The 114588-nt window shown below is 67.8% G+C and carries 106 protein-coding genes and 3 pseudogenes (2 of these 109 running past the window's edge); 51 read left to right on the top strand and 58 right to left on the bottom strand.

The window, feature by feature from the left end:
• The 9 genes from I1A62_RS33420 to I1A62_RS33380 all read right to left on the bottom strand — a co-directional run.
• A protein-coding gene (locus I1A62_RS33420; protein ID WP_219456593.1) for an acyl-CoA synthetase crosses the window boundary here: on the bottom strand, positions 1 to 317 show its beginning. It extends 1294 nt beyond the left edge of the window; only the first 317 of its 1611 coding nucleotides appear in the window; its start codon is at positions 315 to 317; its stop codon lies off the left edge, out of view.
• 13 nt (positions 318 to 330) lie between these two features.
• The gene (locus tag I1A62_RS33415; RefSeq protein ID WP_219456591.1) at positions 331 to 1587 is read right to left on the bottom strand and encodes a hypothetical protein; all 1257 of its coding nucleotides are present in this window, start codon (positions 1585 to 1587) and stop codon (positions 331 to 333) included.
• Complete coding sequence (locus I1A62_RS33410; protein WP_219456590.1) at positions 1581 to 2129, bottom strand: nuclear transport factor 2 family protein; 549 nt, start codon at positions 2127 to 2129, stop codon at positions 1581 to 1583. The genes I1A62_RS33415 and I1A62_RS33410 overlap by 7 nt, the downstream gene beginning before the upstream one ends.
• Complete coding sequence (locus I1A62_RS33405; protein ID WP_219456588.1) at positions 2129 to 2344, bottom strand: ferredoxin; 216 nt, start codon at positions 2342 to 2344, stop codon at positions 2129 to 2131. Before I1A62_RS33405 ends, I1A62_RS33410 begins: the two co-directional genes overlap by 1 nt.
• Complete coding sequence (locus tag I1A62_RS33400; protein ID WP_219456586.1) at positions 2344 to 3696, bottom strand: cytochrome P450; 1353 nt, start codon at positions 3694 to 3696, stop codon at positions 2344 to 2346. Before I1A62_RS33400 ends, I1A62_RS33405 begins: the two co-directional genes overlap by 1 nt.
• Entirely contained in the window at positions 3693 to 4478 is a 786-nt protein-coding gene (locus tag I1A62_RS33395) for an SDR family oxidoreductase (protein WP_219456585.1), read from the bottom strand. The genes I1A62_RS33400 and I1A62_RS33395 overlap by 4 nt, the downstream gene beginning before the upstream one ends.
• Positions 4471 to 5697, bottom strand: coding sequence for a cytochrome P450 (locus tag I1A62_RS33390; protein ID WP_219456583.1), 1227 nt, complete (start codon positions 5695 to 5697; stop codon positions 4471 to 4473). The genes I1A62_RS33395 and I1A62_RS33390 overlap by 8 nt, the downstream gene beginning before the upstream one ends.
• Positions 5698 to 5702: 5 nt before the next feature.
• On the bottom strand, positions 5703 to 6263 hold the full coding sequence (locus I1A62_RS33385; RefSeq protein ID WP_011597018.1) for a TetR/AcrR family transcriptional regulator: 561 nt from the start codon (positions 6261 to 6263) through the stop codon (positions 5703 to 5705).
• Between the two features lie 63 nt (positions 6264 to 6326).
• Positions 6327 to 7544, bottom strand: a complete 1218-nt coding sequence (locus I1A62_RS33380; protein WP_219456581.1) for a cytochrome P450 — start codon at positions 7542 to 7544, stop codon at positions 6327 to 6329.
• A gap of 85 nt (positions 7545 to 7629) precedes the next feature.
• On the opposite strand from I1A62_RS33380, the gene I1A62_RS33375 reads away from it, so the two are divergent.
• The 3 genes from I1A62_RS33375 to I1A62_RS33365 all read left to right on the top strand — a co-directional run bounded on the left by I1A62_RS33375 (position 7630) and on the right by I1A62_RS33365 (position 9512).
• Positions 7630 to 8232: a TetR/AcrR family transcriptional regulator gene (locus I1A62_RS33375; protein WP_219456580.1), complete on the top strand. Its 603-nt coding sequence runs from the start codon at positions 7630 to 7632 to the stop codon at positions 8230 to 8232.
• A 112-nt stretch (positions 8233 to 8344) separates the two neighbouring features.
• A complete protein-coding gene (locus tag I1A62_RS33370; protein ID WP_124393247.1) occupies positions 8345 to 8872 on the top strand; it encodes a hypothetical protein in 528 nt (175 codons plus the stop codon).
• A 58-nt stretch (positions 8873 to 8930) separates the two neighbouring features.
• Complete coding sequence (locus tag I1A62_RS33365) at positions 8931 to 9512, top strand: Clp protease N-terminal domain-containing protein (RefSeq protein ID WP_219456578.1); 582 nt, start codon at positions 8931 to 8933, stop codon at positions 9510 to 9512.
• A 122-nt stretch (positions 9513 to 9634) separates the two neighbouring features.
• Here I1A62_RS33365 and I1A62_RS33360 read toward each other — a convergent pair whose 3' ends face one another.
• The 23 genes and pseudogenes from I1A62_RS33360 to I1A62_RS33260 all read right to left on the bottom strand — a co-directional run bounded on the left by I1A62_RS33360 (position 9635) and on the right by I1A62_RS33260 (position 38868).
• Positions 9635 to 11875 (bottom strand): NADP-dependent isocitrate dehydrogenase, encoded by a 2241-nt coding sequence (locus I1A62_RS33360; RefSeq protein WP_124393245.1) that lies wholly within the window; start codon positions 11873 to 11875, stop codon positions 9635 to 9637.
• A 175-nt stretch (positions 11876 to 12050) separates the two neighbouring features.
• A complete protein-coding gene (locus I1A62_RS46900) occupies positions 12051 to 12500 on the bottom strand; it encodes a hypothetical protein (RefSeq protein WP_308340783.1) in 450 nt (149 codons plus the stop codon).
• A 3-nt stretch (positions 12501 to 12503) separates the two neighbouring features.
• A pseudogene (locus tag I1A62_RS46895) lies at positions 12504 to 14286 on the bottom strand (multifunctional oxoglutarate decarboxylase/oxoglutarate dehydrogenase thiamine pyrophosphate-binding subunit/dihydrolipoyllysine-residue succinyltransferase subunit); the annotation flags it as partial.
• 419 nt (positions 14287 to 14705) lie between these two features.
• Positions 14706 to 15299 (bottom strand): annotated as a pseudogene (locus I1A62_RS46890) (2-oxo acid dehydrogenase subunit E2); the annotation flags it as partial.
• A gap of 396 nt (positions 15300 to 15695) precedes the next feature.
• Entirely contained in the window at positions 15696 to 16889 is a 1194-nt protein-coding gene (locus tag I1A62_RS33350) for an NADP-dependent malic enzyme (protein WP_219456576.1), read from the bottom strand.
• Between the two features lie 120 nt (positions 16890 to 17009).
• The gene (locus I1A62_RS33345) at positions 17010 to 18368 is read right to left on the bottom strand and encodes a coenzyme F420-0:L-glutamate ligase (RefSeq protein WP_219456575.1); all 1359 of its coding nucleotides are present in this window, start codon (positions 18366 to 18368) and stop codon (positions 17010 to 17012) included.
• The gene (gene cofD, locus I1A62_RS33340) at positions 18365 to 19354 is read right to left on the bottom strand and encodes a 2-phospho-L-lactate transferase (protein WP_219456573.1); all 990 of its coding nucleotides are present in this window, start codon (positions 19352 to 19354) and stop codon (positions 18365 to 18367) included. Before cofD ends, I1A62_RS33345 begins: the two co-directional genes overlap by 4 nt.
• The gene (locus I1A62_RS33335) at positions 19355 to 20611 is read right to left on the bottom strand and encodes an MFS transporter (protein WP_219456571.1); all 1257 of its coding nucleotides are present in this window, start codon (positions 20609 to 20611) and stop codon (positions 19355 to 19357) included.
• Positions 20612 to 20698: 87 nt separating this feature from the next.
• On the bottom strand, positions 20699 to 21367 hold the full coding sequence (cofC, locus tag I1A62_RS33330; RefSeq protein ID WP_257890602.1) for a 2-phospho-L-lactate guanylyltransferase: 669 nt from the start codon (positions 21365 to 21367) through the stop codon (positions 20699 to 20701).
• Between the two features lie 38 nt (positions 21368 to 21405).
• On the bottom strand, positions 21406 to 23964 hold the full coding sequence (locus I1A62_RS33325) for a bifunctional FO biosynthesis protein CofGH (protein WP_219456567.1): 2559 nt from the start codon (positions 23962 to 23964) through the stop codon (positions 21406 to 21408).
• Positions 23961 to 25124, bottom strand: coding sequence for an acyl-CoA dehydrogenase family protein (locus I1A62_RS33320; protein WP_124390132.1), 1164 nt, complete (start codon positions 25122 to 25124; stop codon positions 23961 to 23963). Before I1A62_RS33320 ends, I1A62_RS33325 begins: the two co-directional genes overlap by 4 nt.
• Complete coding sequence (locus I1A62_RS33315; RefSeq protein WP_124390133.1) at positions 25121 to 25819, bottom strand: enoyl-CoA hydratase/isomerase family protein; 699 nt, start codon at positions 25817 to 25819, stop codon at positions 25121 to 25123. Before I1A62_RS33315 ends, I1A62_RS33320 begins: the two co-directional genes overlap by 4 nt.
• On the bottom strand, positions 25816 to 26865 hold the full coding sequence (locus tag I1A62_RS33310; RefSeq protein ID WP_072938773.1) for an LLM class flavin-dependent oxidoreductase: 1050 nt from the start codon (positions 26863 to 26865) through the stop codon (positions 25816 to 25818). Before I1A62_RS33310 ends, I1A62_RS33315 begins: the two co-directional genes overlap by 4 nt.
• A gap of 103 nt (positions 26866 to 26968) precedes the next feature.
• Positions 26969 to 27286, bottom strand: coding sequence for an NIPSNAP family protein (locus I1A62_RS33305; RefSeq protein WP_072938775.1), 318 nt, complete (start codon positions 27284 to 27286; stop codon positions 26969 to 26971).
• Positions 27267 to 27947, bottom strand: coding sequence for an NADPH-dependent F420 reductase (gene npdG / locus I1A62_RS33300; protein ID WP_072938776.1), 681 nt, complete (start codon positions 27945 to 27947; stop codon positions 27267 to 27269). Before npdG ends, I1A62_RS33305 begins: the two co-directional genes overlap by 20 nt.
• Positions 27948 to 28082: 135 nt before the next feature.
• Positions 28083 to 28907: an IclR family transcriptional regulator gene (locus tag I1A62_RS33295; protein WP_124390137.1), complete on the bottom strand. Its 825-nt coding sequence runs from the start codon at positions 28905 to 28907 to the stop codon at positions 28083 to 28085.
• 29 nt (positions 28908 to 28936) lie between these two features.
• A complete protein-coding gene (locus I1A62_RS33290; protein ID WP_124390138.1) occupies positions 28937 to 29407 on the bottom strand; it encodes a VOC family protein in 471 nt (156 codons plus the stop codon).
• A 74-nt stretch (positions 29408 to 29481) separates the two neighbouring features.
• Positions 29482 to 31092, bottom strand: a complete 1611-nt coding sequence (locus I1A62_RS33285) for an AMP-binding protein (RefSeq protein WP_219456565.1) — start codon at positions 31090 to 31092, stop codon at positions 29482 to 29484.
• A complete protein-coding gene (locus I1A62_RS33280) occupies positions 31074 to 32528 on the bottom strand; it encodes an aldehyde dehydrogenase (protein ID WP_124390140.1) in 1455 nt (484 codons plus the stop codon). Before I1A62_RS33280 ends, I1A62_RS33285 begins: the two co-directional genes overlap by 19 nt.
• 28 nt (positions 32529 to 32556) lie before the next feature.
• Positions 32557 to 33444, bottom strand: coding sequence for an LLM class F420-dependent oxidoreductase (locus I1A62_RS33275; RefSeq protein ID WP_124390141.1), 888 nt, complete (start codon positions 33442 to 33444; stop codon positions 32557 to 32559).
• Positions 33445 to 33472: 28 nt separating this feature from the next.
• The gene (locus I1A62_RS33270) at positions 33473 to 34675 is read right to left on the bottom strand and encodes a CaiB/BaiF CoA-transferase family protein (RefSeq protein ID WP_219456563.1); all 1203 of its coding nucleotides are present in this window, start codon (positions 34673 to 34675) and stop codon (positions 33473 to 33475) included.
• A gap of 174 nt (positions 34676 to 34849) precedes the next feature.
• On the bottom strand, positions 34850 to 38125 hold the full coding sequence (locus tag I1A62_RS33265) for a protein kinase (RefSeq protein WP_219456562.1): 3276 nt from the start codon (positions 38123 to 38125) through the stop codon (positions 34850 to 34852).
• Between the two features lie 173 nt (positions 38126 to 38298).
• The gene (locus tag I1A62_RS33260) at positions 38299 to 38868 is read right to left on the bottom strand and encodes a TetR/AcrR family transcriptional regulator (RefSeq protein ID WP_219456560.1); all 570 of its coding nucleotides are present in this window, start codon (positions 38866 to 38868) and stop codon (positions 38299 to 38301) included.
• A gap of 124 nt (positions 38869 to 38992) precedes the next feature.
• Between I1A62_RS33260 and I1A62_RS33255 the strand changes: the two genes are divergently transcribed.
• The 3 genes from I1A62_RS33255 (at position 38993) to I1A62_RS33245 (ending at position 41395) form a co-directional block, all read left to right on the top strand.
• Entirely contained in the window at positions 38993 to 39973 is a 981-nt protein-coding gene (locus I1A62_RS33255) for a potassium-tellurite ethidium and proflavin transporter (protein ID WP_219456558.1), read from the top strand.
• Between the two features lie 115 nt (positions 39974 to 40088).
• On the top strand, positions 40089 to 40931 hold the full coding sequence (locus tag I1A62_RS33250) for a hypothetical protein (RefSeq protein ID WP_219456557.1): 843 nt from the start codon (positions 40089 to 40091) through the stop codon (positions 40929 to 40931).
• Complete coding sequence (locus I1A62_RS33245; RefSeq protein WP_219456555.1) at positions 40928 to 41395, top strand: OsmC family protein; 468 nt, start codon at positions 40928 to 40930, stop codon at positions 41393 to 41395. Before I1A62_RS33250 ends, I1A62_RS33245 begins: the two co-directional genes overlap by 4 nt.
• Positions 41396 to 41450: 55 nt before the next feature.
• Here the strand turns inward: I1A62_RS33245 and I1A62_RS33240 are convergent, their stop codons facing one another.
• A complete protein-coding gene (locus I1A62_RS33240) occupies positions 41451 to 42347 on the bottom strand; it encodes an SDR family NAD(P)-dependent oxidoreductase (protein WP_219456553.1) in 897 nt (298 codons plus the stop codon).
• Positions 42348 to 42460: 113 nt separating this feature from the next.
• Here I1A62_RS33240 and I1A62_RS33235 point away from each other — a divergent pair, with 113 nt between their 5' ends.
• From I1A62_RS33235 to I1A62_RS33215, 5 genes are read left to right on the top strand one after another with little or no spacing between them, the layout of a single operon-like run.
• Positions 42461 to 43930: an aldehyde dehydrogenase gene (locus I1A62_RS33235; RefSeq protein ID WP_219456552.1), complete on the top strand. Its 1470-nt coding sequence runs from the start codon at positions 42461 to 42463 to the stop codon at positions 43928 to 43930.
• A 42-nt stretch (positions 43931 to 43972) separates the two neighbouring features.
• Positions 43973 to 44722, top strand: coding sequence for an SDR family oxidoreductase (locus I1A62_RS33230; RefSeq protein WP_124390149.1), 750 nt, complete (start codon positions 43973 to 43975; stop codon positions 44720 to 44722).
• Positions 44719 to 45606: an NAD(P)-dependent oxidoreductase gene (locus I1A62_RS33225; RefSeq protein WP_219456550.1), complete on the top strand. Its 888-nt coding sequence runs from the start codon at positions 44719 to 44721 to the stop codon at positions 45604 to 45606. Before I1A62_RS33230 ends, I1A62_RS33225 begins: the two co-directional genes overlap by 4 nt.
• The gene (locus tag I1A62_RS33220) at positions 45603 to 45995 is read left to right on the top strand and encodes a carboxymuconolactone decarboxylase family protein (RefSeq protein WP_087558137.1); all 393 of its coding nucleotides are present in this window, start codon (positions 45603 to 45605) and stop codon (positions 45993 to 45995) included. Before I1A62_RS33225 ends, I1A62_RS33220 begins: the two co-directional genes overlap by 4 nt.
• Positions 45992 to 46654 (top strand): class I SAM-dependent methyltransferase, encoded by a 663-nt coding sequence (locus tag I1A62_RS33215; RefSeq protein WP_124390151.1) that lies wholly within the window; start codon positions 45992 to 45994, stop codon positions 46652 to 46654. Before I1A62_RS33220 ends, I1A62_RS33215 begins: the two co-directional genes overlap by 4 nt.
• On the opposite strand, the gene I1A62_RS33210 is transcribed toward I1A62_RS33215, so the two are convergent.
• The 6 genes from I1A62_RS33210 to I1A62_RS33185 all read right to left on the bottom strand — a co-directional run bounded on the left by I1A62_RS33210 (position 46630) and on the right by I1A62_RS33185 (position 52567).
• A complete protein-coding gene (locus tag I1A62_RS33210) occupies positions 46630 to 47718 on the bottom strand; it encodes a prenyltransferase (protein WP_219456548.1) in 1089 nt (362 codons plus the stop codon). The genes I1A62_RS33215 and I1A62_RS33210 overlap by 25 nt on opposite strands.
• Positions 47715 to 48455, bottom strand: a complete 741-nt coding sequence (locus I1A62_RS33205; protein ID WP_011597010.1) for a class I SAM-dependent methyltransferase — start codon at positions 48453 to 48455, stop codon at positions 47715 to 47717. The genes I1A62_RS33210 and I1A62_RS33205 overlap by 4 nt, the downstream gene beginning before the upstream one ends.
• Entirely contained in the window at positions 48449 to 49696 is a 1248-nt protein-coding gene (locus tag I1A62_RS33200) for a glycosyltransferase family 4 protein (protein WP_124390154.1), read from the bottom strand. Before I1A62_RS33200 ends, I1A62_RS33205 begins: the two co-directional genes overlap by 7 nt.
• A 90-nt stretch (positions 49697 to 49786) precedes the next feature.
• Positions 49787 to 50650: an LLM class F420-dependent oxidoreductase gene (locus tag I1A62_RS33195; protein ID WP_124390155.1), complete on the bottom strand. Its 864-nt coding sequence runs from the start codon at positions 50648 to 50650 to the stop codon at positions 49787 to 49789.
• 199 nt (positions 50651 to 50849) lie between these two features.
• Complete coding sequence (locus tag I1A62_RS33190) at positions 50850 to 51764, bottom strand: SDR family oxidoreductase (RefSeq protein WP_072938835.1); 915 nt, start codon at positions 51762 to 51764, stop codon at positions 50850 to 50852.
• On the bottom strand, positions 51761 to 52567 hold the full coding sequence (locus I1A62_RS33185; RefSeq protein WP_219456547.1) for an SDR family oxidoreductase: 807 nt from the start codon (positions 52565 to 52567) through the stop codon (positions 51761 to 51763). The genes I1A62_RS33190 and I1A62_RS33185 overlap by 4 nt, the downstream gene beginning before the upstream one ends.
• A 61-nt stretch (positions 52568 to 52628) precedes the next feature.
• Between I1A62_RS33185 and echA20 the strand changes: the two genes are divergently transcribed.
• Genes echA20 through ipdC form a run of 4 tightly spaced genes read left to right on the top strand, consistent with a single transcriptional unit; the run spans position 52629 to position 56120 of the window.
• On the top strand, positions 52629 to 53405 hold the full coding sequence (gene echA20 / locus I1A62_RS33180) for a (7aS)-7a-methyl-1,5-dioxo-2,3,5,6,7,7a-hexahydro-1H-indene-carboxyl-CoA hydrolase (protein WP_072938840.1): 777 nt from the start codon (positions 52629 to 52631) through the stop codon (positions 53403 to 53405).
• 5 nt (positions 53406 to 53410) lie between these two features.
• Positions 53411 to 54304: a cholesterol ring-cleaving hydrolase subunit IpdA gene (gene ipdA, locus I1A62_RS33175; protein WP_124390159.1), complete on the top strand. Its 894-nt coding sequence runs from the start codon at positions 53411 to 53413 to the stop codon at positions 54302 to 54304.
• Positions 54301 to 55062, top strand: a complete 762-nt coding sequence (gene ipdB, locus I1A62_RS33170; RefSeq protein WP_219456545.1) for a cholesterol ring-cleaving hydrolase subunit IpdB — start codon at positions 54301 to 54303, stop codon at positions 55060 to 55062. Before ipdA ends, ipdB begins: the two co-directional genes overlap by 4 nt.
• A complete protein-coding gene (gene ipdC / locus I1A62_RS33165) occupies positions 55059 to 56120 on the top strand; it encodes a (3aS,4S,5R,7aS)-5-hydroxy-7a-methyl-1-oxo-octahydro-1H-indene-4-carboxyl-CoA dehydrogenase (RefSeq protein ID WP_124390161.1) in 1062 nt (353 codons plus the stop codon). Before ipdB ends, ipdC begins: the two co-directional genes overlap by 4 nt.
• Positions 56121 to 56202: 82 nt before the next feature.
• Here ipdC and I1A62_RS33160 read toward each other — a convergent pair whose 3' ends face one another.
• Both I1A62_RS33160 and I1A62_RS33155 read right to left on the bottom strand, forming a co-directional pair.
• Complete coding sequence (locus I1A62_RS33160) at positions 56203 to 56484, bottom strand: DUF2277 family protein (RefSeq protein WP_219456544.1); 282 nt, start codon at positions 56482 to 56484, stop codon at positions 56203 to 56205.
• Between the two features lie 115 nt (positions 56485 to 56599).
• The gene (locus tag I1A62_RS33155; protein WP_219456542.1) at positions 56600 to 57832 is read right to left on the bottom strand and encodes a glycosyltransferase family 87 protein; all 1233 of its coding nucleotides are present in this window, start codon (positions 57830 to 57832) and stop codon (positions 56600 to 56602) included.
• 137 nt (positions 57833 to 57969) lie between these two features.
• Here I1A62_RS33155 and I1A62_RS33150 point away from each other — a divergent pair, with 137 nt between their 5' ends.
• Positions 57970 to 58578: a PadR family transcriptional regulator gene (locus tag I1A62_RS33150; RefSeq protein WP_257890601.1), complete on the top strand. Its 609-nt coding sequence runs from the start codon at positions 57970 to 57972 to the stop codon at positions 58576 to 58578.
• Here the strand turns inward: I1A62_RS33150 and hutC are convergent.
• Positions 58540 to 59307, bottom strand: coding sequence for a histidine utilization repressor (gene hutC, locus I1A62_RS33145; RefSeq protein ID WP_124390165.1), 768 nt, complete (start codon positions 59305 to 59307; stop codon positions 58540 to 58542). The genes I1A62_RS33150 and hutC overlap by 39 nt on opposite strands.
• 100 nt (positions 59308 to 59407) lie before the next feature.
• Positions 59408 to 64087, bottom strand: coding sequence for an NAD-glutamate dehydrogenase (locus I1A62_RS33140; RefSeq protein WP_219456540.1), 4680 nt, complete (start codon positions 64085 to 64087; stop codon positions 59408 to 59410).
• A 228-nt stretch (positions 64088 to 64315) separates the two neighbouring features.
• Between I1A62_RS33140 and I1A62_RS33135 the strand changes: the two genes are divergently transcribed.
• From I1A62_RS33135 to hutG, 4 genes are read left to right on the top strand one after another with little or no spacing between them, the layout of a single operon-like run.
• Positions 64316 to 65752 carry a cytosine permease gene (locus I1A62_RS33135; protein WP_219456538.1) on the top strand — a complete coding sequence of 479 codons (1437 nt, stop codon included), beginning with the start codon at positions 64316 to 64318 and terminating at the stop codon, positions 65750 to 65752.
• A gap of 59 nt (positions 65753 to 65811) precedes the next feature.
• A complete protein-coding gene (gene hutU / locus I1A62_RS33130) occupies positions 65812 to 67488 on the top strand; it encodes a urocanate hydratase (RefSeq protein ID WP_219456536.1) in 1677 nt (558 codons plus the stop codon).
• A gap of 47 nt (positions 67489 to 67535) precedes the next feature.
• A complete protein-coding gene (hutI, locus tag I1A62_RS33125) occupies positions 67536 to 68759 on the top strand; it encodes an imidazolonepropionase (protein ID WP_219456534.1) in 1224 nt (407 codons plus the stop codon).
• Entirely contained in the window at positions 68756 to 69718 is a 963-nt protein-coding gene (gene hutG, locus I1A62_RS33120) for a formimidoylglutamase (protein ID WP_072938871.1), read from the top strand. Before hutI ends, hutG begins: the two co-directional genes overlap by 4 nt.
• Before the next feature lie 21 nt (positions 69719 to 69739).
• Here the strand turns inward: hutG and I1A62_RS33115 are convergent, their stop codons facing one another.
• The gene (locus I1A62_RS33115; RefSeq protein ID WP_219456532.1) at positions 69740 to 70573 is read right to left on the bottom strand and encodes an alpha/beta fold hydrolase; all 834 of its coding nucleotides are present in this window, start codon (positions 70571 to 70573) and stop codon (positions 69740 to 69742) included.
• A 230-nt stretch (positions 70574 to 70803) separates the two neighbouring features.
• On the opposite strand from I1A62_RS33115, the gene I1A62_RS33110 reads away from it, so the two are divergent.
• The 9 genes and pseudogenes from I1A62_RS33110 (at position 70804) to I1A62_RS33070 (ending at position 78796) form a co-directional block, all read left to right on the top strand.
• Positions 70804 to 71007, top strand: coding sequence for a cold-shock protein (locus I1A62_RS33110; protein WP_005244612.1), 204 nt, complete (start codon positions 70804 to 70806; stop codon positions 71005 to 71007).
• Positions 71008 to 71517: 510 nt separating this feature from the next.
• Positions 71518 to 72669, top strand: a complete 1152-nt coding sequence (locus I1A62_RS33105) for an acyl-CoA dehydrogenase family protein (RefSeq protein WP_219456530.1) — start codon at positions 71518 to 71520, stop codon at positions 72667 to 72669.
• Between the two features lie 12 nt (positions 72670 to 72681).
• A complete protein-coding gene (locus I1A62_RS33100; protein ID WP_219456529.1) occupies positions 72682 to 73830 on the top strand; it encodes a CaiB/BaiF CoA-transferase family protein in 1149 nt (382 codons plus the stop codon).
• Positions 73831 to 73867: 37 nt separating this feature from the next.
• A complete protein-coding gene (locus I1A62_RS33095; protein ID WP_124390173.1) occupies positions 73868 to 74530 on the top strand; it encodes an IclR family transcriptional regulator in 663 nt (220 codons plus the stop codon).
• A gap of 214 nt (positions 74531 to 74744) precedes the next feature.
• Complete coding sequence (locus tag I1A62_RS33090) at positions 74745 to 75563, top strand: IclR family transcriptional regulator (protein WP_124390174.1); 819 nt, start codon at positions 74745 to 74747, stop codon at positions 75561 to 75563.
• A 53-nt stretch (positions 75564 to 75616) separates the two neighbouring features.
• Entirely contained in the window at positions 75617 to 76411 is a 795-nt protein-coding gene (locus tag I1A62_RS33085) for a 2-keto-4-pentenoate hydratase (protein WP_219456527.1), read from the top strand.
• Complete coding sequence (locus tag I1A62_RS33080) at positions 76408 to 77202, top strand: 2-keto-4-pentenoate hydratase (protein WP_219456526.1); 795 nt, start codon at positions 76408 to 76410, stop codon at positions 77200 to 77202. The genes I1A62_RS33085 and I1A62_RS33080 overlap by 4 nt, the downstream gene beginning before the upstream one ends.
• Entirely contained in the window at positions 77202 to 77441 is a 240-nt protein-coding gene (locus I1A62_RS33075) for a tautomerase family protein (RefSeq protein WP_219456524.1), read from the top strand. Before I1A62_RS33080 ends, I1A62_RS33075 begins: the two co-directional genes overlap by 1 nt.
• Positions 77442 to 77528: 87 nt before the next feature.
• Positions 77529 to 78796 (top strand): annotated as a pseudogene (locus I1A62_RS33070) (acyl-CoA dehydrogenase family protein).
• Positions 78797 to 78809: 13 nt separating this feature from the next.
• On the opposite strand, the gene I1A62_RS33065 reads toward I1A62_RS33070, so the two are convergent.
• Positions 78810 to 79862 (bottom strand): AraC family transcriptional regulator, encoded by a 1053-nt coding sequence (locus I1A62_RS33065; RefSeq protein ID WP_219456522.1) that lies wholly within the window; start codon positions 79860 to 79862, stop codon positions 78810 to 78812.
• 122 nt (positions 79863 to 79984) lie between these two features.
• Here I1A62_RS33065 and I1A62_RS33060 point away from each other — a divergent pair, with 122 nt between their 5' ends.
• From I1A62_RS33060 to I1A62_RS33050, 3 genes are read left to right on the top strand one after another with little or no spacing between them, the layout of a single operon-like run.
• Positions 79985 to 81199, top strand: a complete 1215-nt coding sequence (locus tag I1A62_RS33060; RefSeq protein ID WP_219456520.1) for a cytochrome P450 — start codon at positions 79985 to 79987, stop codon at positions 81197 to 81199.
• A 3-nt stretch (positions 81200 to 81202) separates the two neighbouring features.
• Positions 81203 to 82231: an NADH:ubiquinone reductase (Na(+)-transporting) subunit F gene (locus I1A62_RS33055; RefSeq protein WP_219456519.1), complete on the top strand. Its 1029-nt coding sequence runs from the start codon at positions 81203 to 81205 to the stop codon at positions 82229 to 82231.
• Positions 82232 to 82275: 44 nt separating this feature from the next.
• The gene (locus I1A62_RS33050) at positions 82276 to 82587 is read left to right on the top strand and encodes an EthD family reductase (protein WP_219456517.1); all 312 of its coding nucleotides are present in this window, start codon (positions 82276 to 82278) and stop codon (positions 82585 to 82587) included.
• 30 nt (positions 82588 to 82617) lie between these two features.
• Here I1A62_RS33050 and I1A62_RS33045 read toward each other — a convergent pair whose 3' ends face one another.
• Positions 82618 to 83628, bottom strand: a complete 1011-nt coding sequence (locus I1A62_RS33045) for an AraC family transcriptional regulator (RefSeq protein ID WP_219456515.1) — start codon at positions 83626 to 83628, stop codon at positions 82618 to 82620.
• 167 nt (positions 83629 to 83795) lie between these two features.
• Between I1A62_RS33045 and I1A62_RS33040 the strand changes: the two genes are divergently transcribed.
• Positions 83796 to 85358, top strand: a complete 1563-nt coding sequence (locus I1A62_RS33040; RefSeq protein ID WP_124390183.1) for a 4-hydroxyphenylacetate 3-hydroxylase family protein — start codon at positions 83796 to 83798, stop codon at positions 85356 to 85358.
• A gap of 26 nt (positions 85359 to 85384) precedes the next feature.
• Positions 85385 to 85915, top strand: coding sequence for an NADH-dependent flavin reductase (gene nphA, locus I1A62_RS33035; RefSeq protein ID WP_124390184.1), 531 nt, complete (start codon positions 85385 to 85387; stop codon positions 85913 to 85915).
• 67 nt (positions 85916 to 85982) lie between these two features.
• Here the strand turns inward: nphA and I1A62_RS33030 are convergent, their stop codons facing one another.
• The 5 genes from I1A62_RS33030 to I1A62_RS33010 form a co-directional block, all read right to left on the bottom strand.
• A complete protein-coding gene (locus I1A62_RS33030; protein WP_219456513.1) occupies positions 85983 to 86396 on the bottom strand; it encodes a tautomerase family protein in 414 nt (137 codons plus the stop codon).
• 27 nt (positions 86397 to 86423) lie between these two features.
• Positions 86424 to 87176 carry an SDR family NAD(P)-dependent oxidoreductase gene (locus I1A62_RS33025; RefSeq protein WP_124390186.1) on the bottom strand — a complete coding sequence of 251 codons (753 nt, stop codon included), beginning with the start codon at positions 87174 to 87176 and terminating at the stop codon, positions 86424 to 86426.
• A gap of 79 nt (positions 87177 to 87255) precedes the next feature.
• Positions 87256 to 88734 carry an aldehyde dehydrogenase gene (locus tag I1A62_RS33020; protein WP_219456511.1) on the bottom strand — a complete coding sequence of 493 codons (1479 nt, stop codon included), beginning with the start codon at positions 88732 to 88734 and terminating at the stop codon, positions 87256 to 87258.
• Between the two features lie 16 nt (positions 88735 to 88750).
• Positions 88751 to 89794, bottom strand: coding sequence for a 4-hydroxy-2-oxovalerate aldolase (dmpG, locus tag I1A62_RS33015; RefSeq protein ID WP_219456510.1), 1044 nt, complete (start codon positions 89792 to 89794; stop codon positions 88751 to 88753).
• Positions 89791 to 90669, bottom strand: a complete 879-nt coding sequence (locus I1A62_RS33010; RefSeq protein ID WP_219456508.1) for an acetaldehyde dehydrogenase (acetylating) — start codon at positions 90667 to 90669, stop codon at positions 89791 to 89793. Before I1A62_RS33010 ends, dmpG begins: the two co-directional genes overlap by 4 nt.
• 222 nt (positions 90670 to 90891) lie before the next feature.
• Here I1A62_RS33010 and I1A62_RS33005 point away from each other — a divergent pair, with 222 nt between their 5' ends.
• Positions 90892 to 91959, top strand: coding sequence for a VOC family protein (locus tag I1A62_RS33005; RefSeq protein WP_124392188.1), 1068 nt, complete (start codon positions 90892 to 90894; stop codon positions 91957 to 91959).
• Between the two features lie 70 nt (positions 91960 to 92029).
• Here I1A62_RS33005 and I1A62_RS33000 read toward each other — a convergent pair whose 3' ends face one another.
• Positions 92030 to 92920: a LysR family transcriptional regulator gene (locus I1A62_RS33000; protein WP_072938885.1), complete on the bottom strand. Its 891-nt coding sequence runs from the start codon at positions 92918 to 92920 to the stop codon at positions 92030 to 92032.
• 202 nt (positions 92921 to 93122) lie between these two features.
• On the opposite strand from I1A62_RS33000, the gene I1A62_RS32995 reads away from it, so the two are divergent.
• From I1A62_RS32995 to I1A62_RS32985, 3 genes are read left to right on the top strand one after another with little or no spacing between them, the layout of a single operon-like run.
• The gene (locus tag I1A62_RS32995; protein WP_124392187.1) at positions 93123 to 94604 is read left to right on the top strand and encodes a sodium:solute symporter; all 1482 of its coding nucleotides are present in this window, start codon (positions 93123 to 93125) and stop codon (positions 94602 to 94604) included.
• A gap of 28 nt (positions 94605 to 94632) precedes the next feature.
• Positions 94633 to 95268: a TetR/AcrR family transcriptional regulator gene (locus tag I1A62_RS32990; RefSeq protein WP_219456506.1), complete on the top strand. Its 636-nt coding sequence runs from the start codon at positions 94633 to 94635 to the stop codon at positions 95266 to 95268.
• Positions 95265 to 96224, top strand: a complete 960-nt coding sequence (locus I1A62_RS32985) for a C-terminal binding protein (RefSeq protein ID WP_219456504.1) — start codon at positions 95265 to 95267, stop codon at positions 96222 to 96224. The genes I1A62_RS32990 and I1A62_RS32985 overlap by 4 nt, the downstream gene beginning before the upstream one ends.
• Positions 96225 to 96233: 9 nt before the next feature.
• On the opposite strand, the gene I1A62_RS32980 is transcribed toward I1A62_RS32985, so the two are convergent.
• Both I1A62_RS32980 and I1A62_RS32975 read right to left on the bottom strand, forming a co-directional pair.
• The gene (locus I1A62_RS32980; protein WP_124392184.1) at positions 96234 to 97016 is read right to left on the bottom strand and encodes a class II aldolase/adducin family protein; all 783 of its coding nucleotides are present in this window, start codon (positions 97014 to 97016) and stop codon (positions 96234 to 96236) included.
• 110 nt (positions 97017 to 97126) lie between these two features.
• Positions 97127 to 97711, bottom strand: a complete 585-nt coding sequence (locus I1A62_RS32975) for a TetR/AcrR family transcriptional regulator (RefSeq protein WP_219456502.1) — start codon at positions 97709 to 97711, stop codon at positions 97127 to 97129.
• Positions 97712 to 97809: 98 nt separating this feature from the next.
• Between I1A62_RS32975 and I1A62_RS32970 the strand changes: the two genes are divergently transcribed.
• The 3 genes from I1A62_RS32970 (at position 97810) to I1A62_RS32960 (ending at position 101394) form a co-directional block, all read left to right on the top strand.
• Positions 97810 to 99207 (top strand): cytochrome P450, encoded by a 1398-nt coding sequence (locus tag I1A62_RS32970; protein ID WP_124392182.1) that lies wholly within the window; start codon positions 97810 to 97812, stop codon positions 99205 to 99207.
• A gap of 77 nt (positions 99208 to 99284) precedes the next feature.
• Positions 99285 to 100808, top strand: a complete 1524-nt coding sequence (locus I1A62_RS32965) for an MFS transporter (RefSeq protein WP_219456501.1) — start codon at positions 99285 to 99287, stop codon at positions 100806 to 100808.
• Positions 100798 to 101394, top strand: coding sequence for a TetR family transcriptional regulator (locus tag I1A62_RS32960; protein ID WP_072938902.1), 597 nt, complete (start codon positions 100798 to 100800; stop codon positions 101392 to 101394). The genes I1A62_RS32965 and I1A62_RS32960 overlap by 11 nt, the downstream gene beginning before the upstream one ends.
• A gap of 4 nt (positions 101395 to 101398) precedes the next feature.
• Here the strand turns inward: I1A62_RS32960 and lhgO are convergent, their stop codons facing one another.
• On the bottom strand, positions 101399 to 102604 hold the full coding sequence (gene lhgO / locus I1A62_RS32955) for an L-2-hydroxyglutarate oxidase (protein ID WP_219456499.1): 1206 nt from the start codon (positions 102602 to 102604) through the stop codon (positions 101399 to 101401).
• Between the two features lie 42 nt (positions 102605 to 102646).
• On the opposite strand from lhgO, the gene I1A62_RS32950 reads away from it, so the two are divergent.
• The 10 genes from I1A62_RS32950 (at position 102647) to I1A62_RS32905 (ending at position 111325) form a co-directional block, all read left to right on the top strand.
• Positions 102647 to 102916 carry a helix-turn-helix transcriptional regulator gene (locus I1A62_RS32950; protein ID WP_072938908.1) on the top strand — a complete coding sequence of 90 codons (270 nt, stop codon included), beginning with the start codon at positions 102647 to 102649 and terminating at the stop codon, positions 102914 to 102916.
• 80 nt (positions 102917 to 102996) lie between these two features.
• Positions 102997 to 103569 (top strand): ATP-dependent Clp protease proteolytic subunit, encoded by a 573-nt coding sequence (locus I1A62_RS32945; protein ID WP_219456498.1) that lies wholly within the window; start codon positions 102997 to 102999, stop codon positions 103567 to 103569.
• 64 nt (positions 103570 to 103633) lie between these two features.
• The gene (gene hypF / locus I1A62_RS32940) at positions 103634 to 105940 is read left to right on the top strand and encodes a carbamoyltransferase HypF (protein WP_219456497.1); all 2307 of its coding nucleotides are present in this window, start codon (positions 103634 to 103636) and stop codon (positions 105938 to 105940) included.
• A gap of 44 nt (positions 105941 to 105984) precedes the next feature.
• Positions 105985 to 106734, top strand: a complete 750-nt coding sequence (locus I1A62_RS32935; RefSeq protein WP_124392175.1) for a HypC/HybG/HupF family hydrogenase formation chaperone — start codon at positions 105985 to 105987, stop codon at positions 106732 to 106734.
• A complete protein-coding gene (locus I1A62_RS32930; protein WP_124392174.1) occupies positions 106731 to 107423 on the top strand; it encodes an SIS domain-containing protein in 693 nt (230 codons plus the stop codon). The genes I1A62_RS32935 and I1A62_RS32930 overlap by 4 nt, the downstream gene beginning before the upstream one ends.
• Positions 107420 to 108520 carry a hydrogenase expression/formation protein HypE gene (gene hypE, locus I1A62_RS32925; RefSeq protein WP_219456494.1) on the top strand — a complete coding sequence of 367 codons (1101 nt, stop codon included), beginning with the start codon at positions 107420 to 107422 and terminating at the stop codon, positions 108518 to 108520. The genes I1A62_RS32930 and hypE overlap by 4 nt, the downstream gene beginning before the upstream one ends.
• 26 nt (positions 108521 to 108546) lie before the next feature.
• Positions 108547 to 108819, top strand: a complete 273-nt coding sequence (locus I1A62_RS32920) for a HypC/HybG/HupF family hydrogenase formation chaperone (RefSeq protein ID WP_005244643.1) — start codon at positions 108547 to 108549, stop codon at positions 108817 to 108819.
• Positions 108820 to 108844: 25 nt separating this feature from the next.
• The gene (gene hypD / locus I1A62_RS32915; RefSeq protein WP_087558187.1) at positions 108845 to 109972 is read left to right on the top strand and encodes a hydrogenase formation protein HypD; all 1128 of its coding nucleotides are present in this window, start codon (positions 108845 to 108847) and stop codon (positions 109970 to 109972) included.
• Between the two features lie 24 nt (positions 109973 to 109996).
• Positions 109997 to 110788, top strand: coding sequence for a DUF6390 family protein (locus I1A62_RS32910; protein ID WP_219461556.1), 792 nt, complete (start codon positions 109997 to 109999; stop codon positions 110786 to 110788).
• Between the two features lie 36 nt (positions 110789 to 110824).
• Entirely contained in the window at positions 110825 to 111325 is a 501-nt protein-coding gene (locus tag I1A62_RS32905; protein ID WP_124392194.1) for a hypothetical protein, read from the top strand.
• A 7-nt stretch (positions 111326 to 111332) separates the two neighbouring features.
• On the opposite strand, the gene I1A62_RS32900 is transcribed toward I1A62_RS32905, so the two are convergent.
• The 3 genes from I1A62_RS32900 to I1A62_RS32890 form a co-directional block, all read right to left on the bottom strand.
• Positions 111333 to 112100, bottom strand: a complete 768-nt coding sequence (locus I1A62_RS32900) for a DeoR/GlpR family DNA-binding transcription regulator (RefSeq protein ID WP_124392171.1) — start codon at positions 112098 to 112100, stop codon at positions 111333 to 111335.
• Positions 112101 to 112111: 11 nt separating this feature from the next.
• Positions 112112 to 114343, bottom strand: a complete 2232-nt coding sequence (gene pdxA, locus I1A62_RS32895; protein ID WP_219456493.1) for a 4-hydroxythreonine-4-phosphate dehydrogenase PdxA — start codon at positions 114341 to 114343, stop codon at positions 112112 to 112114.
• A gap of 76 nt (positions 114344 to 114419) precedes the next feature.
• On the bottom strand, positions 114420 to 114588 hold the end of the coding sequence (locus I1A62_RS32890) for an SDR family NAD(P)-dependent oxidoreductase (protein WP_257890600.1). The gene runs 518 nt beyond the window's last position; only the last 169 of its 687 coding nucleotides appear in the window; the start codon falls outside the window, past its right edge — the gene reads right to left on this strand; the stop codon is at positions 114420 to 114422.

Genomic DNA, 114588 nt, shown 5'->3' with positions numbered 1-114588 from the left:
TGGACGACGGCGTCGAGTTCGGCGTTGCCGTACACGTAGGCGAGTTCGTCGCTGGTGTACCGGTAGTTGATGTTCACCGGGACCGCGCGAATCTTGTACGCCGCCAGCAGCGTCTCCATGGTTTCGATGGAGTTGTGCAGGTGCACGCCGATGTGCGAACCGGCGGTCAGTCCCGCGTCCAGGAAATGGTGGGCCAGCCGGTTGGCGCGGTCCTCCAGTTCCCGGTACGTGACGCGGCGAGCGCCACAGATCAGCGCCACCCGCTCGGGCATCACGTCGACGGAGTGCTCGAACAGATCTGCCAGGTTGTAGGCCACGGGGTGTGTCCTCTCAGACGACGGTGAGCGGAAGGGGAATCCCTCGATCGGTGAAGGCGAAATCGGCCCCGGTGCTGAACCGGGTGAGCGCGACCTCGGGCGCCTCCTTCGCGGGCGGTTCACCGGTCACGACCTCCACCGTCAGCGCCGTGTCCGTCTCCTCGACCACCTGCACGGCGAACTTCGGCGACACTCCGCGCACCAGGGCGGTCAACGGCGCGAGATGCTCGCCGTCGATCATGGACGGCCACGCCCCGTCGACCGACGCGCCGCACTCGCGGCCGAGGGTGAGCAGCAGTCGGTGGTCGAGGGAGATCGTGACGTCCACGTACTGACGGGGATTCAGCGCCGGATGCACGGCGAGGACGACGGCCAGCCCCTCGAGGTCGGCGGGCAGCCCCAGCGCGTTCCGGATCCGCTCCGACGTGAGGCCGGCGATGCCGGTGAGTTGCTTGCGGGCGATGTCGAGGGCGGCGTCGCCGTCCGTGCGGGCCCGCACCGCGAGCAGGAAACCGAGCGTCAGCAGGTGCTGCTGCACACACACCTCCTCCGCGATCCGGGTCAGCGCCGAATGGGAGAAGTCCGGGAACCGCAGATCGGCGAGGAGCGCGCCCGCGTAGTCGTGCTGTCCCGGACCGACGGTGTCGATCGGCGACAGCCCGACCGTCGCCGCCCGCGACTTCCCCACCGTCACCAGCCCGTCCGGGACCGGCGGCGGCACATGTGCGTCGTCGATGGTGACCGTCCAGAGGCAGTGCGGTGTCCGGTCCGCGGGCCGTCGCGGCGGACGGTGCACGGGACGCACCTGCGCGTGCGGGTTGGTGGCCAGGGCGGTGGCGTCGAACGTCGGGTCCTCGATGTCGTGGCACATGGCCGTGACGTACTCGTCGCCCATCGGTTCGACGTCCATCAGCGCCCCGCAGTGGTCCAGCCAGAACTCGCCGTGGTCGTGATCGGTGACGCGGTACCGGAAGTCCATGAACTGGGGCGGCGCACCGATGTCGAGTTGCAGGCCCTTGAAGATCGTCACGACGCCGTCGCCCTCGAACCCCAGCGCGCGCTGCATCCGCCGCGCGTAGATCGGGCTCGACGCCATCCACTCCTCGATCGCGACCTGCGTCATGCCCTCGCGGCCGAACGCCCCGATCAGGTGCGGCATCCCGGAGCGGTCGATGAGGTGACCGCACAGCAGCAGTTCCGGCACGAGGATCGCCAGATCCTCGCGGGACAGATCCGCGAACGACGCCGGAACCTTCACCGTGCTCACCACAGCGAGACCGGGGCCTTACCGACCGGATACCACCCCGGCAGCCGACCCGACGTCGCGCGCTGGATCCGCGCGTTCATGCCGTCGGACATCGCGTTGTTCGTGATCATCTCGAGGAACAGGCTCGAGACGTTGCCGAAGTCGAAGAAGTCACGCTGCCAGGACCATTGGAAGTTGCCGCCGTACCGGAACCAGCTGCCACCGATCCCGGTGACCTGATAGTGCGTGCCGTCGTCGCGGGTGCGTTCGGACACCTGCTTCCAGAATCCGATGACGTCGCCGCTGCGGTCGTCGATGACGAACTGCTGATACGGGTACTGCCAGCCCTCGAGCCCGTCCATCTCCTGCCCGAGCGCCAGGTCGCGGATCTCGTCCCGGCCGACGGCCATGAAGTCGTCCTTCGGCCCGTAGTTCCATCCGTACGTGGCGTCCTCGGTGTACATCTCGGCCAGCGGCTTCCAGTCGCCGAGCGACTCGCACCGCTTGTTCTCGTCCACCCAGCGCTGCACCATCTCGTCGAGTTCGGCGCGGTCGAAAGGGGCCATCAGGAATCTCCTTCTGAGTCGGTGTCCGCGAGGATCCGCAGGGCCTGGGTCGGGCAGAAACGCACGGCGCTCTCGACCTCCGCGCGCAGGTTCTCGGGTGGGTCGCCGTCGAGGATCTCGACCTTGCCGTGTTTGGGGACGACGAAGACGTCGGGTGCCTCCATCTCGCACACGGCATGGCCCTGACACAGGTCGAGGTCGGCTTCGACTTTCATCACGTGCTTCGCTTCCGGTACCTCACCGTGCAGGGCTGCTGCAGTTGCACCACCATCTTGCTGTGATCGTTGCGGTACGTCTCGGACGGTTGCGACATCTCGAACTCCCAGTCCTGCAGGAGGATCGAGAAGATCGCCTTCAGCTGCATCAGCGCGAACGCCGCCCCGACGCAGCGGTGCCTGCCTGCGCCGAACGGGATCCACGTCCAGCGGTTGACGATGTCTTCCTGGTTGGGGTCGATGTACCGTTCCGGGTCGAACGTGTCCGGGTTCGGGAAGTCCTCCGCGATCCGGTTGGAGATCGCCGGCGTCGCCGCCACGAGATCGTTCTCGGCGATCCGGTAGCCACCGACCTCGAACTCGCCCCGCGCGACACGCAGCAGGATGATCAGCGGAGGATGCAGCCTCAGCGTCTCCTTCAGTACCGCTTCGAGTTTCGGGATCTGCCTGAGCGCCCCGAAACTGATGTCGGAGCCGTCCGAATAGAGATCGTCGAGTTCCGCGACCACCTGCTTGGCGTAGTCCGGGTGCCGCAGCAGTTCGATCAGCGTCCAGGCCGCGGTGCCGGACGTGGTGTGATGCCCGGCGAACATCATCGAGATGAACATTCCGGTGATCTCGTCGGCGCTGAAGCGCTCGTCGCCGTTCTCGTCCTTGATCGAGACGAGCACGTCGAGCATGTCCCGATCCTCCTTGCCCTGCGGAGGATTCTGGATGCGCCCGGTCATGATGTCCTGGACGAGGGCGACCAACTTCACCCGCGCCTCGTCCCGCCGGCGGAAGCTCTCGATGTCGGCGTACGCGTCGACGTAGGCGATGGGATCGGTGCCCTGCTCGAGCTCGTGATAGAGGTGCGCGAACCGGCCGTCGAGCTGTTCGCGGAACTTCTTGCCGATCAGGCAGGCCGAGGACGTGTAAATGGTCAGCTCCGCGAAGAATTCGAGGAGATCGATCTCCCCCTCGTCGCCCCACTGCGCCACCATCCGGTCGACCTCGTGGGCGATCGTCGCGGCGTGCCCCTTCATCTGCTCACCGCGCAGCGCCTGGTTGTGCAGCATCTCCTTGCGGCGCTCGGGGCTCGCGTCGAACACGACTCCCTCGCCGAAGATCGGCTTCATGAACGGGTAGGCGGCCTGCTGGTCGAGATCCTCGTCGGTGGAGCGGAAGAAGAATTCGTTGGCCTCGGCGCCGGACAGCAACACCACCTTCTTGTCCGCGAGCTGGAAGACGCCGACGTTTCCGCACTCCTCCCGGACGCGGCGCATCAGCGCGATCGGGTCGGTGCGCAGCTCGTCGAGATGTCCGTGCTCGTGCTCACCGCCGGACACACGTTGCGGGGTAACCAGGTTCATTCTCCATCCTTTCGCAGGGGCGCCTCGGGCTGCACCTCGATCAGCACCAGGTGTGCACCGCGGGGCGCACTGACGGTGGCGACGACGGCGTCGGCGATCGCGGAGGCGCGCAGGAAGTACGAGTGCCGGGCGAATCCCCATTTCGCCCAGTCTTCGAGGACGGGTCCGATGACCTCCTCGGTGGTGTTCATTCCCATCGACGTCTGCGTGGGCCCGGGGCGCACGACCGATGCCCGGACACCGGTGCCCTCCAGTTCCATCCGCATCTGCCTGCCCATCATTTCGACACCGGCCTTGCCGGCGTTGTAGGCGCCCATCCGGGGCCGGGGCGTGTCCGCGCAGTCGGATCCGATGAGAACGAAGTCTCCGCGGCGGCGTTCGATCATGCCGGGAAGGATGCGGTGCGCGAGACGCTGCGCCCCGACGAGGTGGACGTTGACCTGGTTCAGGAACTGGTCCGGGTCCATCTCGTGTGCGACGGAGAACTCGAGGTCGCCGGCTCCCGACAGCGCGATCTCGGTGGGGCCGAGAGCGCTCTCCGCCGCGGTGACGAAGGCGTCGACCGACGCGGTGTCGGTGACGTCGAGGAAGTGCGCGAACGCTTCTCCCCCGTTGCTGCGGATCTTCTCCGCGATCTCCTCGCACTCCGCGACCCGGCGGGCGCCGAGCGCGACAGGGTGACCGGCCTCGGCCAGCGCGTAGGCCGTCGCCGTGCCGATGCCCGACGACGCCCCGGCGACGATCGACGGCCGGCGCTGCGGGTTGGGTTCGAACCTAGGCATCGCGGACCTGCACTTTCAGGGGAAGGGTGGCGAAACCGCGGACGTTGGTCGAGTGGACCCGCACGCTGTTGGCCTCGTCGACGTCGTAATCGTCTATGCGGGAGACGAGTTCGGTGAGAGCGATCCGCGCTTCGAGCCGCGCCATGTGGGCGCCGAGGCAGAAGTGGGTGCCGCCGCCGAAGCTCGCCAGCTTGTTGGACGTGTCCCGGCCGATCCGATATTCGTCGGCGTCCTCGAACACCGCCGAGTCGCGGTTCGCAGAGCCGATGAGGATCAGCACCTTGTCGCCGGCGGGGATCGTGCGGTCGTGGAAGTCGAGGTCGACGGCCGCCGTCCGCGCGACCATCTGGCTGGATGTGTCGAAGCGCAGCGTCTCCTCCACCCAGTCGGGCACGCGGCGCACGTCGTCGAACACGTGCCTGGCCTCGTCCGGGTAGCGGAACCCCCAGTACAGCGCGTTGCCGAGAAGTTTGGTGGTGGTCTCGTTGCCCGCCACCACCATCAGGAACATGAACGCGATGATCTCGTCGTCGGTGAGCCGGTCGCCGTCGATCTCCGCCTCGAGCAGGGCGGACGTCAGATCCTCGGTCGGCTTCCTGCGTCGCTCCGCCAGCATGTCGGCGTAGTAGCCGACGAGGTAGAGCGACGCCTCCATCGCGGCACGCGGCACGTCGAGGACGCCCTCCTCGCGGTGCACCACCAGGTCGGCGAGGCGGCGGAGTTCGACGCGATCGGTCTCCGGTACCCCCATCAGTTCCGAGATCACGTCCATCGGCAGTTTGCCCGCGAACTCGGCGATCCAGTCGAACTCGCCCGCCTCGAGTGCCGGGTCGAGGTACTGCCGGGTGAGGTCCAGGATCCGGCCCTCGAGTTCGTTCACCCGCCTCGGGGTGAACCCGCGGGACACCAACTGACGCATCCGCATGTGCCGCGGATCATCCAGTGCGAGAAAGGACATCGTCTTGTGGGCGTGCGGACCGTAGGCCGCCGGGTCGAGCGACACCCCGTTCGCGCTCGACAGGCGCTGGTTGTCGCGGAAGGCCGCGACGACGTCCTCGTGCCGGGACAACGCCCAGAAGTCGAGTTCCTCGTTGTAGTAGGCCGGCGCTTCTTCCCGCAGTCTTCGATACGTGACGTACGGATCTTCGTGGAAGCCATAGTCGTACGGATTGAACGTCACCGGATTGTGTGACACCCCGGGCATCGAGGCTGCGGTCATGGCATCTACTCCAGAATCAGCTTGGCGGAAGTTTCGAGTCGATCGGCGAATTGGGCGTAGGACCCGTATCCCATGCCCGCGCGGACCAGGCCGCCGGCGTACAGCAGCTCGAGCGCCTCGAGGACGTCGGGATCATGGCCTTCGCCCAGTGCGGTGGCGAGGCGATCACGGATCTCCAGCCCGATGCGGGCGCGGAGGTGCTCCACGTCGGGGTCGCGGCCGAGCAGCGCGTTGGTGACGGCTCCGGCGAGTTCGGGTTCGTCCGCCACCAGCAGGGCGATGTGGCGGAGCACGGCGACGACGCGTCCGGTGCGATCGAGTCCGTCGTCCGCCGGCTGCGGTGAGCCGGCGAGACGCCGCCAGAAGACCTCGGCGACGAGGTGCTCCTTCGACGAGAAGTACGTGTATGCCGTCGCGGGCGCGACACCGGCGATCCCGGCCACCGAACGGACGGTGAGCCCGGCGAATCCCTCTTCACGCAGTACTTCGACGGCCGCCCTGGTGAGGCGGTCGACGGTGTCGGCCTGCTTCTCGGTCAGACGGCGGCGGGTGGACTCGAAATTCATACTACTGGACACGTGTCTGGACGCTACTACAGTTACCGGCCGCTGGCAACGAAAATCGGGGCCTCACACCGGACTGCGCGGGTGAATCCGCACGGGCATCGTCTTGATGCCGCTGATGAAATTCGACCGCAGCCGGGCCACCGGCCCGGTGGATTCCACGCGGTCGATTCGCGCGGCGAGGGTCTCGAACAGGATCCTCAGTTCGAGCCGCGCCAGGTGCGCGCCGAGGCAGAAGTGCACCCCGCTACCGCCGAATGCGATCTGCGGGTTGGGACTCCGGCCGATGTCGAACCGGTACGGTTCGTCGAACACCGCCTCGTCCCGGTTCGCGCTCGGGTAGTAGATCACCACCTTGTCGCCGGCCCGGACCAACTGGTCGCCGATGTACGCGTCCCGGGTGGCGGTGCGCCGGAAATCCATCACCGGGGTCACCCACCGCAGGACCTCTTCCACCGCGCTCGCGACCAGTTCGGGCTCCGACTGCAGTCGCCGCCACTGATCGGGATGATCGATGAACGCCTGCATCCCCCCGGCGGTCGCGTTACGCGTCGTCTCGTTCCCCGCCACCACGAGCAGGACGAAGAACATGTTGAATTCCATCTCGGTGAGCGTGTCGCCGTTCACGTCCGGCTGCACGAGCTTGGTGACGATGTCGTCCCGCGGCTCGATGCGGCGTTGCGCGGCAAGCTCGTTCGCATACAGGAAGATCTCGGCGGCGGCCATCTCCCCGTCGGCCTGGGTGGTGCCGTACTCGGGATCGTCGAAGCCGATCATCCGATTGGACCAGTAGTACAGCCTGTCGACGTCACCGGGCGGCGCCCCCAGCAGTGCCGCGATGACCTCCAGCGGTAGCGGCGCCGCCGCCTCGGGGACGAAGTCGACGTCACGCGCCTCGAGGAGTCGGTCGACGATCCGGGTACAGATGTCGCGGATGTGCCCCTCGAGCACCTTGACCGTGCGCGGAGTGAATCCGCGACTGACCAGTTGCCGCAACCGGGTGTGGTCGGGTGGATCGAGGTTGACGAGCATGGCGGCCTGCTTCGCGCGGGTCTGCTCGTCGAAGTCGTCGATCTGGGTGGTGCCCACCGCCGACGAGAACGTCGCGCTGTCGCGGGACACGGCGACGACGTCGGCGTGCCTGGTCACCGCCCAGAATCCGGTGCCGTTCTCCTCGGGTTGCCAGTAGACGGGTTCACTCGACCGCAGGTGGTCGAAGAATGCGTAGGGCACCCCCTCGGTGTAGATGTCGGGGGATTTCAGATCAATCCGAGATGCGGTCATTCACTGCTCCTCGATCCGATAAACGAATGTGATGCGTCTTAAACTACACACTTTCATTTAGAATGGAAGACCGTATGCTGAGGTCATGGCGAAAGGACAGAACGCACCGATCCGACGTCGCACCCTCACCCGCGACAAGGTCGTCGATGCCGCGATCGAGATCATCGACGAACTCGGCTGGGAGCAACTGTCGATGACGAGCCTCTCGGCGCGGCTGAACGTCGTCACCGCCTCGCTGTACAACCACGTGCGCAACCTCGACGACATCCGCGGCGCCGTACAGGTGCGCACCATGACGGAACTCGGCGCGCACCTGCGCGAAATCGCCATGGGCCGAACCGGTCCCGACGGCCTCCGCGCCCTCGTCGACGCGCACCGCGCCTGGGCCACCCAGCATCCGCACCGGTACCAGACACTCACCACCAGCCCCGTCGACCGCGACGCCTTCATCTCCGCCGCACTCGACGCCAACACGGCACTCCGCACGATGCTGGCGTCGTGCGGACTGCCACCCGAGGACACCCTCGACGCCGCCGTCAGCGTCTTCGCCGCCATGCACGGCTTCGTGATGCTGGTGAACACCGACTTCCTCGGCAACGAACTGGACCTGGACTCGATCTACGAATCCGTACTGCGCGGCGCACTCGCCAGCGTCGGGTGGCCGGAGCACACGCCCACACGGTCCTGACAGCGCTGATCGCGACGGATCGACGGCAATTCACCGAAACCATTCCGATCGGTCGCTTTTTGCTGCACCATTCACAGAGGACGACTCACGCCCCGACGAACAGGACTCCAGGATGCGCACGATCGCCCGCACCACCCTCCTCGCCGCTGCGGCCATCCCCCTGGCCATCGCCGCCGCCCCGGCCTCGGCCGCCGAGGCCACCGACATCACCTACGCCTTCGGCGTCGACGGATCGACCGTCACCAACACGATCACCAACAACACCGGTGCCACCATCGGCTGCACGACCTCGCTCGCCCTCGCCCCCGACGGCGTGCTCCCACCGATCGCCGAAGTCGTCGGCCCCGGGCAATCCCTCTACCAGCAGGACGACATCCCACCCGGAACGACCACACAGTCGGTGCTCGACGTCCCCGACGGCTCCTACGTCGCACTCGCCTCCTGCGGGCGGGAGGGCGACGACCCGGCCCTGTGGGTGTCCGACTACCCCGGCATCGAGCAATTCCTGGTCCAGTTCCCGATGCCCGCCTACACCGTGGAGCAAGCATCCTCGGTCGTCACCGTGCCGAGGGTCGCCCCCGCGCCACCCGCCGCCGCCATCCCCGATGCGAGTGATCCGGGCAAGATCTTCGGCAGCTGACCGCATTCGTCACCGAAACACGGCTGATCGTCCGCGGCGCAGGCAAGGAAGGGTGCGGATGTTCGAACGGTTCTCCGACCACGCACGCAGGGTCTTCATCGTCGCCGCCGAGACCGCCCGCGCACACCACCAACCCGCCGTCGGCACCGAGCATGTCCTCGTCGGGATTCTCGAGGCCGGCGGACCCGGCGGCGACGCCCTCACGTCCTGGGAAGTCACCACACACGCCGTCGAGAGCAAGCTCACCGACGTCAGCCCACACGAAGGCTTCGACCCCACCGGGCACATCCCGTTCACCCCGAAGACCAAGAAGGTCATCGAATCCAGCCTGCGCCAGACCGCACTGTTCGGGCACGAGGAAATCGGCACCGCCCACCTTTTACTCGCCCTCCTCGGCGACCCCGCCTCCACCGGGTCACGGATCCTCACCGAGATCGCCCCGATCAGCATCACCGAGATGCGCGAACACCTCCGCCGCGAACTCGAACAGCATCCGACCACCGGCCCCACGCACGTGATCCCCATCCGACTCAGCGACGACGAACACACCCGCGCCGATCTCGCCGCCCGCGCCGCCGGACAACGCCTCGAGACCTGGCTTCACGACCGCATCGTCGACGCCCTCGAACAACCCGAATAGGCGCCGGCCATTGTCCCGCCGCCACGGCATAGGTGCCGCCATCGCTGAATTACCTTGTTCGCAAACAACTCCGAAAACCACGACACCCCCGGGTCGGACCCGGGGGTGTCGTGAATTCAGGCTCAGTCTCGCACGGCCTCGAGCGTGCTGTTCAGCGTCGCGCTCGGACGCATCACGGCGGCGGTCTTCTCGCCGTCCAGCTTGTAGTAGCCGCCGATGTCGACCGCGCTTCCCTGCACCTCGATGAGTTCGCGCACGATGGTGTCTTCGTTCTCGTCCAGCGCCTGGGTGAGCGTGGCGAAGCGCTCCGCCAGCTCCTTGTCCTCGCTCTGCGCGGCAAGTTCCTGCGCCCAGAACTTCGCGAGGTAGAACTGGCTGCCCCGGTTGTCGAGCTCGCCGGTCTTGCGCGACGGGTTCTTGTTCTCGTCGAGCAGCTTGCCGGTGGCCGCATCGAGCGTCTTGGCCAGGATCTTCGCGCGCTCGTTGTCGGTCTTGGTACCCAGCTCCTCGAGGCTGACGGCCAAAGCCAGGAACTCACCGAGCGAATCCCAGCGCAGGTGGTTCTCCTCCACCAGCTGCTTGACGTGCTTGGGCGCCGAGCCGCCGGCACCCGTCTCGTACATGCCGCCGCCGGCCATCAGCGGCACGATCGACAGCATCTTGGCGCTCGTCCCGAGTTCCAGGATCGGGAACAGGTCGGTGAGGTAGTCGCGCAGGATGTTGCCGGTCGCAGCGATGGTGTCCAGACCGCGGATCAGGCGTTCCAGGGTGTACCGCATCGAGCGCACCTGCGACATGATCTGGATGTCGAGGCCCTCGGTGTCGTGATCCTGCAGGTACAGGTTGACCTTCTTGATCAGCTCGTTCTCGTGCGGGCGGTACGGGTCGAGCCAGAACAGGACCGGCATGCCGGAGTTGCGTGCCCGGGTGACCGCGAGCTTGACCCAGTCGCGGATCGGCGCGTCCTTGACGGTGCACATGCGCCAGATGTCGCCGGCCTCGACGTGCTGGGTGAGCAGCACCTCACCGGTCTCGACGTCCACGAAGTTGGCGTCGCCCTCCTCCGGGATCTCGAAGGTCTTGTCGTGCGAGCCGTACTCCTCGGCCTTCTGCGCCATGAGCCCGACGTTGGGGACGGTGCCCATCGTCGTCGGGTCGAATGCGCCGTTGGTCTTACAGAAGTTGATGATCTCCTGGTAGATGCGCGCGAACGTGGATTCCGGCATCACTGCCTTGGCGTCCTTGGGGCGTCCGTCCGCGCCGTACATCTTGCCGCCGGAGCGGATCATCGCGGGCATCGAGGCGTCCACGATCACGTCGCTGGGCGAGTGGAAGTTCGAGATGCCGCGGGCGGAGTCGACCATGGCCAGCTCGGGGCGGTGCTCGTGGCAGTCGTGCAGGTCCTGGATGATCTCCTCGCGCTGCGTGCTGGGCAGCGTCTCGATCTTGTCGTAGAGATCACCGAGACCGTTGTTGACGTTGACACCCAGTTCGTCGAACAGTGCCTGATGCTTGGCGAAGGCATCCTTGTAGAAGGTCTTCACCGCGTGGCCGAAGACGATGGGGTGCGAAACCTTCATCATCGTCGCCTTGACGTGGAGCGAGAACATGACGCCCGTCTTGCGCGCGTCCTCCATCTGCTCCTCGTAGAAGTCGAGCAAGGCCTTCTTGCTCATGAACATGCTGTCCATGATGTCGCCCTCGCCCAGGTCCACCTCGGGCTTGAGGACGACCGTCTCGCCGGCCTTCGTGACCAGCTCCATCCGGACCTTGCGCGCCCGGTCCAGCGTCATCGACTTCTCGGAGTGGTAGAAGTCGCCGTGCCGCATGTGCGCGACGTGGCTGCGCGAAGCCATCGACCACTCGTCCATGCTGTGCGGGTGCTTGCGTGCGTACTGCTTGACGGCCCGGGGTGCACGACGGTCGGAGTTGCCCTCACGCAGGACCGGGTTGACGGCGCTGCCGAGGATCTTGCCGTAGCGCTGACGGATCTCGCGCTCCTCGTCGGACTTGGGGTCGTCCGGGAAGTCGGGAATCTTGTAGCCCTTGCCCTGCAGTTCCTTGATGGCGGCCAGGAGCTGCGGTACGGACGCGCTGATGTTGGGCAGCTTGATGATGTTCGTCTCGGGCAGCTGCGTCAGGCGACCCAGCTCGGCGAGGTTGTCGGGGACGCGCTGCTCTTCGGTGAGGTTCTCGGGGAACTCTGCCAGGATTCGCGACGCCACGGAAATGTCGCTGGAATCGATCTCGATGCCCGCGGCACCGGCGAAGGTCCGCACGATCGGCAGGAAGGCGTACGTCGCGAGCAGCGGCGCCTCGTCGGTCAACGTATAGATGATGGTTGGCGGCTTATGGGCGCTCATTTGTTTGTTGTTCTCCCGCGTCAGTTCGGTTAAATTCACAGGTTCAGCGTGCAGTTATCGGATCGCGACGAGTATCAGGTTACGTTGCGGCATCGCCGGCGACTTGTCCGAGCACCGCTACCCGCGAGTAACAAACCCCTATACCGACGCACGCTCTCACGCCGTGATTCGCGGCCTATTTCTCCAGCGCCTCGTCGATGAGCTTCTTCTGTTCCTGGGCGTGGCGTTTGCGCGATCCCGTCGCCGGGGCGGCGGAGGCCGGGCGCGACACGAGGCCGATGCGACGCGAACCGATGGTCCCGAGCTCGCTGAGGAGGAACGTCCAGGCACCCTGGTTTCTCGGCTCTTCCTGCACCCACACCAGTTCGGCGTTGGGGTAGGAGCCGACGACGTCAGCCAGCTCCGCTTCGGGCAGCGGGTAGAACTGTTCGATTCTCACCAGGGCGATCTGCGGATCCGGAGACTTGGCGAGCGTGTTGTACAGCTCGTAATACAGCTTCCCCGTCACCAACAGCACGCGGCGGACGCCGGCCTTGTCGATCGCCCGCTGATCGTCGACGACGGGTTCGAACGTGCCGCCGGTGAAATCGGTCAGAACGCTGGTCGCGGCACGGATACGCAACATCGACTTCGGGGTGAACACGACGAGCGGCTTTCGGGGGTGAGCGTAGGCCTGACGGCGGAGGAGGTGGAAGTACGACGCGGGCGTCGACGGCTGCGCCACCGTCATGTTGTTCTCCGCGCAGAGCTGCAGGAAGCGTTCGATGCGCGCCGAGGAGTGATCCGGTCCGCTGCCTTCGTAGCCGTGCGGCAGAAGCAGCACCAGCGAGGACTGCTGTCCCCACTTCTGGTCGGCCGAGCTGATGAACTCGTCGATGACAATCTGGGCACCGTTCGCGAAATCGCCGAACTGCGCCTCCCACAGAACCAGCGCGTCGGGCCGTTCCACCGAGTAGCCGTATTCGAATCCCATTACGGCGTACTCACTGAGCAGCGAGTCGTAGATCCAGAACCGACCCTGACCCTCCGCAATGTTGGTGAGCGGGAACCATTCCTGACCATTGTCGCGGTCGTGAAGCACGGCGTGGCGTTGGACGAACGTGCCGCGGCGACTGTCCTGACCGGTCAGCCGGACCGGTGTCCCCTCCACCAACAGTGAGCCGAATGCCAGGAGCTCGGCGAAGGCCCAATCGATGTCCCCTTCGCGGCTCATCTCCACTCGATTGTCGAGCAGCTGTTGCAACTTCGGGTGCACGGTGAAGCCCGGCGGCCGTTTGCCGAAGGCATCTCCGACGAGCGCGATCACGTCGGGACTCACCCCGGTTCCGTCGGGCCCGGTCACCGCGTCGGGTCCGAAAGCAAGCGTGCTCTCCAGCGCGTCGATCGGGGTTGTCGAGGAGTCCGGCGCGAGGTCGTGCTGTCCGGCCCGAGTCTCGGCGAAGGCGTTCTCGAGCCGACCACGGAAGTCCCGGTTGGCCTGCTCGTACTCCTCGATCGTGATGTCACCCCGCCCGATCAGCGCCTCCGTGTACAGGGTCCGGACGCTGCGCTTGGTCGCGATGAGATCGGACATGTGCGGCTGTGTCATCGACGGATCGTCGGCTTCGTTGTGCCCGCGCCGGCGGTAGCAGACGAGGTCGATGACGACCTCGCGATGGAACTTCTGGCGGTAGGCGAACGCGAGTTCCGCCACCATCCGTCGGGTAGACCGAACTCCGTGCCTCACCTGGCAGGGTCGTGAAGCCCACCTGGTTGTTGATGTTGATGCGGATCGTGCCGCCCGTGCGGTAGCCGCGCAACTGTGACATCTGCATGGTCTCGCCGACGACACCCTGACCGGCCATCGCCGCGTCGCCGTGGATGATGATCGGCAAGGTCGGGAACGTTCCGGCCGGCCTCCGGTCCTGCCGGGCCCGCACGATGCCCTCCAGCACACCGTCGACCGCGTCGAGATGGGAAGGATTCGCCCCGACGTAGACAGGGATCGTCTCGCCATCGGTGCCGGTGAAGATTCCCTCGGTACCCAGGTGGTATTTCACGTCCCCCGAGCCGTCGAACGTGTCCGAAAGATCGGTGCCCTCGAACTCGTGGAATACCTGACCGTAGGTCTTGCCTGCGATGTTCGTGAGCACGCTGAGTCGTCCGCGGTGCGCCATCGCGATGGCCACATCGTCGAGACCACTCTCGGCCGCCGCATGCATGATCGCGTCCAGCAAGGGGATCGTCGATTCGCCGCCTTCGAGGCTGAACCGCGTCTGGCCGATGTACTTCGTCTGGAGGAAGGTCTCGAAGGCTTCCGCTTCATTGAGCTTGCCCAGAATCCGCAGTTGCTGATCGTGGGTCGGCTTCGAATAGGGCCGCTCGACCCGGTTCTGGATCCACGCGCGTTGCTCCGGATCCTGGATGTGCATGTACTCGATGCCGACCGTGCGGCATAAGCGTCACGCAGAACACCGACGATGTCGCGAAGTTTCATCGGCCGCCGGTCGCGGCCGAAGTCACCGGTGACGAACTCCCGGTCCAGGTCCCAGAACGTGAGCCCATGACTTTCCACGTCCAGATCGGGGTGTGACCTCTGGACGTATTCGAGAGGGTCGACGTCGGCCATCAGGTGACCACGGGTGCGGAACGCATCGATGAGTTGCTGTACACGCGCTGTCTTGTCGACCGCGCTCGTCGGATCCACCCTGATGTCGGGTGCCCAATGGATGGGTTCATAGGGGATTCGCAAGGCCGCGAAGATCTCTTCGTAGAACCGATGCTGCCCGATGAGGAGTTCATGGACTCGCCCGAGGAATTCGCCGGAAGCCGCGCCCTGGATGACGCGGTGATCGTAGGTGCTCGTCAGGGTGACCGTTTTGCCGATGGCGAGATCGGCAAGGGTCTGTTCGCTGGCCCCGTGGAACTCCGCCGGATACTCCAGGGCGCCCGCACCGATGACACAACCCTGGCCTTTCATCAGGCGGGTGATCGAATGCTCCGTCCCGATGCCGCCGGGGTTGGTCAACGACAGCGTCGTATCGGCAAAATCCTCGACGGTCAACGCGTTGCTTCGCGCCTTGACGGTGAGAGCCTCGTACGCCTCCAGGAATTCACCGAAACTCATGGCGTCTGCGCGCTTGATGTTCGGGACGACAAGGAATCTCGATCCATCGGGTTTCGCGACGTCGACGGCGATCCCGAGGTTCACGTGTTCGGGTGTCACGGCGAACGGCTTGCCGTCCACTTCGGCGTACGACACGTTCTGGCTCGGAAATTCCTTCAGGGCCTGTACGAGCGCCCAGCCGATCAGGTGCGTGAAACTGATCTTGCCCCCACCCGCCCGGGTCATGTGGCTATTGATGACGATGCGATTGTCGATCATCAGCTTCGCGGGGATCGTGCGGACGCTCGTAGCGGTCGGAATACCCAGGCTGGCGGTCATGTTGGTGACCAGAGACCTGGCCATCCCGCGAATCGCGGCTGCCGGTTGCCGGCTGCCTGCAATCGGTTCAGCCTCCGCCTCGGTCATGGTCTTCGGTCCGATCACGGTGACTGACACAGCCGATCTCCTACGCCTGTTCGCTTCGATACGTTTCTGCCGGAACGCAATTGGGTCGATCTGGACCCGCGTCGGCCACGTCTTCCGGCTCGAACTTCGACGGCCTGCCGGATGCTCTCTGCTTCCCAGCATTGAACTATTTTGTACCTAGCGGTCAAATACTCGGTGTGCGGTGGGTCACTCGCATCCTCGGATGCGTTCGTGCCTGTTCGTCACGGACACCCCGACACCGGAACGGTGGGTGCGGGCTCCGGATCGGGGTGTTCGGGTGAGTTCTCGCTAGTCGGTGACGCCTTCTGCACGAGCAGCGGCGGCGACTGCCTCCGCGACAGCGGGGGCGACGCGAGGATCGAGCGGGCTGGGAACGATCCTGTCCACAGCCAGCTCGTCACCGACGACCGAGAGGATCGCCTCGGCGGCGGCGAGCTTCATGCCCTCGGTGATCCGGCGGGCGCCGGCATCCAGGGCGCCCTTGAACACACCGGGGAAGGCGAGCACATTGTTGATCTGGTTCGGGAAATCCGAGCGCCCGGTCGCGACGATCGCCGCATGCCGACGGGCGACGTCGGGGTGGATCTCCGGGTCCGGGTTCGACAGCGCGAACACAATCGAATCCTTCGCCATCGTCGCGATCAGCTCCTCCGGGACGGTGCCCGCGGACACGCCGAGGAACACATCCGCCCCGTCGAGGGCTTCGACGACGCCGCCACGGCGGGCGGCCGGATTGGTGCGGGCGGCCAGGTCCACCTTGACCTCGTTGAGGTCCTTCCGGTCGGCGGAGACGATGCCCTTCGAATCCAGCACCGTCACGTCCGCGATCCCGGCGGCGAGCAGGATGTTCGCGCACGCGACACCGGCGGCGCCGGCACCGGAGATCACCACGCGCAACCCACGGATGTCCCGATCCTGGACCTTCACCGCGCCCTTGAGGGCGGCGAGGACGACGATGGCGGTGCCGTGCTGGTCGTCGTGCATCACCGGGCAGTCCAGGGCCTCGATGACCCGCTTTTCGATCTCGAAGCAGCGGGGTGCGGAGATGTCCTCGAGGTTCACGGCACCGAAGCTCGGGCGCAGCCGGATCAGGGTCTCCACGATCTCATCCGGGTCCTTGGTGCCCAGGACCAGCGGGATCGAGTTCAACCCGGCGAAGTTCTTGAACAGGGCGGACTTGCCCTCCATCACCGGAAGGGAGGCGCGGGGGCCGATGTCACCGAGGCCGAGCACCGCGGAACCGTCGGAGACGACTACCACCAGACGACTGGTCCAGGTGTAGCGGTCGGCGAGGGTTTCGTCGGCGGCGATGGCGCGGGAGACCTGCGCGACACCGGGGGTGTATGCGATGGACAGATCCCGCTGGCTGTCCAGCGGGGTCGTCAACTCCACGGACAGCTTTCCCCCGACGTGGCCGGCGAAAATCTCCTCGTCGGTCAGCTCGACCTTCTGCGATGCGGTGGGTTCGGACACAATGGTCATTCTCTACTCATTCCCTTTCGGTATCGACGACCCACGTCAGCGTGTCGTCGCAATCGATCAGCGTGTGCGTGCGCGGCGCACGGGGCTCGTGCCCGGTTCGGGTGCCCCATGGCGCGTGAGTCATTTCTCGATGAGGGCGTCGCCGGGGTCGACGGGCCTGCGGGGTGTGAGTGGTTCGAGGGGGTAGCCGACGGCGATCGCGCCGAGCGGTTCCCAGTCGTCGGGCAGGTCGAGGACACCGCGCACCGTGTCGGCGGCGAAGATCGTCGAACCGATCCAGCAACTGCCGATCCCCCTGGTCGCCAACGACACCAGCAGCCCCTGCACCGCCGCACCGACCGCGACGGTGAACATCGTCGCCTCCGCCGCCCGCCGACGCGGGTCGGGATAGGAGTGCGCACCGTCGGGCACACAGAACGGGACGATCACCTCCGGCGCGTCGAACAGGATGTTCCCCCGCGCCACCCGCGCCGCCACCGCCTCCACGTTCATGCCGTCGGCGGTCAGGTCGGCCCGCCACCGCTCCCGCATCGCCGACAACAGCTCCTCGCGGACGGTGCGGGTGCGGACCCACACGAACCGCACCGGCCGGGTGTGATGCGGCGCCGGGGCGGTCAACGCCTCTCCGATCGACGCCCGCACCGCGACCGGATCGACCGGATCGTCGGCGAAGTCGCGGACCGAGCGGCGCAGCAGCAGCGCCTCCGCCCGCCCCCGCTCCACCGATTCGGCGGTACCGAGCCAGAACAGGTCCTCCTCACCGCGCCGGAGGACGTCCTTGGCGGTCGAGCCGTCGTCCTTTGGCCGAAGTCCTCGGATCACGGCAACCGGGACGCTGCCGAGCTTGCCCTTGACCAGGTCACCGGCCGCGGCGATCTCGTCGGCCATCGCAACCTCGGTGACGAACAGTTCATTGCCCTGCGCGTCGCGCATACCCGCGTAGGTGTGCAGGACGGACAGTCCGGCCGCGCCGATCGCGGCGTCGATTTGGCCCTTGCGCCACGCCCGCCCCATCGTGTCGGTGACGACGACCCCGACCGTGACCCCCAGCGCGACCTTTACGGCGTCGCGGAGGGTTCGGGCGCTGCGATCCGGGTCCTCCGGCAGCAGAGCAAGTTCGGCGCCATCGACGTTCGATCCGTCGATCCCGGACGCGGCCTGTACGATGCCGAGCCGATTTTCGGTGATGACGACATGGCCCCTGCGAGCTACGACCCGGACGGCTTCCTGCTCGACGAGTCGGCGCCGAGCGCCTTCGCGGGCATCGGGATCGTTGGGAGAGTTTACAATTCGGCCCTCCACCTTGGACACTACCTTACTGGTGACGACGAGGACGTCGTCGTCCTCGAGCCACGGTGTGGCGGCCACAATCGCGGCGGCAAGGTCGTCGCCGGGCCGGAACTCGGGCAGACCCGCGACGGGGCGGATTTCGATCGCGCCGCCGGGCGCGTGATCGGCCTGTTGCGCCGACTCTGTCATAGCGAGGCCCCCATCAGTTCGAGTGCGGCGCTGACCATGTCTGCGGTCGTGCCGGTGTCGGTCATGAGCAACGGCACGCTGCGCACCGCCACCCCGGGGACGTCGGCGGTGTCGGTGTCGTGGACCAGCCACCCGTCGAGGATCCCCGTCCCGCTGCGCGCCCCGTACCAGCGCCCGATCGCCTCCGCCGAGGTGTCCACCCCGATCACGTCCAAACATTCGTCGGCCATGCCGCGCAACGGTTTCCCGCCAATGATCGGGGACACCCCGACCACCTTCGCGGTGGTGGTGCGCAAAGCCCCCCGGATCCCCGGCACCGCCAGGATCGCGCCGACGCTGACCACCGGATTCGACGGCGCCAGCAACACGATGTCGGCGCCCTCGATCGCCTCCAGCACCCCCGGGGCGGGGGTCGCCTGCTCGGCGCCGATGTGCGCGAAACTGTGCGTCGGGACCTGCGCGCGGTGCCGAACCCACCACTCCTGGAAGTGGATCGCCCGCTGCTCCCCGTCCTCCGGGTCGGTGATCACCACGTGAGTTTCACTACGGTCGTCGGTGACCGGCAGCAGCGTCACACCCGGCTGCCAGCGGTTGCAGAGCGCCTCGGTGACCGCCGACAACGGATACCCCGTCCGCAGCATCTGGGTGCGGATCAGGTGGGTCGCGATGTCCCGGTCGCCGAGCCCGAACCAATCCGGCTTCGCCCCGTACGCGGCGAGTTCCTCCTTCGCATTCCAGGTTTCACCGGCATGACCCCACCCCCGGACCGGGTCGATACCGTCGCCGAGGGTGTACATGCAGGTGTCCAGGTCCGGGCAGATCCGCAACCCGTGCATCCACACATCGTCACCGACATTGACCACCGCCGCGATCCGATGCGACGAACCCGAACCCCCGCTGTCCGGTGCATCAACGCCGAGAAGCCGCCACACCCCTTGCAGGAACCGGGCCCCACCGACCCCGCCAACCAATACAGTGACGTTCACTCAGACCTCGGCGGGAGTGCTTGCCGCAATGGTGGTGTGGTCTTTCGGTGCCTTGTTCGCCGTCAACGCGACGCAGCAGAGCAGTGCCGCGAACACCCCGATCCCCGAGAGAACCGAGAAGATGACGATCGGCGGCCGGCCGGCGAGAAGGCCGCCCAGGATCGGTCCACAGACACCACCGATCCGGCCCACCCCGCCAACGAATCCGAGAACGCTGGTGCGGATATCAACGGGGAAGTAGGTGGCCACGTAGCCGAAGACGATCGGTTGCGTTCCGCCCGTCCCCGCCCCGGCGAGGAACAGGAAGACGTAGAGAACGGGCGACGGCAGGTGTACCGCGAGGGTCATGACGGCGACCGCGCCGACCGTGAAGGCGGCGAGAACTGCGCGACGTTCTCCGAACTTGTCCGCAATCCAGGAGCCTCCGGACGCACCGGTGGCGGCTCCGAGGCTGAAGATCACCAGAAAGACCAAGGCGGATCCGAGGGAGTAACCGCTGGCCTTCATGATCTGCGGCAACCAGGTGAGCAGTCCGTACCACTGGATCTGGCCGCAGAAGGTCAGCGCGGTGAACACTGCCAGCGCTCCCCATCCGGTGGGTCCGAGATTCTTGAAGACGACGCGCAAGGCGGGGCGGGTGGTCCCGTCGTCCGAACGCAGCGCGCTCGGCGTGGGCACCCACCGCTTCAGCTTCACCGCGGCGATCGGTACCACGGTCAGCAGGGGAAATGCGCCCCCGACGAAGAAGACGCCGCGCCAGCCCAGCACGTCGAGGAAGGCCAGGGCGGTGAGAGCGGCAAGGACGCCACCAATGGGTATGCCGGCCAGGATCACGCCGTTGAGAAAATTCTTCCGGTCTGCCGGTGCGACACTCATCGTCACCGCGACCGCGGTGGGCACGACCCCGCCGAGGCCGAACCCTGCGAAGAACCGGGCGGCACCGAGCAGTTCGGCGGTGGGTGCGACAGCGCACAACATCATGCCGACGGAGAACCAGCTGACGCAGAGCAGGAACAACCGCCGCACACCGTATCGGTCGGCGAGCACTCCGGCGGCGATGGATCCGATCCCCATCCCCAGGATCGCCGCACTGGCGATCACTCCGACCTGCGCGGTCGTCAGACCCCAATCTGCGTAGTGGAGCAAGTTCGGCGTCGCGGCACCGAAGATGGCGAGGTCGTAGCCGTCAGCGGCTATCGCGAGAAACGCCAGGGCGGCGACGCCCACATATGCAGGAAAGCTGAGCCGATTGTTCATGTGTCTCCTCGAAGAAAGTAAGGGAGCCGCTCTGAATACTGTTGGAAGTAAATCGAATCGACGGTCACCGCTGGACATGGACGAAGATCAGGACGCCACCGAGGAAGAGTCGAACCGCTGCCGGGCCGACACTCGATCGAACGGGTGACCCAGACTGCGCAGCACGACGCCCAGCGCAGCACCGGGATGTCCCAGTGCGGCGTCCAGTAGGTCGTCGAGATCGTCGACGTCCCGCCGCAGGGACTCGATGTTCGGGTCGAGCATCTCCGCCGCCCCGGAGCCCAGGTGCGCCAGCCGTGAGCGCTCCCCGAATCTCGGATCGAGGTCGACGCCCTCGGACGCCGTCAGAAGACTCGTTCCCTCGCGTCTTCGGTCCGCCACGAATGTGCGCTCGTGCCGTCCCGCCACTTTCAGCGCGACGTCCAGGTCCTCGCTGCGCAGGCTCGGAAGATCGGCGGGCAGTCCCGCCAGTCGGCAACGCGGCCACCGCTCGCGGGCCAGGCGCCCACCTTCGCGCAGGGCGGCGTTCATGCCCGGCGTGCCCGGCAGCACGAGTGGGATGACACCCGGCGACCGCACGTGGGCCGCGTCCTGAATCCGGTCGACGACAACGAGCACCGTGTCCACCTGCGAGGCAGCCCGAACCGCGGACACGGTGTCTCGGAACATTGCGCGAACCACCGCCTGCCGCGCCTCCGGCCGGAGCAGGAGCCGCGACTTCGCCGACGTGATGTCCCGCTGGGGAATTACTGCCACCCACGGCCCGCGCGGGCCTCGACTGCGGGTTCCACCGTTCACTGGCCGACCATCCCGACGGCGAGCGGCAGCACGGACCGTGCCTTGTCGTCGAACCGTTCGGCTGCCGCGGTTCGCTCGGCGTCGACGGCTTCGTATGTGGTGGTGCGCTGCCGGGCCGGCCGTCCTGCCGCCGCGGCCATGTTCGTGATGTCGGCGATGGTCTTCATCGATCCGTTGGTCGAACCGGCCATCCTGCTGATGGTTTCCTCCATCAGGGTGCCACCGAGGTCGTTGACGCCGCCGCGAAGCAGTTCCACGCATTCGTCCGGACCGAGCTTGACCCACGAGCACTGGATGTTGTCGATCTGACCGTGCAACATCAACCGAGCCAACGCGTGCACCGCGCGGTTGTCCCGTCGGGTCGGGCCCGGCCTCGCCAGACCGGCGAGGTAGATGGGCGAGCTCTGGTGCACGAACGGCAGCGGAACGAACTCCGTGAAGCCGCCCGTCTCCCGCTGGATGTCCAGCAGGACGCGGAGGTGGCCGACCCAGTGCCGGGGCTCGTCCACGTGGCCGTACATCATCGTCGAGGTGGTGCGGATCCCCAGTTCGTGTGCGGTCTTGACCACCCGAATCCACTCGGATGCAGGCAGTTTGCCCTTGGTGAGTACCCACCGGATCTCGTCGTCGAGAATCTCGGCGGCGGTGCCCGGCACAGAATCGAGCCCGGCGTTGCGCGCCTCGGTCAGCCACTCGGCCACCGAGATGCCCATGCGCGACGCCCCGCTCACGATCTCCATCGGTGAGAATGCGTGGAGGTGGATCTCCGGGGCCCGGCGTTTCGTCTCGGCGGCCAAATCCAGATGGATGGTGCTGGGGAGACCGGGATCGATCCCGCCCTGCATGCAGATCTCGGTGGCGCCGACGTCCCAGGCCTGGGCGATCCGGTCCCCCACCTCGGAGACGGAGAGCCGGTACGAATCGGCGTCGCTTGCGCGCTGCGCGAACGCGCAGAAACGACAGCCGGTGTAGCAGACGTTGCTGAAGTTCACGTTCCGGTTGACGACGTAGGTCACCGCGTCGCCCACCGTCGACTGCCGGACCTGATCCGCCAAGGCGCACAGGGCATCCAGATCGGCGCCGTCGCAGTGGATGAGCGCCAGGGCCTCGTCGTCGCTGAGACCCGCGGGGTCACGCTCGGCCGTGCGTAAGGCGGCGAGCACCTCACCGCCCAGGCGAGGATGCGCGCCGGCCGCCGCGCGTGCGTTCATCTCCTCACCGAGTACCGTCCAGTCACCGAACGCGTTCGCGAAGTCACTGCGGGTATCGGTACGACGCCCTTCCGCGTCGATCTCGAGGTGCAGATCGGTTCGGCCACTGGACTCTACGGGCGCAGCATCCTGCCACGGCCGGCCCTCCGGCAGCACGTCCGCGGCCAGACCGGTCTCCGGGTCGGCGAGCGCCACCAGGTGCGGCCGGACCCGGGCGTCTATCCACGGATCTCCCGCGAGGACGTACTGCGGTTGGACGGCGAGGCGTTCCCGGAGTTCGAAACCGGCGGCAGCGCTCAGTTCGCTGAGTCTGTCGATCTCCGGCCAGGGGCGTTCGGGGTTCACGTGGTCGGGGGTCAGCGGGGACACCCCGCCCCAGTCGTCGATGCCCGCGGCCAACAGCCGGCGCAGCTCGCCGGGCTCCGACAGGTTGGGTGGGGCCTGGAGACGCATCGAAGGCCCGAGCAGGATGCGGGCCACTGCGATCGTGGCCAGGTACTCCTCGTGGTCTGCATCGTCGGCGGACCGCATCGCGGTGTCGGGCTTGGCGCGGAAGTTCTGGATGATCACTTCCTGGATGGAGCCGTACTGCTTTGCGATCCGGCGGATCTGGAGGATGGACTCCACCCGGTCGGCGTACGACTCGCCGATCCCCACCAGGATCCCGGTCGTGAAGGGGATGTTGGTGCGGGACGCGTCCTCGATGCAGGCCAGGCGGACGGCGGGATCCTTGTCCGGGGAGCCGTAGTGGCAGCCGCCGGGCTCCGCCCACAGCGAGCGGGCGGTGCTCTCGAGCATCAGTCCCATGGAACCGGCCACCGGCTTGAGGCGCTGAAGTTCCGCCCAGCTCATGACTCCGGGGTTCAGATGGGGCACCAGGCCGGTCTCCTCGAGTACCAGCACCGCCATGGCCCGCACGTAGGACAGCGTGTCGGCGTAGCCCCGCGACTCGAGCCAGTCGCGGGCGGCGTCCCACCGATCCTCGGGCCGATCGCCCAGCGTGAAAAGTGCTTCCTTGCAGCCCATCCGGGCACCCGAGCGCGCGATCTCGAGGACTTGGTCCGGAGAGAGGAAGGGGTCGTCGACCCGTCCGGGCGTCGTCGCGAAGGTGCAGTAGTGGCAGCGGTCCCGGCACAGGCGAGTGAGTGGTATGAACACTTTCCGGCTGTAGGTCACCACCCCCGGGCGGCCGGCGTCGAACAGGCCCGCCGACCGGACGCCCGCGGCGACCTCGCACAGTCGGTCGAGGTCGGCGCCGCGCGCACCGAGGAGGGCCTCGGCTTCACCGGCGTCGATGGTCTTGCCGGCGCTCGCCCGCGCGAGTGCGCGCCTCAGACCCGTCACCTGCTCGCTCCTGTCCCCAAGCCCATCGACCGGGCGATGAAGTCGAGCTGCACCGAGGGCGGCCCGGCGACGACACGGGCGATGATCCCGTCGGAGTGGTGCATCGGCAGGGCATGGTCGCGCACGTAGCCGTAGGCGCCCTGGATCTGCATCGCCAGCGCGGAGGCCTCCGCGTAGAGCTGACCGGAGAGGAACTTCGCCATGGTGCTCTCCACCTCGCACGGCAGGCCCGCGTCGAAGAGGTCGGCCGAACGGCGCACGGCGCATCGGGCCGCGTCGAGCCTGACGAACATCTCGGCGAGGGGCAAGGTCACGCCCTGGTAGGTCGACAGTGCCTTGCCGAACTGCTCGCGCTCGTTGGCGTAGTGGACCGTCAGGTCGAGCACCGCGGCCACGCTGCCCAGGAAGCCGGAGCTGATCATGATGCGTTCGAGCACCAGGCGTTCCTTGAGGATCTGCCATCCTTCACCGGGCTCACCCAGCACCGCCGTCGCCGGGAGGGTGACGTCGCGCAGGAAGACCTCGTAGATGCCGCTGATGTTCCGTCCCAGCGCCGGCATCCGGCGGACCTCGACACCCGGATGGTCGACCGGAACGAGGAATACGCCGAGCTGGTCGCGCTTGCGGCCACCGCCGCCCACCCGGGCGACGAGTTCCATCACCGCGCCGGGCAGGCCCGCGCCTTCGCAGTAGGTCTTCTGGCCGTTGAGGACCCACGAGTCCCCGACCTTCTCGGCGCGAGTGGCCACGCTGGCCGCGTCGGAGCCCACGTCGGGTTCGCTGACCGCGATCGACAGGCGCGCGTCGCCGGCCAGCACCGGCGCGCCGTACGTCTCCTGCTGTTCGGGCGTGCCCCAGCGGTGGATGTCGCGCAGTCCGCTGAGGTTCAGGTTGAACAGGGCCACGAGGTCGGAGCTCGCCTTGCCGATCTCCTCGCAGAGCGTGATCAGCAGACCGGCCGTACCGTCGACGTCCTCGTCTCCGGCCACCACGTCGTACCACCCGAGGCGGGCGATCTCGCGGAACAGGTGCTCGGGGTACGTCCCCGCCTCGTCCCAGATTCGCACGTCGAGCGCGGGAGCGTGCCGGGCCAGGAACGCCCGGGCCGTGGTGCGCAGGTGCGCCTGCTCGTCGGTCTGGATGTGGATGCTGGTGGTCATGATTGCCTTTCGAGGGTGTTCGTTAGAGAGGTCCGCTTCCAGGCGGAGAGCCCTGTTTTGAGATCGCGCAACAGCTCGGGCGGAAGAACCGCGAGTCGGGCGGCCGTCTCGCGCGCCGTCACGTCGAGCGAATCCTCGGGAACGACGTCCACCAGACCGAGCCCGGCGAGGTCGTCGGCGACGAAGCGCTCGTTCAGGGCCAGGAGCCGCAGTGCCCGCGCCGGGCCGACGGCGGCCTCGAGTCGGCGCACCGTGCTGTCGGGTGGCGGGAACCCGAGTGGGAGCTCGGGGAATCGGAACGTAGCGGCAGGTGAGGCCAGGGTGATGTCCGCGGCCGCGGCTATGGCCCAGCCGGCGCCGACCGCGGCTCCCTGGACCGCGACCACTGCGGCCGGGTAGTCGCCGATCAGGTCGAGGCTTTCCTCGATCAGCCGGCGCCGGAGACCCGGGCGGCCGGTCGCGGTGCCGTCGTCCGAACGCACGTCGGCTCCTGCACAGAACGCGGGTCCCTCCGCCCGCACGAGAAGGACATCGACGGCCGCGCGTTTTCCCTCGGCAAGTGCGGAGACGAACGCCTCGAGCAGGGGGACGTCGAGGGCGTTGCGTGCCTCGGGACGATTGAGTGTCAGGACGACCAGACCGTCGTGGTGCTCGGCCGGGCACAAGTCCAGGGCTACTTCCCTATTCGCGCTCATCGGAGCTCCGGCAGGACCTGGGAGGTGAGCAGCTCGACTGCCTCACGGGGATCGGGGCCGACCGGGGCACCGATGTAGGCCTCCGTGAATCCGGCGTCCTCCGCGTACTCGAGCAGCTCGGCCAGCGCCTCGATGCAGTCGCCCGGTGTGCCGGACACGACGAGCTGGTCCGCGACTTCCTGCGGGAGGAGGTCGGCAGCGGCGTCCACGCCGTCACCGGCTTTGAGCGCCGCTCGGGTGGCGGCGTAGTCGGACGGCTCGAATCCCACCCGGTGCAGGTTCTCCGGAGGCTGTTGGCTCACAATGAGTGTGGCCTGTCGCCGCGCCGCCGCGCAGGCGCTGTCCCGGTCGGCCGACACGGACAGGTTCACGCCATAGATCCGGGTGAACTCTCCCCGCTGGCTGCGCTGTCGTCCCCGGTCGAGCGAGTCGAGGTTGCTCACCGCGTCGAACTGGCCGCTGCGGAAGGCCGCGAGGCTGTGCGCCGGGAAGTTGCTGGCGCAGATGACGCCGTCGGCAAGCTCGCCGGCCATCTCCAGAACTTTCGGTCCGGCGCCGGCGACCACGACGCGCACGTCGGGCTTGCTCGTCCAGGAGAACGACGCCCGAGCATCCTCACGCAATCCGAGGCCTGCGCAGATCTGGGGGTAGTCACCCATTCGGATCGCGTCGCCCTGCCAGAGAAGTCGGCACATCGCAATGAACTCGGCCACCCGCTCGATCGGATTCTGCAGCGACATGAGCGCACTCACCAGCCCACCGCCGGTGCCGATTCCCATGCTGACCCGGCGTCCTTCGGGCATGAATTCCGCGAGGGTGGCCATGCTGGACGCCATCTCGAGCGGGTTGCGTCCGAAGGGGAACGTCACCGCCGTGCCGACGCCCGCGCCGGTGCGCGCAGCGATGGCGCCGAGGAGAACCGCAACGCCTCGGGACTGGAGTTGGTCGCTGAGCCAGACGGTCTCGAAACTCCGAGCAGCGATCTCTGCCACTTCCACCATCTGTGGCCCGTCAGCCCAGCCGTGAAGCTGGATTCCTTTGATCATGGAACTTCTCTTCATGATATTGAACTCGAATCACTATATGGAACAGATTAGGGGCAGGATGCGGCGACGGTCAAGAGTCGAGCCCAACCTCTTCGGGCGCCGCTCAGGGCCGGGCGTACGCAGGAGTGACCAGGAACGTGCTTCGAATCTCCGAGATCAGCGGCCCGTCGCTCTCCGTGCGCGCCTTCACCGCGAGCCACCGAGGATCGGTCTGGAACCGTGCCCAGTGCGCGTCCGCGGCCTCGGCGTCGGGGAAGGCCACCAGGTACACGATCCGGCCGCGGTTGCCCGCCTCGTGCCAGAAGCCGTCGACCTGCAGCCCGAATTCCGCGAACAGGGCCAGGGTCTCGTCGGCGAACCTGCGATGAAGGTCGTCGGCGCGGCCCGGTAGAGCGATGTACTCACGCAGCTCGTGGATCATGAACAACCCCGTTCACAGCGAGACCCGAGTGCGTCTTGTAGCGCTTGTTGACGTTGATGAGAACCGCGGTCAGCGGTTCGAGCTGCCGCGCCACCCGCAGTACCCCGCCGTCGATGCCGGGCCGACCAGTGATCGCCACTGCGAGCCGGGCCACCTCGTCTTTGGCGGTCCGGTCGTCGCCGCACACGAGCACATCCTCTTGGACGAGGCCCTCGTGCTCCCAGAGCGTGACCGCCGACAGGTGGTGGAACGCAGCCACGACGGTGGCGTCGGGCACCAGGTCCCGCAACTGCTCGGCAGCGCTGCCCTCCTCGACGTCCAGACCGTACGCCCCGGCCTTGTCGAAGCCGAGCGGGTTCACACAGCTGACCAGGAGCTTGCCCGCGAAAACGGGAGCCAACCCGGAGACCAGCTCACGATGGCCCTTGTACGGGACGGCCAACAGGACGATGGGACAGTCGGCGGCGGCCGACGCGTTGTCGGCGGCGCTGACCCGGGCGCCGTCACCGGCGCGTCTGCGCACCTCGGCGGCCGCTTCCTCGGCGCGTTCGATCGAACGCGATCCGATCACGACGTGCCTGCCGGCCGCTGCGAACCGGTACGCCAGCCCCTTACCCTGGGGCCCGGTGCCGCCGACGACGGCGATCTTGTTGCTGGTCATCTATGTCTCCTACGAACAGTGGACGGGATACCCCGGGCGCGTGGCACCCGGAGGTGGGCAGCCGACCATCGAGGGTCGACTCGGAGCGGCAGGCCCCGGGTGGGGTCGCCGCGGGAAAGAAAAAGTGCGGGTCGGTCAGCCGCGTCCGGCGTCGAGGTCCGGCGCCCCGGCGGGAGTCGGGTAGTCCTCGGGGATGTGTCCGCCGATGCGCGAGCTGATCTCCCGTGACGCCGTGACGAGGTAGTCGGCGATGTCGGCCACGCCCTCGGCCGTCAGGTCGTCACCCATGCCGAGCAGGGCGATGAACAGGCATGGCACGCCGTCCCGGTCGAACACCGGGACCCCCAGGACATTGAGTTCGGGGCGATACTCGCCGTAGACCGCGCCGTAGCCCTGCGCCCGGAGCTGCTCCAGTTCGGAGTCGGGGAACGAGACCGGCCCCGGGCGCCCCCGGCCCGGCCATGCTGCCGCCAATCGGCTGATCAACGGGGTAGTGCGGTCGAAGCGCGAACCGACCTCGATGGTGACCTTGACCGCTTTGCGGCTCTCGATCTTCGCGATCGCCGTGAAGTGACCGTCCGGCATCGGCTGGATGGCCAGACAGGCCAGCTCGGTCCGCTCGGCCAACCACTCCATGTACGTCCGCGACGCGGCGACTGCCGACGTCCGCGCGATCGCCGCGACCCCGAATTCCACGAGCAGCGGACCGAGGTTGTACCGGCGGGTCTCCTGGTCGTACACGACGAGACCCTCGACCACCATGGTCCGGAGCAGGACCGACGCCGTGCTCTTCGCCAGGGCGCAGCGCTTGGCCAACTCGGTGAGCGTGGCACCGGCAGACTGCTGGACCAGCGTCTCGAGCACGCGGGTGGCGCGTGAGACAGCGGGGACCAACTGTTCGCCGGTTTGCTCGCCCCGCTCGTCGGTCGTGCCGCTTCCCGGGACTTCTGCCTTGGTCAAGGGTTCCTACCTTCGTCGTGCGAATGCTGTCAGCCGACCGTAGCGGCCTGCCCCAGCAGTTCGGCGAAATGGAACAGCGTGCCGTCGGGATCGCGGGCGAAGAGCAGCCGCCAGCCGTTGACTCCGTCCGGACCCATGATGGTCTGCGGCGAGTGCAGGAACTCGACACCGTCGTCCGCCAGCCGTGCGTATTCGGCGTCGATGTCGTCGGTGAGGATCGAGAATCGGCACAGGCCGGGGTGTACGAGGTCGCTCTGCGCTCGCCCCTCGGAGCGTGCGTCCCGCCACTGGATGAGGTCGAGCATGGCCTCGTCCGGGGAGTTGTTCAGCCGCATGTGCGCGAAGCGGAGCTTGCTGGCCCCTTCGACCATGAATGCCCGCGCGAGGTTGCTGTCGTCGATCTCTTTGTCCTGCGCTACCTCGAAGCCGATTCGCCGGTAGAAGTCGATCGACTTGTCCATGTCGGTCACGTTTATGCCGACGTGCCAGAATTTTCGCATTGCTTCGTCCTTCGTGTTCGTCTAGCTGGGTCGATGAATGGCGCTCCGCGGATTCGCGGGATTCGCCGAGTGCTTCACGCCGGGGGCCGCACCAACTCGCGGCGCCGGACCTTTCCGGTCTCCGTGCGCGGCAACGTTGCGACGGCCTCGATCTCACGGGGCCGGGCGTGCGGACCCACCGCCGCCGTGACGAGTTCGCGGAGCTGTGCCGCGATCTCCTCGGTGAGTTCTCCGCCGGCGAGGTGCACGAACGCCTTGACCTGCTGGCCCATCTCCCGGTCGGGCAGCCCCACCGCTGCCGCGTCCAGGACCTGCGGATGACGCTTCAGGGCCTCTTCGATCTCGGCGGGGCCGATGCGGTAGCCGCGGCTCTTGATCACGTCGTCGGCGCGGCCCAGGTACTCCAGCCGGCGCCCGTGCGCGAGCCGCGCCAGATCACCCGTCCGGTGCCAACCCCCGGGAGGGGGTACCGCCCGAGCCGAAGACGAGTCCCAATAGCCGAGGAGTGCAACCGGATCCGGCAGTTCGAGCGCGATCTCACCGACCTCACCGGGTGCGACGCGGACGCCGTCCTCGTCCAGAATTGCGATGCGGTGCCCGGGGTACGGGGCGCCCATGGTTGCGTCGTCGACCGATCCGAGAGCCGCGGAGTCGCCGATCAGGGCGTTTGCCTCGGTCTGGCCGTAGGCCTTGTTGACGCAGTCGCTGAGGTGGCTGCGGGCCCAGCCGAGTTCCGCAGCACCGGCGGGCTCTCCCCCGGTCACGACCGCGCGGAGGCGTTGCCGTGCCGATTCCCCGTGCTCGGCGAACATCCGCAGCACCGACGCGGGCAGGAAGGCGGTGGTCACGCCGAAGCGGGCCATCATGTCCAGGGTGGCCGCGGCGTCGAATCGCTGTGGCCGGTGTGCCACGACGGGAACGCCGAACGACCACGGGACCAGCAGCCCGAGCATGAGGCCGCCGATCCAACCCCAGTCCGCGGTGCCGAAATACACGTCCCCGGGCCTGAACAGCTCGAAGGCGTAATCGACGCCCGCGTGCCCGAGCAGGGCGCGGTGTCCGTGGACGATGCCTTTCGGTGGACCGCTGGTGCCCGACGTGTACATCAGCAGGGCCGGATCCGAGGGCCGGCCGGGCACCGGGGCCAACGGGTCGACCCGGCGGGCGAGGTCCCCGAGCTTCGGACCACGCGCACCGTCGACCGTGAGCACGTCGACGTCGCGCAGCGAGCACCCTGTCGACTCGAGCCGGTCGACGCCCGGACCGTCCGTGACCAGCACAGTCGCACCCGAGTCGGCGAGCCTGTGTGCCACCGAGTTACCGGTGAGCAGTCGCGGGACGGGCACGAGCACGGCCCCGGCGACCAGCACCCCGAACACGACCTCGGCGGCCTCGACCGACGGATCGAGGTACAGGACCACACGGTCACCGGGCTCGATCCCGCGGGCGCGGAGGACACCCGCGATGCGCACGGCGGCGCGCTGCACCTGACCGAATGTCACCCTCTCGGGCGCGTGGGTCCCCTCGCGCAGCACGGCAACGGCGTCGGGATCGCGGGAGAAGAGGGCGTCCTCTGTGATCGTGTAGTCCGCCGCGGGCTCCCAGTCCTGAACGTGGCGGGCGTCGATCAACCGTCCCACGATCTGTGGCCGGGACGGCCCGGAGGTCAATCCAGGCGTGCCCATATGCTCTTCTCCTTGGTGAAGCTCTCGATCGCGGCCTGGCCGAGGTCGCTGCCGTAGCCGCTCTGTCCGAAGCCGCGGTACGGCGACGCGGGGTTGAGCACTCCCCAGGTGTTGATCCACACGTTGCCGGCGTCGAGGGTCTGCGCGAACCTCAGTGCGCGGCCGACGTCGCGGGTGAAGACGCCCGCGGCCAGCCCGTAGATGGTGTCGTTGGCGAGGGTGATCGCCTCCTCCTCGCCCTCGAACGGCAGGACCGACAGCACGGGTCCGAAGATCTCCTCCCGAGCGATGCGCATGTCTGCGGTGACGCCGGCGAACATTGTCGGACGGTAGTAGAAGCCCTGCTCCGCAGGTCCGTTCGGCGACTGTCCGCCGCCGCTGATCAGCTTGGCGCCCTCTTCGATCCCGGCGACGACGTACGAATGGACCGACTCTCGTTGCGCGGCACTGACCAACGGGCCGATCTCCGTTTCGGGGTCGAGAGGGTCGCCCACCCGTGCGGCCTCGACCCGTTTCTGGACGAGTTCGATCACCTCGTCGTAGATGGGCCGCTCGACGAGCAACCGGCTTGCGGCCGTGCACGTCTCTCCCTGGTTGCCGTACATCGCCTGGAAGACCACGGCGGCGACCGCCTTCGGGGACGAGTCGCCGAACGCCACGAGCGCCGACTTGCCGCCGAGCTCGAGCGACGTCGTGATGAGGCGGTCGGCCGCCATCCGGCCGATCTGCTGGCCGACCTCGGTCGAGCCCGTGAACGTCACCTTGCCGACCAGCGGGTGCTGCACCAATGCGTTGCCCGCCACCGAGCCACGACCGGGCAGGACGTTGACCAACCCGGGCGGCAACCCGGCCTGGAGGGCCAGCTCGCCGAGTGCCACGGGGACGAGCGGGGCGAGCTGCGCAGGCTTCAGCACGATGGCGTTGCCCATCGCGAGAGCCGGCGCGATCTTCCAGACCGCCTGCACTGCAGGGAAATTCCACGGGGTGATGGCACCCACCACGCCGATCGGCTCACGCACGGTGTAGTTGAGGAACCGGCCGGGAGCCGGCGTCGTGCGACCCTCGATCTTCGTCACGAGGCCCGCGAAGTACTCGAGGGTCTCGATCATGATCGGAAGGTCGACGCCCAACGACTCTCGGATGGGCTTGCCCATGTCCCGGCTCTGCAGCTGGGCGAGCTCGATCTTGTGTTCCTCGATCAGCGCGGCGTAGCGGAACATGAGCCGGGTCCGCTGTGCGGGACGCATGCGCTGCCACGCCTTGGCCGCGGCCTTCGCGGACTCGACGGCGCGCGCGACGTCCTGAACCGTCGCCTCGGCCACGGTGGCCAGGTGCGACCCGTCGGCCGGGTTGATCGAGTCGAAGGTCGCCCCGGTCGACGACGGGCTCAGTTGGTCGCCGATGACGAGGGGAACCGTCGAGGTGAGTGCCTGCACGATTCTCGTCCTTTCTTCCGCCGGGCCGTCAGGCCAGGTTGTGTGCGGTGGGGAGGACGGCGTCAGCGAGTTCCGCGAGCTCCTCCATGGTTGCTTCGAGGGTGTCATGTTCGAACGACGTGTCGCAGATGAAGTGGGTGACACCGAGGTCGCCGTACGCTTCGATCGTCTCGGCGTTGTACGGCGCCGTCCGCAAAGGCCTTGCGGTGAGCGTGATTTCACTCATATCGCGGCCCGCCTCCTCCACGTACTGCTGCAGGGTGGCCAAGTATCCGGCGTACTCGTCGGGCGCGATCGCAAGGGGGTGCCAGCCGTCGCCGATCGCGGCGATGCGGCGCAGCGAGGCGGTGCTGTATCCCGCGAACCAGACGGGGATCGTGCCACGCACCGGCTTCGGGTACATCTTGAAGTCGTGGAGCTGGTAGAAATCGCCGTCGAAGTCGACCTCGTCTTCCTTCCACATGTGCCGCATCGCGTTGACCATCTCGGTAGTCCGCTTGCCGCGGTCCTTGAAGGGCGCTCCCAGCAGTTCGAACTGCTCCTTCATCCAGCCCACGCCGATGGCGACCGAAAGCCGGCCGCGCGACATCACGTCGATGCTCACCAGTGTCTTCGCCGTCTGGACGAGGGGACGCCACGGCAGGATCAGACAGGACGTGCCGAGCTCGATCCGCTCGGTGGCCGCCGCCGCCCACGTCAACGACGTGAGGCAGTCGAGGTACGGCGTGGCGGGATCCCACAGGAACTTGCCGTCCGAGGTGTACGGGTACGGCGTCTCGACTCGGGTCGGCAGCGCGACGTGATCAGTCATCCAGAGGGAGTCGAAGCCGATCTTCTCCGCGTACCGCGACACCTCGGTGATCGCCTCGGGCCCTGCCCACGGTCCCGCTCCCGGGATCCTGATTCCGACCTTCATTGATGCTTCCTTTCGCCGTGTTCGGTGGTCATCGGACGACCATTTCGGCCCGGAGGGCCGCGATCCGGTCGTCCTGGTAGCCGAGATCCCGGAGAATCTCGGTGGTGTGCTCGCCCAGCGAAGTCGGTGGGCGACGCACGTGGCCCGGGGTGCCCGAGAGCTTGACCGGGAGGCCCGGGACCCGCATCGGTCCGAGTTCGTCGTGGTCGATGTCGACAACGAGGTCCAGGGCCTGGATCTGGGGATGGGTGACGGCCTCGTCGTACGCGAGGACCGGGGCGCAGATGATGTCGTGGGCGGAGAGCAACTCGACCACGTCGTCACGATCGCGGGCGGCGAACCAGGGCGCGAAGGCGGAGTCGAGAGCCTCGCGGTTCTCCAAACGGGACGCAGCGTCCGCGAAGCGCGGATCGTCGACGAGAGCCTCGACACCCATCGCCCGGGTCAGCTTGACGAAGTGGCGGTCGTTGAAAGCGACCAGGTGAACGGCGCCGCCGTCACGGGTCGTATAGGCGTTGTACGGCGCGTAGAAATTGCTGCCGTTGCCGACCTTGCCCTGAATGTAGTCGGCGAGGAGGTACTGCCCCAGCCACGGAGTCTGCAGATGGAACAACGCCCCGACCAGGGATACCGAGCCCGTTTGCCCCTCTCCCGTGCGCTGTTTCGCGAAGAGTGCGACGAGCGCGGCGATCGCGACGAGGTAGCCCGCGGCGCTGTCGGCGACGGGCGGCCCGGCCTTGAGCGGCTTCCCGGAACGTTCACCGGTGGCCTCCATGAGACCGGTGAGCGCCTGAGCGACCGGGTCCATGGCGGGACGGCCCGCGAGGGGTCCGTTGTCGCCGTACCCGCTGACATTGAGGCAGATCAGGTGCGGGTGGCGTTCGCGAAGCTCGTCGGCGGTCAGCCCGAATCGCTCGCGCACCCCGGGCAGCATGTTCTCGATGAGCACGTCCGCGGTCGAGCAGAGTTCGTGGAACAGCTCGAGACCTCCGGCCGTACGAAGGTCGAGCGCGACGGCGCGCTTGTTTCGGTTGACGCCCGAGTAGACACCACTCATGCCGTCCCGTCCCGGTCCGAATGTCCGCGACTCGTCACCACCGATCGGCTCGACCTTGATGACGTCGGCGCCGAAGTCGGCGAGCAGCGACGCGCCCAACGGGCCGGCCACCATCGTCGCGGCGTCGATCACCTTGATGCCCGACAACGCTCCGCTATTTCCGGTGAACCCCATCACAAGCTCCGTTCATTATCCTGAACTCACATCATTATTTGGAACTCCACGGACGTTACGAGCACCGCCACCCGCTGTCAAGAGGGGATTTGCCGCCGATCGGCGGGCACAGTGCGCGACTCGGCCCCACCACGGCACCACGGGAAGAACCCGGATGCCGCGAGAGGCGGTCGTTCAGTCGCCGGTCTGCTCCACTACCCAGGCCGCGACCTGCGCACGGGAGGTGAAGCCCAGTTTCGCCAGGATGTGCTCCACATGACCCTGAGCGGTGCGCGGTGAGATCACCAGGCGGTCGGCGATGGCCTGATTGGTCAGGCCTTCGGCGATGAGGTCGGCGACCTGACGTTCCCTCTTGGTCAGACGCGTCGACGGGCCGGTGCCGTGCGCGGACGTGCCTGCCGGCTGTTCGCGGAGCGCGTAGGCGATCGCCGCATCGAAGCCGAGTTGCTCACCTCTGCGGTGGGCGGCGTCGAATGCCTTGTCCCCGAGCTTCTTCCGACTGCTTTTAGTGCATTCTTCATGGTAGACAAGCAAATCGGAATAGATCACCACTGCGCTTCCCACCGATCGCGCCAGCCCCTCCGCGGCTCCGAGCAGCACGGCGGCCCTCGGTTCGTCGTGGAGTCCGCAGGCGATCCAGGCGAGGGCCTCGAGACCGGAGGCGGCGACGCGTGGGCCGCGCACCTGCCGGGTCAGCTCCAGCGACTGCTCGAGCACCCGGACTGCGCGATCGTCATCGCCCTGTCGCCACACGGCAATCCCCAAGGCCCACAGCGAATGCGACCGATACATCTTCTCGCCGTGGAGTTCCGTGATCGCGAGAACACGTTCGAGGTATTCGATCGCCGGGTCCGTCAAGTCGCGGAGCCCATACGCCAGTCCCAACGGGTACATGACGGCGACTTCGAGCGTGCGATCGCCGCGTTCGGCGAACTCCGCGAGAGCGGTTTCCAGGTGCGAGGACGCGGATTCCAGTTCACCGCTGTAGAGGGCCAGCATGCCCTCGGCATAGGCAACGAGGGAGCGCATCATGGAGTCGCTCGTGTGCGCGGAGAGAGTCCGCGCCTCCGCCACGAGTGCCGCCCCCGCCTGCAGGTCACCCTGCACATCGGCCATCATGCCGGCACGCTGGAGTGCCTTGACCCACTCGACGGTGGGCGGACCGCTCTGCCGGGCGAGCAACTCCGCGAACCAGCGCCGCCCCTCGCCGTACAGACCCTGGGAGCCCCAGAACAGGAACAGTGCGGATGCGGTGCGCAGCGCTGCGGCGGGATCGTCGTCGGCACCGAATTCGAGGGCCTCCCGTAGGTTCGGTTGCTCGCGCTTCAACCTGCGGATCCAGTCCAACTGGTGGGCGCTGATCCACTCGGACTCCGCCTCCAGCGCCAGCGCCTCGTACCAATCCCGGTGACGACGACGCAAAGTCACGGTCTCGCCGGTCTGCTCGAGCTTCTCGCAACCGTACTCGCGGAGGGTCTCGAGCATCCGGAACCGCACCACCGACCCGCGCCCCTCCCGGATCAGGATCGATTTCTCCACCAGGGAGGTCAGCGTGTCGAGCAATTCGTCCGGACCCAGGCCGTCGCCGCACACCTGCTCGGCGGCATCGAGTTCGAAGCTCCCCGCGAAGACCGACAGCCTTCCCCACACCAATTGCTCACCGGCGGTGCATAATTCGAAACTCCAGTCCATGGACAACCGCAGCGTCTGCTGCCGCGTCGGCGCACCCCGGCTGCCGCGCGACAGCAGGGAATAGCGGTCGGTCAGACGCTGCAGGATCTGCTCGGGCGACATCGCCCGCAACCGGGCCGCGGCCAATTCGATCGGCAACGGCAACCCGTCGAGGCGATGACAGATCCCCGCCACCGCCGCCGCGTTGTCCTCCGTCAACTCGAACCCGGGAACCGCGGCCGCGGCACGTTCGACGAACAACGACACCGCATCGTATCTGCGCACGCTTCGCAGGGACGGCTTCCGGTCAAGCTCCGGCACGGCCAGCGGCGGCACCCGCAACACGGCTTCCCCACCGATGACCAGGGGTTCGCGGCTGGTCGCCAGAATCCGCAGCGCCGGGCACACCCGCAACAGCGTCTCGGCCAGCTCCGCCACCGCGTCCACCAGGTGCTCACAGTTGTCGAGGACCAGCAGCAGGTCCCGGGAAGTGAGGAACTCGATCAACACCTCGCGTAGCGGCCGCGCCGAATGGTCCCGCACCCCCACCGCCGCGGCCACCGCGTCCACCAGCGAAGACTCCTCACGCACGTCGCCCAACTCGACCAGCCGCGCACCGTCGCCGTAGTCGCGTTGCACCGCCGCCGCGACGCGCATCGCCAGCCGGGTCTTGCCGACACCGCCGATCCCGGTCAGCGTCACCAGCCGTGACCCGGCGAGCAGATTTTTCGCCTCGGTGAGCTCGTGCCGGCGGCCGACGAAACTCGTCAGTTCCAGGGGAAGGTTCCGCCCGCCACTCCGCGCGGACGTACCGGAAGTGCCCGTGGATCGAAACCGGCCGGACACCGGCTGCCCGTCGTTCCCCTGCGCGTCGGATTCCATACGGAGGGCCATGTCGTCGACCGGAAGACCGCGATCGACTTGGATCCGCCGCAGTTCCTCCCCGAAGTCGGCCGCCGTCGCCGGACGCTCACCGGGACTCCGGGACATCGCCCGGGCGATCACGTCGGCCACGCCGCCGGGGATCCCGTGCTCACGAAGGTCGGGCACCGGCTGGGTAGTGATCCGCAGGAACTGCGCGACCACCTGCTCCCCACTGCCGCGTTCGAACGCGGCATGCCCGGTCAGGGCACTGAACAGCGTGGCCCCGAGACCGTAGACGTCCGCGGCCGGGCTCGGCGGATCGCCCTCGAGCACCTCCGGCGCCGTATAGGCCGGCGACCCGGTGACGACACCGGTCGCGGTCTCGAAACCGCCGGAGATGTGCGCGATGCCGAAATCGGTCAACGCCGGCTCGCCGTAATCGGTCAGCAGAATGTTCGCGGGTTTGACGTCACGGTGCAGGATCCCGAGCCGATGCGCCGTCTCCACCGCACCGGCCATCTTCACCCCCAGCCGCAATACTCTGTCCAGTGCGAGAGGGCCGTCCCGACGAACCCGGACCTCCAGCGAGTCCTGCGGGTGATACGGCATCACGATGTAGGGAAGGCCGCTGTCGGTGGCGCCGACCTGCAATACGCCCACGATGTTCGGGTGACCGGTCAGCCGGCCCATCGCCCGCTGCTCCCGGAAGAACCGGGCCCGGTTCTCCTCGTCGAGATCGACGGTGAGCACCTTCACCGCCACCGTGCGATCCAGGTCCGCCTGAATGCATCGGTAGACCACCCCGAAGCCGCCGCGCCCGATCTCCCGGGCGTCGTCGAAACCCGCCGCACTCAGCTCCGACGCCACCACGGGAACGTCCTGCCGCTGTGTGTCGAGCGGATCGGTTTCACCCATCGGACGGTCTACTCACCCCGTCGGCTGATGGTCCCGAACACTGGTCCCGACGGCACGACCAGCGCAAGAACGATCGTGGGCTCACCTCTCGATAGCGTGCACTCCAGGATATAGCCGCAGACCCTGCGCGCGGGAGCATGTGAATGCCCTCGGATGCGCCGGTCCTTCGCAGATCACAGTCCGCCGACACACCCCTCGACCACGGTGGTACACGACTCGGGTCGGCCACCTGATTTCACGAGCACGCTGAGCCCGATCACCGACGCGAGCAGTTGACGAGCCGAAATGTCTGCAGGACGGTCCGCTCCGAACTCCCCGGACCGCTGCCCCTGCTCGATCGCGACCCTGAAGATGCCTTCGATCCGAGTGAACAGCTCGTCCGCTATGCGGTTCACCTCGTCGTCGACGGTGCCGAGCTCGGCCGCGGCATTGACCATGACGCACCCTCGCCGGTGCTCGCCGACCCCGGCGAGCACCGCCATCGCCGTCTCGAGGCGGGGCCTCACCGGGCCGGGCGCGGCGAACAGATCGTCGAGGTACGCGAGCCGCATCTCGGTGTAACGCCGAAGCGCTTGCAGGAACAAGTCGTGCTTGCTTCCGAAGGTGTTGTACAGGCTGCCTTTGCCGATCCCCATCTGACCAGCGAGCTCCTGGGGCGTCGTCGCGGCGTACCCCTGAAGCCAGAACAGGTCCATCGCCTTGTCGATCGCCGCATCCGCCTCGAAGAGCCTTGGTCTAGCCACCGAAGTAGGTTACTCGCGATCGCTATTTGACCTCAAGGTCAAATAGCAATACGGTGACTCTCGCCCATATTGGACCCCTAGGTCAATAACGGGGTACGCCTCTTCAGAAAGGAAGGCATTTTCCTTGTCCAATCACCGCCCGAGCACTGCCCGTGAGTCACGCGTCCGCACCCACCGACCGCTGAACCTGTTCGCGATCCCCCTGGGCCTGGCCGGACTGGCCCAGGCCTGGTCGGTCGCCACGACCGCGCTCGGCACCCCGTTTGCGCTGACCCAGGCGTTCTGGCTGATCGCAGCGTTCGCCTGGATCTGGACCGCCACCGCACACACGCATCGCGCCAGGCGCGCCGACCACGGGATTTCGCAACAGCTCACACACTTCGTCCACGGCCCACTCGCGGCCCTACTCCCGATCTCGGCGATGCTGCTCGGCGCAAACCTGCACCGCACGTTCCCGATCGCCGGCACGGCCCTGACCCTGTTCGCCATCACGGCCGGCGCGGTGTTCGGGGCATGGATGCTGAGCTTCTGGATGAGCGGAGAGATGGCGCTCGAATCCGTGCACGGCGGCTACTACCTTCCCCTCAGCGCAGCCGGCCTCGTCGGGGCGTTTGCCGCAGCCCAGATCGGCCTCGACTGGCTCGCCGTCGGAAGCTTCGCGGTCGGCCTGTTCTTCTGGGTGATCATTTCCGTGTTCCTGTTTCTCAGACTCGCGCTGCGCCCCACCATGCCCGCGCCCCTGACCCCGACACTCGCGATCATGATCGCTCCGCCTGCAGTCGGCTCGGCAGCATGGCTGACCATCTCGAACGGGCGACCCGACGCCCTGTTCGTGGCGCTCACCGCCGTCACGGCGTTCATGGTCATGGTCCAGGCGCCGTTGCTGACGCGCTACCGCGCTCTGTCGTTCTCGCACGGCTTCTGGTCGTTCACCTTCCCGGTGGCGAGTGTCGTCGCCCTCACCATCACGTGGCTCCACCTCGTACAGCCCCGCGCCTGGCAGCCCCTCACGGCCGGACTGCTCGGCGCCGCGACGCTCCTCGTGGTAACGATCGCGACGAAATCGATCCTGTTGACCTACAAGAGCGCTCAGAAGATTCGATGAGGGATGCTTGACAGATTCCGGCGCGGATCATTATGTTCAGCGTGTTCCAAATATCGTATCGGCTTCAGCATAATGAACACAGTGGCTGACCGAACTCGCCGAGTAAGGAACGGGAATGATTCTGCTGGGGTATCGCGATCACAACGTCCACGAATTGGTGTGCCACGAGATCGCCGCACGCGCGGGCTACTACGACCGACTGGGCATCGACGTGAAAGCGGTGTCCGGCACGGACCATCCGGAGGCAGCACTGTCTGCGGGGCTCGGCGGCTCCTTGGTCGAAACCCTTCGGGGGCAACGCCGATGGAAAGTTGCGCTCGTCCACACGCTTCACCCGTTGTTCTGGATCTGGACACGAAACGGGAGCACACGATCAGCCGGGCCGGCCGTCGTGGCCGGCCACCCGGAGGGATCGATCGTGTGCGCTTTCACCCAGCGGATGCTGAGTTATCGCTGGGCAGGCCGCGACGCCCCGTCGATGCTGCGCTTCCCCGCCGGAAGCGCAGGCGATCGGAAGCGACTGGAGGCACTGAGATCCGGAGAAGCCGACGCCGCCGTTCTGGGCTCCGCTTTCGCTCCCGGCACGCTGTCACGGCTCGGGCTCGCCGAATCGTTGTTCTTCGGCGTGGCCCTGAGGTTCCCCACCGCAGGTGTCGCAGTCGACGTGGGCAAGACCGGCATCGACCATCCGTCGGTTCGAAAGGTCGTCGCCGCACAGACGGCGGCGATCGCCAAGATCAGGAGCAGAGATCCCGTCGCACTCGACGCCGTGGCGTCGTTGCTCCACGACGACAGCGGGACAGATGCGCAGCGCTTGCTGTCGGACTACCTGTCCCCTCAGTACGGTCCCGATCCACGGGACATCCGCGCCGCTGGTGCAGATGCGATCGAATGGCTTGCAGGCGTGTTGAATACAGGCGGGAACACCGCCGCAGACTTCTATGAGGCGGTTCAGTGACTACTTCTCGACGTGAGCAACTGGTCGTGCACGCACTGCCCGGGACCCACGGCACGACGGTCACCGCGCGGACGCACGAGTTGACGATCGACGAAACCACGCGGTACGGCGGACACGATGCCGGCGCAAACCCGGTGGAGCACATGCTCGCCGGCATCGCGGCCGCCTCACTCGTGGTGCTTCGACTCCTCGGCGAGGTCGCGATAGCCGACTCCGCCGTGCTCACCGTGTCCGCGACCTTGAACGTCGATCGCGTCATGGGAGCCGACGACGGCGCCGTCATCGAGCTGATCCGTCTGGACTGGGAAGTGGCGAACGCAGCACACGCCGAGCGCCTGCGCGCCGCGCTTCCCGACCTCGCGAGTCGCCGACCCGGGCAAGCACTGATCGACGCTGCGGCCACCGTCGCGGAAGAGGTGTCCGTCCGCGCATCGGCGACCGCGGGCCTGTGGTGCGCGACTTGACTTACTTTGAGTACCTCAAACGTAGTTATAGACATCGTTCGTGTATCGAGCACCCTCACAAGCCAGGTGATACCTCACCCACCAGCTCCGCCAGTTCGTCGAGTGACCAGGGCGGCTCGGTCGCGTGGTCGCGGTAGGCCAGCAGTGCCGGAGTCGGTCGGTCGAATCTGCCGACGAAGCAACCTGATCCGGCGAAGATTGCCCCGGTGATACCGACGGCGAGATCGCTGACGAGGAAGAGGTACAGCTGGGCGACGTAGTCGGCGGGCGCGGGATGCAGCGAGCCGTACCGCATTGTGTCGTCGAGCATTCCCCGTCGGTGCAGTTCGTCGATGTGCTGTTCGTATTCCGCCCCCTCGGACAGTCGCGTTTTCGCGCCGGGGCACACGACGTTGGCGCGCACGCCGGATTCGGCCAGTTCGGCGGCGATGGCGAGGGTCAGACTGTTGACGGCACCCTTGCCCGCGGGATATCCGGTTCCGCCGTAGTCGCCCAGGAATGCGAACGATCCCGTGTTCACGATCGCTCCCCTGCCCCGTTCGGCCATCAGCGGCGCCACGGCCCGGCACGTACGGAACGTCGCCGTCAGATGCGCGTCGATCAGTTCCCGCCACTGCTCGTCGGTGACGGTGAGAATGGACGACCCGGCAGGCTCCGCGACGCCCGCGCAGTTGATCAGGACGTCCACGTCACCGAACGCGCATTCCGCGGCGTCGACCAAAGCCTCCGCGACGCCGTCGGCGGCGGCCGAACCCGCGACCGCGATCGCGCGGCCGCCGCGGAGCACGATCTCGTCGGCCACCGTCTCCGCCGCGTCCCGGTCGCGGCCGTTGACGACGACGCCGGCACCCTCCGCGGCGAGCGCGTGCGCCACGGCCCGCCCGATGCCCCTGCTCGAGCCGGTGACCACGGCTCCTCGCCCGTCCAGTCGTCTCTTCTCGCCTGTCGTCATCGCGCCTCCGGGAACTCGTCATTGCGGCATCCAGTTGTTCAAACTATAGTCCAGACACATGTCCAGTTTTCAGAGATCGCTGTGACACTCACCCGACTCGGAAGCGAAAATCCATGACTCTGCGCCCCACCGACGGCTCTGCTCTCCTGATCGACGGCAAACTGATTCCCGGTTCCGGCGGCACGTTCGAGGTGATCAACCCGGCCACGGAGGAAGTGCTGGGACGGGCCGCCGACGCGACCGACTCCGATATGGACGCCGCGATCGCCGCGGCCCGGCGCGCGTTCGACCACACCACGTGGTCCCGCGACCACGCCTTCCGCGCCCGCTGCCTGCGACAACTGCGCGACGTACTGCAATCCCACATCGAGGAACTGCGCGACATCACCATCGCGGAGGTCGGCGCGCCCGCCTTCCTCACCAACGGACCTCAACTCGAGGGCCCGGTGGCCGACCTCGGCTATTTCGCAGACCTCGCCGAAAGCTACTCCTGGGAGCAGGATCTGGGCATCGCCGAACCGATGGGCATCAGGACCCGCCGACGAGTCCTCAAGGAGGCCGTCGGGGTGGTCGGGGCCATCACACCGTGGAACTTCCCGCACCAGATCAACTTCGCCAAGATCGGCCCCGCGCTGGCGGCCGGCAACACAGTGGTGCTCAAACCCGCACCCGACACTCCCTGGTGCGCCGCCCTCGTCGGGCACCTCATCGCGGAGGAGACCGATCTCCCGGCGGGCGTCGTCAACATCGTCACGTCGAGCGACCATGCCCTCGGCGCGTATCTGTCCACCGACCCCCGCGTCGACCTCGTGTCGTTTACCGGTTCGACCACCACGGGGAAGGCCGTCATGGCGGCGGCGTCCGAAACGTTGAAGAAGGTCTTCCTCGAACTCGGCGGCAAATCGGCGTTCATCGTGCTCGACGACGCCGACCTCGCCGGGGCGTGCGGGGTCGCCGCGTTCACCGTGTCCACCCACGCGGGGCAGGGCTGCGCCATCACCACCCGGCTGCTGGTGCCCCGCGAAAAGTACGACGAGGCCGTCGAGGCCACGGCCCGCACACTCGGCGGACTGAGCGCGGGCGATCCTGCGAAACCCGGCACCATCTGCGGGCCACTCATATCCGCCCGGCAACGTGCCCGGGTCGAGGAGTACCTGCGGCTCGCCCGGGAGGAGGGCGGCACGATCGTCGTCGGTGGCGGCCGCCCGGCCGATCGGGACCGCGGATTCTTCGTCGAACCCACCCTGATCAGCGGCCTCGACAACACCGCGAGGGTGGCGCGGGAAGAGATCTTCGGACCGGTGCTGGTGATCATTCCGCACGACGGCGACGAGGACGCGATCAGCATCGCCAACGACTCGCCGTACGGGCTGTCCGGATCGGTGTGGGGCACGGATCCCGCACGGGTGCAGCGCGTGGTCGACGGCGTGCGCACCGGGACGCTCAGCGTCAACGGCGGCGTCTGGTATTCCGCCGACGCCCCGTTCGGCGGATACAAGCAGTCCGGAATCGGCCGCGAGATGGGTGTGGCCGGTTTCGAGGAATACCTGGAAACCAAGCTGGTCGCGGAACCGGCCCAATAGTACGCCGGCGAGCCGGCCCGATAATACAGGGAGTCAATCGATATGGGACGTTTCGACGGTAAGACTGCCATCGTCACCGGCGCCGCACAGGGCATCGGCGAGGGGTACGCGCGTGCTCTTGCCCGCGAGGGCGCCAACGTGGTGGTGGCCGACCTCAACGCGGAACTCGGCGAGACCGTGGCCAAGCAGATCTGTACCGACGGCGGGACCGCGGTGTTCAAGGACGTCGACGTCGCCGACGAGGCTTCGGCACAGGAACTCGCGGCGTTCACCGTCGAGAAGTTCGGCGGCATCGATCATCTGGTGAACAACGCCGCGATCTACGGCGGCATGAAACTCGACCTGCTCATCACCGTACCGTGGGACTACTACAAGAAGTTCATGGCCGTGAATTTCGACGGCGCCCTCAACGTGACGCGCGCCGTGTGGCCGGCGATGAACGAGCGCGGGGGCGGCTCCATCGTCAATCAGTCGTCGACGGCGGCGTGGCTGTACTCCGGCTTCTACGGTCTCGCGAAAGTCGGGATCAACGGACTCACCCAGCAGTTGGCCCACGAGGTGGGCGGCATGAACATCCGGGTCAACGCCATCGCGCCCGGGCCGATCGACACCGAAGCCACCCGCACCGTGACACCGGGAAATATGGTGGCAGACATGGTGAAAACGTTGCCGCTCAAAAGGATGGGCACCCCCGACGACCTCGTCGGCGCCTGCCTGTTCCTGCTCTCGGACGAGGCGAGCTGGATCACCGGGCAGATCTTCAACGTCGACGGCGGGCAGATCTTCCGATGACCACGACGCAGCAGGTGTCCGTCGGCTACATCGGCCTCGGCAACATGGGTGCGCCGATGGCGAAGCGGCTGCTCGACCGTCCGGGCACACTCATCGTGTGCGACACCCGGCCGGAGGCGCTGGAACCGTTCGACAAGGCGGGCGCGAAGGTGACGTCGAGTCCGCGGGAGGTGGCAGAGAACGCGGACGTCATCTCCGTGACCGTGCTGAACGACGAGCAGGTGCGCGCAGTGGTCACCCAGATCCTCGAGGCCGCGCGGCCGGGCACCGTCGTGGCGGTGCACTCCACCATCAGCGACGTCACCGCCGTCGAGTTGGCCGACCGTTGCCGCGCGCACGGCGTCGACCTGATCGACGCACCCGTCAGCGGCGGCGCCCCCGGGGCACACCAGGGGAAGCTGGCGGTGATGGTCGGAGCGAGCGAAGACGCGTTCGAGAAGGTCCGGGAGCCGTTCGGGCACTGGGCCGAACTCGTCGTGCACGCCGGCGACGTGGGCGCGGGCACCCGGATGAAACTGGCCCGGAACCTGCTGCATTTCGTCTCGTTCACCGCCGCCGCCGAGGCGCAGCGGCTCGCCGAGTCCGCCGGTCTCGACATCACCGAACTCGGAAAAGTGGTCCGCCACACCGACGCGATCACCGGTGGTGCCGGCGCGATCATGCTCCGCGACACTACCGACGCGCTCGACGTGAACGACAACTGGTACCCGATCATGTCCCACGTCCGGGACCTCGGGGAGAAGGATCTGTCGCTGGCGATCGGGCTCGCCGAACGACTCGACGTCGCGCTGCCGCTCGCGCGGCTCGCGCTCTCGGGTCTCGGTCCGGGACTCGGCGTCGACAGCACCGTGGACAAGATCGTGGACAAGGAGGAGCAGCCATGACCGACGACACCCGCACCCGCGGCCTGGCCATGATGGAGAAGGTCTACGGATTCGAGATGCAAGACGGCCCCGGCGCGCATTTCGCCGTCACCGCCGACCACCTGTTCGCCGACATCTGGTCGCGGCCGGGGCTGAGCATCCGCGACCGACGGCTTCTGCTGCTCGGGGCGCTCACCGCGCAGGGACTCGTCGACGTCGCCGAGATCCAGGTGGGCGCGGCCCTGCACAACGAGGAACTGGACGAGGACCAACTCCGCGAGATCGCCCTGTTCCTGTGCCACTACGTGGGCTGGCCGTTGGGGACGAAACTCGACGCGATGATCGGCGGGGTGCTACACAAGCGGAAGAAAGCGGCCAGAGCGGCCGCCCCGGACGCAGAGGCCACATGAGCACCGAACATCTGACACCAGAGCTACTTCGACTCGCCGACTCCGTGCCCGGCTTCATGCCGGAGGACGAGGGGACGGCCCTGCACGAGGCCGCGATGCAGTACCTGACTCCCGGTGGGGTGGGCGTCGAGATCGGCACGTACTGCGGCCGCTCCACGATCTACCTCGGGGCGGCGGCGAAGGCGCGCGGCGCGCGCGTCGTCACCGTCGATCACCATCACGGTTCCGAGGAGCACCAGCCGGGCTGGGAGTATCACGAACCGGCGTTCGTCGACCCGCACACCGGTCTGCTCGACACGGTCGGCCGGTTCCGGCACACGATGGCGGATTCGGGGCTCGAGGAGTACGTCGTGGCGGTGCTGGGCCGGTCGTCGACGGTGGCGACGTTCTGGCGCACCCCCGTGGACTTCGTGTTCATCGACGGCGGCCATACGTCGGAGGCGGCGTCGGCGGATCTCGAGGGGTGGGCGCCGTGGGTGACCGTGGGCGGCGCCCTGGTGATCCACGACGTGTTCCCGGACCCGGCCGACGGTGGGCGCCCGCCGTTCGAGATCTACGAGCGAGCACTGGCGACAGGACAATTCAAGGAAACGTCCGTCACCGGGTCGCTACGGGTTCTCGAGCGGGTGGGCGGTCAGACCGGCGAACCGCTGGCATGACAGTAGTCGCCGCACCGGTCGAGACCGATCGGTAGTCCCACGGGCAGCGCCGCGTCCCGGAAGATTCCGTGTCCGGGCGTGGTGCGGGACAACGCGTCCGCGGCGAGGATCATCGCACCGCCCGTCCACGTGGTCTGCTCGACCGGCCACCGCTTACCGTCGCTGTAGACGAGGCCGGTCCAGTACGAGCCGTCCGGATCCCGCAAGTGCTGCATGGCGGTGAACTGGGCGAGCGCACGGGCGTGCTCCCCCATCGCGTCGAGCGCCAGCACCAGCTCACACGTCTCGGCGCCGGTCACCCACGGCCGGTGGTCCACGCAGCGGATGCCGAGTCCCTCGACCACGAAGTCGTCCCACCGCGAATCGATGCGATCCGACGCGGCCTCACCGCGAACGGCGCCCCCGAGGATCGGGTAGTACCAGTCCATCGAGTATTCGTCCTTGATCGCGAACGACTCCGGGTGCTGCCTGATCGCGTGCCCAAGTGTGTATTTCGCGAATTCCCATTCCGGCTGCGGGTCGTCGACCAACCGGGCTAGCAGGAGACCGCAGTGCAGGCTGTGGTGGATGCTGGAGTTCCCGGTCAGCAGCGCCTCCGCGCAGTCCTGGCCGTTCTCGCCCCGGGCCCACCAGATTTCGCCGCTGAGCGCCTGCATGTCGACGACCAAGTCGAGGCCGCCCTGCACCGACGGCCACAGTCTGTCGACAAAGTTCCGGTCACCGGTGATCAGGTAGTGGTGCCACACCCCCACCGCGAGGTAGGCGCAGAAATTGCTGTCGGAATCGTGATTCTCGACGGTCCCGTCGCGGAACTTCATCGGCCACGAACCGTCCGGTCGCTGCGTGCGCCGCGACCACTCGTACGCGCCCTCCGCCTCGTCGCGCAGTCCGGCTGCGGTGAGCGCCATGGCGGATTCGACGTGATCCCACGGGTCTGTGTGCCCGCCGGCAAACCACGGCAGCGCCCCCGACGACTCCTGCGCTGCCGCGATCGACCGTGCCGTCTGCCGGACCTGGCTCTCCGACAGCACGTTCGGCACCGACGGGACGCCGGCGGCTCTCACCGCGGCGCCTTCACCACGCTCGGTTCCCTCGGCTTCTCGAGGTAGAACACGACACTCTTGCCGACCACCGGGTTGAGCACCTTCTCCGCGGTGCGCGTCAGCCAGGGCGCTTTCATCATGTCCCACACCAGAACCTGGTGGTACGCCTTCGCGAGGGGATTGTCGTTGTTCTCCACCCCCACCGCGCACTTGAGCCACCAGTACGGGGAATGCAGGGCATGCGCGTGGTCGCGGCCCCGCACCTCCAGCCCGGCGGCGGTGAGCTTCTCCGCCAGTTCGTCGGCGCGGTAGATGCGGACGTGGCCGCCCTCCACCTCGTGGTACGCGTCGGACAGCGCCCAGCAGATCTTCTCCGGCAGCCACCGCGGAACCGTCACCGCCGCAACACCACCCGGCTTGAGGATGCGGGTCAGCTCGGCGATCGCGCGGCCGTCGCGGGGAACGTGTTCGAGGACTTCGGAGATGAGGACGACGTCGAACGTCGCATCCTCGTACGGCAGGTTCAGCGCGTCGCCGACCTCCACCCGCGCCGAGGCGCCTGCGGGGACCTCACCGACCTCGGCCATCGCCACGAACATCTTCTCGACGTCCGCGAGTTCGTCGGCGTTCTGGTCGAAGGCGATGACGTCGGCGCCGCGTCGATACAGCTCGAACGAGTGCCGTCCGGCACCGGCCCCGATGTCGATCACCTTGTCGCCGGGCTTCACACCCAGCCGGTCGAAGTCCACGGTCAGCACGGTTGGCCTCCTTGACGGGTCTGCGCTATCGCTTCGGCATAGGTCTGCGCGGTTGTCGCGGCCACTGCGGCCCAGCTGTAGCGCTCGAGCACGCGTCGGCGGCCACCGTCGCCGAGCCGGGCGCGGCGCTGCGGGTCGTCGAGCAACGCGCCCAGCACGTCCGCGAGTGCCTGCGGGTCGCCGGGCGTCACCAGCACCCCCGCCTCCTCGTCCGTTCCCACCACCTCGGGAATGGCGCCCGCGCGGCTCGCGACCAGCGGGGTGCCGCACGCCATCGCCTCGACGGCAGGCAGCGAGAAACCTTCGTACAGCGACGGGACGCACGCGACGTCGGCCGACGCGAGCAGCCCGGCCAGTTCGGCGTCGTCGATGCCCGACACGGTGCGGACGACGTCGCCGATGGCCAATTCCTCGATGAGCTTCTCGGTGACGCCGCCGGGTGCCAGCTTGGTGACCAGCACCAGTTCGACGGCGCGTTCGGTGTGCACCTTCGCGACCGCTTCGAGGAGCGTCGACACCCCCTTCAGCGGCATGTCGGCGCTGGCCACGCACACGACGCGGCCCGGAACCCGTTCGGCGGCCGGGGGTCGGAACATCTCGGTGTCCACCCCAAGCGGAACGGTTCGCAGGTTCGCGGCGGGAACGTCGAACGCGGCGCTGATGTCGTCGGCGGACGACTGCGACACCGTCAGCAGTGCGGGGATGGCGCGCGCCACCCGCTTCTGCATGCGCAGGAAGCCGTACCAGCGGCGGACCGTCACCTTGCGCCACCACTTCGCCGACGCGAGATCCAGTTCGCGGTCGCGGGTGATCGGGTGATGGATGGTGGCGACGACGGGGAGCCCGGCCCGCTGGAGTTGCAGCAGCCCGTAGCCGAGGCACTGGTTGTCGTGCACCACGTCGAACTCGTCGGCGCGCTCCTTCAGCAGCCGGGCCGCCCGGAGGCTGAACGTGAGCGGCTCCGGGAAGCCGGCCGTCCACATGGTCGCGACCTCGAGCACGTCGACGGCGTCGCGGAACTCGCGCGGGTGCGGCGTTCTGAACGGATCCGGCTCGCGGTACAGGTCGAGGCTGGGGACCTTCGTCAGCGTCACCCGGGGGTCGACGTCCGGGTACGGCTGGCCCGAGAACACCTCGACCTGATGGCCGAGTTCGACCAGCTCACGGCTGAGATGGCGGACGTACACACCCTGCCCACCACAGTGGGGCTTGCTTCGGTACGACAAGAGTGCGATGCGCACGGACTTCGGCCTCTCCTCGAGCAACTGGCAAGCAATACTAGAACACGTTCTTACTCGGGGTGTGTCCTCGTTCCATCCAACCGCACTCACTCACCCCACCGCGGTCGACTCGCGCAATCCCTCGAGTTTTCCCGCCAGGCGTCCGAGGTAGGCGAGGACCTCCTCCTCGCTGCGGTCGGGCACTCCGTACACGACCTCGGTGACGCCGAGGTCCTTCCATCGGCGCAACTTGTCGACGTCCGGTTTGCCGTCGAGCACGACGATCCGCGGTTCGCCGTCCCTGCCGGCCTCCCGCCACATCCGTCGCAGCGCGGCGACGCGGTCATCGATGTCCTGCTCGATCGGAGTGGTCATCCAGCCGTCGGCGGACTTCACGATCCACTTGAAGTTCTTGTCGTTGCCGGCGGCGCCGACGACCACCGGCGGCACCCGCACCGGCTTGGGCCACGCCCAGCTCGGACCGAAGCTCACGAACTCGCCGTCGTAGGACGCCTCGTCCTGCGTCCACAGCGCACGCATCGCCTCGAGGTACTCCCGCAGCATCGTCCGCCGCCGCCCCGGCGGGACGTTGTGGTCGGTGAGCTCGTCCAGATTCCACCCGTACCCGACGCCGAGGATCACCCGCCCGCCGCTGAGGTGGTCGAGCGAGGCGATCGTCTTGGCCAGCGTGATCGGATCGTGCTCGACGGGCAGCGCCACCGACGTGCCCAGTTCGATCCGCTCCGTGACCGCCGCCGCCGTGGCGAGCGCCACCCACGGGTCGAGGGTGCGCATGTACCGGTCGTCGGGCAGCGACGCGTCCCCCGTCTGAGGATGCGCCGCATCGCGTTTCACCGGAATGTGCGTGTGCTCGGGAACGTAGAACGAGTCGAACCCGTTGGCCTCTGCACCCCTCGCGGCCGAGGCCGGCTCGATCCCGCGGTCACTCGTAAACAACGTTATGCCGAATTTCACGAATTCTCCTTGGCCGAGAGCCTTTTCCTTCATGCACACTAACTTCTGGACACCTGTTTATCAATGTGTCCAAACAACTCTCCAGTTCTCGGGGCGGCCGGACGAACGGGACGCTCGTTGGATCTGACGCAACGGGCGTCCCACTCGTCCCCCAGGTGAGCGGCAATGCGTCCCCCAGCACACATCGCCACTCACCTGCTCAGGCGCCGTAGACCGGGACCGGGTCCTCCGCCTTCGCGAGCAGGTCCGCGACGACGGGCCCGATCTCCTTCGGCTCCCAGCGCGCGCCCTTGTCCTGGGCCGGGCCGTGCCGCCAGCCCTCGGCGACGGTGATCTTGCCTCCCTCGACCTCGAACACGCGCCCGCTCACGTCCTTCGAGTCCACACTCCCGAGCCACACGACGAGCGGCGAGATGTTCTCCGGCGCCATCGCGTCGAAGCCCTCCTCGGGTGCGGCCATCGCCTCGGCCATCGCACCGCCGGCGCCGACCGTCATCCGGGTGCGGGCGGCGGGCGCGATCGCGTTGACGGTGACGCCGTAGTTCTTCAACTCCGCGGCCGCCTGGATGGTCAGCTCCGCGATCCCCGCCTTCGCGGCGGCGTAGTTGCCCTGCCCGATCGAGCCCTGCAGTCCGGCACCGGAACTCGTGTTGACGATCCGGGCGTCCACCGGATTGCCCGCCTTCGCCTCGGCCCGCCAGTACGCGGCGGCGTGCCGCAGCGTCGCGAAATGACCCTTGAGATGCACGCGTACGACGGCGTCCCACTCCTGCTCACTCATCCCGACGAGCATGCGGTCGCGCAGGAACCCGGCGTTGTTCACCAGCACATCGAGCCGCCCGTACGTGTCGATCGCCGTCCGGATCAGGTTCTCGGCCCCGGCCCAGTCCGCGACGTCGTCGCCGTTGACGACGGCCTCGCCGCCCGCAGCCACGATCTCCGCGACTACCTGCTCGGCGGGACTCTCCCCGGTCGCGGAACCGTCGAGTCCGGCCCCGATGTCGTTGACCACGACCTTCGCCCCCTCGGCGGCGAACGCCAGCGCATGGGCGCGTCCGATTCCGCGCCCGGCGCCCGTCACGATGACGACGCGACCGTCGACCACTCCACTCATGCCTTCTCCTCTGTAGATGCTGTAACTGATGTCGATGCCGTCGCTGCCGCCAGGAAGGCGGGTCGTTCCCCGCCGCCGTGGACGGTCAGTGTCGAACCGCTGACGTACGCCGCCAACGGTGAAGCCAGGAACACCGCGCAGTTGCCGACGTCCTCGGGGCAGGCCATCCGGCCCAGCGGGACCGTGTTCCCGACCGCCGCGATCCCCGCCTCGTCCCCGTAGTGCAGGTGCGCGAGTTCGGTGCGGACCAGGCCGACGACCACCGAGTTGACCCGCACCTTCGGCGCCCACTCGACCGCCAGGCTGGTGGTCAGGCTGTCGACGCCGGCCTTCGCCGCCCCGTACGCCGCGGTGCCGGGCGAGGGCCGCGACCCGCTGACGCTGGAGATGTTGACGATCGCGCCCCCCGAATCCTGCGTCTGCATCTGAGCATTCGCGACCTGCGAGACGAGCAGCGGGGCAAGGAGGTTCAGCTCGACGATCTTCGAGTGAAACTTCGGGCTCGCGTCCGCCGCGAGGGCGAACGGCGCCCCGCCGGCATTGTTGACCAGGACGTCGAGGCGGCCGTAACGCTCGACGATCCGGTCGACGAGACCCTGCACCTGCTCCGGGTCGCGGATGTCGCACGGCAGGAATTCGGCGGCGCGTCCGTCCACCTCCACGGGGTCGTCGCCCGGTCGGCGAGCGCAGGCGACCACCGTCGCACCCGCCCGCAGGAAGGTGCGGCTGATACCCGCGCCCACCCCGCGAACTCCGCCGGTCACGAGCACGACACTTCCGGTCATGTTGGAACCTGTTTCCATCGTGCTACCCTACCAAGCAATTGCTTGGTGCGTGAAGTGCGGATCTGACGAGGAGAAAACAGTGGGAATTCGGAGCGAGACAGATCCGGGGGGCATCACCACGGTCACCGTCGACTACCCGCCCGTGAATGCCATCCCCTCCCGGGGCTGGTTCGAGTTGGCCGACGCCGTGCTCGACGCGGGCCGGAACCCGGACACCCACGTGGTGATCCTGCGAGCCGAGGGACGCGGGTTCAACGCCGGCGTCGACATCAAGGAAATGCAGGCCACCGAGGGGTACGGCGCGCTGGTCGACGCCAACCGGGGCTGCGCGGCCGCGTTCGCCGCCGTCTACGACTGCGCCGTGCCCGTGGTGGTAGCCGTCAACGGGTTCTGCGTCGGCGGCGGCATCGGACTGGTCGGCAACGCCGACGTGATCGTGGCATCGGACGACGCCGTCTTCGGACTGCCCGAGGTCGACCGCGGCGCACTCGGCGCCGCCACCCACCTCGCCCGACTCGTCCCCCAGCACATGATGCGCACCCTGTACTACACGGCGCAGAACGTCACCGCCCAGCAACTCCAGCACTTCGGGTCGGTGTACGAGGTGGTGCCGCGCGAGAAACTCGACGACACCGCCCGCGACATCGCCGCCAAGATCGCGGCCAAGGACACCCGGGTCATCCGCTGCGCCAAGGAGGCGATCAACGGCATCGACCCCGTCGACGTGAAGACCAGTTACCGCCTCGAGCAGGGCTACACCTTCGAACTCAACCTGGCGGGCGTCGCTGACGAGCACCGCGACGAGTTCGTCGAAACCGGCAAGCCCCGCTCCAACTCGAACAACAGGAAAGGCTGACATCGATGGCGAGCAAGCGCGACAAGAGGATGTCGCTCGACGACGCGGTCGGGGAACTGCGCAGCGGAATGACCATCGGCCTCGGCGGCTGGGGTTCGCGCCGTAAGCCGATGGCGCTGGTCCGGGCGCTGCTGCGCTCGGACGTCACCGACCTCACCGTCGTCACCTACGGCGGCCCCGACCTGGGGCTGCTCTGCTCGGCGGGCAAGGTGAAGAAGGCGTACTACGGGTTCGTGTCCCTCGATTCGGCCCCGTTTTACGACCCGTGGTTCGCGAAGGCGCGCACCGGCGGCGAGATCGAGGTCCGCGAAATGGACGAGGGCATGGTGAAGTGCGGACTCGAGGCCGCCGCCGCCCGACTGCCGTTCCTGCCGATCCGCGCCGGACTCGGCTCCGACGTCCGGAACTTCTGGGGCGACGAACTGCGCACCGTCACCTCCCCCTACCCCGACGCGTCCGGCCGATCGGAGACGCTGATCGCGATGCCGGCCCTGAATCTCGATGCGGCACTGGTGCATCTGAACCTGGGCGACAAGCACGGCAACGCCGCCTACACGGGGGTCGACCCCTACTTCGACGACCTGTACTGCGCGGCCGCCGAGAAGCGATTCGTCTCCGTCGAACGCGTGGTGGAGACCGAGGAACTGGTGAAAACCGTTCCGCTGCAGAACCTGATCCTCAACCGCATGATGGTCGACGGCGTCGTCGAGGCACCGAACGGCGCCCACTTCACCCTCGCAGGCGACAGCTACGGCCGCGACGAGAAGTTCCAGCGCCACTACGCCGAATCGGCGAAGACCCCCGAGGGATGGCAGCAGTTCGTCGACACCTACCTGTCCGGCAGCGAGGACGACTACCAGGCGGCCGTGAAGCGATTTGCAGAGGAGTCCCAGGCATGACCGAGACCACCACCGACGTCACCCGCGCCGAATACTGCGCGATCGCGTGCGCCGAGATCTTCTCCGGCGCAGGCGAGATCATGGCCAGCCCCATGGCGACGCTGCCGTTGATCGGCGCCCGCCTCGCGCGACTGACCACCGAACCCGACCTGCTCATCACCGACGGCGAAGCACTGATCTTCGCCGACACCCCCGCCGTCGGAGCGAAGGCACCGATCGAGGGCTGGATGCCGTTCCGGAAGGTGTTCGACGTCGTCGCGTCCGGTCGCCGCCACGTGGTGATGGGTGCCAACCAGATCGACCGGCACGGCAACCAGAACCTGTCGGCGTTCGGCCCGCTGCAGCAGCCGACCCGGCAGATGTTCGGCGTCCGCGGCGCGCCCGGCAACACCATCAACCACCCCACCAGCTACTGGGTGGGCAAGCACACGTCGCGGGTGTTCTGCGACCAGGTCGACATCGTCTCCGGCGTCGGCTACGACCAGATCGACCCCGACAATCCGGCCTACCGGTTCCACCACCTGCACCGCGTGGTGACCAACCTCGGGGTGTTCGACTTCGGCGGACCCGGACACACGTTCCGGGCGCTGTCGCTGCACCCCGGCGTCACCGCCGAACAGATCGTCGAGAACACCTCGTTCGAGGTGGCAGGGCTGGCCGACGCCGGCGTGACCCGCGAACCCACCGAAGAAGAACTGCGGCTGATCCGCGAGGTCCTCGACCCCCGCAGCCTGCGCGACCGGGAGGTGTCGGTATGAGCACGCTCCGCACCGCACTGACCGACCTGGTCGGTGTCCAGCACCCGGTCGTGCAGACCGGAATGGGCTGGGTCGCCGGACCGCGTCTCGTCGCCGGCACCGCCAACGCCGGCGGTCTCGGCATCCTCGCGTCGGCCACGATGACGTACGACGAACTCGAAGCGGCGATCACGAAGACGAAGACCCTCACCGACAAGCCGTTCGGGGTGAACATCCGCGCCGACGCCACCGACGCCCCGCAACGCATCGACCTGCTCATCCGGGAGAACGTGCGCGTCGCGTCGTTCGCGCTGGCCCCCAAGCAGGAACTGATCGCGAAGCTGAAAGCCGCCGGGGTGGTGGTCATTCCGTCGATCGGCGCCGCGAAACACGCCAAGAAGGTGGCGTCCTGGGGCGCCGACGCGGTGATCGTGCAGGGCGGCGAGGGCGGCGGGCACACCGGACCGGTGGCCACCACCCTGCTGCTGCCGTCGGTGCTCGACGCCGTCGACATCCCCGTCGTCGCGGCGGGCGGCTTCTACGACGGCCGCGGGCTCGCCGCCGCCCTCGCCTACGGAGCCGCCGGCGTCGCGATGGGCACCCGCTTCCTGCTCACCCAGGAATCGACGGTCCCCGACTCCGTCAAACAGGAATACCTCGCCCGCGGACTGCAGGACACCACCGTCTCCCGCAAGGTCGACGGCATGCCCCACCGGGTCCTCAACACCGAACTCGTCGACAGCCTCGAACACTCCGGCAACGTCCGCGGACTGGTCGCCGCCGCCCGCAACGCGTCGAAATTCAAGGCCATGACCGGGATGAAATGGTCGACGCTCGTCAAGGACGGCCTCGCCATGAAGAAGTCCGGCGACCGCACCTGGCAGCAGATCATCATGGCCGCCAACACCCCGATGCTGCTCAAGGCCGGGCTAGTCGACGGCAACACCCACGCCGGCGTCCTCGCCTCCGGTCAGGTCGTCGGGCTGCTCGACGACCTGCCCACGTGCAAGGACCTCATCGACGGCATCGTCGCCGACGCGATCAAACGCATCGACGCACTCGGCGCCCTGCGCGCCTGAGCGCAACAAACGGGACGCTCGTTGGATCTGACGCAACGAGCGTCCCGTTCGTCCGGCTAAGAGGTGGCGGCCTTCGCCGCGCTCAGCTGGATGACGCGGCCTTCGCCGCGATGCGCGCCCGGACCTCCGGCCGTCGCAGCGGGGGCACGGTCTGCGGGGGCTGCTTGCGCGCCGGCAGTGCGGCGAGGAGTTTCGTGGTGGCCGCGGTGACGACGGCCACCGCCTCCTCGAACGGCTCACGGTTGGCGTCGGAGAGCTTCTGGATTCCGCTGACCTTCCGGACGTATTGACGCGCCGCCGCCTCGATCTCCTCCGCGGTGGCCGCCGGTTCGAGTCCGCGCAGCTCGGTGATGTTTCGGCACATGACTCGACGATAGCGCCGCCCGGTCGTCCGCGCGGCCCGTCGACGCCGGGCGAATGTACCTCTCGGCGCTGCCGAGGCGCCGAAAGGTACATTCGCCCGGCGGGAAAACGGGCGGTCAGCCCCGGGCCGGCTCCAGAGCATCGGCATCGGCGTCCGCAGGCGCGGCGTCGGTCTCGACGTCCGGGAGCGGGGTTCGGGATCGCGCGGCCACGACGGCGGCGCCGAGCAGGACCAGGGCGACGAGGCACTGCGAGCTGCCGATCACCTCCCGGACGGCGGCCTCCACCCAGCCGGACGAGGACGACTGCAGCACGAAGTTGGGGCCGATCAGGAAGATCAGCGTCGCGGCGCCGACCAGCGGCCGCCAGCTGCGGTACTGCGGTGCGATCAGGATCGGAATCAGCAGGATGCTGTACGCCCAGTGGTGGGTGACGGCGAACGGCGCGGCGAGCAGCGAAGCCAGGGCCACGATCGACAGTGCGATCAGGTGTTCACCCGACCGCGTGAACCGGTACGCCGACCATGCGGCGGCGGAGACGATGACGGCCGCGCTGAGCACCCAGAGGATGCTGGCGAGCCTGCCTTCCGCCCCGAGCCGGGCGATGACGCCGGTGACGGCCTGGTTGCGGAAGAAGTCGGGCGCGCCCGCACGGCCGGTGGCGAAGAATTCGGTGGTCCAGAACCACACCGACGACTGCGGCAGCAGCCAGAAACCGAGTCCGACGGTGACGAGGATCGTGGCGAGCGACCGTCCGATCGAGCGGAAGTCGCGGCGGACGAGCAGGACGAGCAGGAAGGCTGCCGGGGTGATCTTGATTGCCGCGGCGAGGCCGATCGCGATTCCGCGGAACCTCTTCGGGATCACCCCGGTGCAGTCGGCGACCACGAGCGCCATCAGGATGATGTTGATCTGACCGAAGTCGAAGTTCGAGCGCATCGGCTCGAGGAGAAGTACCGGCCCCATCGACAGCAGAGCGAGAAGTTCGGGGCGGCCGACGTCGAGTTTCGACAGCGCCACCTTGACCATCCACCACACGAGCCCGAGGTTGAGTGCGCACCACAGGGCCTGCAGGACCGAGGGGTCGATCTCCGCCATCGGCGCGAACAGGATCGCCGCGAAGGGTGCGTAGATGAACCTGAACCCGGAACTGCTCGGGAAGTCCGCGGAGTAGAGCGGCAGCCCGCTGACGAAGGCGTGGCCGGCGTCGCGGAACACGGAGAGGTCCATCAGGTAGCCCGTTGCCGCATCGAACTCCCGGTAGGCCACCACCCCCACGGAGAGGACGCCCACGAGGAGCGCGACGGCATGGAGACGATAATCCCTGAACTTCGATTCACTCTGTAACAAGAATTTGTTCTTTCATGATCGGCGTCGTGGTCAACGATCCACCGTAGCGGGCCGTGACCCAATCGTGACAAAGGCGAGGTCGTGGCGCCCGAACCGCGCGCTTCGTCCTAGTTTATTTAGACTGATATATTTCGATCATGCCCGGACGCGCCCTCGACAATCCGCTCGTTCTGCCGGTGCTCGGACTGCTCCTCGAATCGCCGATGCACCCCTACCAGATGGAGGTCACGCTGCGCGAGCGCAGCGAGGAGGGGCAGTGGCCGCTCAATCGCGGCTCGCTGAACAATGTGGTCGCCGCCCTCGCGGCGGCGGGCTGGATCGAGGAACACGAACGTGCACAACGGGAGGGTCGGCCCGCCCGCACCGTCTATGCCCTCACCGATGCCGGGCGCACGGAACTGGTGAGCCGACTGGACGTCCAGATCCGCAGCGCCGCACGGGAGTTCTCACCGTTCTTCGCCGCGATCAGCTATCTCGGCGCACTGGGACGCGAGGGCGCCGTCGATGCCCTCACCGAACGCGCCCAACGGCTCACCGCAAGAATAGAATCCGATCAGGCCAAGCTCACCCGCGCGCTCGGTGACGGCGCACCTGCCCTGTTCGTCGTCGAGGCGGATTACGCACTCCACGCCGCGCGGGCCGAGCTGGACTGGATCGCGTCGACGATCGCGAGCATCCGCGACGGGAGCCTCGTGTGGCCGAACCGATCAGCCGGTCCCGAACGACCCTTCGAGACGGTTCCGTGAACCGGGGTGCACGAGACGCGCTGCGCTGACGAGCCCTCGGGACGACCAGGTGCGGCGCCGGATCAGCAGGCAGGGTTCGGAACGCTCGATGTGGAGGAGGCGGCATTCGTCCGGTGATCCGAGGATCGCTTCGACGACGTGCTCACCCCTCGTCAGCGGGGCTTCCACGCTCAGATAGTGATTGGGCGTCTGCTGGGTGAAGTCCTGATCGAGATACCCGGGCGCCTCGGCGGGGTTGACGAACCGGTCTTCGAGCTGGATCGGCGTGTCGTCCTCGTAGTGGATCATCAGGGAGTGGAACACCTTGCCGCGGATCGAATCCCGGATGAAGGCGTTGGCCGGGTCGGCGTCTTCCTCACGCACGTACACCACTTCGGTCCGGTGGCGGTGGCCGCGTTGCTGGATCTCGTCCGCGATGTTCTTGACCTCGAACAGCGGCGACGCCGTCTTCGTGGCCGCCACGAACGTGCCCACCCCCATCAGGCGCACCACGAGACCCTCGGCGCTGAGTTCGCGCAGTGCACGGTTGATGGTCATGCGGGACAGCCCCAGAGCGCCGACGAGCTGATTCTCCGAGGGCAGCTGATCGCCCTCCTGCCAGCGGCCGGCGTTGATCTGCGACACGATCAGGTGCTTGACGCGTTCGTACGCCGGGGCCGACTCCGTCCCCGGTCCGTTGTACAACGCAGCAAGCTCCGCGTCGACTACTGCGATCTCTACCACTGACACCCATTCCTCTGCGGCACCGACGAACTTCCCGTGCAGTCGGCCGTCTGCAGTCTATCGGCCGACTGCACGGGTAAGCCGCAATCGCGCGGTGCGCCCGAAGTCACCTCACCATGCTGCGGAGCTGCCTGGTCGCGACGGACAGGGCGGCCAGGTCGTGCTCACCCGATTCCGTGACGGCGTCGAGGGTGTGGCGGGCCCGCGCCAGCCGGGCCGCGTTGCGGTCCTCCCACTCCCCGATCTTCTGCTCCGCCGTGTCCGCGATCTCGCTGCCCGCGATCACGTCCAGGCACAGGGCCCGCACCGTGTCGTACAACTCGTCGCGCAACGACAACCGGGCCAGCGCGTTCCACCGCGTACCCCGTCCCAGCTGCGAGACCCCCACCAGCAGGTGGACCAGCCCGAGGCACTCCCCGAGCCGGTAATACACCTCGGCCACCTCGTGGGGGTCGCGTTGGGTGATGTCGGCGATCTCGACGATGTCGAGCAGCGCGAACCGGTCGAGCAGCAGTTGGACGCGCCCGGCCAGGTCGGCGGGGACACCGCGGGCCACCAGCGCGGCGGTTCGGCTGCGGAGGCTTTCCGCGTCCTCGCCGCACAGCCAGCCCGCGACGTGCGGTGTCAGGTCCGCGACCCGGTCACGGAATCGGCTGATCTCCGCCCCGACCGCGAGCGGCTGGGGCCTGCGGGTGAGCATCCACCGCGACGCCCGGTCGAGCAGCCGCCGGGTGAACAGCGTCAACTCGTCCGAGAGCGCGGCGTCGAGGCCGGCGTCCCGGATGTCGCGGCGCAGCGACGGCAGGTCGAACACCTCCGAGACCACCGCGAACGCGCGCACGGCGTCGGCGCCGCTCGCACCGGCCTCCTCCCCCAGCCGGAAGGCGTACGTGATGCCGCCGTTGTCGACGACGTCGTTGGTGAGGACCGTCGCGACGATCTCCCGGCGCAGCGGATGTTCGCCGATGGCGTCGCCGAACGACTCCCGGAGTCTGCGCGGGAAGTACCCGGCGAGGGCGTCCGCGAACGCCGGGCTGTCGGGCAGGTCGCCGGCGAGCAGATCCGATTTCAGCGCCAGTTTGACGTGCGCCATGAGCGTCGCGAGTTCCGGCGACGTGAGTCCCGCCTCCGCGCGTTCCCGGGCGGCGATCTCCTTCCGGGACGGCAGCACCTCGATGACGCGGTCCAGACCGTAGCGGCCCTCCAGGTGGCCGATGAGCCGTCCGTGCACCGCGAGCGACGCGGCGGCGTCGGCCCGGCTCGTGCCCAGCACGTCGTTCTGGGCGACGTTGTCGGACAACACGAGACGCGACACCTCCCCGGACATCTCGGCCAGCAGACCCGCGCGATCCTCCGCCGCGAGGCGGCCGCCGCTGACCAGGGCGTCGAGCAGGACCTTGATGTTGACCTCGTGGTCGGAGCAGTCCACGCCCGCCGAGTTGTCGAGCGCGTCCGTGTTGATTCGACCGCCGTTGCGGGAGAATTCGATGCGTCCCAGCTGGGTGAGGCCGAGGTTGCCGCCCTCACCGATCACCCGCGCACGGACGTCGGCGCCGTCCACCCGGACTCCGTCGTTGCCCTTGTCGCCCACGTCGAGGTGGGTTTCGGTGCCCGCCTTCACGTACGTGCCGATCCCGCCGTTCCACAGCAGATCCACCGGCGCCCGCAGGATCGCGCGAACCAGGTCTGGTGGCGACAGTTCGGTGGTCCCGGGCGCCAGCCCGAGCGCGCGCCGCGCCTCCTCGCTGACCGGAACGCTCTTCCTCGACCGTTCCCACACACCGCCGCCCGCGCTGATCAGACCGGGTGCGTAGTCGGCCCACGACGACCGCGGCATCGCGAACAGCCGTTCCCGCTCCGCGAAGGAGGTGGCCGCGTCGGGGTTCGGGTCGAGGAACACGTGCCGGTGATCGAACGCGGCGACGAGCCGGATGTGCGGGCTGGCCAGCATTCCGTTGCCGAACACGTCGCCGCTCATGTCGCCGATCCCGACGGCGGTGAACTCCTCCGACTGGGTGTCGACGCCCATTTCCCGGAAGTGCCGTTTCACGCTCTCCCACGCGCCGCGGGCAGTGATGCCGAGCGCCTTGTGGTCGTAACCGACGGATCCGCCGGACGCGAATGCGTCACCGAGCCAGAACCCGTACTGCGCCGCAACGTCGTTCGCGATGTCGGAGAACGTCGCGGTGCCCTTGTCCGCGGCGACGACGAGGTAGGTGTCGTCGCCGTCGTGCCGCACCACCCGCGGCGCCGGGATCACGACGCCGCTCGCGAGGTCCACGTTGTCGGTGACATCCAGCAGTCCGCTGATGAAGCTGCGGTAGCAGCGCACACCCTCGGCGCGGTGTGCGTCCCGATCCCGCGCCGCGTCTCCGGTCGGGGCCGGTGGACGGGCGACGACGAACCCGCCCTTCGCGCCGACGGGCACGATCACCGAGTTCTTGACCGCCTGCGCCTTCACCAGACCGAGCACCTCGGTGCGGAAATCCTCCTTGCGGTCGGACCACCGCAGGCCGCCCCGCGCGACGGCGCCGAATCGCATGTGCACACCCTCGACCCACGGCGAGTAGACGTAGATCTCGAAACGCGGCCGCGGCTGCGGCAGTTCGGGGATCCGCTGCGGATCGAATTTGAACGACAGGACCTCCCGTTCCCGCCCCGCGCGGACGTAGCGGTTGGTGCGCAGGGTCGCCAGCACCACGTTGAGGTAGGCGCGCAGGATGCGGTCGGCGTCGAGGCCGAGTACGTCGCCGATCGCCGTTTCCAGCGAGCCGGTCAGTTCGCCCGGCTCCGACGCGGCGTCCGGATCGAACCTCGCGGCGAACAGCTGGATCAGCGCCTGCGAGATCTCCGGGTGATCCCCGAGGACCGTCGCGATGTGGTTCTGGCTGTACGGGAATCCGCCCTGCCGGAGGTAGCGCGCGTAGGCCCGCAGCACCTCCACCTCCCGCCAGTCGAGGCCGGCCCGGAGTACGAGTTCGTTGAAACTGTCCGTCTCCGCCCGCGATTCCCAGGCCGCGGCGAACGTTTCCGTGAAGCGGTGCGGCAGTGCGTCGTCCGACGGCCTGGCCGATGCGTGGCGAATCCCGAATTCGTACATCCAGCAGACGGTTCCGCGACTGTTCGCGACCGTGTACGGGCGCTCGTCGAGGACCGCGACGCCCATGCTCTGCAGGATCGGGAGCACGTCGCTGAGGGAGGCGGGGGCGCCGCCGACGAAGAAGGTGAAACGCCAGTCGGCGGCCTGCGTGTCGAGTCGCGTCTCGATCGCCCCGTCCGTCAGTGCCTCGAACACCGCCAGGTCGGCATGGGCGCGCTCGGTGTCGAAGTCGTGCTTGTACACCGCGGGGAAGTGCTCCGAATAGTGCGCGAGGAGGTCGCGTTCGGCGGTATCGCCTTCGTCCCGGAACCGGTCTTCCCAGGTCCGGCAGGCCCGGGCGATCCGGCGCTGAATGTCCAGTCGCCGCGTGTCCGTCACTGCGGTGTCCGCGGGGACGCGCATCGTGAAATGGACCATCGCCAGCGGGTACTCGGACACGTTGGTGGTGTATTCGACGGCGGTGCCGTTCAACTCGTCCAGGAGGACCCGCTGGGCCGCGAGGCGCGTCCGCGTGTTGTACCGGTCGCGAGGGATGAACACCAGCGCCGACATGCTGTCGCCGGGGACGTCCGTGCGCAGGAAGAGGTGGATGTGTTCGCGCGCGGTGATGCCGGCGACCTCGGTGAGGGCCGAATGCAGCGAGTCCGGGCTCGCCGCGAACAATTCGGTCAGCGGCAGCGCCTGCACGACCTGCAGCACGGCCTGCCCGGAGAAGGAATCGATGTCGAAGCCGGCGCGGTCGAGCAGGGCCCGCACCCGGCGGCCCGCACCCGGAATGTCCAGGACGTTCTCGTGCCTGCCCGCGGGCGTGAATACGCCGACGAAGCGGTGTTCCTCCCCTGCGGCCCGGACGCCGACAAAGGACGGATACGACGAACGGTGCACGGATACCGGGAGCGCCGCCTGCCCGATCGCGAGGACCGGACCGGCATCGGTGGCGGGTGCACGGTCGCCCTCCCGGTCGTGGAGGACGCCGAGACTCTCCCGGGGTGCGCCGGCGGCGTCGTACCGCGCGTAACCGAGGACGGTGAAGTTGCCCGCCTCGCACCAGCGCAGGAAGTCGGCGGCCTCGCGGAGTTCTTCGGACAGCGCGTCCTGGCCTGCCTGCGCGTCGAGTTGCCCGGACACCTGGATCTGGAGTTCGCGCATGCGCGCCAGATCCGCGTTGACCCGGCGCACGTCGGAGAGGACGGCGGTCAGGGATTCGGCGAGTGCGGCGACGACCGTCTCGCCGGTGTCGGAGCGAAGTCCCACGTGGATCCAGGACTCCGCCGTCCCCGGTTCGGTGGCCGGACGCACGTCGGTGAGGGTGCCCGACTCCGTGCGGCGGGCGGCGACGACCGGGTGCAGTGCCTCCTCGATGGGGGCGCCGACCCTTGCCGCGGTGAGGAGTACCGATTCGACGAGCAGCGCCATGTCGTCGGTGACGATCTGCACGGCGGGTCCGATCCCGCTGGGGTCCGTGGCGTCGATGCCGCGCACGACCGCGGTCCCGGGGATCCGGTGTCGTCCCGTCTCGAGATGTGTGTTCGCGATCCGGTCACGCGCCTCGGGATCCGCGTTGTCGGCGTCGGGGTGACCTGCGGTGCGGAGGTAGAGGTCGAGGAAGCGCTCGCGCGCCTCCTGATCGGGAAACAGCTGCTCATCGCGCTCGAGCGGATGTGAGGACGTCGAAATTACTCTCATGTCAGTACCTTCCGTCGGGAGCATCGGGACTCCCGGCTGGTGCAGTGGCGGGCCGGCACGCTTCTCGGCTGGGTCCTTGGAGAACGCTTGACAGGGGGTTGTCTATACAGGACTATACATCTAACGCGATAAAAAACGTGAGTCAGAGCACACTGGAATCAGGACATGGGACAGAGCACCCGGGACCGACCCCAGCTGCCGGACTCGTCACAGAGAGACATCAGGCCAATGACACACGAGGGACCTCCCGAGATCAGCCTCGCGCCGGAGCGTCGCACCATCGACGTCGTCCCGGACGACGAGCGCCACGGATCTCCGCGCAGCCAGTTCACGCTCTGGTTCGGCGCCAACATGCAGATCACCGCGATCGTGGACGGCGCCCTGGCAGTCGTCTTCGGTGCCGATGCGCTGTGGGCCATCGTGGGCCTGCTGATCGGCAACGTCTTCGGCGGTGCCGTCATGGCGTTGCACTCCGCTCAGGGACCGCGCCTCGGCCTGCCCCAGATGATCTCGAGCCGGGCCCAGTTCGGCGTCCTCGGCGCCGTGCTCCCGCTCGTCCTGGTCGTCCTGATGTATCTCGGCTTCGCCGCGACCGGCAGCGTCCTCGCCGGTCAGGCCGTGAACGAGATCCTCCACATCGACAACGCCACCGTCGGCATCCTCATCTTCGGCGCGATGACCGCGTTCGTGGCGGTGACCGGGTACAAGCTCATCCACGTGGTCGGCAAGGTCGCGACCGTCGTCGGCATCATCGGCTTCACCTACCTGCTGATCCGCTTGTTCGCCGAGTACGACGTGGCCGCGTTCGTCGGGATCAAGGGCTTCGACATCGTCACGTTCCTCCTCGCGATCTCGCTCGGAGCCGGCTGGCAGTTGACGTTCGGACCGTACGTCGCCGACTACTCCCGCTACCTGCCGCGCTCGACGAGCGAGCGGAAGACGTTCTGGTCGACGTTCGCGGGCAGCGTGATCGGCTCGCAGTGGTCGATGACGCTGGGCGCGCTCGTCGCCGCCGTCGCCGGCGACGCGTTCCTCAGCGACCAGGTCGGCTTCATCGGCGAACTCGCCGGACCCGCCGTCATCGCCCTGATGATCTACCTGGTGATCCTGGTCGGGAAACTCACCGTCAACTGCCTCAACGCGTACGGCGGATTCATGTCGATCCTCACCACAGTGACCGCGTTCAACGGGCAGTCGCGCATCTCGACCCGCGCCCGCAGCCTGTACATCATCGGGTTCGTCGCGGTGTCGATGCTGATCGCGATCGGCGCCAGCGCCGACTTCCTCAACAACTTCAAGAACTTCGTCCTCGTGCTGCTCATGGTCTTCACCCCGTGGAGCGCCATCAACCTGATCGACTACTACCTCATCTCCAAGGAGCGCGTGGACATCCCGGCCCTGTACGACCCGGCGGGCCGCTACGGCCGCTGGAACACGACCGCGATGAGCTGCTACGCCATCGGCGTCGTCGCGCAGATCCCGTTCCTCGCGCAGAAGCTCTACACCGGCCCGGTGACGGACATGCTGGGCGGCGCGGACATCTCGTGGATCGTCGGCATCGTCTTCACCGCCGCGATCTACTACCCGCTCGCGAAGCGCAGCAGCAACCCGCCTCCGGCCATGATCTACCCGGAACACACCGCCATGGCTGATACACGACAGTGAATCACGCTGAACCCCAGACTCTTCCACCTCTCTCGTTCGACCATCAAGGAGTACACGACATGACCACCACGACGCCTCCGGTTTCCGGACCCCGCCCCGTGTCGGCGCCCCGCGGCACCGAGCTGACGACCCTCGGCTGGCAGCAAGAAGGCGCCCTGCGCATGCTGATGAACAACCTCGACCCCGAGGTCGCCGAGCACCCCGACTCGCTCGTCGTCTACGGCGGCACCGGCAAGGCCGCGCGCAGCTGGGAGGCGTTCGACGCGATGGTCCGCACGCTGAAGACCCTGAAGTCGGACGAGACGATGCTGGTGCAGTCCGGCAAGCCGGTCGGTGTGTTCCGCACCAGCGAGTGGGCGCCCCGCGTCCTGCTCGCGAACTCGAACCTGGTGGGCGACTGGGCCAACTGGGAGGAATTCCGCAAGCTCGACGCCCTCGGCCTGATCATGTACGGGCAGATGACCGCCGGATCCTGGATCTACATCGGCACGCAGGGCATCCTGCAGGGCACGTACGAGACGTTCGGCGCCGTTGCCCGCAAGCGCTTCGGCGGTTCGCTCGCCGGCACCATCACCCTGACCGCGGGCCTCGGCGGCATGGGCGGCGCCCAGCCCCTCGCAGTGACGATGAACGACGGCGTCGCGATCTGCGTCGACTGCGACGTCACCCGCATCGACCGCCGCATCGCGCACAAGTACCTCGACACCAAGGCCACCGACATCCACGACGCCCTGCGTCTGGCAACCGAGGCCCGCGACGCGAAGCGCCCGCTGTCCATCGGCCTCGAGGGCAACGCCGCGGAGATCTTCCCCGAACTGCTCGCCATGAACGCCCCCATCGACATCGTCACCGACCAGACGTCGGCACACGACCCGCTGTCGTACCTGCCGCTCGGCATCGACTTCGCCGACATGAAGGCGATGGCCGACAAGGACCCGGTGAAGTTCACCGAGGACTCCCGCGCGTCGATGGCCCGCCACGTCGCCGCGATGGTCGGCTTCCTCGACAAGGGCGCCGAGGTGTTCGACTACGGCAACTCCATCCGCGACGAGGCCCGCAAGGCCGGCTACAACCGCGCATTCGACTTCCCCGGATTCGTGCCCGCCTACATCCGTCCGCTGTTCGAGGAGGGCCTCGGCCCGTTCCGCTGGGCCGCGCTGTCGGGCGACCCGAAGGACATCGAGGCCACCGACAAGGCGATCCTCGAACTGTTCCCCGAGAACGAGCACCTGAAGCGCTGGATCACGATGGCAGGCGAAAAGGTGGCGTTCGAGGGTCTGCCGGCCCGGATCTGCTGGCTCGGCTACGGCGAACGGCACAAGGCCGGCCAGAAGTTCAACGAGATGGTGGCGTCCGGTGAGCTGTCGGCGCCCGTCGCCATCGGTCGCGATCACCTCGATTCCGGATCGGTCGCGTCGCCGTACCGTGAGACCGAGTCGATGCTCGACGGCTCCGACGCGATCGCCGACTGGCCGCTGCTCAACGCGCTCGTCAACACCGCGTCGGGCGCGTCGTGGGTTTCCATCCACCAGGGCGGCGGGGTCGGCATGGGCCGGTCCATCCACGCCGGTCAGGTGTGCATCGCGGACGGCACCGACCTGGCCGCGGAGAAGTTGGAGCGGGTCCTGACCAACGACCCCGGCATGGGCGTCATCCGGCACGTCGACGCCGGCTACGACCACGCCGCCGACGTCGCCCGCGAGCGCGGCGTCCGCGTGCCGATGTCCGAGGGATGACCAACCGCCCGAGCGACCGTATCTTCGAACCACTGGAAGGAACAGCAGTGACAGCGAACACCTCCCGCTCCACAGCGCTGACCGGCATCGGCACCCTGGTGACCAACGACCCGACAGTGGGGGAAGGTCCGCTCGGGCTGATCCGCGACGCCGCCGTCGTCTTCGACGGCGGCGTGGTGACCTGGGTCGGCAGCACCGACGCGGCGCCTGCCGCGGACGTCGGGCACGACCTCGACGGCCGGGCGGTGCTGCCGGGCTTCGTCGAAAGCCACTCGCACCTGGTGTTCGGCGGGGAACGCGCGGAGGAATTCGCCGCCCGCATGGCCGGGCAGCCGTACGCGGCGGGTGGCATCCGCAACACGATCGAGGCGACGCGGAACGCCACCGACGAAGAACTGCAGGCGAACACGCGGCGACTACTGGACGAGTCGCTGCGGTCGGGCAGCACCACGGTGGAATGCAAGACCGGCTACGGGCAGACGGTCGCGCACGAATTGCGCAGCACGCGGATCGCGGCGTCCCTCACCGACGAGGTGACGCTGCTCGCCGCTCACGTTCCGCCGCCGGAATACGCGGGCCGTGCCGACGACTACGTCGCTATGGTGTGCTCGGAGATGATCGATGCCTGTGCACCGCAGGCGAAATGGATCGACGTGTTCTGCGAGACCGGCGCGTTCGACCGCGATCAGGCGCACGCCGTGCTCACCGCAGGAATGGCGAAGGGGCTGATCCCCCGCGTCCACGGAAACCAGCTCCGCGAGGGGCCCGGAGTCCAGCTCGCCGTCGAACTCGGCGCCGCGTCCGTCGACCACGTCTGCTACACCACGCAGGCCGACATCGACGCGCTCGCGCAGAGTTCGACGGTGGCGACCCTCCTGCCCGGCGCGGACTTCTCGACCCGCAACAAGTACCCCGATGCCCGGGCCCTGCTCGACGCCGGTGTCACGGTCGCGCTCGGTGCGGACTGCAACCCCGGCACCAGCTACACCACCAGCCTGCCGTTCTGCATCGCGATCGCGGTGCGGGACCTGCACATGACCCCGGACGAAGCGATCTGGGCGGCGACGGCGGGCGGCGCCCGCGCGCTGCAACGCGCCGACGTCGGGGTCCTGCGTCCCGGAGCGCGGGCCGACGCCCTCGCCCTCGACGCGCCGTCGTACCTGCACCTGGCCTACCGGCCCGGCGTCCCCCTGGTCAGCGATGTGTGGCGGGGCGGCGAACTCGCCTGGTCCGCGCACGTCGGTCACGAGAAAGCGAGGGCATTGCGATGATGGAGAACCTGTTGATACCGCCACCCCCCTGGGTCGGCAGGATGGACGGCACGTCGAGTCACCACCTCCGCTGGCACCAGGCGGTCACCCCGCTACGGGACGGCGCCGAGCCGGGCGCCTGCGTGTTCATCGGATTCTCCAGCGACGAGGGCGTGGAACGGAACAAGGGGCGCCGCGGCGCGTCCCGCGGTCCGGACGCGCTGCGCAGCGCGCTGTCGTCGATGGCGCTCGCCGAACCGCTCCGCGCGTACGACGCCGGCACCGTCGCGGTCACCGACAATCGTCTGGAAGCCGGGCAGGAGGCGCTGGGCGCCGTGGTTGCCGCGACGCTCGACGCCGGCCAGTTCCCCGTGGTCCTCGGCGGCGGCCACGAGGTGGCGTTCGGGACGTACCTCGGTCTGGCGCAGGCCGCGGTCCGGACCCCGCGCAAACGGGTCGGGATCCTGAACCTGGACGCCCACTTCGACCTGCGGTCCGATCCGGTGCCGAGTTCGGGCACACCGTTCCGGCAGATCCTCGAACGGGAACACGCGGCAGGCACCACCCTGCAGTACTCCGTGCTCGGCATCAGCCAGCCCAGCAACACCACCGCACTGTTCGACACCGCACGCGGATACGACGTCCGGTACCTCCTGGACGACGAGTGCTCGGTGTCCGACCGGCACCGGGTGGCCGTGTTCGTCAGCGAGTTCCTGTCGGACGTCGATCTCGTCTACCTCACCATCGACCTCGACGTCCTGCCCGCCGCGGTCGCGCCGGGAGTGAGCGCTCCCGCCGCGTACGGGGTTCCCGCGGAGACGATCCAATTCGTGTGCGACGCGGTCGCCGCCAGCGGAAAACTCGCGGTCGTCGATGTCGCCGAGCTCAATCCGTCGTTCGACATCGACAACCGCACCGCCCGCACCGCCGCCCGGTTCATCCACCGGATCGCCACGAAACGCATTCCGATCGTCGGCTGAGGTCTCCCGGGGAGCCTGCGCTCAGCCCTCCCGCAGCACTGCGCGCAGGCGGGTGACGAACGCGGCCGGGTCGTGGGCGAAGCCGATGTGATCACCCGGGAACAGCGTGGGCTCGATCCCCAATTCGGCGGCGAGCGCCCGCGACGTCCGGTCGCAGAGTTGACCTCCCGACTCCTCGCCGATACCGACCACGACGCGGGTGGACGCCGAGCGCAACGCGGCGACGTCCGGGCACCAGCGGGTGGTCGGGCGCAGCATGTGCGCGTGCTGGAAGTACTCGTCGGCCTCGGTCTGCTCGTCCCGCTCGCCCCCGACCATCTGCTGGAACACCTCCTCGGGCAGGTGGATGTTCGCCAGATCCAGGAACTTCCTCCACGCCCCCACGACGTCCCCGCCGAGGTGGGCGTCGATGATCTCGTCGGTCTTCACGCGCAGTTCCTCGCGGTCGTCGAGCAGTTCGTCCAGCGGCGGCTCGTGAGCCACCACGGTGTGCACCAGTTCGGGATGCGCCTGCACGAGCGCGAGCGCGCTGACGGCGCCGCCGCTGGAACCGAACACCACGGCAGAGCCTGCGTCGAGGTGCGTCAGCAGCCGGGCGAGGTCGTCGGCGCGCATCTCCGGCGTCGAATCGCGGTCGCGGTCGTCGACCGGGCTGCGGCGAATGCCCCTCGGGTCCGTCGTGAGCACGGTGTATTCGGCGGCCAGCAGATCGGCGGCGGGCGCGAAGGAGTCGGCGTCCATCGGGGCGCCGACGAGCACCACGACGGGCCCCGACCCTCTCACCTCGTAGTACAGCCTGGCACCGGGAACGTCGAGAGTCCGGGCGTGGGTGGTGGCGGTCGATGCGGAATTCATCGCGTTCTCCTCGTTGCAGGTGATCATCGGTCGCAGGTAGGACCGCCCCCGACGGGGATAATCATCGGTCCGGTGGGGGAAATTTCTTGCCCATGACCTCCCCGGAGCCCCGGATCCGGAGGATTCGTGGGCCTACCACTGGAAGCACGCGCGGCTAGATGACAGGATGAGATTTACGCGAACGGGATCTCGATGTGAGATCCCGGGCGGCAACTCAGGGAGTGAACGGTATGGCGCAGGGTGTTGTGAAGTGGTTCAACAGCGAGAAGGGCTTCGGATTCATCGCGCCGGACGACGGTAGCGCGGACGTGTTCGTTCACTACTCCGAGATCTCGGGCAGCGGCTACAAGTCGCTGGAGGAGAACCAGCGGGTGGAGTTCGAGGTCGGACAGGGCCAGAAGGGCCCGCAGGCCCAGAACGTGCGGGCCGTCTGAGCGACGACCCGATAACACTGTGACGACGAGGTCGCACCCGAGAGGTGCGGCCTCGTTGTCGTAGCAGGCCCCGGGAGAGCTATCTCGAGAGGCCGAAACTTCCCACCTGGCTGCCGCCCACGTAGACGGCCCCGGTGTAGCTCCCGTCGGCATTGGGGGAGATCCTGTCGGTCAGGAACCCCAGACCCGATGAGCCGTAATCGATGACGGTGTTTTCTTTCCCGTCGTGCGAACGTACCGCCACATCGCCCCCGCGCCGACGAGCGCGGCACCGATAGCGGTTCCCGCGATGACGATCCCTCGGGTGATCGCGCGCATCATTCCCCCTCCGCAGCGATAGCCCGCCCGGTCGCGTCGACCGGTGGCCGATCCGTGGTCGAGTACCCCCTTCACTGCCGTGGACACCGGCACACCTGGACAAATTCGGCGTTCTCCTTCATAGTCGATGTGCCACCAAGTGGCATTGCTATTTCACTAGATGGCAATCTCGATCTTCCGACAGGAGTTCCCGTGACCGATCAGCTGCTCGATGCCGCCGAGTTCCGCGGCGCAGTGCGCGCCTTCGCCAACCGTGAGATCCACCCCGGCGCGGCGTTCCGCGACGACACGCGGGAGTTCCCGGCGGAGCTGGTGAAACGACTGGGCGAACAGGACCTGATGGGGATCTCGGTGCCCGAGGAGTTCGGCGGACTGGGCATGTCCACCAAGACGCAGCTGATCGCCATCGAGGAGGTTGCCCGCACCGACGCCGCCCTCGCCTCGATCTACACCGCGCACTACCTGGGGCTCGAGCCGATCCTCGTCGGCGGTACCGAGGAGCAGAAGCGCCGATGGCTGCCCCGCCTCGCGTCCGGTGAACTGCTCGCCGGGTTCGCCCTCACCGAACCGGACGCCGGCTCCGACATCGCGTCGATGCGCACGACGGCGCGGCGCGAGGACGACGGGTGGCACCTGTCGGGGTCGAAGACGTACATCTCCAACGCCAAGGAGGCCGACCTGGTCGCCCTCTTCGCCAAGACCGATCCGTCCGCGGGCTTCCGCGGCATCACCGCATTCGTCCTCCCCCAGGGCACGCCCGGCGTGAGTTACTCGGAGCCGCAGGACAAGCTGGGCATCCGATCGGCGCCCACCTACACCGTGTACCTCGACGACGTCGTCCTCCCCCACGACGCCGTGGTGGGCACCGAGGGTCGCGGCGGCAACATCGCGCTGACCGCCCTCAACCGCGCCCGCATCGACGTGGCCGCGATGGCGAACGGAATCGCGCTGCGTGCTTGGGAACTGGGCCGGTCCTACGCGGCCGAGCGCAAACAGTTCGGACACCCCATCGCCGAATTCCAGGCGATCCAGTTGCTACTGGGTGCGTGCGACGCACAACTCGTCGCCTCCCGGGTCACCGCGGACTGGGCGGCGGACGTGAAGGATGCCGGCGCCGACCTGCGCCGCGCCGCCTCGGTGTCGAAGTACGTGGCCACGGAGGCCTGCTTCTCGATCGTCGACCAGACCGTGCAGATTCACGGCGGCGCCGGGTTCATGCGCGAATCCGAGATCGAACGTCTCTACCGCGACTGCCGGATCCTCCGGATCTTCGAGGGCACTTCGCAGATCCAGCTGCTCACCATCGCCTCCAACGCGCCGTCGCCGCGCTCGACCGAATTCTGAGAAGGGCTCGTCATGCCTACCCTCCCTCCCCTCGACGGCATCCGCGTCGTCGATCTCTCCCGTGTTCTGGCCGGGCCGTACTGCACGGCACTGCTCGCGGATGCCGGCGCCGACGTCGTCAAGATCGAGCCCGCCGCCGGCGAGGACTCGCGGCACCTGGGACCGTTCCGCGACGGCGAGAGCATCTACTTCAACGTGCTGAACCGCGGAAAACGTTCACTGGCACTCAATCTCAAGGACGAAGCGGATCGCGCCGTCCTGCTCGATCTCCTCGACACGGCGGACGTCCTCGTCGAGAACTTCCGGCCCGGCGTGACCGCCCGGCTCGGCATCGACTACGACACCGTCCACGCCCGCAACCCCCGGCTCGTGTACGCGTCCATCTCCGGTTTCGGGCAGGACGGGCCTCTCGCGGGCGCGGCCGCCTACGACCTCGTCGTGCAGGCGATGTCGGGGGTCATGAGCATCACCGGTTCCCCCGAATCCGGCCCGACCAGGCTCGGAGAGTCGTTCGGCGACCTCGTCGCGGGACTGTTCGCGGCGTGGGGCATCAGCTCCGCACTGGTCGGAACCCGGGAATCGGGTGTGGGGCAACACCTCGACGTCGCCATGTTCGACAGCATGCTGGCGATGCTGCCCACCGCGCACAGTCAGCTGCAGGCCTCCGGGGTCGCGCCGGCAGGAGTGGGCAATCGGCATCCCGTCTCCACCCCGTTCGACACGTACCGGGCGTCGGACGGCCTGTTCGTCCTCGCTGTCGCCAGCCAGTCCGGGTTCGAGAAGCTCGCGCACACCATGGACCGTGCAGATCTTCTCGGCGACAACCGGTTCGCCGACGACACCTCCCGCACCGATCACGAACCTGCCCTGCGCACCGAGATCGAGATCTGGGCGAAGGACAAGACGGTCGCCGAGGTGGTCGCGATCCTCGGCGCGGCCGGACTGGCGAGCTCCGAGATCTGGAACGTCGAACAGGCGTTGTCGTCCGAGCAGAGCAGGCACCGGGGACTCGTCGAATCGTTCGAGCATCCGGTCGCGGGAACCATCGACTACGTCCGGCAGCCGGTCGTGTTCGGCGACAGCGCACGCCCCGGGGTCCGCCGCAGCCCGCTGCTCGACGAACACCGGCAGCCCCTGCTGTCCGAGATCTCGTCACGGTAGATTCACGCCGACACCCGCGACCGTCAGGAGAGAACCCATGGCCCCCGGAGATGTGACCCGCAGCGCGAGCCGCACCTTCGAACTGCTCGGCGCGATCACCGAGCGGGGCGGGCTGACGCTCGGCGACGCCGCGAAAGCCGCGGGCCTCGCCACGAGTACCGCGCTGCGCCTGATCCGCAGCATGGAGCAGAGCGAGTTCCTCGTGCGCGGCGACGACAACGTGTACCGGGCCGGACCGCGACTTCTCCAGATCGGCGCCCGGGCGATCAGCGACAACCAACTGCTGTCCCGGGCCCGGCCCGCGATGGTCGCGATCGCGGAGGAAACCCGCGAATCCACGTACCTGTCGACGCACGGGCCGAAGGGCACCGCCCTCTACCTCGCGCAGATCGAGGGCACCCACGCGATCCGGCACATGGGCTGGGTGGGTCAGACGGTGCCGCTCGTGGGCACGGCCGTCGGCGCCGCACTGCGGGGCGACCTGCAGAGCGAGGGATACGCGATCGCCCACGACACCCTCGAGGACCACTCGACGGGTGTGGCCGCCCCCATCTACGACGCGGTGGGCCGGATCGTGGGCGCCCTCAGCGTCATCGGTCCGACGTTCCGTCTCGACGACGCACTGTGCGCGCAGCACGGTCTCGTCCTGGTCGAACGTTGCCGTGCGCTGTCGGCGGAACTGGGCTCCCCCACCGAGTGATCGCCGCGTGAAAATGGACGACGCCGACAGGATCGGACCAGGTCGGCGGCATCACGGCGCCCGCCGCAAAACACTGGTGCGCCCGCAGTCATCCATTCGTGCGCTGTGGGTCATGGCCCCGCCACCGTCCGGTTTCTAGTGTTCTGAATCACAGACGCTCTCGGGTCGCGTACGCCGCTTCGCCGCAGAGCCGTGACGAGGAAGGACGGATACCGTGGCGACACTGCAGACGGTCCAGAAGATCGGCCCGGTTCTGGACCTGTTCACCGCGACGCGTCCCGAGTGGGGGGTTTCGGAGGTCGCCGCCGCCATCGAGGTTCCCCGGTCGAGTGCACACGCGCTGTTGTCGAGTCTGGTGGACACCGGGCTCCTCCAGTGCCGCACACGGGGGCGCTATCGAATCGGGTGGCGGGTGATCGAACTCGGCGAAACCCTGCGCGGAACCGTCGACGTGCGCTCCTGTGCGGCACCCGTCATCGAGAATCTCGTCGAGCGGTATGGCGAGACCAGCCATCTCGCCGTGATGGAACGGTGGCACGTGCTGTACGTCGACAAGGTCGTCGGCACACACAACATCACTGTCCAGGGCGCTCGTGTCGGCGCCCGACTCGACGCTCACTGCACCGCCGTCGGCAAGGTGCTGCTGGCAGCCCTCGAAGAGGGCGAACTACGCCGCTATCTAGCCGGACGCGCACTTCGCAGGCATACCCCGTCGACGATCACCAATTCCGGCGCCCTGCTCGACGCGTTATCGGTGGTGCGATCGTCCGGCTGCGCCTACGACCTCGGGGAGGCAGTGTCGGAGATACATTGCGTAGCCGCTCCGGTGCGGGACGACATGGGTTCGGTCGTGGCGGCGGTGAGCATGAGCGTCCCGGTCACCCGATTCGTTCCCCGGAAAGCCGAGCTCACCCGCGCCCTCACTGCGGCAGCTCGGGACGTCACGCACGCAATCGCGGCGTCGACACACGCGACGCCTCAACTCACCCGGGACCACCGGGAACCGGCGCGAGGCCGCTCCCTCGCCTCCTGACCGGCCCCGCCACAGACCGTCAGTTCCCCGTCCGAACAACGATCAGAGGTGCCATGGATACCGACGCACGCAAGGCCGCCGACCGATTGCTCGAGGTGTACCGGACCGGCGAGCCGATCGACCCGCTCACCCCGGAACACCCCGACGCGTCGATCGAACTCGCCTACCGCATCCAGCAACTGCAGGTCGAGGAGTGGACCCTGGGCGGCGACGTCGTCAAGGGCCACAAGGTCGGGCTCGCATCGCGAGCCATCCAGCGGCAGATGGGGGTGAAGCAACCCGACTTCGGGCATCTGACCGCGAGCATGTTCCACCTGGAGCACCAGCCCATCGCGGCGGAGCGGTTCCTTCAGCCGCGGATCGAACCCGAGGTGGCGTTCGTGCTGGGCCGTCCCCTCACCGGGCCCGGGGTCACCGTCGCCGAGGCGGTCCGGGCCGTTGACTTCGTCCTGCCCGCCCTCGAGATCGTCGACTCCCGGATCCGTGACTGGAACATCGGCATCTTCGACACGATCGCCGATAATGCGTCCTCCGGTGGAGTGATCCTCGGCAGTCACCCCGTCGCGCTGAACGACGTGGACTTGCGACTGGCTGGGTGCACTCTCCACATCGGTGGGGAACTCGTGGCGACCGGCGCGGGTGGTGCCGTCCTCGGTTCGCCACTCAACGCACTGGTGTGGCTGGCGAACACCGTGGGGCCGATGGGCGTGACGCTCGAGCCCGGTCATGTGGTACTTCCCGGCTCGATGACCAAGGCATTCCCGGTACGACCGGGAGATTCGATCGTCGCGCAGATCTCCGGGCTCGGCAGTGTGACGGCCGTGCTCGACACGAAGGAGGAACAATGACGGACACGAACACGTGGAGCGCGGCCCGAGTGGCCGAACGGTTGTTGCAGGCAGAAGACTCCGCCACAGCCCTGACGTCGATCAGGGCGGAATGGGACGGCCTCGACCTCGCGACGGCGTACGCCGCCCAGGACCTCGCCCTCAACATCCGGGTGGCGCGCGGTGAGAAGGTCACCGGGGTGAAACTGGGCGTCACGTCGAAGGCGAAGCAACGCCAGGTGGGAGTGGATTCCCCGTCGACCGCCTGGCTGACCGACCGAATGATCCTTCCGATCGGCGAGGCGGTGCCCCGAGCCTCGTTGATCCACGCGCGGGCGGAACCGGAGATCGCCTTCGTGATGGGACGCCGCCTGCAGGGCCCCGGGGTCAGCGCCGCATCCGCGCTCGCCGCCGTGGACCATGTGGTGGGTGCCATCGAGATCATCGACAGCCGATTCTCGGGCTACAAGTTCTCGATGATGGACGCCGTCGCCGACAACAATTCGTCCGGCCGCTATGCCACCGGACCGATCAGCCGCAGGCCGGAGGATCTCGATCTCGCGCTCGAAGGGTGCCTGCTGGAAGTGGACGGCGAGGTGGTCGACTCGGCCACCGGCGCTGCAGTGCACGGACATCCGGCCGAAGCACTGGCGTTCGCGGCGAATACCCTTGCCGCACGCGGTCACGCCATCGAAGCCGGCTGGGTGGTGCTCACGGGAGGCATGACCGACGCGGTTCCGGTGAAGCCCGGCGCACGGATCGCAGTGCACTTCACGAATCTGGGCACCGTCACGGTGGCGGGAGGTCACTGATGCCGATCATCGAAGTCACCATCGCCGAGGGTCGTAGCGACGAGGAGCTGCGAATGCTCATTTCCGAACTCACCCACGCCGCCCACCGTGCGATCGGCACGCCCGTGGCGAACGTGCGGGTGATCCTGCGGGAGACACCGAAGACCCATTTCGCGGCCGGTGACGTCACGCTCGCCGAACGGGAGGTGTCGGCCGCGAAGATCCGGATATCCGGAACCACCGCGGACGTCGGCGGCTGACGAGTCCACCATTGCGATCGGATGGGGAGGCGAGACCGGATCCGGGCTACGCAGAGGTGTACCACCCGCTCTTCCCCATGAGATCCGATGACCCCCAGCAGTCCCGTCACCCTCGCCGTGGAGCCGACCCAGGCATCGCCCGTCCCCGAGCGGATGGCCGACGAGTTGTATCACGACCTCGTGTCCCCGGACGAGGTTCGCCGCCTGCGAGCTCGCGTGCGTGATTTCGTCGCCCGCGCGATCGAGCCCGTCGCGCACCGGATCGCCGGTGGTGATGAGCGGCTGGACGGCTTCCCGCAAGATGCGTTCGAAGCCATGGCGGCGGACGGGCTGTTCCGGATCCCGTCCGACGTCGGAGGGAAGGGCTTGGCGCACCCGCCACCGCCACCGCCACCGCGGTCGCAGTGGAAGAACTGGCGTACTACTCGAACAGCGTCGCAGCCATCTACGACGTGCACTGCATCCTCGCCGGCACCGCGCTCGACCAGGGCTCCGACGAGCAACGTCAACGCTGGCTGCGGCCGATCGTCGACGGCGAGATCGTGGGCGCCTTCGCGACCAGCGAACCGGGCGCCTCGAGCGACCTGTCCCCCTCCGCCGTATCCACAGTCGCGACCCCGGACGGTGACGGGTGGATCCTCAGCGGACGGAAACGATGGATCACCAACTCCGTCGTCGCCGGGGTGGTGGTGGTGCTCGCCCGGACGGGAGACAGCCTGACGACTTTCATCGTCCCCACCAGTGCACCCGGTGTCACGACCGGCACCCCCGACCGCAAGCTCGGCAACCGTGGCCAGATCACTGCCGATGTCATTCTCGACGACGTTCGCCTCGGGGCGGAGTCGGTACTCGGGCGGGTCGGGGGTGGCCTGCGCATCGCCTTGCAGACTCTGACATACGGGCGCATCGGAATCGGTGCGGCGGGCGTCGGCATGGCGCAGGCCGCGTTCGATCGGACTGTGACCCATCTGAAGTCACGCCACGCCTTCGGCGGATCGCTTGCCTCGAAGCAGCATTGGCAGTTCGTCATGGCGGACTATGCAGCGGATCTGGAGGCGGCACGCAGCCTGTACATCAAAGCGGCGCTACGCCTCGACGCGGGTGAACGATTCCCCGAGCCCGAGGCGGCAATGGCGAAGCTGCGAGGTACCGATCTGGCTGCGCGGATCGCCCGAGATGCCGTGCAGGCGTTCGGTGGACTGGGCTTTGTCCGCTCGCTCGGCGCCGACGACACCGAGGGGCCGGTGGAGGCGATCTACCGGGACAGCTAGATCGGCGAAATATACGAAGGTGCCAACGAGATTCAACGGTGGGTCTTGGCGCGACAGATCTTCGGGCGCGAGCACACCGGATAGACGCAACGGAAACCTACCGGTCTGTTTCCGTTTCGTTGGCGAGCCGCCGGTTCACCAGAGTGCTGCGGCTGCTTCCGTACTGTTCCCGGAAATGTGCGGGACTGGCCCCGAAACGCTTGCGGAACGCTCGACTGAAGTGGGAGACATCGCGGAAACCGACGCGGTCGCTGATCTCGGCGACCGTGGAGTCGGTGTCCAGCAGTTGTTCGCGTGCGCGGTCCAACCGCAGTTGGTACAGCCACGTGCGTGGGGTGGCACCAGCAAGGCTGAAGAGTTTGTGTATGTAGCGCAAAGACATTCCGAGCTCCACGCCGATCTCGGCTGTCGTGTGGTCTGGATCGTGCAGATACCGCGCCATCGCCTGCTGCACCGACCGGAGGTCGTCGTGGTGCACCCGTTTCGTCGCGGTCAGCGGGGGTGCCTGTTCGGTGAGAGCCGCGGTGAGCAGATCCACCGCGGACGCGGCGACCGATGCGGACGACCCCACCGAGAGACGCGCATCGGTGGACGCGATGTCGACGAGGAAGCGAGAGACGAGACCGCCCATCCCGCTCTGCCCTGAAATTCCCAGCCCGGAGACCTCGTCCATGACCTCCGCGGAGAGTCGAGAGATCAGCAGTTGGCGTGGCGCACGCAGCACGACCTGCTCGAATTCGGTCCTGCCGTCCACGACGAACGGTGCCGCCGAATCGAGAATGCCGAACGCCCCCTGTTCGAGGAGCGCGGTCCGCGAGTGCTGCTGAAGAGTGGCGGACCCCCGCGTGATCAGACAGAGGAGGAAGTCGTCGTTGGGGTCGGATCGAATCATCTCGGGCGTACGCACCACCGTGTGTGGGTCGGCGTGCACCACACTCACTGTCAGTTCACCGAAGGGCCGCACCGTCAGTTCCGCCGCGAACTGGTCATTCTCGTCCGGCCAGTCGACGTCCATCTCGCAGTATGTGGAATCCAGTGTGTCCGCCCAGCGCATGCGTCCTTCGGTCGACTCCAGCTCACGTGTACTCAGCACCATCGCAGCGGCGCCTTCGGTGCAGACGGGGTCATCCTTCTGTGCACTGTCGGTCATGTTCGAGCCCACCTCCGCCTTCTAGTGTTCCAGATCACACGGACTTTCCGCGCGGACGATCCCCGAAAAGTTCGCGGGCCGCGTCACTTCGAATCTTCCGAACGATGTCAGAGGAGAACGCCATGACCACCAGCACCACGTGGATCGAGTCGATCACGATGGAGGAACTCGATCGGGACCCGAACCCGATCTACGACCAGCTGCGGCGCGAGGCGCCCGTCGCGTACGTGCCGGCCGTGGGAATGTACGTCGTGGCCTCACGAGAACTGTGCCTGCAGACCACCCAGGACTCCGACACGTGGTCGACAGTGATCGCCCCATCCGGGGGACGAACATTCGGTGAAGGTACCGTACTTGCCGCCAACGGTGCGGAGCACCGGAAGCTGCGCGACTGGATCGACCCCCAGTTACGGCCCAGCGCAGTCGACTCCTACATCGACACCCTCGTCCGGCCGCATGCCCGCCGCATCCTCGAAGGATTCGAAGATCTCGGCAGCGTGGACATCCAGGATGCCTACTTCGCGCCGATCAGTGTGCGTTCGGTCGGTGACCTGATGGGCCTGACGGACATTCCGTCGAAAACGCTGGTCCGCTGGTTCCAGACCCTGGCACAGTCGTACGGGAACGCGGAAGTCGACCAGGACGGGAACTTCGCCAATCCTGCCCCGTTCGAGGCCGGCGACGCGGTGAAGACCGAGATCATCGCCGCCGTGGATCCGCTGCTCGACCACTGGTCCGAGCATCCCGACCACACACTGATCTCACACTGGCTGCACGACGGCATGCCCGAGGGGCAGGTGCGGGACCGATCGGAGATCTACCCGAACATCTACGTGTTCCTGCTCGGCGCGCTCCAGGAACCGGGTCATGTCATGACCACCACACTGGCCGGGCTCCTCGAGCATCCCGACCAGCTCGAACGCGTCGTCGACGACCCCACTCTCATTCCCCGCGCCGTCAACGAGGGGGCGCGTTGGGTGGCACCGATCTGGAGCGCCGCGGTCAAGGTGGCAAACCACGACGTCAGCCTCCAGGGAGTCGACCTGCCCGCAGGAACGCCGATCATGCTCGCGTACGGTTCGGCCAACCGCGACGAATCCTCCTGGGAGAACCCGGAGGCCTACGACGTGGACCGCCCGATCATGCCGCACCTAGCCTTCGGCGCCGGAAATCATGCATGCGCAGGAACGTATCTCGGCACGGCGATCGTGCGGATCGCGCTCGAAGAGCTGTTCGAGACCATTCCGAACATCGAGCCCGATCCTGACCGCGCCCCACGGTTCTGGGGATGGACGTTCCGCGGACCACAGGGCCTGCACGTCACCTGGGAGGTGTGACCGATGGACCGCACCGTGACGGTGTCCGGACACGACGACGCGTTTCCCGTCGCAGCGGGCAATTCCGTCCTCGAGGCCGCTCTGCGTGCGAACCACTGGCTTCCGCACGCGTGTTCGCAAGGAACCTGCGGCACGTGCAAGATCCGCGTACTCTGCGGCGAGGTGGACCACGGCGCAGCCGACGAGACGATCCTCACCGCCGACGACCGCGCGTCCGGACTCGCCCTGGCCTGCCAGGCGAAACCGCGCGGGGACCTGACCATCGACCCGGTGAACGACGCCGACTCCGGCCGGCCGATGCACCCCCTCCGCGACTATCGGGGAACCGTGCGCGAGTTGTCGGACATTGCCCGTCAGACCCGCAGGCTGGTCGTCGAACTCGACCAGCCGATGGAGTTCGACGCCGGGCAGTACACCGAACTGATCGTTCCCGGATCCGGTGTCGCTCGGCAGTATTCGATGGCGAACCCGCCGTCCGAGCAACGACTGCTCGAGTTCCACATCCGGCAGACGGAAGGCGGTCTCGCCACGTCGGGATGGATCTTCGACACGCTCGCGGTCGAGGACCGCATCGAACTGCGCGGGCCGCTGGGCCAGTTCGGCATCGTCGAGCCGCAACCCGAACCCGCGATTCTCATCGGCGGCGGGACGGGCCTCGCACCCCTCAAATCCATTGTCCGGCATGCACTCGACACGGATCTGTTACCGTCCATCCACCTCTACCACGGCGGACGCCGAGAAGCCGACCTGTACGACGTCGAGCACTTCCGGGCAATCGAGGCCGCAGACCCTCGGTTCCATTACCACCCCGTGCTCAGCGAGGAAGGGTGGAGCGGGGCGACCGGGATGGTGACCGATGCCGTGCTCAATGACTTCGCGAGTTGCCGTGGCCACAGCGCCTACCTGTGCGGGCCGCCGGCGATGGTTGCCGCTGCCGTCAAGGCGCTCAAACGTCGTCGAATGTCACCGCGTTTGATTTTCAAGGAGGAATTCAGCGCGAGCACACCGCGTGCGCAAGCCGCGGCCGTCTGAACGCCGCGATCCGTTCCATCGGACACATCGAGAACAGGAGTTCCATGTACCGCGTGAGCATCATCTACGACAGGCCGACCGACCCGGCCGCGTTCGACGAATATTACTCGACGAAGCATCTTCCCTTGGTCGAGGCCGTACCGGGCGTCGTCCGGCTTGCCACGGGCAAGTGCGAGACCTTCGACGGCACCACTCCGGCAGCATACGCGCTCGCCGAACTGTTATTCGACTCCAAAGATGATGCCGGGCAGGCACTGTCGTCATCGGCTGGGAAGATCGCCGCCGAAGACCTCGCGAACTTCGCCACCGGCGGGGTCACGATGCTGTTCAGCAACGAAGACACGGTACTTCCCTGACCGCACGCGCGGGCTGATCGTGCGCTCAGATCACTGTGAACCTCTGTGCGCACGTTCTTTACGATATTGCCCGGGGCTCGTGCCGTACGTGCCCCGGAACAGCCGGCTGAAGTGGGAGACATCCCGGAAACCGGCGCATTCGCTGACCTCCGCGACGGAGAGGTCGGTGGTCAGCAGGTACTTTCGCGCACGCTCGAGGCGGGCCTGGTGAAGCCAGGCCCGCGTCGTCGTGCCCTCGGCACTGAACAGTTTGTGGACGGTTCGCAGCGACATCCCCGCTGCAGCCGCGATGTCGGACAACGTCACGTCGGTGTCGTGAAGATTCTGTTCGATTACCCGCTGTACTCGCGTGAGGTCTTCGGTGCGGTGCCGGTCTGCGGCGCTGGTCACCACTGATCCCTCGGTCAGCGCGGTGGCCAGCATGTCGACCGCGGAGGAGGCGAACGCGACCGCGGCACCCTCCGACATCGGCCCGTTCATATCGGCGATGTCGACAAACAACCGACCGACCAGTCCGCCGGCCCCGGAGTGCCCGGTGATCGATCTCGCTGTGCCGTGCTCGACGATCCGGCCGGGCAGGCGTGAGGTGAGGACCTCACGAGGCGAACGCACCACGACCTGCCGGAACGGCGCCGGCGAATGGAAGACGAACGGGGCGGCGCAGTCGAGAAGGACGAAGGATCCCCGATCGACGACCGCGGCTCGGCCGGACTGCTCGACCTCGACCTGTCCGTCGGTCACGAGACACACCAGATAGCCTGTTCCCGAATCGGACTCGATCATCGCCGGCGACCGGACGACGGTGTGCGCGTCGGCGCGAATGGTGCTGATGTGGAGGTCACCGAACGGCCGCCCACCCCATTCTGCGTCGAAGTGACGCCGCGGGTCGGGCCATGCGACATCCGTCTCGCAGTACAGCTGCTCCAACGTGCTCGCCCACTGGGCGTGGCCTTCACGCATGTCCAACTCCCGCGTCCGCAGGGAGACGATCGCAGGACCGTCGGTGCGCTCGCAGCCATTCGATTGTTCGCGCTCAGCCATGTTCCATCGCACCTCCGCCTTCTAGTGTTCCAGATCACAGGAACGTGGCGTCCGGAACGATATACCTACTTTCCCGGTCGCGCGAGCCCCGGACTTCGGCTACCGATGCGCGCCAGCGCAATCGGCCGCCGGGCCGAATCCTGCCCCTCGACACCAGGAGTGAAGACATGACCACATCAGCGTTCGTCGACGATGCAATCGGAGTACCCAACAGCGTTCGGCCCATGACGGGCGAGGAGTACCTCGAGTCGCTTCGCGACGGCCGGGAGGTGTATTTCCGTGGGGAACGCGTCGACGACGTCACCACGCATCCAGCCTTCCGCAACTCGGCGCGGTCCGTGGCCCGGATGTACGACGCACTGCATCGGCCGGAGTCACGCGGTGTCCTGGCAGTGCCGACGGACACCGGCAACGGCGGGTTCACGCACCCGTTCTTCAAGACCGCCCACAGCGCCGACGACCTGCTGCAGGCGCGTGAGGCGATCGTGGCCTGGCAGCGGGAGGTGTACGGCTGGCTCGGCCGCTCCCCCGACTACAAGGCCTCCTTCCTCGGCACCCTCGGCGCCAATGCCGACTTCTACGGCCCCTACAAGGAGAACGCGCTGCGCTGGTACAAGCAGGCGCAGGAACGGGTGCTGTACCTCAACCACGCCATCGTCAACCCGCCGATCGACCGCGACAAGCCGGCCGACGAGACCGCCGACGTGTGTGTGCACGTGGTGGAGGAGACGGACGCCGGCCTGATCGTGTCCGGTGCGAAGGTGGTGGCGACGGGGTCGGCGATCACGAACGCGAACTTCATCGCCCACTACGGCCTGCCGCTGCGCAAGAAGGAGTACGGCCTGATCTTCACCGTGCCGATGGATTCGCCCGGCCTGAAGTTGTTCTGCCGCACGTCCTACGAGATGAACGCCGCCGTGATGGGAAGCCCGTTCGACTACCCGCTGTCGAGCCGGTTCGACGAGAACGACGCGATCATGGTGTTCGACCGGGTACTGGTTCCGTGGGAGAACGTCTTCGCCTACGACACCGAGACGACGAACAACTTCGTGATGAGGTCGGGATTTCTGTCCCGCTTCATGTTCCACGGGTGCGCCCGGCTGGCCGTGAAGCTCGATTTCATCGCCGGGTGTGTGATGAAGGGCGTGGAGATGACCGGTTCCGCCGGCTTCCGCGGTGTGCAGATGCAGATCGGGGAGATCCTGAACTGGCGCGACATGTTCTGGGGCCTGTCCGACTCGATGGCCAAGTCACCCGAGCCGTGGGTGAACGGTGCCGTGCAGCCGAACCTGAATTACGGTCTCGCCTATCGCACGTTCATGGGTGTGGGCTACCCGCGTATCAAGGAGATCATCCAGCAGGTGCTCGGAAGTGGACTGATCTACCTGAACTCCCATGCGAGCGACTGGAACAACCCGGCGATGCGGCCGTATCTCGACCAGTACGTGCGCGGCTCCAACGGGGTCGCCGCCATCGACCGCGTTCAGTTGCTCAAGCTGCTCTGGGACGCCGTCGGCACCGAGTTCGGCGGTCGACACGAACTCTACGAACGCAACTACGGCGGCGACCATGAGGCCGTCCGGTTCCAGACGCTGTTCGCCTACCAGGCCAGCGGTCAGGATCTCGCGCTCAAGGGGTTCGCCGAACAGTGCATGTCGGAGTACGACGTAAACGGGTGGACCCGACCCGACCTGATCAACAACGACGACCTGAAGATCGTCCGGAGCTGAGTAGAGGGCGGATGAGGAGTCAAGCCATGACCGACACGGTCCGCGGATCCGACCTCGAGGTGACGGCGCTGCACATGCGGAAGGCGTTGGGGCGATTTGCCAGCGGCGTCACCATCGTGACCACCGCCGAATGCGACGACGAGGACTCGGTGCACGGGATGACCGCGAACGCCTTCACCTCTGTGTCGCTCGACCCACCGCTCGTGCTCGTGTCGATCGCCAACCGAGCGAAGATGAACGATCGGATTGCGGAGACCGGCAAGTACGGCGTCTCCATCCTGGCGGGCGATCAGGAACCTGTGTCGCTGCACTTCGCCGGTGCGGCACAGCAACCCGATCTAGTGCGGTTCGTGTGGCGCAGGGGTGTGCCGCTCCTCGAAGGCGCCCTTGTGCACCTGGCGTGCACGGTCGTCGCCTCGTATCCCGCGGGCGATCACACCCTGCACGTGGGCAGGGTCGAGCAGCTGTCGTACGACGATGGTCACCCGCTCGTCTTCTACACCGGCAGCTTCCGGTCGCTCGAGCTGCTCGGGCGTGACGAACCCTGGGGATTCTGAGCACGACGCAACGGGAAGGGCGGTCGCGACGAGTGTCGCGACCGCCCCTTTCTCGCGTAAGGCCGGCTCAGTGTGACGCGCGGGAAGCGATCTCGTCGGCACGAATTGCGGCAGCTGCGGTTCCGGCGATCGCCCAGTTGGCGGGGTCGACCTCGACGACCTGGCCGCGCACGAGCGACCGCGGCGTGTCGAGCACGTCGACCACGACGTCGGTGAGTCGTGACGCGAGTTCCAGGCGTTGCTCGGCAGGCCGGCCGGCGAGCACGATCGCGGTGAAGTACGGCGCAGGCGGCGCACCGTCGGCGACAACGGTTCCCGCCACAGCGACGTCGTCGGGGGCGTAGCACACGATGAACGCCCGGACTCGGTCGATCGGCGAGTCGAGTACCTCGGAGTAGCAGCGACTCGCCTCGGTCAGCAGCGTGTGGCGCTGTTCGGCCGTGTAGGCGCCGTCGACGAGGTGGAAGTGTGCGACAGGCATGGGGGGCAGTTCCTTTCGAGGAGGCGATCAGTGGATTCCGTGCCGGGTTCCGGCGTCGACGTTGATGACGGAGCCGTGCAGCGCCGCGGCTTCCGGGGCGAGCAGCGTCTCGACGATCCAGCCGATCTCGTGAAGCGTCGGCAAGCGGCCGAGAGTGGTCTTGGCCCGGTATCGGTCCCAGATCTGTTCCGGGTCCAGTCCGGTTTCCGCGGATTCCGTCTCCACGAATGCGCGCAGCCGTGGGGTGTCCACCGGCCCGGGCGCGATCGTGTGGGTGGTGACTCCCCTCGGCCCGTACAGGGCGCTGAGTTGGCGCATGAGGTTGAAGACCGCGGCGTTCACCGTGCCGGGCGCGGCGTCGAGCGGACCGGGCTCGAGGCCGAGAGAGCCGGCGATCGTGACCAAGCGAGAACCGTCGACGAGATGATCGCGGACGGCGTGCAGGAGGCGGACGAGTCCGCCGACCTTGATGTTCGCCCCCACGGCGAAATCCCCTGGTGCGATGGTGTCGGCAGATCCCCGAACGGGGAGGCCCGCCGCGAACAGGGCCATCCGCACCGGCGAATCCACCAGACCGGAGATCGCGTCGATGGCGCTGTCGTCGGCGATGTCGGCGGTGCAGGGAATGATCCGCTCGTCCGCGGCGGCGAGTTTCTCGAGGTCGTCGGGGTTTCGGGCGACGGCGAGAACGCGGAGCCCACGACGGGCCAATCGGAGGGTGATCTCGGTGCCCATCGCGCCGGTCGCGCCGACGACGACGCAGAGGTCGGGTGCAGTCACAGCAAAGTTCTCCTCGGGGTGTGAACGGCGAACGGCCGCAGCGGTGGGTACCGCTGCGGCCGTCCGTGGCGAAGTGTGGTCAGCTGCGCAGGCGGATCGTGACGGCCCGCGGTTCGGTGAAGAAGTCGCGTGAGTACTGGCCGCCCTCCCGGCCCAGTCCGCTGCTGCCTTCACCGCCGAACGGCAACCGGAGGTCGCGTTCGAAGAACGTGTTGATCCAGACGGTTCCGGCCTTCCAGCGTGCCGCCATGCGGTGCGCGCGATCGAGGTTCTGGGTGAACAACATTCCGGCCAGGCCGTACGGCGAGTCGTTCGCGATGCGCAGTGCCTCGTCCTCGTCCTCGAATCCGAGAACGGTCTCGACGGGGCCGAAGATCTCCTCGCGGGCGGTGCGGGAGTCGTTGGTCAGCCCGGTGATCACGGTCGGCGGGTAGTAGAAGCCTTTCGCCCGGGCAGCGTCGGTGAGCCGGGCGCCGCCAGTGAGAATCTTGCCGCCCTCCTCCTGCGCGAGTTCGACGTAACCGTGGACTTTCTCGAGGTGCCGCTGTTCGATGAGCGGGCCGAGGAAGTTCGAGGCGTCCTTCGGGTCGCCGACGGTGAGCTTGTCCGCCTCGTCGGCGAACCGCTCGAGGACTTCGTCCATGATCGAGTTCTGCACCAGCAGTCGGGAACCCGACAGGCACACCTGGCCGTTTCCGCCGAAGATCGCGCGGATCGACATCGGCACGGCGACATCGAGGTCGGCGTCGGCGAAGACGATGTTCGCGGACTTGCCGCCCATCTCCGCGGAGACCGGGGTGTGGTTGACCGCCGCGGACTGGAGAATCTTCACGCCCGTCGCACTCGATCCGGTGAACGTGATCCGGTCGACTCGCGGGTCGGCGGTCAGCGGCCCGGCGACGGCCTCACCGCCGAACCCGTGCACCACGTTGAGGACCCCTTCGGGCAGTCCCGCCGCCAGCGCCAGTTCGGCGAACCGGTGCGCGGTCATCGGGGTCTGCGGTGCCGGTTTGAGGACCGCGGTGTTGCCGAAGGCCAACGCCGGGGCGATCTTCCACGTCGCGAGCATCAGCGGCGCGTTCCACGGGCTGATCGCCGACACCACGCCCGCCGGCGGATACAACACGTAGGAGAGGAGGTCCCCGTCCGGGTATGCCTCGTTCGCCGCCATCGACACGTAGTCGGCGAAGAACCGCAGATTGTGGGCCACCCGAGGGATTTCGGCGTGCAGGGACTGGTTGATGCTCTTGCCGCCGTCTCGGGTCTCGATCAGCGCCAGTTCCGTCCGGTGTTCGTCGACCGCATCCGCGACCGCATGGAGGATCTTTGCCCGCTCCTTCGGCGACATCCGAGGCCAGGGACCGTCGTCGAAGGCGCTGCGGGCGGCGGTGATCGCGGCGTCGCCGTCGTCAGCGGTGCCGCGCGGCACGGTCGCGAGCAGCGAACCGTCGTGCGGGTCCCGGGATTCGAAGGTTGCGCCGTCCGAGGCCGACTTCCATTCGCCGCCGATGAGGTGGCGGATCTCGGTCACGTCGGGTGCCGGCTCCGTGGTGGTCATGTGCTGTTCTCCGTTCTCAGACCGGGGCCGGGGCCGGGGTCTCGTAGGTGCGGCCGGCCAGTTCCGAGGCGACGTCGATGATCATGTCTTCCTGGCCGCCGATGACGCCGCGACGACCGAGCTCCATGAGGATGTCGCGGGCGGGGACGCCGAACTTCTTCGCGGCCCGCTTGGTGGGGTGGAAGAAGGTGGAGTACACGCCGGCGTAGCCGAGGATCAGGGCGGTCTCGTCGACGATCTGCGGTTCCTTCATCAGCGGCGCGACGACGTGCTCGGCGGTGTCGATGAGCGGGAACAGGTCGACCCCGGTGTCCCAGCCGGCCCGCTCGAAGGCGGCGGCGAGGACCTCGGTCTGCGCGTTGCCGGCGCTGGCACCGAGCCCGCGCAGGGACCCGTCGATGTAGGTGGCCCCGTTCTCGGCGGCGGTGAGTGCGTTGGCGATTCCGACGCCGAGGTTGTTGTGGGCGTGGAATCCGATGTCCGCGGTGATCGCCTGCCGCAGGGCGGCGACCCGGTCACCGGCGTGCTGGGGCACCATGGCGCCGGCGGAGTCGACGACGTAGACGACGTCGGCGCCGTAGGAGTCGAGTTTGGCGGCCTGCTCGGCGAGCGGTTCGGGCGCGAGTTTGTGGCTCATCATCAGGAACGTCATCACGGTCAGGCCCTGCTCCTTGGCCCACTCCACCGGCTGCTGCCCGCAGTCGGCCTCGGTGCAGTGCACCGCGACGCGGACGGTCTTGATGCCGGCGTCGATGGCCTTCTGCAGTTCGGCCAGGGTCGCGATACCGGGGACGTACAGGGCGGCGATGTCGGCGTTCTCGACGGCGTCGACGGCGGCGCGCACGTAGTCCGGGTCGGTGGCGGCGGCGAACCCGTACTGGATGGACGAGGCGCCGAGTCCGATGCCGTGGGCGACCTCGATGGTGCCGACACCGGCCTTGTCCAGTCCGCGGGCGATGTCCGCGACGTTCTGCGGGGTGAACTGGTGCGAGACCGAGGACATGCCGTCGCGCAGGGTGGTGTCGACGATCGTGATCTTCTTCTGGGCGGGGGTATTCACTGTGCTGCTCCCTGGACGAGGTTCTGCTGGGCCATGACGTCGGCGACCTGGACGGCGGCCGCGGTGATGATGTCGAGGTTGCCGGCGTAGGTGGGCAGGAAGTCGCCGGCGCCGACGACCTCGAGCATGACGGTGACCAGGTCGCCGTCGACGTCGACCAGGCGCAACGAGTAGCCGGGGACGTACTGCTGCACCTTGGCGACCATGTCGATCACGGCGCGCTCGATGGCGGCCGGGTCGGGGTTGCGGACCTTGGCGTAGACGGTGTCGCGCATGTTCATCGGCGGTTCGGCCGGGTTGATCACCGAGATCGCCTTGGCGCGGTCGGCGCCGGCGACCTGGGCCAGCGCCTTGCCGGTCTTCTCGCTGAATTCGCTGAGGTTCTGGCGGGTGCCGGGCCCGGCGCTGTGGGAGGCGATGGCGGCGACGATCTCGCCGTAGGAGGCGTCGGCGACCTCGTTGATGGCGTAGAGGATGGGGATGGTGGCCTGGCCGGCGCAGCTGACCATGTTCACGTTGGGGGCGCTCAGGTGCGCGTCGAGGTTGACTGCGGGGACCACGTACGGGCCGACCGAGGCCGGGGTGAGGTCGATGGCGGTGATCCCGGCCTCGGCGTAGCGCGGTGCGGCGGCGGCGTGGATCTTCGCGGACGTGGCCTCGAAGACGATGTCGGGCAGCTCGGGCTGGGACAGCAGCCAGTCCACCCCGCCGGCGGAGGCTTCGAGGCCTTCCTGCCGGGCGCGGGCCAGGCCTTCGCTGGCGGGGTCGATGCCCACCATGAAGCGGGGTTCGACGTGCTCGGACCGCAGCAGCTTGTACATCAGATCCGTACCGATGTTGCCGGATCCGACGATCGCGGCGCTCTGACGACTCATCTTCCAGTCCTTCCCTGGGCAGGCGAGGTGATGAACCGAGGCTAGGAAGAATGTGCTGGTGCCGAACCGATGATTCGGAGGTGCGGGACAGCCGGAGGCTCTGCGCGACCGGTTTTCGGCTATCGCGAAAAGCGCTGACCGTGTCCCCCGGCGTCGACCACGCTCGTGACATCGACCACCACCGGTGCAACAGGCCCGGAAGTCGGAAATCCAGGAGAAGCCATGACTGACGCTCGTTTCGATATCGCGCATCTCGCCCGGGCCGAACTGTTCAGCCCCAAGCCGCAGGAGACGCTGGACTTCTTCACGAAGTTCCTCGGGATGTACGTGACGCGCCGGGAAGGACAATCGGTTTACCTACGCGGGTACGAGGATCCGTACCAGTGGAGCCTGAAGATCACCGAGGCGCCCGAAGCAGGCATGGGGCACGCTGCCCTGCGTGCAAGTTCCGCCGATGCCCTCGATCGGCGCGCGAAGTCGCTGAAGGATTCCAACGTCGAGGGCCGTTGGAGCGAGGACGAATTCGGCTACGGCAAGACCTTCGAATTCCAGTCCCCGGACGGGCACAACCTGCAACTGCTGTGGGAGGTGGAGAAGTACGTCGCCCCACCAGAGCTACAGAGCAAGATCCTCTCCCGTCCGTCGAAGAAGCCACTCCAGGGCATCCCGGTCAAGCGGATCGACCACCTCAACCTGATGGCGTCCGACGTGACCGCAGTGAAGGACTCGTTCGAACGACATCTCGGTTTCCGGACCACCGAGCGCGTCGTCGACGGGAACGTCGAGATCGGCGCGTGGATGAGCTCGAACATCCTCGGCCACGAGGTCGCCTGCATGCGGGACATGACCGGCGGCCGCGGCAAGCTGCATCACCTCGCGTTCTACTACGGCACCGGGCAGCACAACCTCGACGCGGTGGAGATGTTCCGCGACTACGACATTCGGATCGAAGCCGGGCCAGACAAGCACGGCATCACCCAGGGCCAGTTTCTGTACGTGTTCGAGCCGGGCGGAAACCGCATCGAGCTGTTCGGCGAGGCCGGCTACCTGCATCTCGACCCGGACGCCGAAACCAAGACCTGGCAGATGTCCGACATCGACACCGGTTTGGCCGTCGGCGGCGCCCAACTGCCGTGGGAAACGTACTTCACCTACGGCACCCCGAGTCCGCTTTCACTCGACCAGCACGTCGAGCAGTACGCCCACTTCGGGCCCGGTGCGCCTGATCCCACCACAGCGGAACTGACGATTCCCGACGAGTTCAGCTCACTCTCGCCGATCGAGGGGTGATCGAGCCGGTCGTGCAGACGGCCCGGATGCCGGTGTCAGCCGACATCCGGGCCGCCCGCGTGAGCGACGGTCAGCTGTCCATGCTGGTCCGGACGAACTCGCGGAACGTGAGGACCATCGGTTCGCGGGCCCGGCCGCGCCGGTAGATCAGCGAGAACGGCGCCTGATAGCCGAACGACGCGGGCAGGATCGGGCGCAGCCGGTTCCGGTCGACCCAGTACTCCGCGTAGTGCTCGGGCAGGTAGCCGATGTAGGCGCCGGACAGCACGAGGATGAGCTGCGCTTCCATGTTCTCCACCGTCGCCGACGGTTGCGGGAAGCCCTGGCGGGCGAGTTCCTGCTCCGACCAGTAGCCGCGGGTCACCATCCGCTGTTGCGTGATGACCTCGGGCGGCACCCGCTTCCTGCCGAACAGCGGATGTTTGTCGCTGCAGTACAGCCAGTGCTGCTCCCGGTGCAGCGCCTGGGAGACGAGGCCGTTCATCGGTGACGCGAACGCGCCGACCGCGACGTCGATCCGGTCGTCGAGCACTCCGACCTGCAGCTCGTGCGGGGTCTGGATCTTCAGGTCGAGGTAGACGGCGGGATGGTCCTTGCTGAACACGCCGATCACGTCGGCGAGCGGCAGGGTGGCGTCGGTGACGGTGGAATCGAGCACCCCGATGGTGAGGGTGCCCCGCAGTTCGCCCTGCAGCGCGGCGCCGTAGCGTTCGAACCCCTCGAGCTCCCCCAGGATGCGGAGGCATTCCTTGTGGTAGAGCTCGCCCTTGCTGGTGAGGCCGAATCCGCCGCGGCCGCGGTGGCACAGGACGATGCCGAGGTGGCGTTCGAGCTGGCTCATGTAGGTGCTGATCGCCGACGCCGACAGTCCGAGTTCCTGCTGGGCGGGGGCGAACCCCTGGTGCCGGACGACGGCCGCGAAGATCTGGAGGAGCTTCAGATCGGGCAGCGAGCTGCGCATCGGGTTCCTCCGGCGGGTCGAAAACAGGCTGTGAGCTGGGTCGCACCATTACTTCACGATTTTCTGAAGTGATTATTTGTATCAAGTGATTTATTTCACGTCAATGTTCTTCTACGGTCTAGGGCAACGGTCTGACGAGACCGGCACCGACGGGACCCGCGCCCGTCATCACCGATCCGCTAGGACACGTGAAGGACGCATCATGGACATCACCATCATCCTGATCTACCTGGGCGCGATGCTCGCGTTCGGCTGGTGGGGCAAACGCCGCGCGAGCAACTCCAGCGAGTACCTCGTCGCAGGCAGGCGTCTCGGCGGATTCCTGTACACCAGCACGATGGCGGCCGTCGTGATCGGCGGCGCCTCCACCGTCGGCGGCGTCGGCCTCGGCTACAAGTACGGACTCTCCGGAATGTGGCTGGTCGTGTCAATCGCCGCCGGCGTGCTGCTGCTCAGCCTGCTCTTCGCTGCCCGGATCCAGCGCCTGAAGGTCTACACCGTCTCCGGGATGCTCAAACTCCGCTACGGCATCGACGCCACCGGCGCGTCCGGTCTCGTGATGATGGCGTACACCCTGATGCTCACCGTCACCTCCACGATTGCCTACGCCACCATCTTCAACGTGCTGTTCGGCTTCGACCGGACCCTGTCGGTGGTCCTCGGCGGTCTCATCGTCGTGGTCTACTCCGCGATGGGCGGCATGTGGTCGATCACGCTCACCGACGTCGTCCAGTTCGTCATCAAGACCATCGGCGTCTTCGTCCTGCTCCTCCCGTTCACGTGGAGCAAGGCCGGCGGGTACGCCGGTATCAAGGAGCGCGTCGGCGAACAGGCACTCGGGCTCGGCACCATCGGCACCGGCACCATCGTCACGTTCTTCGTCGTCTACACACTCGGCATCCTCATCGGGCAGGACATCTGGCAGCGCGTGTTCACCGCGAAGTCGCCGGAGGTCGCGCGGTGGGGCGGCGTCACCGCCGGCGTCTACTGCCTGCTGTACGGCGTCGCGGGCGCACTGATCGGCCTGGCCGCGTCCGCCCTCATGCCGGACATCGGTTCGTCCGACGACGTGTACGCCGACGTCGCCGTCCACGTCCTGCCCGTCGGCCTCAGCGGCATCGTCCTCGCCGCCGCGGTGGCCGCGATGATGTCGACCGCGTCCGGCGCGCTGATCGCCACCGCCACGGTCGCCCGCCAGGACGTCCTGCCGCTGGTGGCCCAGATCTTCGGCCGCACCCGGCCGGAACTCGACACGTCCGACCCGGAAGCCGACGTGCGCGGCAACCGCCTCTACGTGATCGTGATCGGCCTCGTCAGCATCGTGATCGCCGCGCTCATCAACGACATCGTCTCCGCGCTGACGATCGCCTACGACATCCTGGTCGGCGGACTCCTCGTTCCCATCCTCGGTGGGCTGGTCTGGAAGCGCGCCACGGGAACGGCCGCGATGGCCGCCATGGCGGTGGGCACCGTCGCGACCATCGCCACGATGTTCGTCGTCGGAGACGTCATGGCGAACGAACCGGTGTACGTCGGGCTCGTCAGCGCACTGGTGGTATTCGTGGCCACCAGCCTGTTCACCGAACCCACCCCGGCGAACGTGATGTCGGTGTGGAACGCGCGAGTGTCGGGAAAGGCCGAGGACGAGGAAGAACCGGAGCGGGCCCCGGCACCGATAGCCTGATTGGCGACAGCGCGTACTACCGGGAGGAATGACCGTGCCGAAGATCGTCGACCACGACGAGCGGAGACAGACGCTCGCCGACGCCGTGCTCGCGTTGATCGCCAGGGAAGGAATCTCCGCCGTCACCACGCGAGCGGTGGCGGAGGAGAGCGGGTGGTCGACCGGAGTGCTGAACCACTACTTCGGATCCCGGCACGAACTGCTCCTCGGGGCGCTTCGCCGGGCCGGTGACATCCAGGGTGACCTGTACCGGACGATCCTCGAGGAGGAGGGCACCGGTCCGATCGAGAAGCTGCGCAACATCACCGCCAGCATCCTGCCGCTCGACGAACGCCGACTCGCGATGACCCGCGTCTTCCTGTTCTTCTACGCGGAGGGGGCGGCCGAGGACACGGCCCGCGGTGAGATCGCGGGCTTCCTCGCCCGCTGGCGCGGCGTCGTGCGCGAGACAGTCGTCGCCGCTCAGCGGGAGGGCATCGTCTCCGCCGACCTCGACGCGGACGCCGTCACCGTTGCACTGGTGGCGCTGACCGATGGCCTTGCACTGCAGGCCATTCTGGATCCCGTTGTCATGGAAGCGATCAGCACCGGGGACACGGCCGCGCGCTGCGTCGACGCCGCCGTGCGGCGGACCACCGAAGAAGCGGGAGCTGTGGGCACATGACCGACCGTGTCGTCGTCCTCGACGACTTCATTCCGGCCGAAATCCTGTCCGATTCCCTTGCTGCCGAAGGTATTTCCGCAGACGTAGTTTATCAGTCCGAGTTCCCTTCCGGCCCCGGCGTCGTCGCGCTGCTGGTGGGTCCGGAAAACACCGGACTCGAGCCGCGTCACCTGTCGGAACTCCCGGACCTGCGACTGCTGTCGGCCACCTCCGCCGGGTACGACCACCTGCCGGTGTCGGCGGCGCACGAACGCGGTCTGTGGGTCACGCGGGCAGTGGACTACTGCACCGAGGAGGTCGCAGACCACGCGTTCGCGCTCGCCCTCGGGCTGATCCGATCCACCCACACCCTCGACGGGTCCGTGCGCGCCGGCGGGTGGGACGTCACGGCCGCACCGCCACGGCGCATCGCGGGAACCGTGCTGGGCCTCTACGGCTTCGGCCGGATCGCCGGCGCACTCGCGGTGCGGGCCCGGGCCGTGGGCATGACCGTGCTCGTCAGCGGCCGCGGGCTGAGCGACCGCGCCGCGGAACTCGCGGCCGACGGCGTCGAGGTGGTCGGGTTCGGCGAACTACTGCGCCGCTCGGACGTGCTGAGCCTGCACGTTCCCCTGACCCCCGAGACGCGGGGGCTGATCGACGAGCGTGCGCTGGCGACGATGCGGCCCGGCCGATATCTGGTGAACGTTTCCCGCGGCGGAGTCGTCGACCACGGCGCGCTCGGAGCGGCACTGCGCAGCGGGCACCTGGCCGGTGCGGCCGTCGACGTTCTTCCGAACGAACCTCCGGCACCGGACGATCCGATCCTGCAGTTCCCCAACCTGGTGATCACCCCGCACGCCGCGTGGTACTCGCCGCAGGTCGCTCGCACCCTGGCGGAGCAGTCTGCGCGCAACGTCGCCGCGGTCCTGACCGGCGCATCCCCGGTGGGAGTCGTTGCCCCACCGGGGATGTGATCACCCTTCTCAGTTCTTGTAGTCGGGGGCGGTCCGGTCCAGCATCCGCAGCAGCGCCGCCCACGCCATCTCGTAGGCCTGGTCGTCGGCGAAGTCGTCGGTGGCCTCGCCGGCAAATTGCCGCGCGGTGTGCTCGGCGATCTCGGCCGACGGCACACGCAGGTCGCCCGATGCCTGGGCGGCGATCTGGATGTCACACGCCTTCTCCAGGTAGAACATTCGCAGAAACGCCTCGGCAGCGGACTCACCCACGGTGAGCAGGCCGTGGTTGCGCAGAATCATCGCAGGGTGATCGCCGAGATCCTCGACCAACCGGACGCGCTCGGCCGTGTTGAGGGCGATGCCCTCGTAGTCGTGGTAGCCGACCCGGTTGTAGAACTCCATCGAGATCTGGTTGAGCGGCAGCAGTCCGTGCTCCTGTGCGGCCACCGCGCACCCGGCCTTCGTGTGAGTGTGCAGCACGCACTGCGCGTCCGTCCGGGCCTCGTGGATCGCGCCGTGGATCACGAATCCCGCCGGGTTGACGTGATATTCGGACGGTTCGACGAGTTCGCCGTCGAGCCCGATTTTCACCAGGTTGGAGGCGGTGATCTCCTCGAACAGCAGCCCGTACGGGTTGATGAGAAAATGATGTTCGGGCCCGGGAAGCCGGACCGAGACGTGCGTGAAGATCAGGTCGGTCATCTTGAAATGCGCGAGCAGGCGGTACACCGCCGCGAGTTCACGACGCAGTTCCGTCTCGGTCTTCGCCGGAGTCGCCCTGCCCTGCGACGTGACGGTGGGTGCACTCATGCGGGATCTCCTTGATCGCGGAACGGATTTCGGCTTAAATGTATCAACTGGTTTATATAAACGCCAGCGTTTGGCCACCCGTCACCGCCGCAAGACAACCGGTGCCCGGCTCAGTCGAGCCGCCCACCCAGCATGCCTCGCAGCGAGCGGAGGCAGAGTTCCCGTAGCTCGCTCTCGGCGATCGAGGGGTGGTCGAGCCAGTCCATGCAGACTGCGCGGACGAAGGCGATCCAGCCGCGCACCGCGACGCCGACGAGTTCCCGTTCGCCGGCGGGGGGATCTAGCGCGTCGACGATGCGGCGCTGCTGCGCGTCGAGTTCCCGATCGACGATGGCCCGGATGTCGGCGTCGGCCGACAGCGCGCCGCGGTTGATGGCCCGGACTCCGTGCCGGTGGCTCGCGACGTGCTCGAAGTACGCGTCGAGTCCGGCCGCGACCTGTTCCTCGACGGGGAGAGCGGCGTCGGGGGCCGTCACGTCGAGGAGTCGTTCGGATTCGCGTTCGACGATCGCGGCGAAGAAATCCCGCTTCGTCGGGAAGTAGTGGTACATCAATCCGCGCGACACCTCGGCGAGTTCGGCGACCTCCTCGATCCACACATCCTCGTACGGGCGGTCCGCGAACAGTCGCGCGCCGATGTCGAGCAACTGCGCGCGGCGCTGCTCGGGGGCGAGTCGGCGGCGGGCGCTGGTCATGCCAGCCACCGTACTGCTTGACACCGGTTCAGTAAGGCGTACCTTGCGTACTAGACATCAATTCAGTAACGCGGGCCACATCGACACGGGGGTCGACAATGAGCGTCGGATCACTGCACAGCACAGCGGAGGCGACGATTCCGCATCCCCGATGGCGGCTTCCCGTCTTCGGCGACGTGTTCGGGATCAGCATCCGCACTCCCGTGCAGAATTCGATGGAGATCGGCAGAAAACTCGGGCCCATCTTCGAACGCAACATTCTCGGCAACCGGTTCGTGTTCGCCTCCGGCGCCGACATGGTCGCGGAACTCTCCGACGAATCCCGGTTCGCGAAGCACCTGGCGCCCGGCGTCGCGTCGCTGCGTGAGGTCGGCGGCGACGGGTTGTTCACCGCGTACAACCACGAGCCGAACTGGAGCAAGGCACACAACCTGCTCGCACCGGCGTTCACGAAATCCGCGATGCGCTCGTATCACCGCACGATGCTCGACGTTGCCGGTGAACTGACGGAACACTGGGACGAGCGCGTGGGCGACTCCCCCGTCGACGTGTCGTCCGACATGACGAAGTTGACGCTCGAGACCATCGGCCGGACCGGGTTCAGCTATTCCTTCGATTCCTTCCGACGCGAGCGCCCGCACCCGTTCGTGCAGGCAATGGTCGGCGCGCTCAGCCACTCGCAGCGCACCACGTTCGTGAAGTCCACACCACTCGGACGGCTACTGGTGCGGCGGTCGGATCGCCGCAACGTCGCCAACCTGGAACACATGGCCGAGGTCGTCGACGAGGTGATCCGCGCCCGCCGCGACAGCGCCGAGGCCGGCCCCGAGGACCTGCTCGAACTGATGCTGCGGGCGGCCCGGGAGAACGACCCCCACCGGATCGACGAGTTGAACATCCGCCACCAGGTGGTGACATTCCTGGTTGCGGGGCACGAAACCACCTCCGGTGCACTGTCGTTCGCCCTGTACTACCTGTCGCGGCATCCCGACGTCCTCGCGAAGGCGCAGGCCGAGGTCGATGCGGTGTGGGGCGACGAGGAACCCGCGTTCGAGCAGGTTGCCAAACTCCGCTACGTGCGCCGGGTACTGGACGAATCGTTGCGGCTGTGGCCGACGGCGCCCGCGTACGGCCGGGAGGCCACCGTCGACACGACCCTCGTCGGCAAGTACCCGATGAAGGTCGGCGACTGGGTCCTCGTCCTCATCCCCGCCCTGCACCGCGACCCCGTGTGGGGTGAGAACCCGGAGGCGTTCGACCCCGACCATTTCCTGCCCGAGCGCATCCGGTCCCGTCCCGCGCACGTGTACAAGCCGTTCGGGACCGGCGAGCGGGCCTGCATCGGACGACAGTTCGCCCTCCACGAGGCCGTCCTGGTTCTCGGCACGATCCTGCGTCGATACGACATCGTGGGCGACCCCGACTACCGGCTGAAGGTCGCCGAACGGCTCACCCTCATGCCGGAGGGCTTCACGCTGCAGTTACGCCGGCGCTGACCACCATCGACCCCTTGACAGCCACAAAGTGAGAGTTACTATCAAAATATAGTAACTACCTTTCGAGTGGAGCTGTCATGAGTGAAACGACGGTCATCGAAGTCACCCCGCGCCGCTGGTGGGCGCTCGGCGCCCTGTCCGTGGCCATGCTGACCATCGGACTCGACATCACGGTCCTGACGGTGGCACTACCGACCCTTGCGGTCGATCTCGGTGCCGACAACTCGCAACTGCAGTGGTTCAGTTCGGCGTACACCCTGGTCCTCGCCGCGGCGCTGCTGCCCGCCGGGGCGCTCGGCGACCGATACGGCCGCAAGAAGCTACTGCTCGGCGCCCTCGTCCTGTTCGGTGCCGCGTCGCTGCTCTGCAGCTACGCGAGCACGTCGGGTCAGCTGATCGCCGGACGCGCCCTGCTCGGACTGGGGGCCGCGGTGATGATGCCGCTGTCGATGGCCGTGCTGCCCGTCCTGTTCCCCGACGCGGACGAACGGTCGCGGGCACTGACCATCTGGGTGACGTCCACCGCGATCGGCCTGCCCCTCGGCCCGATTCTCGGCGGCTGGCTGCTCGGGCACTTCTGGTGGGGATCGGTGTTCCTGATCAACGTGCCCCTCGTCGTCGTCGGCGCGATCGCCGTCGCGACCCTGGTACCGGAATCGCGCAGCGAGGAGCGGTCGACCACCGACTACCTCGGCGCCGTGCTGTCTTCGTTCGGATTACTCAGCCTCACTTACGGTTTCATCAAGGCCGGCCAGGACGGCTGGGGCGACGCACTGGCCTTGACGTCGATCGCGACGTCCGTGGTCGTGCTCGGGCTGTTCGCGATGTGGGAACGGCGGTCGCGGCATCCGCTGATCGACACGTCGTTGTTCGCCAGCCCCGGATTCCGCTGGGGCACGATCTTCACGACCCTGGTCAACTTCGGGATGTTCGGGCTGTTCTTCACGGTGCCGCAGTACTTTCAGGCCGTGCTCGGCGTGGACGCCCTGGGCAGCGGCCTCCGTCTGCTGCCGTTGATCGGCGGACTGCTGGTCGGCACGCGACTCTGCGACCAACTGCTTCGACGGGCCGGCGCCCGGCCGGTCATCGTCATCGGGTTCACTCTCCTCACCGCGGGTCTCGCGACCGGCGCCCTGACGTCCGTCGAGTCCGCGTACTGGTTCACTGCGACATGGATCGCGCTCGTCGGCGCGGGAATGGGTTGCGTGATGCCGGCGGCGATGGGTGCCGCCCTCGGGGCGTTGTCGGCCGAACGGTCCGGTTCCGGCTCGGCACTGATCCAGGCGCTGCGACAGGCGGGCGGCACGATCGGGGTCGCGGTGCTCGGCACCGTCCTCGCCACCCGGTACCGGTCCGAACTGGGCGAACTGGACGTGAATCCGGTCCGCGACGGCGTCAACGCCGGCGTCGCGGTGGCCAAGGCAACCGGCGACCCGTCGATGCTCGAGCACGTCCAGGCATCTTTCGTCTCCGGGATGAGCCTCATGCTGTGGATCTGCGCGGGAATCTGCGCCGTCGCGGTCGTGCTCGCAGCGCGTTTCACGCCCCGCGATACCCCGGTCCCTGCGCAGGATGAGTCAGAATCGGTACATGTCCACTGATGCCCGACCAGGCCTCCGGGAGCGGAAGAAGGCGCGCACCCGGCTGACCATCCGCGCCGAGGCGTTTCGGCTGTTCCACGAACAGGGCTACGCCGACACCACGATCGAGCAGATCGCGGAGGCCGCGGACGTGTCGCCGAGCACGTTCTTCCGGTACTTCCCCACCAAGGAACAGCTGGTCCTCGCCGACGATCTCGATCCGCCCATGATCGAGGCCATCGAGGCGCAGCCGCCGGACGTCCCGCTGATCACCGCGTTCCGGAAGGCGGCCGAGTCCGTTTTCGCCGGTCTGTCCGAGGCAGACATGGAGTTCGAGCGGACGCGTCAGGAACTGATGTATTCGGTCCCGGAACTGCGCGGGGCCATCATGCAGGAGATGGTGCGCAGCATCGACATGATCGCGGGCGTCACGGCGCGCAGGGTCGGGCGCACCGCCGACGACTTCGAGGTCCGCGCGCTCGCCGGGGCCATCGTCGGCGTCGTCCTCGGTGTGGTCGATCTGCTGCCGGGGAATCTGCCGCTCGCCCTGCGCGCACTGGAATTCCTCGAGGACGGACTGCCGCTCGGGCGGGACACCACGTCGTAAACCGTCACGTGGTCGTGCGTTCGAGAACTTCCGTCACGACGTGTTCGGCGATGGCGAGCGACGACGTCGCACCCGGGGAGGGCGCGTTCCGGACGTGGATCACGCGGTGCCCCCCGGTGATGACGAAGTCGTCCTCGAGGCTGCCGTCGGCGTTCATCGCCTGGGCGCGAATGCCCCGGGGGCCGCGGGTGACGTCGGAGCGGCGCACGTCGGGCACATACTTCTGCGCCTCCTTCACGAACTGGCCAGTACTAAGGACGGTGCGGGCCTCGCGGACCGCCGCCGCGGTGTTATGCGCGGCGAACCGCCAGAATCCGGGAAACCCGACTGCCGACACCACGTCCGATGCCGACCACCCCCGACGGTCGTACGCCTCCCGCCCGAGGGAGAGAAAAGCGTTCGGCCCGAGCATGATTCGCCCGTCGATCCGCTTGGTGAGGTGGACACCGAGGAACGGGTACCGGGGATCCGGGACCGGGTAGATCAGCCCCTTCACGAGTGAGGACCGCTCCGGCTCGAGCAGGAAGTAGTCGCCGAAGAACGGCACCACCCGGGGGGTTCGCGGTTCACCCGACAGCAGCGCCACCCGGTCGGACTGCAGTCCGGCGCACGTGACCACCAGGTCGAAGACCTCACTGCCGTGCCCGGTGGTGACCACCGTTTCCGACGCCCGGCTGTCCAGACCCACGACCTCCCGGCCGAGCAGCACGCGTCCCCCCGCCGCGGCGATGTCCGCGGCGAGGGCCTCCGCGATCGCCACGTAGTCGATGATCGCGGTGTGCGGCGAGTGCACGGCGGCGACCCCGCGGGCGTGCGGTTCGATCTCGGGGATCTCCGCCCCCGCGATCTTGCGGATACCGGGAACCCCGTTGGCCACCGCCCGGTCGAAGATGGCGTCCATCCGGCCCACTTCGGACGCGTCGTGGGCGACCACCACTTTGCCGCACTCCTCGTAGGCCACACCCTTGTCCTGCGCGTACTGCTGCAGGAGGGTGACGCCGCGGCGGCACAGGCGCGCCTTGAGGCTGCCCGGCGGGTAGTACAGACCGGCGTGGACGACGCCGCTGTTGTGCCCGGTCTGGTGGGCCGCGACCCGCGTTTCCTTCTCGAACAGCGTCACCTCGACGGCGTCCATCCGGTGCAGAAGTTCCCGGGCGACCGCCAGACCGATGATGCCGCCGCCGATGACGGCCGCACGAACCTTCGCCATGAGCACCCCTCCGTATACCGTTTTCGAGATACCATCGATGGTATGTCGACCACCCCTCGACGCACGTCTTTTCCCGGACTGGGGAACCTGTCCGATCGGCGTCGAGCGCTGCTGGACGAACTCGTCACCACCCGCCGCGAGCGGGGTCTGACGCAGACGGAGATCGCCGCCCACATGGGCACGTCGCAGTCGGCCGTGGCACGGCTCGAACGCGGCGACGTCGATCCCCGCCTGTCGACACTCGAACGGTATGCCGAGGCCGTGGGCGGGACGGTCGACTGGACGATCTCACCGCACCGGGAGTCACCATGATCTGGCCACCACCCACCCCACCGTCGGTCCCGCCTTTTCACACGCCCTGGCAGCCGGACCCCCGGTTACCGTCGGCACCGATGCCCGTCACGTCCGTCGGCGCTACCGGTGGTCCCGACTGGCTGGCCGAGCGCCTGTTCGACAAACGGATCGTCTCGCTCACCGGCCGGCTCGACGCGGAAGCCACGAACCGCGCGGCGGCGTCGCTGGCGCTGCTCGACGCGTCCGGCGACGACGAGGTCCAGTTGTGGCTGCACGGCGTCGACGCCGACGTCGACGCGGCCGCCACGCTCCTCGACACCCTGGACCTGATGGGCGTCCGGCTGCACGTGCACTGCCGCGGCGACGTCCGCGGAACGGCGATCGCTCTCCTCGCGCCTGCCGACCGCCGGACGGCGGCGGCGCACGCCACGTTCCACCTCCTCGAACCGCGGACGTCCTGCACCGGCCCGGCGTCGGACGTCGCCATCGCCGCGGAACAGCACGAGCAACAGCTGCGCAGACTCCAGCAGCGGATCGCCGACTCCTGCCGGCGTTCCGTCGACACGGTGATCGCAGACATGCGGGACCACCGGATCCTCACCGCCGACGAGGCCCGCGACTACGGGCTGATCGACACGATCACCGGTGCGCGCACCGTCGAAGGCGAGTGATCCGGCAGGCGGACCGCGGGCGCGGCTCTTGCGCCCCGCACCTCGGCGGGGGAATCATCCGAGGATGACGGTCGAACGATCGCGCATCACGGTCCACGGGGTCGTGCAGGGGGTCGGTTTCCGCCCGTTCGTCGCGCGACTGGCCGGTGACCTGGGGTTGCACGGCCACTGCGGCAACGACGACGTCAGCGTGTTCATCGAGATCGAGGGCAAGTCCGCGTCGGTGTCGGAGTTCGTGCGGCGGCTCCGCACGGACGCGCCGCCGATGGCCGTGATCGTGGACGCGACGGTCCAGCCCGTGCCGGTGCGCGGGGACGAGTCGTTCCGGATCATCGACAGCAGGCACGTCCCCGGCGCACGGACGCTGGTGTCGCCGGACGTAGCGACGTGCGCGGATTGCCTTCGCGAACTGGCCGATCCGCACGACCGCCGGTATCGGCACCCGTTCGTCAATTGCACCAACTGCGGGCCGCGGTTCACGGTGATCACCGACCTGCCCTACGACCGGCCGAACACCACGATGGCCGAGTTCCCGCTGTGCGCGGCGTGCCTGGCCGAGTACCGCGACCCTGCCGATCGCCGGTTCCACGCGCAACCGGTGTGCTGCCCCGACTGCGGTCCGCACCTGTTCGCCGAGATCGACGGTCGCCGGGTGGACGGGGACGACGCCGTGATCACCGCGGTGCAGGGGGCGTTGCGGGGCGGCCGGATCGTGGCGGTCAAGGGCCTCGGCGGGTTCCACCTCGTGTGCGACGCCGCCGACGCGTCCGCCGTGGCGACCCTCCGGGCACGCAAGCACCGCCCGGACAAGCCGTTCGCGGTGATGACGGCAGACCTGTCCATCGCCGCCGAACTGTGCGAGATCTCCGAACCCGAGAGCGCGCTGCTGCGGCACGCGGCCCGGCCGATCCTGTTGCTGCACAAGCGGAATACTGCCACGATTGCCGACGGAATCGCGCCCGGGATCGACGACCTCGGCGTGATGCTGCCGTACACCCCCCTGCATCACCTGCTCTTCACCCGGACCCCCGGCAGCGACGTCGACCCACCGCGGGTGCTGGTCATGACGTCCGGCAACCTCAGCGGCGAACCGCTGTGTTTCGACAACGACGACGCCCGTACCCGGCTGCGGGACATCGCCGACGTGTTCCTGATGCACGACCGCCGGATCGCGGTGCCGTGCGAGGATTCCGTGCTGGCGGTGGCGGACGCGGCGGTGCTGCCGATCCGGCGCTCGCGCGGGTTCGCGCCGCTGCCGGTGGTGCTGCCCGCGCACGGCCCGGAGATCCTGGCGGTGGGCGCGGAGATCAAGAACACCTTCTGCCTGACCCGGCAGGACTACGCGTTCTGTTCGGCGCACCTCGGAGACATGGGCAGCCTCGAGAGTCAGCGCGCCTTCGAGACATCGGTGCGGCAGTTGACGCAGCTGCACGGGATCACCCCGGAGGCCGTGGTCGCCGACCGGCACCCCGGCTATTTGACGCACCACTGGGCTCGGCGCTACAGCGACAGCACCGGCGTCCCGCTGCTCACCGTGCAGCACCACCACGCGCACGTCGCGTCGCTGATGGCCGAACACGGGTTGGTCGGCACGACGGTGCTCGGTGTCGCGTTCGACGGGACCGGGTACGGCTGCGACACCACCGTGTGGGGCGGCGAACTCCTCCTCGTCGGCCCGGACATCCTCGACTCGCGGCGGGTCGGACACGTGCAGCCGTTCTCACTGCCGGGTGGCGACGCGGCCGTCCGGAATCCGGTGCGGGTGGCACTCGCGCTGCTGCACGAGTGCGGCATCACCGACGTCGGCGGACTGCCCTGCGTGACGGCGATCCCCGCCGCGGAACGCGCGGCCGTGGAATCGCAACTCGTCTCGGGTGTCGGATGCATCAGGACGACGAGCGCGGGCCGCCTGTTCGACGGCGTCGCGTCGCTGCTCGGGGTTCGGCACCGCGTCACGTACGAGGCGCAGGCGGCCATCGAACTCGAGGCCCTCGCCCGGACCGCCCCGCACCCCGCGCCCCTCACCATGCAGGTGGAGAACGACCAGCTCACTCTGCCTCTTCTGGTGTCCGGCATTGTCACAAGTCTGCGCGACGGAATCCCGCCCGCGGCGCTCGCGCTCGGCTTCCACCATGCCCTCGCGGCCGCGACGGCGCACCTCGTCGACCGGGCTGCCACCGCGACCGGTGCGTCGACGATCGGGCTGACCGGAGGAGTCTTTCAAAACCGTTTATTCCTCGCACTGGTGAGAGCACACTGGGAGAGCAGCGGTTATCGAGTCCTCACCCACCACCGGGTGCCTCCCAACGACGGAGGACTCTCCCTCGGCCAGGCGGTGATCGGTGCCGCGGCAACCATGCGCGGACCGTGACGTCGGCAGCCCCCGACCGGACGGCCCGGGACGGGAGCTAGTGAATGACCACCACCGCAGAGGCGGGCGGGCACCTCGTCGACACGGACCTGTCCGCGGATCTCGCCGCCGCGGCGTTGTCGCTCGCCCGCAAATTCCATGACGGGGCGACGCTCTGGGTGATCTCACCGCAGTGGGAACCGCACGCCCATCACGTCGCCGTCGAATTCGTCCATCCCGTGATCATGGGCAAACGGGCGCTGCCGTCGGTGGCCCTCGTCGAACCCGATCCGGTGGCGCAGGCCCGGGTGGCGAGCAGGCCCGGCGACATCCTGCTGGCGGTGGCGTCGGCGAACGAACCCGCCGTGGTCGACGCCATGCGCCGCGCACCGGCGTGGGGGGCGATGACACTGTGGATCGGGGCGGGCCCGCGGCCACCGGCAGGCGCGGCGAACCACATCCTCTGGGTCGACTCGGACGACCCGATGGTGCCGGCCACCGGTCGGTTCGTCCTCATGTACCACCTGCTGTGGGAACTCACCCATGTCTGCTTCGAGCACTCTGGACTGCTGAAGCCCGACGCCGAGGAGTGCGACGAGACGGTCTGCGTCACATGCAGCGACGAGGGTCGTCTCGGTGAGGTAATCATCGAGCCCGCCGAACCCCTCGGTCCTGCCCTGGTCCGCACGGCCGCCGGCGAGGAGTGGGTCGACGTCAGCGTCCTCGGCGACGTCCAGCCGAACGACCTCGTGCTCGTGCACGCGGGTGCGGCGATCACTCGGCTCGACGACACGGGCCAGGAGGCGAACCGATGACCACGCACGACTCGGAAAGCACCAGCTTCCTCTACCCGTTCATCGACTCGGAGGAAACCGACGCCCAGAGTCTCCTCGACGACCTCGCCGCCTCCGCCCGCGGAAAGGCCGCCGAGAGCGCGCGCCTGCAGAAGGAGTCCCTCGACGAGTACGGGGACGGCCTCACGGCGGCCGGGATCGACATGGCCGACCGGTTCCGCCGCGGCGGTCGCCTCTACACGTTCGGCAACGGCGGCAGTTCCACCGACGCCGCCACGCTGGCCTCCCTGTTCAGCCGTCCTGCCCGAGGACGGCCGGTGGCGGCCTGGTCGCTGGCCGCCGATCAGGCCGTGGTGACGGCGCTCGGCAACGACGTGGGCTTCGACCTGATCTTCAAACGGCAGATCATCGCCCACGCCCGGGACCGCGACGTCGCGATTGCGCTGTCGACGTCGGGCAACTCGGACGACCTGATGACCGCGCTCACCGAGGCGAAGCAGCGGGGGCTGCTGACCATCGGGTTCGCCGGGCACGAGGGCGGCCGGATGGCGGCGATGGCGACCGCAGGCGAACTCGACTTCTGCTACACCGTCCATTCGCAGAGCATCCACCGGATCCAGGAGAGCCACGCGATGCTCGGGTACCGGTTGTGGTCGGTGGCCCAGGAACACATGTCGCGGCCCGCTCCGAATTCTGTGGAGGCTTCATGAGCACGACCGAACCGGCCACGTCGGCGGAACGCGAAGACCGGGTGCTGGAGCGGATCGACAAGTTCCGGCAGCGCCGCCCGCGACTGCTGGACGAGGTGGTGACGCTCGCGCACGGCGCCGGGGGAAAGTCGTCGGCCGCGCTCGTCGACGCGGTGTTCGTGGAGGCGTTCCGCAACGAGGAACTCGAGCAACTCGGTGACGCCGCCGCGCTCACCATGCCCTCGGGTGAGCGCCTCGCGTTCTCCACCGACTCGTACGTGGTTCAGCCGCTGCGGTTTCCCGGCGGTTCCATCGGGCATCTCGCGGTGCACGGGACCGTCAACGATCTCGCCGTGTCCGGTGCGCGCCCCAAGTGGTTGTCGGCGGCGTTCGTCATCGAGGAGGGTTTCCCGATCGCCGAACTGCGGGAGATCGTCGCCGACATGAGCGAGGCGGCCGTCCTGTCCGGGGTGCAGATCGTCACCGGCGACACCAAGGTCGTCGGCAAGGGCGCCGCCGACGGCGTCTACATCTCCACCGCCGGTGTCGGTGTCATCCCGAAGGGCAGGCGGCTGTCGCCCGACCTCGTGCGCGCGGGCGACAAGGTGCTGCTGTCGGGCACCATCGGCGCACACGGGATGGCCGTGATGCTCGCCCGCGGCGACCTGGCCATCGAGGCCGACATCGCCTCCGACACGGCGCCCGTCAATTCCCTGGTGGAGACGCTGCTGGAGGCGGCCCCGTCGACGCGGTGGATGCGGGACGCCACCCGCGGCGGCGTCGGCACCGTGTGCAACGAACTGGCCCACGCCTCACAACTCGCCGTGATCATCGACGAGCAGTCGCTGCCCATCGAGCCTCAGGTTCTCGGTGCCTGCGACATGCTCGGCATCGACCCGCTGTACGTCGCGAACGAGGGCAAGTTCGTCGCCATCGTCGCGGCGGACGAGGCGGACGCGGCCGTCGCGGCGCTGCGGGCCCACCCGCGGGGAGCCGACGCCACCGCGGTGGGCGAGATCCTGGCCGAACCGCCGGGCATCGTCGCACTACGCACCTCGTTCGGCGGCAGCCGGATCGTCGACATGCTCGTCGGCGACCCGCTCCCCCGAATCTGCTGAAGAACAGCCCGAGAAGGAGAACCACGATGTGTCTGGGGATACCCGGTCAGGTGGTCGACATCGTCGACGCCGAACAGCATCTGGCCAAGGTGGACGTGAACGGCGTCCAGAGAACGATCAGTGTGCGACTGCTCGCCGAAGAAGGTCTCGTCGTCGGTGACTGGGTGCTCGTGCACGTCGGCTTCGCGATGGCGAAGATCGACGAGATCGAGGCGCAGCTGACGTTGGATCAGGTGCAGAAGATGGGCGCCGACTACGTGAACGAGATCGACGCGTTCAACTCGTCCGAAATCGCGTGACAACAGCAAGAACGAGGTAACAGGGATGAAGTTCGTCGACGAATTCCGGGACCCGGCGGCGGCGCGCGCCCTGGTCAAATCCATCACCGAACTGGCCCGCGGTGACGAGTTCAAGTTCATGGAGGTGTGCGGCGGGCACACCCACACCATCTACCGGCACGGCATCGAACACCTGCTTCCGGAGTCCGTGGAGTTGGTGCACGGCCCCGGATGTCCGGTGTGCGTCATCCCGATGGGCCGAGTCGACGACGCCATGTGGCTGGCCGAGCAACCCGGTGTCATCTTCACGACGTTCGGCGACATGATGCGGGTGCCCGGATCCAAGGGAAACCTCATCGAGGCGAAAGCCCGCGGCGCGGACGTGCGCTTCGTGTACTCGCCGCTGGACGCGCTGAAGGTGGCCCTCGACAACCCCGACCACCAGGTGGTGTTCTTCGCCGTCGGGTTCGAGACCACCGCGCCGTCCACCGCGGTGACCCTGGTGCGCGCGCGGGCGCTGGGCGTGACGAACTTCAGCGTGTTCTGCAACCACGTCACGATCGTTCCGCCGATCAAGGCGATCCTCGAATCCCCCGACCTGCGATTGTCGGGTTTCCTCGGCCCGGGCCACGTGTCCACCGTGGTGGGGCTGCGGCCGTACCGGTTCGTGTCCGAGGTGTACGGGAAACCGATGGTGGTCGCGGGTTTCGAACCTCTCGACATCCTCGCGTCGGTGCACATGCTGCTCCAGCAGATTCGCGAGGGCCGCTGCGAGATCGAGAACCAGTACAAGCGGGTGGTGCGCGCGGAGGGCAACGTGCAGGCGCTGAAGCTGATGGCCGAGACGTTCGAACTGCGCCCGCATTTCGAATGGCGCGGACTCGGTTTCATCTCGCAGAGCGCGCTCAAGGTCCACCGGAACTACGCCGAGTTCGACGCCGAGGAGAAGTTCTCGATGCCGGGTGTGCGGGTGGCTGATCCGAAGGCCTGCCAGTGCGGGGAGGTCCTCAAGGGCGTCATCAAGCCCTGGGAATGCAAGGTGTTCGGGACGGCGTGCACCCCGGAAACTCCGATCGGCACGTGCATGGTCTCCCCCGAGGGTGCGTGCGCCGCGTACTACAACTTCGGCAGGCTGCACCGCGAGACGGCGCAATTGCTGGGTCAGCGAGGCTGACCGGTGACGGCGCGCGAACACTCGATGCCGTCCGGGCATCGCGTGTTCGCCCAGTACGCGCACGCCCCGAATGCCCTGGGCTACTGCGGTCCTCCGGGCTCGGAGCGACTGCAGGCCGTCGCGTGCGGCGGCGCGCCGGACACCGATGTGGTCGCGATGGCGAGGCAGTTCAACGGCGCGTGGCCGTACCAGGAGGTGATCGCCCGGCTCGCCGGAATCGCGGACCCCTTGGACGAGAGGGTTGTCCGGGGGTACTGGATCGCAGACGAACTGTCCGAGCACATCGACCGGGCCGAGTTCGGCTCCGCCCTGCTGTCCCGCCTCGCGTCGCAGGCCGGCCACTACTGGAAGCACCTCACCGCGGACCTGCTCGAGGAGGCGGCGCCCACCCACAACTTCCACGTGTTCGGGGTGTACCCGTGGTCTCGGCTGCTGGACACCGGAATGCCGCAGCCAGTGCAGGTTCTCGACTCCTGCCGCATCCGCTGGGGCGAGGTGGTGGGCGTCGACGTCGATCGTGCACTCGTCCGGTCCCGTCGCCTGTCGTGGGACGGGACGCGGCTGTCGCTGGGCCCCGAGCAGGACGACCCGGCCGACTACCGCGTGCCCGAGGGAACTTTCGTGCACGATCTCGTCGTGGGCGACCGGGTGGCGGTGCACTGGGATTTCGTGTGCGACCGCCTCGACCCGGACCAGGTCGAGCGGCTGGCCTTGCAGACGGAATGGCAACTTGCACAGACCAATCAGCGTCTCGCCGGGGAGGTGCCCACCGCATTGCCGAAACAGACCGACGCGAACGTTTCCCGGTTACCATGACAACAACTCACGGCCTGCGGCCGGATCGGAGCCGACATGAAGAAGATTCTCAATTCCCTGTCCGAGGACGAGTACGTGCTGATCCGCGAGACGAAGAAATCGCAGATGTCCGGTCTCGACGAAGACAAGCTGATCAAGCTGCACACCCGAGTTCGACGGGCCCGCAACAAGCACGTCAAGCTGTACCGCCAGGAAGGCGCGGCGAAGGTCGCGGACAAGGGTGCGCGTGGGGCCGGTAAAGCGGCCAACGTCCGCAACGCCGACAAGGCGGAAGCCTTCGAAGCGGCACTCAGCCGGGTGAGCAGGCAACTGGCGACCGCGGCGCGGGTCAGCGCCCGCGAACTGAAAGACCAACGCCTCGCCCGCGCCCGCAGCGACTCACCCTCGTTCAGCGAACTCGGCGACAGCGACGGCAAGGTCGGCTCCTCCGGCAAGGCCCGCGTAGACGCCACCCGGGAATCACCGGGCCGCAAGAAATACGAAGCCTCCACCATCGCCGCGGGCGCACGAAAACAAGCGAAGAAGGACAAGCGGTAAACCGGCGTCAGACGCGCACGACCCGCATCCCTGCGGCCTCGAAGGACGCCGTCTCCCCGATGTCGGCGGAGTCGTCGGTGACGATGGTGGTTCCGGGTGGGATCGGCGCCCACGCGTGGAACGGGCGCTGCCCGAGTTTCGCCGCGTGCGCCAGCACGTACACCTCGTCCGCACGGGCGATCATGATTTCCTTGAGGCGCGTCTGCTCCAGTTCGGCCTCGCAGATGCCGAGATCCGCGGTGACGGCATCCGCCCCCAGGAACGCGCGGTCGAACGTGACACGTTGGAGGGTGGCCTCCGCCAGCGGTCCGACGAACCCCTGACTGAGATGGCGGAGTGTTCCGCCGATGCACTCGACCCGCACGGAGTCGGCGTCGGCGAGCGATTCGAGGGCGGTCAGACCGGCCGCGATGACGGTGATGTCGTCGATGTCGCGCAGAAACTCCCCCATCGCACCCACCGTGGTGCCGGCGTCGAGCAGGATGGTCTCGCCCGGCCGGACCTGGCTCGCGGCCCATTCCGCGATCGCACGCTTCGCGTCGAAACCCTCCAGAGCACGCTGGCGGAGTGACGATTCCTGCTGGGGGTCGAGCGCGATGGCGCCACCGTAGGTGCGGGCGATCAGGCCCTGGGACGTGAGCTGGCTCAGGTCCCGCCGGATGGTGGAGGCGGTGACCCCGAACTGCGCGGACAGGTCGTCGACGCTGGCCAACCCGCTCGACCGGGCCAGCCGCACGATCTCGGATCGGCGTGCTTCCGACTCGCGAACCGCCATGTCCCGTCCCCCTACTTCACAACCGCTGTGCTGGTTGCCAATTCGGCAGCCTGACGAAGAGCTTCGACCATACTACCGGCCTCCGCAATACCCTTGCCCGCGATGTCGAAGGCGGTGCCGTGGTCGACGGACGTCCGGATGACGGGCAGCCCCACCGTGATGTTGACGCCCGCCTCGATGCCGAGGACCTTCACCGGCCCGTGCCCCTGGTCGTGGTACATCGCCACGATGAGGTCGTAGTCGCCGCGTCCCGCGAGGAAGAACGCCGTGTCCGCAGGCAACGGTCCGTGGACGTCGATGCCGTCCGCCGTCAGCACCTCGACCGCGGGAATGATCTTCTGCTCTTCCTCCCCGTAGCCGAACAGCCCGTGCTCGCCGGCGTGCGGGTTGATGCCGCACACCCCGATCTTCGGTTCCGGGATTCCGGAGCGCACCAGCGCCTCGTGTCCGCGCCGGATGGTCCTCTCGACGAGCCCGGGTTCGATCTTCGCGACGGCGTCGAGCAGGCCGATGTGGGTGGTCACGTGAATGACCTTGAGCTTCGGCGTCGACAGCATCATGGACACTTCCTCGGTGCCGGTGAGATGCGCGAGGAGTTCGGTGTGCCCCGGGAAGATGTGCCCTGCGGCGTGCAGGGCCTCCTTGTTGAGCGGGGCCGTGCAGATGGCCTGCACCTCCCCGCGCACCGCGAGTTCGCTGGCAACGCGGATGTACTCGTACGCGGCGTGCCCGGCGACCGACGACAGTTCGCCCCACGGCAGGTCTTCGGGGAGAAGGTCGAGATCGATGACGTTGACGCGTCCGGGCACCGACTGTGCGTCGGCGATCGACTCGACGGTCACGATGTCGGCGTCGAGACCGAGGACGTTCGCCGCGAGACGCAACCGCTTGGCGTCGCCGACGACGACGGGGTTGCACCAGGACCGGGTGGCCTCGTCCAGCAGTGCGGGGACGATCACCTCGGGGCCGATTCCGGCACCGTCGCCCATGGTGACGGCGACGGCGGGAAGGTTGGCGGTATCGGTTGACGCGCTCATGTGGGGTCCTCGCTGTGTGGGAGTGTGGGTGGGCGGCTGACCGCCGCGCAGGTAGGCCGCGATCGCGGAGAGGCTGGTGGCGTCGCCGAAGCTGCCGGGTCTGGTGACGACTCGCCGTCCGTCGGACGCCACGGAGGCGACGGCGCCGTGGTGCACCTCGTGGACCGGCCGGAGTGACGTGATTCCCAGTGCGTCGACGACGGCCCGCGCCGTCTCCCCGCCGGTGAGCACGAGATCGGAGCGGCGGCCGTGCTGCACGGCGGCGACCAGTCGGCCGAGCGCCGCCGACAGCGTCCGCGCATTCGACGGGTCGACCTCGCCGGTGACCGTCAGGACTGCCTGACCGCTGTCGAGTGCGCGGCGCAGGGGCGCGGTGTCGACGTCGCCGAGCAGCAGGGCGCGGGCATCGACGGGGACGTGCCGGGCGCCGTCGGAGACGAGTGACGCAACCTGTTGCACGGCAACGGGTTCCGCTGTCCCGACGACGGTCAGGACGGATTCCGCGGACGTGACCGTGAGAGCGGCGGTGACGTCGCGGCGGGGCAGGGTGCGCGCCACGGCCGCGGCGAGGGCGGACGTCCCGGCCAGTCGCACTCCGGGAATTGCGCGGCAGGCCAGGACGATCGCGTCGAGGTCGGCCTCGGTTTCGACGTCGCAGATCGCGAGGACGCCGTCGGACGCCGCGCCGGCCAGCGCCTGCCCTACGCCGGGACCGCGGGGCACGCAGCGCGTGGCGCGGTCCGGGAAGAGTGCGGCCACCGACTCCGGCGGAGGCGCGGATTCCGCCGACCAGACGCCGGCGGCATGGAGTGGCGTCGAACCGAGATGCACGACGCCGCCGCGCACGGTCCGGTCGAGTGCGGGCAGGCCCGCCGCGAAAACCACCGGACCGCTGTCGGCGAGAATTCCCACCTCGGCCCCGATGTTCCCGCGCAGAAGTGAGTCGATCTTCTTCACCACGAGCGTGCCGGACGGAACGCCGTCGAGGGCACGGCGCATCGTCCGGGCCGCACCCTCGGCGCTCATCGACCGGGTGTCGAGATCCGCGATGACGACGCCGCCCGCCTCGTGCGCCTCGCCGGCGCCGAGAAGAAGCGACAGGGGCGCACTCCGGTCGAGAAAGGCGCTCGCCACTTCCGCCGCACCGGACAGGTCGTCGGCGAAGACCGCGACGGTCGGATCCGGTCCGATCGAGTTCGGTCTCATGATGCCGCCTTTGCCCGATTACGTGCGCGTTCCGTGCATCTAATGCTAGCAGTTATGCGCGTTACGCGCAGCATGTTCACAGGGAGGCCCCCGCACACTGCACGATCGCCTGACCCGTGATGCTCCCGCCGAGCGGCCCGACGAGGAAGCCGATCAGCCCCGCCACCTCCTCCGGCGCGATGAATCGGCCCAGCGGCGGAAGCTTCGGCGGCGTCGACGTGCGTGCCGGGTCGTTCAGCATCGCG

The organism is Rhodococcus sp. USK10 (assembly GCF_019378875.1).
In the GTDB taxonomy this organism is placed as follows: Bacteria; Actinomycetota; Actinomycetes; order Mycobacteriales; family Mycobacteriaceae; genus Rhodococcus_F; species Rhodococcus_F pseudokoreensis.
Note: the sequence above shows the minus strand (reverse complement) of the source record. Positions and strands in the feature narration are given on the sequence as shown.

Coding starts and splice junctions, on each gene's coding strand:
- lhgO (WP_219456499.1), bottom strand. CDS start 102,604: ATGGCGAAGGTTCGTGCGGCCGTCATCGGCGGCGGCATCATCGGTCTG.
- I1A62_RS33310 (WP_072938773.1), bottom strand. CDS start 26,865: ATGATCAAAGGAATCCAGCTTCACGGCTGGGCTGACGGGCCACAGATG.
- hypF (WP_219456497.1), top strand. CDS start 103,634: ATGACGGTCGAACGATCGCGCATCACGGTCCACGGGGTCGTGCAGGGG.
- I1A62_RS32900 (WP_124392171.1), bottom strand. CDS start 112,100: ATGGCGGTTCGCGAGTCGGAAGCACGCCGATCCGAGATCGTGCGGCTG.
- I1A62_RS33250 (WP_219456557.1), top strand. CDS start 40,089: ATGATTCTGCTGGGGTATCGCGATCACAACGTCCACGAATTGGTGTGC.
- I1A62_RS32970 (WP_124392182.1), top strand. CDS start 97,810: ATGAGCGTCGGATCACTGCACAGCACAGCGGAGGCGACGATTCCGCAT.
- ipdB (WP_219456545.1), top strand. CDS start 54,301: ATGACCGAGACCACCACCGACGTCACCCGCGCCGAATACTGCGCGATC.
- I1A62_RS33395 (WP_219456585.1), bottom strand. CDS start 4,478: ATGCCTAGGTTCGAACCCAACCCGCAGCGCCGGCCGTCGATCGTCGCC.
- I1A62_RS32935 (WP_124392175.1), top strand. CDS start 105,985: ATGACCACCACCGCAGAGGCGGGCGGGCACCTCGTCGACACGGACCTG.
- I1A62_RS33335 (WP_219456571.1), bottom strand. CDS start 20,611: ATGAACAATCGGCTCAGCTTTCCTGCATATGTGGGCGTCGCCGCCCTG.
- I1A62_RS33400 (WP_219456586.1), bottom strand. CDS start 3,696: ATGAACCTGGTTACCCCGCAACGTGTGTCCGGCGGTGAGCACGAGCAC.
- I1A62_RS33100 (WP_219456529.1), top strand. CDS start 72,682: ATGCCTACCCTCCCTCCCCTCGACGGCATCCGCGTCGTCGATCTCTCC.
- I1A62_RS33385 (WP_011597018.1), bottom strand. CDS start 6,263: ATGAATTTCGAGTCCACCCGCCGCCGTCTGACCGAGAAGCAGGCCGAC.
- I1A62_RS33360 (WP_124393245.1), bottom strand. CDS start 11,875: ATGAGCGCCCATAAGCCGCCAACCATCATCTATACGTTGACCGACGAG.
- I1A62_RS32980 (WP_124392184.1), bottom strand. CDS start 97,016: ATGAGTGCACCCACCGTCACGTCGCAGGGCAGGGCGACTCCGGCGAAG.
- I1A62_RS32905 (WP_124392194.1), top strand. CDS start 110,825: ATGAAGAAGATTCTCAATTCCCTGTCCGAGGACGAGTACGTGCTGATC.
- I1A62_RS33370 (WP_124393247.1), top strand. CDS start 8,345: ATGCGCACGATCGCCCGCACCACCCTCCTCGCCGCTGCGGCCATCCCC.
- I1A62_RS32950 (WP_072938908.1), top strand. CDS start 102,647: ATGTCGACCACCCCTCGACGCACGTCTTTTCCCGGACTGGGGAACCTG.
- I1A62_RS33095 (WP_124390173.1), top strand. CDS start 73,868: ATGGCCCCCGGAGATGTGACCCGCAGCGCGAGCCGCACCTTCGAACTG.
- I1A62_RS33320 (WP_124390132.1), bottom strand. CDS start 25,124: ATGACCACCAGCATCCACATCCAGACCGACGAGCAGGCGCACCTGCGC.
- I1A62_RS33235 (WP_219456552.1), top strand. CDS start 42,461: ATGACTCTGCGCCCCACCGACGGCTCTGCTCTCCTGATCGACGGCAAA.
- I1A62_RS46900 (WP_308340783.1), bottom strand. CDS start 12,500: ATGTTGCGTATCCGTGCCGCGACCAGCGTTCTGACCGATTTCACCGGC.
- I1A62_RS32965 (WP_219456501.1), top strand. CDS start 99,285: ATGAGTGAAACGACGGTCATCGAAGTCACCCCGCGCCGCTGGTGGGCG.
- I1A62_RS33230 (WP_124390149.1), top strand. CDS start 43,973: ATGGGACGTTTCGACGGTAAGACTGCCATCGTCACCGGCGCCGCACAG.
- npdG (WP_072938776.1), bottom strand. CDS start 27,947: ATGACCAGCAACAAGATCGCCGTCGTCGGCGGCACCGGGCCCCAGGGT.
- hypD (WP_087558187.1), top strand. CDS start 108,845: ATGAAGTTCGTCGACGAATTCCGGGACCCGGCGGCGGCGCGCGCCCTG.
- I1A62_RS32960 (WP_072938902.1), top strand. CDS start 100,798: ATGTCCACTGATGCCCGACCAGGCCTCCGGGAGCGGAAGAAGGCGCGC.
- I1A62_RS33050 (WP_219456517.1), top strand. CDS start 82,276: ATGTACCGCGTGAGCATCATCTACGACAGGCCGACCGACCCGGCCGCG.
- I1A62_RS33275 (WP_124390141.1), bottom strand. CDS start 33,444: ATGAAGGTCGGAATCAGGATCCCGGGAGCGGGACCGTGGGCAGGGCCC.
- hypE (WP_219456494.1), top strand. CDS start 107,420: ATGAGCACGACCGAACCGGCCACGTCGGCGGAACGCGAAGACCGGGTG.
- I1A62_RS32930 (WP_124392174.1), top strand. CDS start 106,731: ATGACCACGCACGACTCGGAAAGCACCAGCTTCCTCTACCCGTTCATC.
- I1A62_RS33220 (WP_087558137.1), top strand. CDS start 45,603: ATGACCGACGACACCCGCACCCGCGGCCTGGCCATGATGGAGAAGGTC.
- I1A62_RS33065 (WP_219456522.1), bottom strand. CDS start 79,862: ATGACCGACAGTGCACAGAAGGATGACCCCGTCTGCACCGAAGGCGCC.
- I1A62_RS33405 (WP_219456588.1), bottom strand. CDS start 2,344: ATGAAAGTCGAAGCCGACCTCGACCTGTGTCAGGGCCATGCCGTGTGC.
- pdxA (WP_219456493.1), bottom strand. CDS start 114,343: ATGAGACCGAACTCGATCGGACCGGATCCGACCGTCGCGGTCTTCGCC.
- I1A62_RS33060 (WP_219456520.1), top strand. CDS start 79,985: ATGACCACCAGCACCACGTGGATCGAGTCGATCACGATGGAGGAACTC.
- I1A62_RS33160 (WP_219456544.1), bottom strand. CDS start 56,484: ATGTGCCGAAACATCACCGAGCTGCGCGGACTCGAACCGGCGGCCACC.
- hutG (WP_072938871.1), top strand. CDS start 68,756: ATGATGGAGAACCTGTTGATACCGCCACCCCCCTGGGTCGGCAGGATG.
- I1A62_RS33290 (WP_124390138.1), bottom strand. CDS start 29,407: ATGCGAAAATTCTGGCACGTCGGCATAAACGTGACCGACATGGACAAG.
- I1A62_RS33185 (WP_219456547.1), bottom strand. CDS start 52,567: ATGGAAACAGGTTCCAACATGACCGGAAGTGTCGTGCTCGTGACCGGC.
- I1A62_RS33030 (WP_219456513.1), bottom strand. CDS start 86,396: ATGCCTGTCGCACACTTCCACCTCGTCGACGGCGCCTACACGGCCGAA.
- I1A62_RS33190 (WP_072938835.1), bottom strand. CDS start 51,764: ATGAGTGGAGTGGTCGACGGTCGCGTCGTCATCGTGACGGGCGCCGGG.
- I1A62_RS33315 (WP_124390133.1), bottom strand. CDS start 25,819: ATGAGCGCGAATAGGGAAGTAGCCCTGGACTTGTGCCCGGCCGAGCAC.
- I1A62_RS32995 (WP_124392187.1), top strand. CDS start 93,123: ATGGACATCACCATCATCCTGATCTACCTGGGCGCGATGCTCGCGTTC.
- I1A62_RS33380 (WP_219456581.1), bottom strand. CDS start 7,544: ATGACCGCATCTCGGATTGATCTGAAATCCCCCGACATCTACACCGAG.
- I1A62_RS33080 (WP_219456526.1), top strand. CDS start 76,408: ATGACGGACACGAACACGTGGAGCGCGGCCCGAGTGGCCGAACGGTTG.
- I1A62_RS33010 (WP_219456508.1), bottom strand. CDS start 90,669: ATGAGTCGTCAGAGCGCCGCGATCGTCGGATCCGGCAACATCGGTACG.
- I1A62_RS33265 (WP_219456562.1), bottom strand. CDS start 38,125: ATGGGTGAAACCGATCCGCTCGACACACAGCGGCAGGACGTTCCCGTG.
- I1A62_RS32910 (WP_219461556.1), top strand. CDS start 109,997: ATGCCGTCCGGGCATCGCGTGTTCGCCCAGTACGCGCACGCCCCGAAT.
- I1A62_RS33045 (WP_219456515.1), bottom strand. CDS start 83,628: ATGGCTGAGCGCGAACAATCGAATGGCTGCGAGCGCACCGACGGTCCT.
- I1A62_RS33375 (WP_219456580.1), top strand. CDS start 7,630: ATGGCGAAAGGACAGAACGCACCGATCCGACGTCGCACCCTCACCCGC.
- I1A62_RS33305 (WP_072938775.1), bottom strand. CDS start 27,286: ATGATCCACGAGCTGCGTGAGTACATCGCTCTACCGGGCCGCGCCGAC.
- I1A62_RS32920 (WP_005244643.1), top strand. CDS start 108,547: ATGTGTCTGGGGATACCCGGTCAGGTGGTCGACATCGTCGACGCCGAA.
- I1A62_RS33215 (WP_124390151.1), top strand. CDS start 45,992: ATGAGCACCGAACATCTGACACCAGAGCTACTTCGACTCGCCGACTCC.
- I1A62_RS32975 (WP_219456502.1), bottom strand. CDS start 97,711: ATGACCAGCGCCCGCCGCCGACTCGCCCCCGAGCAGCGCCGCGCGCAG.
- I1A62_RS33055 (WP_219456519.1), top strand. CDS start 81,203: ATGGACCGCACCGTGACGGTGTCCGGACACGACGACGCGTTTCCCGTC.
- I1A62_RS33000 (WP_072938885.1), bottom strand. CDS start 92,920: ATGCGCAGCTCGCTGCCCGATCTGAAGCTCCTCCAGATCTTCGCGGCC.
- I1A62_RS33085 (WP_219456527.1), top strand. CDS start 75,617: ATGGATACCGACGCACGCAAGGCCGCCGACCGATTGCTCGAGGTGTAC.
- ipdA (WP_124390159.1), top strand. CDS start 53,411: ATGGCGAGCAAGCGCGACAAGAGGATGTCGCTCGACGACGCGGTCGGG.
- I1A62_RS32945 (WP_219456498.1), top strand. CDS start 102,997: ATGCCCGTCACGTCCGTCGGCGCTACCGGTGGTCCCGACTGGCTGGCC.
- I1A62_RS33390 (WP_219456583.1), bottom strand. CDS start 5,697: ATGACCGCAGCCTCGATGCCCGGGGTGTCACACAATCCGGTGACGTTC.
- I1A62_RS33285 (WP_219456565.1), bottom strand. CDS start 31,092: ATGGGCACGCCTGGATTGACCTCCGGGCCGTCCCGGCCACAGATCGTG.
- I1A62_RS33150 (WP_257890601.1), top strand. CDS start 57,970: ATGCCCGGACGCGCCCTCGACAATCCGCTCGTTCTGCCGGTGCTCGGA.
- I1A62_RS33020 (WP_219456511.1), bottom strand. CDS start 88,734: ATGACCACCACGGAGCCGGCACCCGACGTGACCGAGATCCGCCACCTC.
- I1A62_RS33005 (WP_124392188.1), top strand. CDS start 90,892: ATGACTGACGCTCGTTTCGATATCGCGCATCTCGCCCGGGCCGAACTG.
- I1A62_RS32990 (WP_219456506.1), top strand. CDS start 94,633: ATGACCGTGCCGAAGATCGTCGACCACGACGAGCGGAGACAGACGCTC.
- I1A62_RS33410 (WP_219456590.1), bottom strand. CDS start 2,129: ATGGCCCCTTTCGACCGCGCCGAACTCGACGAGATGGTGCAGCGCTGG.
- I1A62_RS33270 (WP_219456563.1), bottom strand. CDS start 34,675: ATGGGGTTCACCGGAAATAGCGGAGCGTTGTCGGGCATCAAGGTGATC.
- hutU (WP_219456536.1), top strand. CDS start 65,812: ATGACCACCACGACGCCTCCGGTTTCCGGACCCCGCCCCGTGTCGGCG.
- I1A62_RS33225 (WP_219456550.1), top strand. CDS start 44,719: ATGACCACGACGCAGCAGGTGTCCGTCGGCTACATCGGCCTCGGCAAC.
- I1A62_RS33135 (WP_219456538.1), top strand. CDS start 64,316: ATGACACACGAGGGACCTCCCGAGATCAGCCTCGCGCCGGAGCGTCGC.
- nphA (WP_124390184.1), top strand. CDS start 85,385: ATGACCGACACGGTCCGCGGATCCGACCTCGAGGTGACGGCGCTGCAC.
- I1A62_RS33115 (WP_219456532.1), bottom strand. CDS start 70,573: ATGAATTCCGCATCGACCGCCACCACCCACGCCCGGACTCTCGACGTT.
- I1A62_RS33110 (WP_005244612.1), top strand. CDS start 70,804: ATGGCGCAGGGTGTTGTGAAGTGGTTCAACAGCGAGAAGGGCTTCGGA.
- I1A62_RS33350 (WP_219456576.1), bottom strand. CDS start 16,889: ATGACCATTGTGTCCGAACCCACCGCATCGCAGAAGGTCGAGCTGACC.
- I1A62_RS33075 (WP_219456524.1), top strand. CDS start 77,202: ATGCCGATCATCGAAGTCACCATCGCCGAGGGTCGTAGCGACGAGGAG.
- ipdC (WP_124390161.1), top strand. CDS start 55,059: ATGAGCACGCTCCGCACCGCACTGACCGACCTGGTCGGTGTCCAGCAC.
- I1A62_RS33040 (WP_124390183.1), top strand. CDS start 83,796: ATGACCACATCAGCGTTCGTCGACGATGCAATCGGAGTACCCAACAGC.
- I1A62_RS33365 (WP_219456578.1), top strand. CDS start 8,931: ATGTTCGAACGGTTCTCCGACCACGCACGCAGGGTCTTCATCGTCGCC.
- I1A62_RS32985 (WP_219456504.1), top strand. CDS start 95,265: ATGACCGACCGTGTCGTCGTCCTCGACGACTTCATTCCGGCCGAAATC.
- I1A62_RS33140 (WP_219456540.1), bottom strand. CDS start 64,087: ATGAGAGTAATTTCGACGTCCTCACATCCGCTCGAGCGCGATGAGCAG.
- I1A62_RS33240 (WP_219456553.1), bottom strand. CDS start 42,347: ATGACGACAGGCGAGAAGAGACGACTGGACGGGCGAGGAGCCGTGGTC.
- I1A62_RS33345 (WP_219456575.1), bottom strand. CDS start 18,368: ATGACAGAGTCGGCGCAACAGGCCGATCACGCGCCCGGCGGCGCGATC.